102 protein-coding genes, 3 tRNA genes and 1 pseudogene (2 of these 106 only partly in view) are annotated in these 114,521 nt (G+C 64.1%); 45 read left to right on the forward strand and 61 right to left on the reverse strand.

What is annotated here, in order from left to right:
- Both LK12_RS05300 and LK12_RS05305 read right to left on the reverse strand, forming a co-directional pair.
- A protein-coding gene (locus tag LK12_RS05300) for a globin-coupled sensor protein (RefSeq protein ID WP_039280530.1) crosses the window boundary here: on the reverse strand, positions 1-4 show its 5' end (the start). Its footprint begins 1,451 nt before the window's first position; only the first 4 of its 1,455 coding nucleotides appear in the window; the start codon lies at positions 2-4; its stop codon lies off the left edge, out of view.
- A 59-nt stretch (positions 5-63) separates the two neighbouring features.
- Entirely contained in the window at positions 64-2,271 is a 2,208-nt protein-coding gene (locus tag LK12_RS05305) for an EAL domain-containing protein (protein ID WP_052223197.1), read from the reverse strand.
- Positions 2,272-2,532: 261 nt separating this feature from the next.
- Between LK12_RS05305 and LK12_RS05310 the strand changes: the two genes are divergently transcribed.
- Entirely contained in the window at positions 2,533-3,231 is a 699-nt protein-coding gene (locus LK12_RS05310; RefSeq protein WP_039280532.1) for a Crp/Fnr family transcriptional regulator, read from the forward strand.
- 30 nt (positions 3,232-3,261) lie between these two features.
- Here the strand turns inward: LK12_RS05310 and LK12_RS05315 are convergent, their stop codons facing one another.
- Positions 3,262-4,203, reverse strand: a complete 942-nt coding sequence (locus LK12_RS05315) for a zinc-binding dehydrogenase (RefSeq protein WP_039281475.1) — start codon at positions 4,201-4,203, stop codon at positions 3,262-3,264.
- A 260-nt stretch (positions 4,204-4,463) separates the two neighbouring features.
- On the opposite strand from LK12_RS05315, the gene LK12_RS05320 reads away from it, so the two are divergent.
- Both LK12_RS05320 and LK12_RS05325 read left to right on the forward strand, forming a co-directional pair.
- Positions 4,464-5,891, forward strand: a complete 1,428-nt coding sequence (locus LK12_RS05320; protein ID WP_231568254.1) for an aromatic ring-hydroxylating oxygenase subunit alpha — start codon at positions 4,464-4,466, stop codon at positions 5,889-5,891.
- A gap of 113 nt (positions 5,892-6,004) precedes the next feature.
- Complete coding sequence (locus tag LK12_RS05325) at positions 6,005-6,706, forward strand: Crp/Fnr family transcriptional regulator (RefSeq protein WP_039280534.1); 702 nt, start codon at positions 6,005-6,007, stop codon at positions 6,704-6,706.
- A gap of 63 nt (positions 6,707-6,769) precedes the next feature.
- Here the strand turns inward: LK12_RS05325 and LK12_RS05330 are convergent, their stop codons facing one another.
- Complete coding sequence (locus tag LK12_RS05330) at positions 6,770-8,080, reverse strand: sulfotransferase family protein (protein ID WP_197063475.1); 1,311 nt, start codon at positions 8,078-8,080, stop codon at positions 6,770-6,772.
- A gap of 203 nt (positions 8,081-8,283) precedes the next feature.
- On the opposite strand from LK12_RS05330, the gene LK12_RS25110 reads away from it, so the two are divergent.
- A complete protein-coding gene (locus tag LK12_RS25110; RefSeq protein ID WP_052223199.1) occupies positions 8,284-8,673 on the forward strand; it encodes a GtrA family protein in 390 nt (129 codons plus the stop codon).
- Positions 8,674-8,735: 62 nt separating this feature from the next.
- Here the strand turns inward: LK12_RS25110 and LK12_RS05340 are convergent, their stop codons facing one another.
- On the reverse strand, positions 8,736-9,434 hold the full coding sequence (locus tag LK12_RS05340) for an OmpW/AlkL family protein (RefSeq protein WP_039280539.1): 699 nt from the start codon (positions 9,432-9,434) through the stop codon (positions 8,736-8,738).
- 229 nt (positions 9,435-9,663) lie between these two features.
- Here LK12_RS05340 and ccoN point away from each other — a divergent pair, with 229 nt between their 5' ends.
- The 10 genes from ccoN to hemN all read left to right on the forward strand — a co-directional run bounded on the left by ccoN (position 9,664) and on the right by hemN (position 19,088).
- A complete protein-coding gene (ccoN, locus tag LK12_RS05345) occupies positions 9,664-11,313 on the forward strand; it encodes a cytochrome-c oxidase, cbb3-type subunit I (protein ID WP_039280540.1) in 1,650 nt (549 codons plus the stop codon).
- A 23-nt stretch (positions 11,314-11,336) separates the two neighbouring features.
- Positions 11,337-12,086, forward strand: coding sequence for a cytochrome-c oxidase, cbb3-type subunit II (gene ccoO, locus LK12_RS05350; protein ID WP_039280542.1), 750 nt, complete (start codon positions 11,337-11,339; stop codon positions 12,084-12,086).
- The gene (locus LK12_RS05355; RefSeq protein ID WP_039280544.1) at positions 12,083-12,259 is read left to right on the forward strand and encodes a CcoQ/FixQ family Cbb3-type cytochrome c oxidase assembly chaperone; all 177 of its coding nucleotides are present in this window, start codon (positions 12,083-12,085) and stop codon (positions 12,257-12,259) included. Before ccoO ends, LK12_RS05355 begins: the two co-directional genes overlap by 4 nt.
- Positions 12,252-13,190, forward strand: coding sequence for a cytochrome-c oxidase, cbb3-type subunit III (ccoP, locus tag LK12_RS05360; RefSeq protein WP_039280546.1), 939 nt, complete (start codon positions 12,252-12,254; stop codon positions 13,188-13,190). The genes LK12_RS05355 and ccoP overlap by 8 nt, the downstream gene beginning before the upstream one ends.
- Positions 13,191-13,264: 74 nt before the next feature.
- Entirely contained in the window at positions 13,265-14,719 is a 1,455-nt protein-coding gene (gene ccoG, locus LK12_RS05365; protein ID WP_039280547.1) for a cytochrome c oxidase accessory protein CcoG, read from the forward strand.
- 2 nt (positions 14,720-14,721) lie between these two features.
- Positions 14,722-15,219, forward strand: a complete 498-nt coding sequence (locus tag LK12_RS05370; RefSeq protein ID WP_052223200.1) for a FixH family protein — start codon at positions 14,722-14,724, stop codon at positions 15,217-15,219.
- Positions 15,216-17,354 carry a heavy metal translocating P-type ATPase gene (locus LK12_RS05375; protein ID WP_039280548.1) on the forward strand — a complete coding sequence of 713 codons (2,139 nt, stop codon included), beginning with the start codon at positions 15,216-15,218 and terminating at the stop codon, positions 17,352-17,354. Before LK12_RS05370 ends, LK12_RS05375 begins: the two co-directional genes overlap by 4 nt.
- Positions 17,351-17,509, forward strand: a complete 159-nt coding sequence (gene ccoS / locus LK12_RS05380; RefSeq protein ID WP_039280550.1) for a cbb3-type cytochrome oxidase assembly protein CcoS — start codon at positions 17,351-17,353, stop codon at positions 17,507-17,509. The genes LK12_RS05375 and ccoS overlap by 4 nt, the downstream gene beginning before the upstream one ends.
- Positions 17,506-17,730 (forward strand): hypothetical protein, encoded by a 225-nt coding sequence (locus LK12_RS05385; protein ID WP_039280551.1) that lies wholly within the window; start codon positions 17,506-17,508, stop codon positions 17,728-17,730. Before ccoS ends, LK12_RS05385 begins: the two co-directional genes overlap by 4 nt.
- Positions 17,731-17,762: 32 nt before the next feature.
- The gene (gene hemN / locus LK12_RS05390; protein ID WP_039280553.1) at positions 17,763-19,088 is read left to right on the forward strand and encodes an oxygen-independent coproporphyrinogen III oxidase; all 1,326 of its coding nucleotides are present in this window, start codon (positions 17,763-17,765) and stop codon (positions 19,086-19,088) included.
- A gap of 69 nt (positions 19,089-19,157) precedes the next feature.
- Here hemN and LK12_RS05395 read toward each other — a convergent pair whose 3' ends face one another.
- From LK12_RS05395 to LK12_RS05435, 9 genes are all read right to left on the reverse strand, one after another.
- Positions 19,158-19,430: a histidine kinase gene (locus LK12_RS05395; RefSeq protein ID WP_039280554.1), complete on the reverse strand. Its 273-nt coding sequence runs from the start codon at positions 19,428-19,430 to the stop codon at positions 19,158-19,160.
- Positions 19,431-19,597: 167 nt separating this feature from the next.
- On the reverse strand, positions 19,598-21,019 hold the full coding sequence (locus tag LK12_RS05400) for an aromatic ring-hydroxylating oxygenase subunit alpha (RefSeq protein ID WP_039280555.1): 1,422 nt from the start codon (positions 21,017-21,019) through the stop codon (positions 19,598-19,600).
- Between the two features lie 55 nt (positions 21,020-21,074).
- A complete protein-coding gene (locus tag LK12_RS05405; RefSeq protein ID WP_039280556.1) occupies positions 21,075-22,934 on the reverse strand; it encodes a flavin-containing monooxygenase in 1,860 nt (619 codons plus the stop codon).
- A gap of 306 nt (positions 22,935-23,240) precedes the next feature.
- Positions 23,241-23,846 (reverse strand): cation diffusion facilitator family transporter, encoded by a 606-nt coding sequence (locus LK12_RS05410; RefSeq protein WP_039280557.1) that lies wholly within the window; start codon positions 23,844-23,846, stop codon positions 23,241-23,243.
- A gap of 55 nt (positions 23,847-23,901) precedes the next feature.
- The gene (locus LK12_RS05415; protein ID WP_039280558.1) at positions 23,902-24,573 is read right to left on the reverse strand and encodes a spermidine synthase; all 672 of its coding nucleotides are present in this window, start codon (positions 24,571-24,573) and stop codon (positions 23,902-23,904) included.
- On the reverse strand, positions 24,570-26,570 hold the full coding sequence (thrS, locus tag LK12_RS05420; RefSeq protein WP_039280559.1) for a threonine--tRNA ligase: 2,001 nt from the start codon (positions 26,568-26,570) through the stop codon (positions 24,570-24,572). The genes LK12_RS05415 and thrS overlap by 4 nt, the downstream gene beginning before the upstream one ends.
- Positions 26,571-26,670: 100 nt before the next feature.
- Complete coding sequence (locus LK12_RS05425; RefSeq protein ID WP_039280560.1) at positions 26,671-26,910, reverse strand: hypothetical protein; 240 nt, start codon at positions 26,908-26,910, stop codon at positions 26,671-26,673.
- Positions 26,907-27,542 carry a hypothetical protein gene (locus LK12_RS05430; protein WP_039280561.1) on the reverse strand — a complete coding sequence of 212 codons (636 nt, stop codon included), beginning with the start codon at positions 27,540-27,542 and terminating at the stop codon, positions 26,907-26,909. Before LK12_RS05430 ends, LK12_RS05425 begins: the two co-directional genes overlap by 4 nt.
- Before the next feature lie 42 nt (positions 27,543-27,584).
- On the reverse strand, positions 27,585-28,904 hold the full coding sequence (locus LK12_RS05435; protein ID WP_039280563.1) for an ArnT family glycosyltransferase: 1,320 nt from the start codon (positions 28,902-28,904) through the stop codon (positions 27,585-27,587).
- A gap of 114 nt (positions 28,905-29,018) precedes the next feature.
- Here LK12_RS05435 and LK12_RS05440 point away from each other — a divergent pair, with 114 nt between their 5' ends.
- From LK12_RS05440 to LK12_RS05455, 4 genes are all read left to right on the forward strand, one after another.
- The gene (locus LK12_RS05440; RefSeq protein WP_039280565.1) at positions 29,019-29,774 is read left to right on the forward strand and encodes an alpha/beta hydrolase; all 756 of its coding nucleotides are present in this window, start codon (positions 29,019-29,021) and stop codon (positions 29,772-29,774) included.
- A 15-nt stretch (positions 29,775-29,789) separates the two neighbouring features.
- The gene (locus LK12_RS05445) at positions 29,790-30,662 is read left to right on the forward strand and encodes a tetratricopeptide repeat protein (RefSeq protein ID WP_039280566.1); all 873 of its coding nucleotides are present in this window, start codon (positions 29,790-29,792) and stop codon (positions 30,660-30,662) included.
- On the forward strand, positions 30,659-31,639 hold the full coding sequence (locus LK12_RS05450) for an LLM class flavin-dependent oxidoreductase (RefSeq protein ID WP_039280568.1): 981 nt from the start codon (positions 30,659-30,661) through the stop codon (positions 31,637-31,639). The genes LK12_RS05445 and LK12_RS05450 overlap by 4 nt, the downstream gene beginning before the upstream one ends.
- Before the next feature lie 79 nt (positions 31,640-31,718).
- A complete protein-coding gene (locus LK12_RS05455) occupies positions 31,719-32,945 on the forward strand; it encodes an NAD(P)/FAD-dependent oxidoreductase (protein WP_039280570.1) in 1,227 nt (408 codons plus the stop codon).
- On the opposite strand, the gene queG is transcribed toward LK12_RS05455, so the two are convergent.
- Positions 32,929-34,047, reverse strand: coding sequence for a tRNA epoxyqueuosine(34) reductase QueG (gene queG, locus LK12_RS05460; RefSeq protein ID WP_082010382.1), 1,119 nt, complete (start codon positions 34,045-34,047; stop codon positions 32,929-32,931). The two genes, LK12_RS05455 and queG, sit on opposite strands and share 17 nt — an antisense overlap.
- Before the next feature lie 25 nt (positions 34,048-34,072).
- Between queG and LK12_RS05465 the strand changes: the two genes are divergently transcribed.
- The 3 genes and pseudogenes from LK12_RS05465 (at position 34,073) to msrB (ending at position 36,919) form a co-directional block, all read left to right on the forward strand.
- Positions 34,073-35,053, forward strand: a complete 981-nt coding sequence (locus tag LK12_RS05465; RefSeq protein WP_039280572.1) for an ABC transporter ATP-binding protein — start codon at positions 34,073-34,075, stop codon at positions 35,051-35,053.
- A gap of 443 nt (positions 35,054-35,496) precedes the next feature.
- A pseudogene (locus tag LK12_RS25360) lies at positions 35,497-35,994 on the forward strand (ABC transporter permease); the annotation flags it as partial.
- A 433-nt stretch (positions 35,995-36,427) separates the two neighbouring features.
- A complete protein-coding gene (msrB, locus tag LK12_RS05475) occupies positions 36,428-36,919 on the forward strand; it encodes a peptide-methionine (R)-S-oxide reductase MsrB (RefSeq protein WP_039280573.1) in 492 nt (163 codons plus the stop codon).
- 121 nt (positions 36,920-37,040) lie between these two features.
- Here msrB and LK12_RS05480 read toward each other — a convergent pair.
- Positions 37,041-37,125 (reverse strand) — tRNA-Leu (locus LK12_RS05480).
- A gap of 79 nt (positions 37,126-37,204) precedes the next feature.
- Positions 37,205-37,486 (reverse strand): integration host factor subunit beta, encoded by a 282-nt coding sequence (locus LK12_RS05485; protein WP_039280575.1) that lies wholly within the window; start codon positions 37,484-37,486, stop codon positions 37,205-37,207.
- Between the two features lie 262 nt (positions 37,487-37,748).
- On the opposite strand from LK12_RS05485, the gene LK12_RS05490 reads away from it, so the two are divergent.
- Genes LK12_RS05490 through LK12_RS05500 form a run of 3 tightly spaced genes read left to right on the forward strand, consistent with a single transcriptional unit; the run spans position 37,749 to position 42,132 of the window.
- A complete protein-coding gene (locus tag LK12_RS05490) occupies positions 37,749-39,392 on the forward strand; it encodes a peptide MFS transporter (protein ID WP_039280577.1) in 1,644 nt (547 codons plus the stop codon).
- Between the two features lie 59 nt (positions 39,393-39,451).
- Positions 39,452-40,834, forward strand: coding sequence for an amidohydrolase (locus tag LK12_RS05495; protein ID WP_039280579.1), 1,383 nt, complete (start codon positions 39,452-39,454; stop codon positions 40,832-40,834).
- On the forward strand, positions 40,831-42,132 hold the full coding sequence (locus LK12_RS05500) for an amidohydrolase family protein (protein WP_039280581.1): 1,302 nt from the start codon (positions 40,831-40,833) through the stop codon (positions 42,130-42,132). The genes LK12_RS05495 and LK12_RS05500 overlap by 4 nt, the downstream gene beginning before the upstream one ends.
- A gap of 129 nt (positions 42,133-42,261) precedes the next feature.
- Here the strand turns inward: LK12_RS05500 and dxs are convergent, their stop codons facing one another.
- From dxs to rpe, 6 genes are all read right to left on the reverse strand, one after another.
- Positions 42,262-44,184, reverse strand: a complete 1,923-nt coding sequence (gene dxs, locus LK12_RS05505; RefSeq protein WP_039280583.1) for a 1-deoxy-D-xylulose-5-phosphate synthase — start codon at positions 44,182-44,184, stop codon at positions 42,262-42,264.
- Between the two features lie 77 nt (positions 44,185-44,261).
- A complete protein-coding gene (locus LK12_RS05510; protein ID WP_039281489.1) occupies positions 44,262-44,723 on the reverse strand; it encodes a Fur family transcriptional regulator in 462 nt (153 codons plus the stop codon).
- A gap of 35 nt (positions 44,724-44,758) precedes the next feature.
- Positions 44,759-44,908, reverse strand: coding sequence for a hypothetical protein (locus LK12_RS24885; protein WP_197063477.1), 150 nt, complete (start codon positions 44,906-44,908; stop codon positions 44,759-44,761).
- Between the two features lie 150 nt (positions 44,909-45,058).
- Positions 45,059-46,651, reverse strand: coding sequence for a bifunctional phosphoribosylaminoimidazolecarboxamide formyltransferase/IMP cyclohydrolase (purH, locus tag LK12_RS05515; RefSeq protein ID WP_039280586.1), 1,593 nt, complete (start codon positions 46,649-46,651; stop codon positions 45,059-45,061).
- 95 nt (positions 46,652-46,746) lie between these two features.
- Positions 46,747-48,531 (reverse strand): heparinase II/III family protein, encoded by a 1,785-nt coding sequence (locus LK12_RS05520; protein WP_231568278.1) that lies wholly within the window; start codon positions 48,529-48,531, stop codon positions 46,747-46,749.
- A gap of 126 nt (positions 48,532-48,657) precedes the next feature.
- The gene (gene rpe, locus LK12_RS05525) at positions 48,658-49,320 is read right to left on the reverse strand and encodes a ribulose-phosphate 3-epimerase (protein ID WP_039280589.1); all 663 of its coding nucleotides are present in this window, start codon (positions 49,318-49,320) and stop codon (positions 48,658-48,660) included.
- Positions 49,321-49,609: 289 nt separating this feature from the next.
- Here rpe and LK12_RS05530 point away from each other — a divergent pair, with 289 nt between their 5' ends.
- On the forward strand, positions 49,610-50,140 hold the full coding sequence (locus tag LK12_RS05530; RefSeq protein WP_039280591.1) for a DUF2141 domain-containing protein: 531 nt from the start codon (positions 49,610-49,612) through the stop codon (positions 50,138-50,140).
- On the opposite strand, the gene LK12_RS05535 is transcribed toward LK12_RS05530, so the two are convergent.
- The 3 genes from LK12_RS05535 to LK12_RS05545 are packed head-to-tail and all read right to left on the reverse strand — an operon-like array spanning position 50,106 to position 52,928.
- On the reverse strand, positions 50,106-50,909 hold the full coding sequence (locus tag LK12_RS05535) for a nucleotidyltransferase family protein (RefSeq protein WP_052223202.1): 804 nt from the start codon (positions 50,907-50,909) through the stop codon (positions 50,106-50,108). The genes LK12_RS05530 and LK12_RS05535 overlap by 35 nt on opposite strands.
- Positions 50,906-51,826, reverse strand: a complete 921-nt coding sequence (locus LK12_RS05540; RefSeq protein ID WP_039280593.1) for a hypothetical protein — start codon at positions 51,824-51,826, stop codon at positions 50,906-50,908. Before LK12_RS05540 ends, LK12_RS05535 begins: the two co-directional genes overlap by 4 nt.
- Positions 51,827-51,878: 52 nt before the next feature.
- Positions 51,879-52,928 (reverse strand): diacylglycerol kinase family protein, encoded by a 1,050-nt coding sequence (locus LK12_RS05545; RefSeq protein WP_039281495.1) that lies wholly within the window; start codon positions 52,926-52,928, stop codon positions 51,879-51,881.
- 149 nt (positions 52,929-53,077) lie between these two features.
- On the opposite strand from LK12_RS05545, the gene LK12_RS05550 reads away from it, so the two are divergent.
- Together LK12_RS05550 and LK12_RS05555 are read left to right on the forward strand one after the other, a co-directional pair.
- The gene (locus LK12_RS05550) at positions 53,078-54,214 is read left to right on the forward strand and encodes a CDP-alcohol phosphatidyltransferase family protein (protein ID WP_039280595.1); all 1,137 of its coding nucleotides are present in this window, start codon (positions 53,078-53,080) and stop codon (positions 54,212-54,214) included.
- Positions 54,215-54,229: 15 nt separating this feature from the next.
- Positions 54,230-54,658 carry an HIT family protein gene (locus LK12_RS05555; RefSeq protein ID WP_039280597.1) on the forward strand — a complete coding sequence of 143 codons (429 nt, stop codon included), beginning with the start codon at positions 54,230-54,232 and terminating at the stop codon, positions 54,656-54,658.
- Positions 54,659-54,723: 65 nt separating this feature from the next.
- Here the strand turns inward: LK12_RS05555 and LK12_RS05560 are convergent, their stop codons facing one another.
- The 4 genes from LK12_RS05560 to LK12_RS05575 are packed head-to-tail and all read right to left on the reverse strand — an operon-like array spanning position 54,724 to position 58,173.
- Positions 54,724-55,377, reverse strand: a complete 654-nt coding sequence (locus LK12_RS05560) for a DsbA family protein (RefSeq protein WP_039280599.1) — start codon at positions 55,375-55,377, stop codon at positions 54,724-54,726.
- A complete protein-coding gene (locus LK12_RS05565) occupies positions 55,374-56,177 on the reverse strand; it encodes a TlpA disulfide reductase family protein (RefSeq protein WP_052223203.1) in 804 nt (267 codons plus the stop codon). The genes LK12_RS05560 and LK12_RS05565 overlap by 4 nt, the downstream gene beginning before the upstream one ends.
- Positions 56,174-57,397, reverse strand: coding sequence for an MFS transporter (locus tag LK12_RS05570; RefSeq protein ID WP_039280601.1), 1,224 nt, complete (start codon positions 57,395-57,397; stop codon positions 56,174-56,176). The genes LK12_RS05565 and LK12_RS05570 overlap by 4 nt, the downstream gene beginning before the upstream one ends.
- Before the next feature lie 14 nt (positions 57,398-57,411).
- Positions 57,412-58,173: a phosphocholine cytidylyltransferase family protein gene (locus LK12_RS05575; RefSeq protein WP_039280603.1), complete on the reverse strand. Its 762-nt coding sequence runs from the start codon at positions 58,171-58,173 to the stop codon at positions 57,412-57,414.
- Positions 58,174-58,328: 155 nt separating this feature from the next.
- On the opposite strand from LK12_RS05575, the gene LK12_RS05580 reads away from it, so the two are divergent.
- The 5 genes from LK12_RS05580 to LK12_RS05600 all read left to right on the forward strand — a co-directional run bounded on the left by LK12_RS05580 (position 58,329) and on the right by LK12_RS05600 (position 63,114).
- Complete coding sequence (locus tag LK12_RS05580) at positions 58,329-59,690, forward strand: lipopolysaccharide biosynthesis protein (RefSeq protein ID WP_039280604.1); 1,362 nt, start codon at positions 58,329-58,331, stop codon at positions 59,688-59,690.
- Between the two features lie 20 nt (positions 59,691-59,710).
- Complete coding sequence (locus LK12_RS05585) at positions 59,711-60,925, forward strand: M20 metallopeptidase family protein (RefSeq protein WP_039281502.1); 1,215 nt, start codon at positions 59,711-59,713, stop codon at positions 60,923-60,925.
- A 109-nt stretch (positions 60,926-61,034) separates the two neighbouring features.
- On the forward strand, positions 61,035-61,490 hold the full coding sequence (locus LK12_RS05590) for a nuclear transport factor 2 family protein (RefSeq protein ID WP_039280606.1): 456 nt from the start codon (positions 61,035-61,037) through the stop codon (positions 61,488-61,490).
- Positions 61,487-62,431 carry a DUF7065 domain-containing protein gene (locus LK12_RS05595; RefSeq protein WP_039280608.1) on the forward strand — a complete coding sequence of 315 codons (945 nt, stop codon included), beginning with the start codon at positions 61,487-61,489 and terminating at the stop codon, positions 62,429-62,431. The genes LK12_RS05590 and LK12_RS05595 overlap by 4 nt, the downstream gene beginning before the upstream one ends.
- A complete protein-coding gene (locus LK12_RS05600; RefSeq protein ID WP_039280609.1) occupies positions 62,428-63,114 on the forward strand; it encodes a phosphotransferase-like protein in 687 nt (228 codons plus the stop codon). The genes LK12_RS05595 and LK12_RS05600 overlap by 4 nt, the downstream gene beginning before the upstream one ends.
- 73 nt (positions 63,115-63,187) lie before the next feature.
- Here the strand turns inward: LK12_RS05600 and LK12_RS05605 are convergent, their stop codons facing one another.
- On the reverse strand, positions 63,188-65,659 hold the full coding sequence (locus LK12_RS05605; RefSeq protein ID WP_039280611.1) for a TonB-dependent receptor: 2,472 nt from the start codon (positions 65,657-65,659) through the stop codon (positions 63,188-63,190).
- A gap of 244 nt (positions 65,660-65,903) precedes the next feature.
- Here LK12_RS05605 and LK12_RS05610 point away from each other — a divergent pair, with 244 nt between their 5' ends.
- Positions 65,904-69,506, forward strand: a complete 3,603-nt coding sequence (locus tag LK12_RS05610; RefSeq protein WP_082010415.1) for a hydantoinase B/oxoprolinase family protein — start codon at positions 65,904-65,906, stop codon at positions 69,504-69,506.
- 185 nt (positions 69,507-69,691) lie between these two features.
- On the opposite strand, the gene LK12_RS05615 is transcribed toward LK12_RS05610, so the two are convergent.
- The gene (locus LK12_RS05615; RefSeq protein WP_039280613.1) at positions 69,692-69,982 is read right to left on the reverse strand and encodes a GNAT family N-acetyltransferase; all 291 of its coding nucleotides are present in this window, start codon (positions 69,980-69,982) and stop codon (positions 69,692-69,694) included.
- 65 nt (positions 69,983-70,047) lie between these two features.
- Here LK12_RS05615 and LK12_RS05620 point away from each other — a divergent pair, with 65 nt between their 5' ends.
- Positions 70,048-71,043, forward strand: coding sequence for a threonine aldolase family protein (locus tag LK12_RS05620; RefSeq protein WP_039281508.1), 996 nt, complete (start codon positions 70,048-70,050; stop codon positions 71,041-71,043).
- A 10-nt stretch (positions 71,044-71,053) separates the two neighbouring features.
- Complete coding sequence (locus LK12_RS05625; RefSeq protein ID WP_039280615.1) at positions 71,054-71,968, forward strand: DMT family transporter; 915 nt, start codon at positions 71,054-71,056, stop codon at positions 71,966-71,968.
- Here LK12_RS05625 and LK12_RS05630 read toward each other — a convergent pair.
- A complete protein-coding gene (locus tag LK12_RS05630; RefSeq protein WP_039280617.1) occupies positions 71,878-72,723 on the reverse strand; it encodes a Rossmann-fold NAD(P)-binding domain-containing protein in 846 nt (281 codons plus the stop codon). The two genes, LK12_RS05625 and LK12_RS05630, sit on opposite strands and share 91 nt — an antisense overlap.
- 158 nt (positions 72,724-72,881) lie before the next feature.
- Between LK12_RS05630 and pepN the strand changes: the two genes are divergently transcribed.
- From pepN to LK12_RS05660, 6 genes are all read left to right on the forward strand, one after another.
- Positions 72,882-75,536 (forward strand): aminopeptidase N, encoded by a 2,655-nt coding sequence (gene pepN / locus LK12_RS05635; RefSeq protein WP_039280619.1) that lies wholly within the window; start codon positions 72,882-72,884, stop codon positions 75,534-75,536.
- Entirely contained in the window at positions 75,529-76,308 is a 780-nt protein-coding gene (gene pgeF, locus LK12_RS05640; protein ID WP_039280621.1) for a peptidoglycan editing factor PgeF, read from the forward strand. The genes pepN and pgeF overlap by 8 nt, the downstream gene beginning before the upstream one ends.
- A 221-nt stretch (positions 76,309-76,529) precedes the next feature.
- Entirely contained in the window at positions 76,530-77,063 is a 534-nt protein-coding gene (gene petA / locus LK12_RS05645; RefSeq protein ID WP_039280623.1) for a ubiquinol-cytochrome c reductase iron-sulfur subunit, read from the forward strand.
- A gap of 23 nt (positions 77,064-77,086) precedes the next feature.
- A complete protein-coding gene (locus LK12_RS05650) occupies positions 77,087-78,412 on the forward strand; it encodes a cytochrome b (protein WP_039280624.1) in 1,326 nt (441 codons plus the stop codon).
- A 28-nt stretch (positions 78,413-78,440) separates the two neighbouring features.
- Positions 78,441-79,277 (forward strand): cytochrome c1, encoded by an 837-nt coding sequence (locus tag LK12_RS05655; RefSeq protein WP_039280627.1) that lies wholly within the window; start codon positions 78,441-78,443, stop codon positions 79,275-79,277.
- An 84-nt stretch (positions 79,278-79,361) separates the two neighbouring features.
- Positions 79,362-79,898: an adenine phosphoribosyltransferase gene (locus tag LK12_RS05660; RefSeq protein WP_039280629.1), complete on the forward strand. Its 537-nt coding sequence runs from the start codon at positions 79,362-79,364 to the stop codon at positions 79,896-79,898.
- A gap of 32 nt (positions 79,899-79,930) precedes the next feature.
- Here the strand turns inward: LK12_RS05660 and LK12_RS05665 are convergent, their stop codons facing one another.
- Positions 79,931-81,298, reverse strand: coding sequence for a malonyl-CoA decarboxylase (locus LK12_RS05665; RefSeq protein ID WP_039280630.1), 1,368 nt, complete (start codon positions 81,296-81,298; stop codon positions 79,931-79,933).
- Between the two features lie 289 nt (positions 81,299-81,587).
- Between LK12_RS05665 and LK12_RS05670 the strand changes: the two genes are divergently transcribed.
- A tRNA-Gly gene (locus LK12_RS05670) sits at positions 81,588-81,661 on the forward strand.
- Between the two features lie 113 nt (positions 81,662-81,774).
- On the opposite strand, the gene LK12_RS05675 is transcribed toward LK12_RS05670, so the two are convergent.
- The gene (locus tag LK12_RS05675) at positions 81,775-83,844 is read right to left on the reverse strand and encodes a spermine/spermidine synthase domain-containing protein (RefSeq protein ID WP_039280632.1); all 2,070 of its coding nucleotides are present in this window, start codon (positions 83,842-83,844) and stop codon (positions 81,775-81,777) included.
- Between the two features lie 404 nt (positions 83,845-84,248).
- On the opposite strand from LK12_RS05675, the gene LK12_RS05680 reads away from it, so the two are divergent.
- Positions 84,249-85,301 (forward strand): endonuclease/exonuclease/phosphatase family protein, encoded by a 1,053-nt coding sequence (locus tag LK12_RS05680; RefSeq protein WP_039280633.1) that lies wholly within the window; start codon positions 84,249-84,251, stop codon positions 85,299-85,301.
- A 22-nt stretch (positions 85,302-85,323) separates the two neighbouring features.
- Here the strand turns inward: LK12_RS05680 and LK12_RS05685 are convergent, their stop codons facing one another.
- Entirely contained in the window at positions 85,324-86,469 is a 1,146-nt protein-coding gene (locus LK12_RS05685; RefSeq protein WP_039281513.1) for a glycosyltransferase family 4 protein, read from the reverse strand.
- 83 nt (positions 86,470-86,552) lie between these two features.
- Positions 86,553-87,521, reverse strand: coding sequence for an MlaA family lipoprotein (locus tag LK12_RS05690; protein ID WP_197063478.1), 969 nt, complete (start codon positions 87,519-87,521; stop codon positions 86,553-86,555).
- 212 nt (positions 87,522-87,733) lie between these two features.
- On the opposite strand from LK12_RS05690, the gene LK12_RS05695 reads away from it, so the two are divergent.
- Positions 87,734-88,915 (forward strand): glycosyltransferase, encoded by a 1,182-nt coding sequence (locus LK12_RS05695; RefSeq protein ID WP_039280635.1) that lies wholly within the window; start codon positions 87,734-87,736, stop codon positions 88,913-88,915.
- A 19-nt stretch (positions 88,916-88,934) separates the two neighbouring features.
- On the opposite strand, the gene LK12_RS05700 is transcribed toward LK12_RS05695, so the two are convergent.
- The 14 genes from LK12_RS05700 to LK12_RS25325 all read right to left on the reverse strand — a co-directional run bounded on the left by LK12_RS05700 (position 88,935) and on the right by LK12_RS25325 (position 102,973).
- Positions 88,935-90,485: a bifunctional aminoglycoside phosphotransferase/ATP-binding protein gene (locus LK12_RS05700; RefSeq protein ID WP_231568257.1), complete on the reverse strand. Its 1,551-nt coding sequence runs from the start codon at positions 90,483-90,485 to the stop codon at positions 88,935-88,937.
- Between the two features lie 240 nt (positions 90,486-90,725).
- Positions 90,726-91,202, reverse strand: coding sequence for an A24 family peptidase (locus LK12_RS05705; protein ID WP_052223205.1), 477 nt, complete (start codon positions 91,200-91,202; stop codon positions 90,726-90,728).
- 13 nt (positions 91,203-91,215) lie between these two features.
- Positions 91,216-92,511 (reverse strand): tetratricopeptide repeat protein, encoded by a 1,296-nt coding sequence (locus tag LK12_RS05710; RefSeq protein ID WP_039280638.1) that lies wholly within the window; start codon positions 92,509-92,511, stop codon positions 91,216-91,218.
- 4 nt (positions 92,512-92,515) lie between these two features.
- Positions 92,516-93,484 (reverse strand): type II secretion system F family protein, encoded by a 969-nt coding sequence (locus tag LK12_RS05715; protein ID WP_039280639.1) that lies wholly within the window; start codon positions 93,482-93,484, stop codon positions 92,516-92,518.
- Between the two features lies 1 nt (position 93,485).
- A complete protein-coding gene (locus LK12_RS05720; RefSeq protein ID WP_039280640.1) occupies positions 93,486-94,490 on the reverse strand; it encodes a type II secretion system F family protein in 1,005 nt (334 codons plus the stop codon).
- A 4-nt stretch (positions 94,491-94,494) separates the two neighbouring features.
- Positions 94,495-95,889, reverse strand: a complete 1,395-nt coding sequence (locus tag LK12_RS05725) for a CpaF family protein (protein WP_039281524.1) — start codon at positions 95,887-95,889, stop codon at positions 94,495-94,497.
- Positions 95,889-97,100, reverse strand: coding sequence for an AAA family ATPase (locus LK12_RS05730; protein ID WP_052223206.1), 1,212 nt, complete (start codon positions 97,098-97,100; stop codon positions 95,889-95,891). The genes LK12_RS05725 and LK12_RS05730 overlap by 1 nt, the downstream gene beginning before the upstream one ends.
- Positions 97,101-97,102: 2 nt before the next feature.
- Complete coding sequence (locus tag LK12_RS05735) at positions 97,103-97,744, reverse strand: TadE/TadG family type IV pilus assembly protein (RefSeq protein ID WP_039280643.1); 642 nt, start codon at positions 97,742-97,744, stop codon at positions 97,103-97,105.
- A 3-nt stretch (positions 97,745-97,747) separates the two neighbouring features.
- Positions 97,748-98,245: a TadE/TadG family type IV pilus assembly protein gene (locus tag LK12_RS05740; protein WP_197063479.1), complete on the reverse strand. Its 498-nt coding sequence runs from the start codon at positions 98,243-98,245 to the stop codon at positions 97,748-97,750.
- Entirely contained in the window at positions 98,245-99,876 is a 1,632-nt protein-coding gene (locus LK12_RS05745; protein ID WP_039280645.1) for a pilus assembly protein TadG-related protein, read from the reverse strand. The genes LK12_RS05740 and LK12_RS05745 overlap by 1 nt, the downstream gene beginning before the upstream one ends.
- A gap of 21 nt (positions 99,877-99,897) precedes the next feature.
- On the reverse strand, positions 99,898-100,185 hold the full coding sequence (locus tag LK12_RS05750) for a hypothetical protein (protein WP_052223208.1): 288 nt from the start codon (positions 100,183-100,185) through the stop codon (positions 99,898-99,900).
- Entirely contained in the window at positions 100,175-101,590 is a 1,416-nt protein-coding gene (locus LK12_RS05755) for a type II and III secretion system protein family protein (RefSeq protein WP_039280649.1), read from the reverse strand. Before LK12_RS05755 ends, LK12_RS05750 begins: the two co-directional genes overlap by 11 nt.
- Entirely contained in the window at positions 101,577-102,473 is an 897-nt protein-coding gene (gene cpaB / locus LK12_RS05760) for a Flp pilus assembly protein CpaB (RefSeq protein ID WP_052223209.1), read from the reverse strand. Before cpaB ends, LK12_RS05755 begins: the two co-directional genes overlap by 14 nt.
- Before the next feature lie 146 nt (positions 102,474-102,619).
- On the reverse strand, positions 102,620-102,973 hold the full coding sequence (locus tag LK12_RS25325; protein WP_331454126.1) for a Flp family type IVb pilin: 354 nt from the start codon (positions 102,971-102,973) through the stop codon (positions 102,620-102,622).
- A gap of 380 nt (positions 102,974-103,353) precedes the next feature.
- Here LK12_RS25325 and LK12_RS05770 point away from each other — a divergent pair, with 380 nt between their 5' ends.
- The gene (locus tag LK12_RS05770) at positions 103,354-104,055 is read left to right on the forward strand and encodes a hypothetical protein (RefSeq protein ID WP_052223210.1); all 702 of its coding nucleotides are present in this window, start codon (positions 103,354-103,356) and stop codon (positions 104,053-104,055) included.
- Positions 104,056-104,058: 3 nt separating this feature from the next.
- On the opposite strand, the gene LK12_RS05775 is transcribed toward LK12_RS05770, so the two are convergent.
- The 10 genes from LK12_RS05775 to LK12_RS05820 all read right to left on the reverse strand — a co-directional run.
- Positions 104,059-105,906 (reverse strand): hypothetical protein, encoded by a 1,848-nt coding sequence (locus tag LK12_RS05775; protein ID WP_231568259.1) that lies wholly within the window; start codon positions 105,904-105,906, stop codon positions 104,059-104,061.
- On the reverse strand, positions 105,864-106,304 hold the full coding sequence (locus tag LK12_RS05780; RefSeq protein WP_052223211.1) for a GtrA family protein: 441 nt from the start codon (positions 106,302-106,304) through the stop codon (positions 105,864-105,866). Before LK12_RS05780 ends, LK12_RS05775 begins: the two co-directional genes overlap by 43 nt.
- Before the next feature lie 2 nt (positions 106,305-106,306).
- Entirely contained in the window at positions 106,307-107,866 is a 1,560-nt protein-coding gene (locus LK12_RS05785; protein WP_039280654.1) for an NAD(P)/FAD-dependent oxidoreductase, read from the reverse strand.
- A 358-nt stretch (positions 107,867-108,224) separates the two neighbouring features.
- Positions 108,225-108,776, reverse strand: coding sequence for a M23 family metallopeptidase (locus tag LK12_RS05790; RefSeq protein WP_156135414.1), 552 nt, complete (start codon positions 108,774-108,776; stop codon positions 108,225-108,227).
- A 512-nt stretch (positions 108,777-109,288) separates the two neighbouring features.
- Positions 109,289-110,848 (reverse strand): sensor histidine kinase, encoded by a 1,560-nt coding sequence (locus LK12_RS05795; RefSeq protein WP_231568260.1) that lies wholly within the window; start codon positions 110,846-110,848, stop codon positions 109,289-109,291.
- 239 nt (positions 110,849-111,087) lie between these two features.
- On the reverse strand, positions 111,088-111,645 hold the full coding sequence (locus tag LK12_RS05800) for a response regulator transcription factor (RefSeq protein WP_231568280.1): 558 nt from the start codon (positions 111,643-111,645) through the stop codon (positions 111,088-111,090).
- A 444-nt stretch (positions 111,646-112,089) separates the two neighbouring features.
- Positions 112,090-112,163: transfer RNA gene (locus tag LK12_RS05805), tRNA-Gly, on the reverse strand.
- 152 nt (positions 112,164-112,315) lie between these two features.
- Positions 112,316-112,888: a hypothetical protein gene (locus tag LK12_RS05810; RefSeq protein ID WP_039280656.1), complete on the reverse strand. Its 573-nt coding sequence runs from the start codon at positions 112,886-112,888 to the stop codon at positions 112,316-112,318.
- Positions 112,885-114,240 (reverse strand): sensor histidine kinase, encoded by a 1,356-nt coding sequence (locus LK12_RS05815; protein ID WP_039280658.1) that lies wholly within the window; start codon positions 114,238-114,240, stop codon positions 112,885-112,887. Before LK12_RS05815 ends, LK12_RS05810 begins: the two co-directional genes overlap by 4 nt.
- Positions 114,237-114,521, reverse strand: partial view of a response regulator transcription factor gene (locus tag LK12_RS05820; RefSeq protein ID WP_039280660.1) — the final stretch only. 402 nt of this gene lie beyond the right edge of the window; the window shows 285 of its 687 coding nt (coding positions 403-687); its start codon lies off the right edge, out of view; its stop codon occupies positions 114,237-114,239. The genes LK12_RS05815 and LK12_RS05820 overlap by 4 nt, the downstream gene beginning before the upstream one ends.

Genomic DNA, 114,521 nt, shown 5'->3' on the forward strand with positions numbered 1-114,521 from the left:
ACATAGTCGTTCTCCTTTGCCGGATTTCCGGCAGGTGTTCGTTCGAGTTCACATTTCGAGAAATTACAGTCCGGTTTCGTGGCTTCGTCTCATCGTGGGCCAGGTGTGTTCGAGTGCTGCGAGGTAGTTTTCGGCATCCGCTGCCTGCATCGGCTTGGCGAGAAGATAGCCTTGTACGAAATCGCACCCGAAGTTCGACAGCTGACGATATTGCGCCGGCACTTCGACGCCCTCGGCCACCACTTCGCAGCCCAGGCCATGGGCGAGTGAGATGATGGATCTGACGATGATGCCGTCGTCCTTGTCGTCGAGGATGCCCTGGATGAAGGATCGGTCTATCTTCAGGCGGTTGATCGGGAACTGCTTGAGATGCGTCAGCGACGCATAGCCGGTCCCGAAGTCGTCGAGGGCGACCGATACGCCCCTTTCGTGGAGACCGCGCAGGACCCTTGCTATTTCCGCCGCGGATCGATCGAGCATGACATTTTCGGTCACTTCGATTTCGATGTCCTCGCCGCGCAGGCCGTGCGCATGCACGAGATCCATCAGCCGGCTCGAGAAGTCGGGCTGGAGTAGCTGCGCGCTGGAAGCGTTGAAGGCTACGTTGCCCGGGCAAAGGCCCATGCGTTTCATGGCCGCAACGGCTGCGAGGCCCTTCTCGATCACGAGGTAGCCCAGTTCGCAGATGAGGCCCGCTTCCTCGGCAACCGAGATCAATTCCACCGGCGCGATTTCGCGGCGGCCGTGCTGCCAGCGCACGAGAGCCTCGAAGCCGGCATGACTCCCGGTCCGCAGGTCCGTCTGCGGCTGAAGCGCCACGGCCAGGTCCTTCTGGGTGATTGCCGAGCGCAGCCATTCCTCGAGCCGGTCGCGCCGCCGCCGTTCACGGCGCATCGAGCGGCTGTAGATCGAATGCCGGTTCCGACCGCAGAACTTCGACTGGTAGAGGGCCAGATCGGCATTTTTCATCAGCTCCTTGGGGCTCTTGCCGTCCCGCGGGAACATGGCGATGCCGATGCTGGCAGAAGGCTGGATCATGTGCTTGCCCACCGATACGGGCTGGCGCATGGTCTTGAGCAGGCCCTGGGCGATGGTTGCGGCATCGCGCTGACTGTCAACTTCCTGCAGCAGCACGGCAAATTCGTCTCCGCCGAGCCGGGCAGCGGTGTCCCCCTGCCGGAGAGAGGACCGCAGCCGCCGGGCAATCACGCACAGAAGATCGTCGCCGCCGTCGTGACCGTAGCGGTCGTTGATCGCCTTGAAATTGTCGAGGTCGATCAGAAGGAGGGCACATGCGCCGGTGTCGCCGTCGCGCGCACGATTGAGCTGCTTGAGGCGCCGGATCAGGACATTGCGGTTGCACAGCCCCGTCAGAGCGTCCTTTTCCGCCTGGTACTTGATCAGCAGCTCGGCCTGCTTCAGGTCCGAAATATCCGTTTGAACAGAGACGAAGTTGCCCGAGGTCGAGCGGCTGTTGTTGACTTGAACCCACTTGTCGGCGCTCAATTGCGTCACGTAGGGCTTGGCGGGATGAGCGCCGTCGCCACGGCGAGAATTCGGCCACAGGTCGCGCATGGCTGGCAGTAAATCTGCGTCATGGGGCGCCGATGGTTGTGTCCGGCCTGGTCTGGCCCCGTCTCCACGCTGCGCCATATGGCGATAGAGATCGTGGAATGCCCGATTGCCGAACCGGAATTTTCCTTCGGAATCGAATGTCACGATGCCGGACGGTACGGTTTCCATGATATCCCTGAGGAGATCTTCGGCCCCTTGCCTTCGCGCAAGTTCCTCGACCAGGCGAGTCTCGGCTGCCTTGCGGTCAGTTATGTCGAAACGGATCGACACATAGCCCGATGGCCGTTCGCCGGGGCCTTGCAGCGGGGCGATCGTCGTATCCACCCAGTAGGGCTTGCCCGATTTCGCGCGGTTCAGAATGTCACCACGCCAAACATTGCCCGAAGCGATTGTTTTCCATAGGTTCCTGAAGAATGTCCGCTCGTGGTGCCCACTGTTGACGATGTTGTGGGGAGCGCCGACGAGTTCGTCGCGGCTGAATTCGCTTATGGTGCAGAACTGTTCGTTGACCTCGGTAATCCGTCCGCGCAGATCGGTCGTCGCCACGATCGCCGCGCAGTCCAGGGCATCACGGTACGCCTGCAATTCCGTGATCGTGGCGCTCGCAAGCGAATTGGCAGTCGACGCAAAGGCGCCGTCGCTGGACAACGAATATTCGCTTCGGCCAAGAATATCGGATTCGCGCTCCAGCTTCACTGCAATCCCCGCTTCACATTGCAGGAGAAGGAGACGCGCCCGGATGGCACCGCCTCTCACGCAAGCTACCGCCCGCGCGTCGCTTCTCCCTGTTGCCCCACCCGCATTAACTTTTGTGCAAGATAGAAATATTGAACCTTGAACGGGCGATGTCGTGTTTTCTTAAGTACGGTAGCGTATATATGGATACTGAAAATCCGGTTAATCAGACCCTTACCTTGGTTTTATTTACCTAATCTGGGCCAAGGTCGTGGGAATGACATGACTGCCAATACTCCAGAGCGCCTCGATAACGCGGTACTTGCCGCTTTACCCGCCGAAGCACGCGCATTCCTTGCCGCGCGGTTGCTGACCAAGCGGGTGATGTCAGGCGAAGTGCTGCACGAGTCCGGTGCGCCGATCATTCATCTGGTCTTTCCCCACCGCGGGATTGGATCGATTCAGGCCATCATGCAGGATGGCCGCAGCGTCGAAAGCGCTTCGGTCGGACGCGAGGGCGTCGTGGGGATCGAGTATCTGCTGGGCAAGGACGTATCGCCCTATCATGCGACCGTGGCGATCTCGGGCGAGGCATCGTGGGTTACGGTGGCCGACATGGAAGCGGCCATGGCCCAGTTTCCCGCGGTGCGCGAGATCATGCGGCAGTACTGCGTGCGGATGATGCGCGACCTCATGCAGGCTGTAGCCTGTGCCAGCGTGCATTCGGCCAGCCAGCGGGTGGCGACCTGGCTGATGCGAGCCGAAGACCGCACGTGTTCGAGCCAACTCGAGTTGACGCAGCGGACCCTGGCAAACATCTTCGGCTTGCGCCTGGCCACGATCAGCGACGCCTGCGGGCGCCTCAACGTCGGCGGCGCGATCGACCAGGCGCGCGGGACCCTCACGATCGTCAATCGGGAAAGGCTCGCCGACATGTCCTGCGAATGCTACCGAAGATACGCGAGCGCCACCTTGCTCTGAGCCGGTGCGGCGCGCATTGCCGCACCGGAATCAAATTTCCGCGACGATCCGTCCCACGACCCCGCCTTCTGCAAGGCGCTGCAGGCCTTGGGGTATTTCTTCGAAACCGATGCTGCTGGCCGCGATCGAGAGGTCGCCTCGGGCCATGTGTGCAAGCACGGCCGCAGTGTCGGCGGGCGTGCCTCCGCCCGAACCGCGCAAGGTCACGCCCTTGCCGACGAGGTCCATCGTCGGGACCAGGGCCTCGGTCTTGCCAAGCCCTACCTGGACAACCAGACCGCCGGGCCGGACCGCCCGGATCGCGCCGGCGGTAGTCGTGCCGAAGCCCGCGAAGTCGACGATCAGATCGAGCGCCAGCGGGGCAAGGTCGACGACATCGGCGGTCACGCTCGCCACGCCCATCGTGCTGGCGGCATCCCAGGCTTCGCGGCGCGGTTCGGCTGCATGGACTTCGGCGCCTGCAAGGACCGCTATCCTGGCAGCCGTCATTCCCAGTCCCCCGAGGCCGACAATGCCGATTCTCTGGCCCGGCTGCAATTCGCCCGCCCGCATGAGAGCGGCGTGGGACGTCTGCCCTGCATCGGTGGCCGCCGCCCCCTGTACGAAGCTGACGCCGTCGGGAAGCGGCAGCAGGCAACGTTCCGGCAGGAGGCAATGCGTGGCATAGCCGCCGTCGGCATCGCCGCCCGGACAGAAGGCGAGAGTGCCCGAAGCGACCACGCGATCTCCTGGGGCGAAGGCGCGCACGTCCGGCCCGGCACGGAGTACCTCGCCGGCGATCTCGTGGCCCAGGACTATGGGCGGCGGCTTGGGCATGTAGGGCGTCAGCGTGCCGTCCATGCGGCCCACGTCGCTGTGGCACAGGCCCGAGCCGCGCACGGCGACCAGCACGGCGTCGCCTTCGGGGCGCGGTATCTCGCGCTCGATCAGCTCGAGCGGCCGGTTTGCTCCGGTGAAAAGCCAGGCGCGCATCATACGGTCACCATGATCCATCCCTTGCGGCTGGGGCCACATGGCCACGGGCTAAGGGTGTGGCCGGGACAAGCCACTGCCTGCAGCGGCAATACGACGTGACCGGGACGACGAGACGCCCGGCCCGGATACCGCGCCCGCGGTCTTGCGAGGCCTGCGCCAGGGCGCACGGCTGCGATTTGCGTTCGATCAAAGCTTATCTTGCGGAGCATCCGGCACACTCGCGCCAGTTATAAATCAACAGGACAGGATGCCTTCCCATGGCCGATATCAATTCCGCAGGCATGTCGCTGGCCGGCAATCCCTACCCGATCACGCGCCCCGAGCTCATCCCCGCCAAACGCTACTACGACGAGAGCTTCTACAGGGCCGAAGTCGAACACCTCTGGCCGCACGTGTGGCAGATGGCGTGCCGGCTGGAGATGATTCCCGAGGTGGGAGACTGGGTGGAGTACTCCAACGTCGGCAAGTCCGTGCTGGTCGTGCGCACCAGGGACGGGGTCAAGGCTTACCAGAATCACTGCCGTCACCGCGGCGTTCCCATCGCCGGCGGCTCGGGCAACGCCCATGGCAATTGCGCCAAGGCCGGCTTCATATGCCCGTTCCACGGATGGCGCTGGAACATGGATGGCGAAAATACCTTCGTCTACGGCAAGGACCTGTTCTCGGACGACCTGCTCGACCCGTCGGAACTGGCGCTCAAGCCGGTGCGCTGCGAGACATGGGGCGGCTGCGCCTTCATCAACCACGATCCCAACGCCCCCTCGCTCAAGGAAAGCCTCGGGCCGGTGCTCGATCGACTCGACGCTCACGGGATGTCGAACGTGCGCTCCGAATGGTGGTTCGCTACCGAACTGCCCGCGAACTGGAAGATCGCGATGGAGGCCTTCATGGAAGGCTACCACGTGATGATGACGCACCCGCAGCTGCAGCGCTCGGTGCCCGGTCTGTACAATGCCCGTTATGGAGACGACACCGGCGGCATCGGTCTTCCGCTCGATCCCGAGCAGTCGGTGGAAGACAACATCCGTGCGCAGATCGAAAATCTCAAGCTGCTCGGCTCGGGCATGGCGGGCATGGTCCACGCCAAGGAAATCGAGATTGCCGAGGGGCTTGGCCCGGACAACCCGGACGTGAAGCTCCCCTCGACGGTCGCGGAAGCCGTTCCGATGTGGTTCGGACTGGTGCAGGAGGCGATCACCCGCAAGCTGAAGGAACGGGGCGAGAACGTGCCGGACCTCAATGCGGTGAGCGTTTCCGATCCGGTCAATGCGGTCGAATACCTCTTTCCGCACTATTTCCTGCTGCCGTTCTTCACCAGCTACGCGTCCTACCGCATCCGCCCGACGGGCCCCGAAAGCTGCATGTTCGAGATCTGGTCGCTCACGCACTTCCCCGAAGGCCAGGAGCCGGAACCGCCGATGGAGCCCACCGTGCTGCCTTTCGACAGCCAGGATTTCCCGATGATTCCGCGGCAGGACTATTCGAACATCCCGATTCAGCAGAAGGGCCTGCACTCGGAAGGGTTTGAATTCATGCGGCTTTCGAAGAACGTCGAGGGGCTGATCAGCAATTACCAGCGCTTGATCGATGGCTACATTGCCGGCGATTCGTCCACAAAGCTGGCCGAAGCCAACCGGAAGCTGGGAGGCAACTTCGACGGGCCGATCCTGGATCTCGATCTCTGACAATCGATTGTAGATCTGGAATGGACTTTGAAGGGGGTGGCTTTTCACCCCCTTCATTTTGAGCTAACGGAACCCTCTTTAGCCGATAGTGTGGCGTTGGTATCCGATTAGGTATGTCCAGTTGTGACCTTTGTGTCGTTCGTAATCGAGCGATCTGTGCTTCCCTCGATCAGAAAGAGCTGGAAGCTCTCAATTCTATTGGGCGGACTCGCAAGATAACTTCCGGCGAATCGCTGATCTGGGAAGGTGAGGATTCGGTCCTCGTCGCCAACGTGATCGAGGGCGTCCTCAAGCTGTCGACCAACACCGAGGATGGGCGCGAGCAGATCGTCGGCGTGGTCTATCCTTCCGATTTCATCGGCCGCCCCTTCGGCGGCAAGTCCGGCCACGGTGTCACAGCGCTCACCGATGCCAAGGTCTGCGTGTTCTCGCGGCGTGACTTCGACGCATTCGCGCGCGAGCATCCCAAGCTCGAGCACAAGCTGCTCGAACGCACGCTCGGCGAGCTCGACCGCACCCGCCGCTGGATGCTGTTGCTCGGCCGCAAGTCCGCCTCCGAAAAGATGGCGAGCTTCCTGATCGAGATGTCCGAGCGCCTGACCGGTTCGGGCTGCAAGGTCGATTTGGAGAATTCCAACCAGCGCCACCTCGTCCTGCCGTTCTCGCGTCAACAGATCGCCGATGTTCTCGGTCTCACGATCGAGACGGTCAGCCGGCAGTTCACGCGGCTCAAGAACGAAGGCGTGATCGACCTGCCATCGCGCCGCGACGTGACGATTCTCGATTACGAGGCCCTGCTCGCCGAGGCCGGCTGACGCGGCTTTTCGCAGGCGAGGCCGGTTGGCGACGCGCCTTTGCGCGATTCGGGCCGAAACCTCTCAGGCGAGGGCACGGCGCGTACCCTGGAGGACCGGCTTCATGTCCGGCCGCGCCGGCTTCGGCTGCAGGTCGAAGGTATTCGCATAGCGTTCGAAGCGGCCGCGCACCGTCTTGTCGTCGAGGCCGAAGCTGGCGAGATCGTAGCGGTGTCGCTGCCAGCGGTGCTGGCGTGTCGCCTTGTCGACGTACTGGCGCATGCTGGGCAGGGCCGGGGCGATGTCCATGTCGAGAAAGCGGTAGACGCGCCGCATGACGGCCTCCCAGTCGGCATCCATGTCGCGATAGAGCACGTCGATTCGCTGCTGTGGGTGAATCCGGCTCCTCGCGGCCTGCATCCTGTCGATCTGGAGCCCGGTCTTGTCCAGCCAGTGGTCGCCGATCCAGTGGGGATCCGCCTCGTTGGAATGGATCGTCATCTGGTTCCACACCAGCGAACAGCTGCTGCCGACGACCTTGGCCGGATCGCGGTGGATGAAGATCAGCTTCGCTTCGGGGAATACGCTCAGCAGCGCGGGAAGATCGAGCATGTGCTGCGGTGTCTTGAGCACCCAGGGTTTGCGCCGCGCCGTCTCGCCGCGTGCCCAGCGGACAAGCCGCAGCAGCCGGGCAAGGTGGCGGTACGCTGGGGTCGCGTCTTCTTCCTCGGCCCAGCGTCCATAGGTGGGGATGCGCCATTGCGCTTCGTGCTTCATGCCCCAGGCCGATTGTACCAGCAGGCCGAGTTCCTCTTCCGGTTCGAATGGTCCGGTCGGATGGATCACGGCGGTGCGGGGATTGAGGCGGTGCACGGTCGACAGCAGTCGCCCCGCCTGGCGGGGGCGCGGATCGCGCTTGCCCGGGCGGAAGCCGGGCTCGGGCACCGGGCATACCGTCTCGAAGAAGCGCATGTGCTCGAAGCGGTCGTCGGCGGCGAGCAGCCGGTGCAGCCGGGTCGTGCCCGAACGCATGGGACCCACCACGATGACGGGCGGCGCAAGCGGTTCGCCCAGAATTTCCGGGTGCGTATCGAACCAGTGCTGCGTCCACAGCCTTTCGCGCAGGACCTTGAGGAACTGCCCCACCGCGGCGAAGCGACCGATGGCGTTGAGCGAGGCTTCCTCTCGAAGCGCCTCGATCAGAACTTCGAGAGGACGCAGGAACCAGGGATCGCCGAAATCGTCGAGCCCGGTCTCGCGTCGGGCAATGTCGCACAGCGCGTCGAGATCGAGCGGGTGGTCGGGCACGAGCGCCAGCCTGTTGAGGCCGCCTAGGGCGAAATTGGCAACGCCCACGAGACGTGGGCGCGCCGGAAGCGGAAATTCTCCGGTCATGCCGACAATAAGTGCACGGCAGGCAAAAAGGTTCAATGACAATGACGAATGCAATGAACCTTTATGCCCGGCAATGTCTTTGCCCGGAAACAATGACGGGGCCCGGTTGTTGCCATGGCATGCGCCCAGCCGGCAATGTGCCTTTCCGTCGTTTGTCATCGCTCGTGCGGCGGAACCCCGCGAAAACTGTGCGCGAGCGGTTCATGGGGCGGCGTGGATGCAGCCTCTACATTCGCAATGCTTTTGCCTCGACAATTTCCTTTATTCTCGATCTTTTTCTTATCTGGATAATGGTCGAACATTTCGGAATTCAGAGGTACCTCGCCGTCGTTGTCGGCTTCGTGATCGCCAATGCGCTGCATTACGTGCTGGCGAGAATCTGGATATTCCACGGCACCGAACGCGGCGTGGCGAGCGGCTATGCGCTGTTCCTGGGCAATGCCCTGTTCGGTCTGGGTGTCATCCTCGGCGGGTTCGCCCTGCTGACGGAAGTTTTCGGCGTCCCCTACCTCGTGGCGAGGATCATGGCATCGCTGTTCGCCGGTACTCTCGTCTTCGTGCTCAACGCGACTCTCAACTTCCGTCATCTATAGGCGCACACGAAAAAGGGGAGCCTTTCGGCTCCCCTCCGGGCATCCCGCGATCTCTCGCGCGATCAGAAGCGATAGGATACGCCCGCGCTCAGCACCCACGGGTCGAGGTCATGCTTGGTCTCGAGAACCTTGGTGCCGGCCGCATAGAACTTCGCGGTGGGCTTCATGAAGTACTTCTTGGCATCGAGCGAGAGGCCGAAGCCGTTGTCGCCCAGCGCGATATCGACGCCGCCCTGCAGGGCCACGCCCAGCGAGTTCGACATCTTCACCTTGTCCACACCGAGGGCCTTGGCCGTCGAACCGGGCTTTTCGTCGAACACGAGGAACAGGGCCGGACCGGCGCCGACGTAGGGCTTGATCGGGCCGCCGGTGTCGAGGTGGAACTTCGCCGTGAGCGTCGCCGGCAGGATCAGCACGTGATTGACCAGGTTGGTGCCGGTCAGGTCGGCATCGCCGTTGACGTGGTGCTGGGTGAAGCAGCAAATCGTCTCGACCGAGATGCTGTTGCTGAAGAAGTATTCGATCGCCAGCGTCGGGACGACATTGTCGTTGGCCCGCGTGTCGACATCGGTCACGCCCATGTCCGTGAGAGTGCCGGCCAGGCCCGCGTCGATGTACTTGATCTTGTCGATCCCGCCGTCGGGAAGAACCGCGGTGCCGAGCACCTTGACCTGGATTTTGCCTTCAGGGCTGCCGGCAAGAGCCGGCGTGGTGATCGCGGTAGCCGCACCGAGGGCGGCAAGCATCATGATCTTGCGCATAGTCTTTTCATCCATCGCCGCCGGGGCCGCACCGTGCGATCCCCCCTCTTGAGCGGCTGCGCTACTGCCCTTCCTCCAACCGCGCGCAAGTTGATTTGATTCCGCGCAAATTGGCGGAAATTCCCCATTTTTTCCGTTCGCGGACCTTTTTGATCGTTATCAATGCGGGAAACGATGATACTCTCCAAGGCGGCAACAGGTTCAGCAACAATCTCGAAAGAGAAGACATATGGTAACGGTCCTTGCGCGGGCGGGCATTTGGCTTGCCGTGCTTTTCCTTGCCGTCATCGGGGTCGCACTCGCGGCGGATGGGGGTTTCGCGATCCACATGGGCATCGTCGCATTCGCGGCGTTGATCGCGGTGTGGTTTACTGTCAGCGGCGCCGATTATTCGGCCATCGCGCGCGGCATTCTCAGGATGCCGGACGAGAGCCGGTACGATGACGACCCGGTCCGCTGGGGCGTCATTGCCACGGTGTTCTGGGGCATGGCCGGCTTCGCCGCCGGCGTCTTCATCGCCCTGCAGCTCACCTGGCCGGAGCTGAACCTGGAACCGTACCTCAATTTCAGCCGTCTGCGGCCGCTGCACACCTCGGCGGTGATCTTCGCCTTCGGCGGCAATGCCCTGATCGCGACCAGCTTCTACGTGGTGCAGCGCACCTGCCGCGCCCGCCTGGCCTTTCCGGGCATGGCCCGCTTCGTGTTCTGGGGCTACCAGCTGTTCATCGTGCTGGCCGCGACCGGCTACCTGCTGGGCATCACCCAGTCCAAGGAATATGCCGAGCCGGAATGGTACGTCGACTGGTGGCTTACCCTGGTCTGGGTCTGCTACCTGGTGGTGTTCGTGGGCACGATCGTCAAGCGGTCGGAACCCCACATCTACGTCGCCAACTGGTTCTACCTCGCCTTCATCCTCACCATTGCCATGCTGCATGTCGTCAACAACCTCGACGTGCCGGTAAGCTTCGTCGGATCGAAGAGCTATCCGCTGTTTGGCGGCGTCCAGGGCGCCCTGGTGCAGTGGTGGTACGGCCACAACGCCGTGGGCTTCTTCCTTACCGCCGGCTTCCTGGCGATGATGTACTACTTCGTGCCCAAGCAGGCCGAACGCCCGATCTACAGCTACCGCCTGTCGATCATCCACTTCTGGTCGCTGATCTTCCTCTACATCTGGGCGGGTCCGCACCACCTCCACTACACCGCGCTGCCGGACTGGGCACAGACGCTGGGCATGGTCTTCTCGGTCATGCTGTGGATGCCGAGCTGGGGCGGCATGATCAACGGCCTGATGACGCTCAACGGCGCCTGGGACAAGGTCCGCACCGATCCCATCATCCGCATGATGATCATGGCCGTCGCCTTCTACGGCATGAGCACGTTCGAAGGCCCGATGATGTCGATCAAGAGCGTCAACTCGCTCTCGCACTACACCAACTGGACCATCGGCCACGTCCACTCCGGCGCGCTGGGCTGGAACGGCATGATCACCTTCGGCGCGGTCTACTACCTCGTGCCGCGCCTGTGGGGCCGTGAGCGCCTCTATTCCCTGCGCATGGTCAACTGGCACTTCTGGCTCGCGACGATCGGTATCGTCTTCTACGCCGCCAGCATGTGGGTGGCAGGCATCACCCAGGGCCTGATGTGGCGCGAATACGGGCCGGACGGCTATCTGGTGAACACTTTCGCCGACGCCGTCGCCGCGATCCATCCGATGTACATGCTGCGCGCCTTCGGCGGCCTGCTCTACCTCTCGGGTGCCGTGATCATGGTGGTCAACGTCTGGGCGACGATCCTCGGCAAGCTGCGCGAGGAAGCCCCGATGCACGACGCCGCCTACGATCCCGAGGCCGACCGGCCGATCCTGGCTCCTGCCGAATAAGCGCGACGAAAGGGAATAGAGAAATGACTTCCATCGTTGAGCGCCACAAGAAGCTCGAGAAAAACGTCACGCTGCTTGCCGTCGGTGCCTTCATCACGGTCGCCATCGGCGGCATCGTCGAGATCGCGCCGCTGTTCTGGATCGACAACACGATCGAGAAGGTGGACGGAATGCGTCCCTACACGCCGCTCGAACAGGCCGGTCGGGACATCTACGTGCGCGAAGGCTGCTATGTCTGCCACAGCCAGATGATCCGCCCCTTCCGCGACGAGACGGAGCGCTACGGCCACTACAGCCTCGCCGCCGAATCGATGTACGACCACCCGTTCCAGTGGGGCTCCGAACGCACCGGGCCGGACCTCGCCCGCGTGGGCAAGCGCTACTCGGACGAATGGCACGTGCAGCACCTCACCAACCCGCAGTCGGTGGTGCCTGAAAGCGTGATGCCCAAGTATGGCTTCCTGGCCGAGACCGACCTCGCGGTTCACGACCCGGCCGCCAATCTCAGGGCCCTGCGCGACGTCGGCGTGCCCTATACCGACAAGGACATCGAGATGGCCCTGGCCGACCTCAAGGCGCAGGCCGATCCCGATGCGGATGTCGGCGATCTCGAGCAGCGCTACCCCAAGGCGCAGATCCGCGACTTCGACGGCAATCCCTCGCGCCTGACAGAGATGGACGCCCTGGTGGCCTACCTGCAGATGCTCGGCACGCTGGTCGACGTCAACGGCCCCGCTGCACAGGAAGAACTGGCATCGGAGGCGGGGCGATGATGACGATCGAGCATTCCCTATACGACACGCTGCGGCACCTGGCCGACAGCTACGGCCTGCTGGTGATACTGCTGATCTTCGTCGTGCTGGTCGCATGGCCTTTCCGGCCCGGCGCACGCGAGCGGAATTCGGAAGCGGCGAACATGATCTTCAAGGACGAGAACGATGGCTAACAAGCGCGTCGATGAAGCCACCAACACCGAGACCGTCGGCCACGAGTGGGACGGTATCGAGGAACTCAACACACCGCTGCCGCGCTGGTGGCTGTGGACCTTTTACGCGTCGATCGTCTTCTCGATCGGGTACGTGATTGCCTATCCGGCACTTCCCGGCATCCACGGGGCGACGCAGGGCGTACTCGGCTGGTCCAGCCGGGGCCAGCTCGACAAGGACCTCAAGGCCCAGCAGGAAGAGCGCTCGAAGATCGTCGCCGACCTCGCGATCACGCCGATCGAGAAGCTTCCCGGCAAGCCCGCGTTGATGAATGCGGCGAAGGCCGGCGGGGCGGCGGCGTTCAAGGTCAACTGCGTGCAGTGCCACGGTGCCGGCGCGGCCGGCTCGGACGGCTATCCCAACCTCAACGATGACGACTGGCTGTGGGGCGGCGATCTCAAGGCGATTCAGCAGACGCTGATTCACGGCATCCGCCAGCCCGGCGACGATCAGACGCGGATGAGCCAGATGCCGGCCTTCGGCAGGGACGGCCTGCTCACGCCCGCGCAGATCCAGGACGTGACTAGCTATGTGCTGACGCTTTCTGGTAAGGAGCAGAAAAGCGCAGCCTCGCAGCGCGGGGCGGCGATCTTCGAGGCCAACTGTGCCGTTTGCCACGGTCCCGACGGCAAGGGTGACCGCCAGTTCGGCGCTCCCAACCTCGCCGATGCGATCTGGCTCTATGCCGGCAATCGCGAGGCGGTGGCCGCGCAGATCAACAACCCGCGCCACGGCGTCATGCCGGCTTGGGGCAATCGCCTCGATCCGGTGACGATCAAGATGCTGACGGCCTACGTCCACTCGCTGGGCGGCGGCGAGGACTTTGCCGAGCCGGCAGGTGCGGCGCAGACGGAAACACAATCGGAGGCTGAAGCGACCGCGGCCGAATAGGCCGCGGTTAACCCCCCGCGGGTCGCAATATCCCGGGCCGCTCAGCCCCCTGAATACTCGGGCGGACAACGGACATGAACAAGCCTGAACCTATCAAGACGGAAGACCAGCCGCTCTCGCTCTATGCCAAGCGCGAGCCGGTCTTCAACCGGCGCATCGACGGCAAGTTCCGCCGCCTCAAGTGGGGCATCATGGCGATCTGCCTGGCGATCTACTGGATCACGCCGTGGATCCGCTGGGACCGCGGGCCCTATGCACCCAATCAGGCGGTGCTGGTCGACCTCGCCCACCGGCGATTCTACATGTTCAGCATCGAGATCTGGCCCCAGGAGTTCTACTTCGTCGCCGGTCTGCTGATCATGGCCGGCATCGGCCTGTTTCTCGTGACGAGCGCAGTCGGGCGGGCGTGGTGCGGCTATGCCTGCCCCCAGACCGTCTGGACCGACCTGTTCCAGCACGTCGACCGTTTCTTCGACGGTGACCGCAATGCCCGCTTCCGTCTCTACAAGGCGCCGTGGGGGCCGTCGAAGATCGCCCGGCGGCTGGCCAAGTGGACGGTCTACCTGCTGATCAGCTTCGCCACCGGCGGCGCGTGGATCTTCTATTTCGCCGACGCGCCCACGCTGCATCACGCGTTCTGGTCGGGTACGGCGGCACCGGTCGCCTATGCCACGGTCTTCGTGCTGACGATGACGACCTTCGTGCTGGGCGGCTTCATGCGCGAGCAGGTGTGCATCTACATGTGCCCCTGGCCGCGCATCCAGACGGCCATGCTCGATGAAAAGAGCCTGATCGTCACCTACAAGGACTGGCGCGGCGAACCGCGCGGCAGCGTCAAGAAGGCCGAGAAGAACCCCGGCAAGTTCGGCGACTGCATCGACTGCAACCAGTGCGTCGCGGTGTGCCCGACGGGCATCGACATCCGCGAGGGGCCGCAGATCGGCTGCATCACCTGCGCGCTGTGCATCGACGCGTGTGACCGCGTCATGGCCGAAACCGGCCGTCCGCGCGGGCTGATCGACTATGCCACCCTGGAAGATGCCGAGCGCGAGAAAGCCGGGCAGCCGCCGACGCGCCACCTCAAGCTGATCTGGCGTCCGCGTACGATCCTGTACTTCGCCGTGTGGTCCTCCATCGGGCTTGCCATGCTGTTCCTGCTCGGCACCCGCGTCCATACCGACCTGACGGTGGCCAAGGACCGTAATCCGCCCTACATCCTGATGAGCGACGGTTCGATTCGCAATGCCTACACGCTGCGCCTGCGCAACATGGAAGGGCGTCCGCGCCAGATGGACATCGGCATCGAGGGCATCCCCGGCGCGGTCATGTGGTCCGAGGACATGGGCCGCGATCAGGCCAGCCGCAGCCTGACCCGCACAGTGCCCGCCGACGAGACGCAGAGCGTTCGCGTCTATGTCGTCGCACCGGCGGACAATACCGAGCAGGAATTCACCTTCACCCTCCAGGCCGAAGGCGATGCCCGCGAATCCGACGAAGCGGAAGTCCGCTTCGATACCCCGGAAGGTTGATCATGAGCACCAGCAACACCCCCCGCCGCAAGCCCTTCACCGGATGGCACATGACCGCCATTCTCGTGGGAGGCTTCGGGATCGTGTTCGCCGTCAACTTTTTGATGGCCAGCCTGGCCTCGTCGACGTTCGGCGGCGTGGTGGTCGAGAACTCCTACGTCGCCAGCCAGCACTTCAACCGCTGGCTGGACGAGGCGGAGAAGGAAAAGGCGCTCGGTTGGAAGGTCGCGGTCTCGCGCCGGGATGACGGGCACATCGTCGCCAACCTGACCGATGTGCCGGGCTATCCCACGGTGGTCGCCGAAGCGCGCCATCCGCTCGGCCGCAAGCCCGATTCGCTTCTCAAGTTCCAGGAAGACGCGAGCGGCGCCTATGTCAGCGACAAGGCCTTGCCGGAAGGGCGCTGGATCTTGCGCTTCGACATCGAGGCGGCCGGTCACACATGGCGCGGCGAGGATCAGGTCGAAGGTGTCGAGGTGATGGGTCAGCCGGTGCCATGAATGCGCCCACGCCAGATCTGACGACGTCCGATACCTGCATCGACAGCCGCTTCACCGTCCCCGGCATGCGCTGTGCCGGGTGCATCGGCAAGGTCGAGCGCGGCTTATCCGTAGTACCAGGGGTTGCCGCGGCGCGCGTGAATTTCTCGGCCAAACGTGTGGCGGTCAGTCATGCCCCCGAACTGACCGAAGACGCGATCATCGAGGAACTGCGCAAGCTCGGTTTCGAGGCCGAACGCGCCGCCGACAACCCGCTCGGCCGCGACGATGCGGAAACGAAACGGCTGCTGCGCGCTCTTGCCGTTGCCGGCTTCGGCATGATGAACATCATGCTGCTTTCGGTCAGCGTCTGGGCCGGCGCCGATGCCGTCACGCGCGAGATGTTTCACTGGATCAGCGCGCTGATTGCGATCCCCGTGATCGCCTATGCCGGGCGTCCGTTTTTCTCTTCCGCGCTGATGGCGCTGCGCTATCGCCGCACCAACATGGACGTACCGATCTCGATCGGCGTGCTGCTGGCGACCGGCCTCAGCCTCTATGAGACCATTGTCGGCGGCGTGCATGCCTACTTCGACGGCGCCGTCATGCTGCTGTTCTTTCTGCTCGCAGGGCGCGTGCTCGATGCGATGATGCGCAGCCGCGCGCGCTCGGGCATCGCCTCGTTGCTGGGGCGGATGGGGCGTGGCGCCCATGTCGTGCAGCCGGACGGTTCGACGCAGTACATGGAGGCCGAGCGCCTCGCTCCGGGCATGGTCATGCTCGTCGCCGCGGGCGAAGCGCTCGCCGCCGATGGCGAGATCGTGGATGGCCGCACCAACGTCGACTCCTCGATGCTTACCGGCGAAAGCGACCCCCGGCCTGCCGCCGTGGGGGACACCATCCACGCGGGCATGATCAACCTCGGCAACCCGGTGCGGGTCAAGGTCACTGCTGCGGCGCAGGATACTGCGCTGGCCGACATTGCCCGGCTCATGGACGAGGCGGGACAGTCCCGCTCGCGCTACGTGCGCATCGCCGACAAGGCCTCGCGTATCTATGCGCCGGCGGTACACAGCCTCGCGTTCCTGAGCTTCTGCGGCTGGATGCTGGCCGGCGCCGGCGTCTACCATTCGCTGACGATCGCCGTCGCGGTTCTCATCATCACCTGCCCTTGCGCGCTGGGACTTGCGGTGCCGGCTGCGCAGGTCGTGGCCTCGGGCGCGTTGATGAAGCGCGGGCTGCTGATCAAGGACGGCTCTGCCCTCGAACGACTGGCCGAAGTCGACGAGGCGCTGTTCGACAAGACGGGTACGCTGACGCTGGGCGAACCGCGTCCCGTTGATCTCGCCCCGCTCGATCCGCGTGCACGGTCGGTCGCTCTGGCGCTGGCGCAGGGCAGCCGCCACCCCCTGAGCCGGGGCCTGGCCCATGCGCTGCGCGAGGCCGGCACCGAGCCAGCCCCCCTCGACGATCTGGCCGAGACGGCGGGCATGGGCATGACCGCTCGCTACGATGGGCAGGATGTCGCGCTGGTACGGCCCGAGGTCGAGACGGCCGGACTGGCGGTGGACCTGCTGATCGGTGGCGAACGCACCCGCATGGCCTTTGCCGACCCACTGCGTCCCGACGTGCGCGAGACGATCGCCGCGCTCGATGCGCAGGGCGTCCGCAGCGGCATTGCTTCTGGCGACCGCGTGGAAGCGGTCGACGCGGTGGCAGCAACCCTCGGTATCCCCGCGACAGGCGGCATGAAGCCGGCCGACAAGCTCGATATGCTCGGGGCCCGGGTGGAGGAAGGGCACAAGGTGCTGATGGTCGGTGACGGGCTCAACGACGGTCCGGCGCTGGCAGGTGCCCATGTCTCGATTGCGCCCGGCGGAGCCAGCGACGTCAGCCAGCAGGCGGCAGATGCGGTTTTCGTGGGCGAACGCTTCATGCCGGTGGCGCTCGCCATTCGCGTGGCCCGCGCGACGATGGGCATAGTCCGGCAGAACTTCGCCATGGCGGCCGTCTACAACATGTTTGCCGTGCCGCTGGCGATCTTCGGTTTCGTGACCCCGCTCATTGCCGCCGTTGCCATGTCGGCCAGTTCGCTGGTGGTCGTGGGCAATTCGCTGCGGCTGGCGCGCGCTGCGGGCCGTGAGGACGCCGCGTGAGCATTCTGGGCTTCCTGATACCGCTGGCGCTGTTGATGGGTCTGGTGGGGCTCGGAGCCTTCTTCTGGGCTATGAAGAGCGGCCAGTTCGAGGATCTCGACGGCGCGGCCAACCGCATCCTCATCGAGGAAGAGGACGAGGAGGACCAGCGGTGAAGCGGGAACTGGCGCTTCTCGGCACACTCGCCCTGCTGCCGGCGATGATCGGCCCGCTCGAGGCCGAGGCCCGCAGCCTCGTCGCGCCGCTGTGCGGCGGCGCGCTGGTGACCATTCCGGTGGCCCCGACCAATGCCCCTCCTGGACCGGTGCAGGGACCGTGCTGCGCCAAGGGCTGCCACAATACATCATCACGCAAGCGGCTTGATCGATCGCAATGAACTTTCGCATCGCCTAAGCGATCAGGCTCGTCATGTGGACCTACTACCCTGAACTTCTGGCGATTCCCGTGCCCCGCTACACCAGCTTCCCCACCGCGGCGGAGTTTGGCGAAGGCGTCGGCGCCAAGGAACTGGCGACGGCGCTCGAAGGCGAGAACGGCGAGATCTCGCTCTATGTGCACATCCCGTTCTGCGAGAAGATCTGCTGGTACTGCGGCTGCAACACCAGCGCGGCCAACCGGACGGATCGGGTCACCAGCTACCTCGATGCCCTGCACCAGGAAATCGCGCTGGTGGCCGAGCGCTTGCCCAAGGCGGCGAAGGTCACCCGCATCGCCTTCGGCGGCGGCAGCCCCAACGGCATATCGCCGATCGACTTCGTGCGGATCGTCGATGCGCTGACGCTCGAATTCGGCATCCAGTCGGACGGCAAGCGTCCGGTCATCTCGATCGAGCTCGACCCGCGTACGCTCGGGGCTGACTGGGCTGCCGTGATCGGCGCGGTACGGATTTCGCGTGCCAGCCTGGGTGTCCAGACCTTCGATAGCGGGTTGCAGGAGGCCATCGGCCGCATCCAGCCTGCCCACATGATCGAGGAATCGACGGCCATGCTACGCAGCGCCGGCGTGCAGTCGCTGAACTTCGACCTGATGTATGGCCTTCCCGGACAGACAGAAGCGCATTTGCGCGATTCGCTGGACCGGGCCGTGGCGCTGGGGGCCGACCGTATCGCGCTGTTCGGCTATGCCCACGTCCCGCACCTGATTGCGCGGCAGAAGAAGATCGACGGCAGCGCGCTTCCCGACGCCGAGGCCCGCTTCCGCATGGCCGCGCTCGGATACGAATTCCTCGTCGATCAGGGCTATGTTGCGGTGGGCTTCGATCACTTCGCCAAACCCGGCGATGCACTGGCGCAGGCGGTGATGAGCGGGACGCTGCGGCGCAACTTTCAGGGCTTTACGGAAGATCAGGCTCCCGTGCTGATCGGCCTGGGCGCTTCGGCGATCAGCAGCTTTCCGGATCTGCTGGTGCAGAACGAAAAGAACGCCGGTCGCTATCGCATGATGCTGTCCCAACACCGGCTGACGGCGGACCGCGGTATCGTGCGGTCGGCCGAGGATCGTCGGCGCGGAGAGGTGATCGAGGCCCTGCTATGCCGTGGACGGGCCCGGATCGATGCCGATCTGTGGCGCGAAGCCGCTCCCCTGCTGGCGCCCTATCTGCAAGCCGGCCTGTGCGAGGCGGACGACAAGGATCTCGTCATCCAGCCCGGTGGCCTGCCCTATGCGCGCTCGATCGCCGCGCGGTTCGATCCCTATCGCAAGGATTCGCTGCGGCGTTTCAGTTCCGCCGTGTGATAACTGAGCCCGTGCGGCGCTTGAGCGTTTCAGGATGCTGATGCGTCAGCATCACTGCATCCTGCTAATTCAGCCGCGGGTGTCGAATTCGACGCCGAAAAGGTTGCCTTCGGCCCAGCGCACGAGACCCCAGACCTCGCGGCCATCCTCGAGATGGGCGCGCACAACTTCGTTGACGGCAGGGGCCGTGCCGATGGCGGCCGCACTCAGACCTTTGGACGAGATGTCGCGCACGATGACCTCGATGGCCTCTCCGCGAGAATCGGTGAGCGCGAAGCGCGCGCACTTGTTGCGCCGGCGCTCGCGAAGGATCGGGGTCGGTTTGAATTTGCTCTTGTCCATCCGTCCGTAGGACGGTCGCGGGAGGCGGGGTTTAACCTTGTTTCGCGCTTGGGTGCCCACCCTGCTGTGGCTAGGCAGAATTCGCGCTTCGGTGCGGCAATGCGTTGGTACTCCCCTCCCGCAGGCGGGAGGGGGCGGGGGTGGGCTTCCCAGCGCAGCCTGACCGTCTAACGCAACGGCTTCAGGTCGCCCGTGCCCATGTATTTCGCCAGCCCGCGGTGCAGGTTCGTCACCTTGCGCTCCTGCCAGGGGTTGGGAAGGTTGCCGCGGAAGCCGCGCGATTTGTAGCCGCGCTGGACCTCGACCATGTTCGAGATGTCCTGCGCGATGACGTAGGGCCACTTGTCGAGGTCCTGCTCGACGTAGGTCCATTCGGTCTCGGGCTCTTCGCCTTCTGGGAAGCGGTCGAGTGCGACGGCCTCGAAGATGCACTTGTCCGGATCGGTGCCGTAGGGGCGCACGCGGTAGGCGAGCGAGAAGGTCGGGCCCGGAATGAAGTTCATGTTCGGGAAGACCGAGAGCGCCAGGCCCGCCGCGGCCATCTGCTCGTTGCTGATCTCCGGCCAGATCACACCGCGTTCGGCATCGATGCGCTTGGCGGTGTCGAGCCAGTACTTGTGCACTTCGGCGGCAGGAGTGCCTTCGGGCAGTTCCTCGGGCAGGCGCTGCGCGGTCTTCACCAGTGTTTCGCTGGTGCTCGCGCCGATGGTTTCCCAGTATTCGAGCTGCATCTGCGCGATGGTGTCCCGTGGATCGCCATCGCCCGCCGCGCGGTGGACGCTGGTTTCCGCCGTGGTCTGCTCGTCGCGGTGGGCCTTGGAATCGAAGCCGGTCTGGCCGTGGAGGCCGAAGGCCTTGGAGAAGGAGTAGAAGTCCCCGTACTTGATGAGCTGCGGGTGCGTGCCCTGCACATGGTAGGGTTCGAGGAAGGCTTCGAGCGCGACTTTCCAGTTGCAGTCGAAAATGCCCCAGAAGCGGAAGCGGTAGCGCATCTTGTCGAATTCGAACGGGTCGATCAGTGTCGCGATCGGTTCGAGGTATTCGCGCAAGGGGCCCGCGTCCGGGTCCATGTTGATCCAGATCCAGCCGCCCCAGGTATCGACCTGCACGGGCGTCAGGCTGGTGCAGGCCGAAAAGGCACCCGGCGTGCCGAGCGCGCCGTTCCAGTCCTCGCTGTCGGGAATGTAGGCGGCATCGCCGTCCAGTCCGAATGTCCAGGCGTGATAGTTGCAGCCGAACTTGAGCGTGTTGCCTTTCGCGCTGTGCGCGCCGGTATCCTGCGCCACCGTCTTCGGGCCGCCGCCGGTGTTGTTGCCGACGAGCCTGCGGCCGCGGTGCGGGCAGACGTTGTGATAGGCCTTGAGCGTGGTGGGCGTGTCGCGCACGATCAGGATCGAATCGTGGCAGATGTTGTAGGTGATGTAGTCGCCGACGTCCTTCAGCTCCTCCACGCGCCCGGCCTGTTGCCAGACCTTGGACCACAGGCGTTCGGGCTCGGCTTCGGCATATTCGCGGCTGATGAAGGCCTCGACCGGATAGGTGAGGGCTTCGGAAAGGTCTTCGCTGACCAGTGTCTCGGGCTTGTTCATGACATCCTCCAGAAAGAGCAGGGCAGGGCGGTTTTGCCGCTCCTGCCCCGGTCGGTCATTCCGCCGGTTCGAGCGTTTCGGGCTGCGTCAGCACGAGCCCCTCGAGCTTTCCATCGGCGCGCCACCTGGCCAGCATCTCGCAGAACGGGTAGTACCCCTCGCCCCACGGCTCGCCGAAGATGTGGCGCTTCTTGGTGTCGTCGCCCTCGTTGTTGAAATAGGAGGGCGTGCACTCGGTGACGAACTCGGAGTTGTCGACCGCGATCGAACGCAGGTGCGTGATATAGGCGTCCTGCGCTTCCTGGCTCGGCTCGACCCGCACGGCGCCGCGCTTGAGCGCTTCGCTGGCGATGTAGCCGATGTGGAAGCCCTGATCGATGAAGGTCTTCGAGTTGCTGGCGTTGAACGAGGCCTGCGTGAAGCCGGTGAAGAACATGTTCGGGAAGTTGTGCGCCGTCATGCCCTGGAAGGTCTGGAAGCCCTCGCGCCAGTAGTCGTAGATCGACAGGCCGTTTTCGCCTTCGATGGTGTCGATGCCCCAGCGGCGGTCGAGGTCGCTGGTGACTTCATAGCCCGAGGCGAGGATGATGCAGTCGCACTCGTATTCCTTGCCCTTGTACATGAAGCCGTTCTCGGTGAGCTCTTCCAGGCCGCGCGTTTCGGCAACGTCGATCAGGTCGACGTTGTCCTGGTTGAAGCACTGGTAGAACTCGTCGTTCGAAGCCGGGCGCTTGCACTGGTAGCGGTAGTAGGGCTTGAGTGCTTCGGCGGTTTCCGGGTCCTCGACCAGGTCGGCCACGCGGTTGCGCAGGCGTTCCATCACCCGGTAGTCCATCACCTCGCGGCGTGCGGCGAATTCCTCGGGGGTCCATTCCGGCCAGCCTTCGGCTTCGCGCTCGGCGCAGACGTTGCGGGTGACCTCGGTCCAGATGTCCTGGATCATGTCGGGCTCGCCGCGCTCGGGCATGTCGAAGACGAAGCGATGGAAGTTGCGCACGCGCTCTTCCTGCCAGCCCGGCTTCTGGCTCTTGAACCATTCGGGATCGATCGGCTTGTTGTTGCGGGCATCGATCGTCGAGGGGGTGCGCTGCACGACGTAGGTGTGCTTGGCGTGGCGGGCGAGGTGCGGCACGACCTGGATCGCGGTCGCGCCGGTGCCGATGATCGCCACCTTCTTGTCGCCCAGCTTGCCGAGGTTCGTGTCGCGCCAGCCGCCGCCGGTATATTCATAGTCCCAGCGGGCGGTGTGGAAGATCTTGCCCTTGAATTTGTCGATGCCGGGAATGCCGGGAAGCTTGGGCTTGTTGAGCGGACCCATGGCCATGACCACGAAGCGCGCCTTGATGTCGTCGCCGCGGTTGGTGCCGACGTGCCAGCGGTTGATGTCCGGATCCCACTTGAGCGACTGGATCATCGTGTGGAACAGCGCGTTCTCGCGCAGGCCGAAGGCCTCGGCGATCATCTGGCAGTGATCGTGGATCTCGTAGCCTTCGCAGAACTTCTTCGAAGGCATGTAGCCGGTCTCTTCGAGCAGCGGCATGTAGACCAGCGAATCGTTGTCGCACTGCAGGCCGGGGTAGCGGTTCCAGTACCAGGTGCCGCCGAAGCCGCCGCCGTGGTCGACGTTGTAGAAGTTGTCGATGCCCGCCTTCTTCAGCTGGGCCGCGACCATCATGCCGCAATAGCCGGCGCCCAGGATCACGACATCGGTTTCGCCGGTGATCGGATCGCGCGGGGCGACGGGGGTGTAGGGATCGGTCTCGTAAGCGTCCTTCCATCGGCCGCTCGCGGGAATGTACTGTTCGTTGTGGTCCTTCTTGATGCGCCGATCGCGCTCCTGAAGGTACTTTTCGTGCATCGCCGGGATGTCGATCTCGGAGGCCGGGGGGCATTTGGTCGGGTTGTAGATCGTCATTGCAGCCATCCTCAGGTGTTAATCAACAGTGTTGTTGACTTGATACCGAGGCGATGCGGCTGCTAGCTTTGATTTGAATCAAGTTCGTCGGCGTCAAAGAAAATGATCTGAGAAAAATGAACCCGTTTGCATCTATTGACAGCGATCAATGTTGCAGGGGCGCACCTGAGAGAAAAGGCTGCTTGCCGGTCTTGCACCGCTGCCGATGTTTCGGCCTTGGTGTGAACCGCTTCTCCCCACCTTCGGGCGGCCCCGCCTCGTGACGGGCCGCCCCATTTTTTTGCTCTTCAGGTTTTCTGAACGCGTCTAGTCGGCCGCGCGGCTGCTGCGCGCCTCGCGAAGAATCTCAAGCGCTTCCTTCACGACATAGAGCGCGATCCCGCCGCCGACAACGAGGTCGAAATAGCGCAGCTCCGTGAGCAAGACGGCTAGGCCCGCCAGGATCACCGCTGCATTGGCGACCACATCTGCGCGGGTGAAGATCCATGCGGCCTTGAGGTGAACTTCATCGCGCCGCTGCCGGCTGAGCAACCGCAGCACGTAGACGTTCACCGCAAGGGCAATGCCGGCAATGGCGATCATCCAGCCGCCTTCCGGCTCGCCGCCCCACAGCATCCGCCGCACCACATCGACCAGCAGGCCGAGACCGACGAGCAGGAGCAACGTCCCGCTTAGCGTCGCGGCATTGGACTTGAAGTGTCCGCTGCGGCCGATGGCGGCAAGCGCAATGGCATAGGCGGTGGCGTCGGTGAGCATGTCGAGACCGTCCGCGACGAGCCCGGTCGAATGGGCGAAGAGCCCTGCCGTCGTTTCCACGACAAACATCGCGGCATTGAGCCCGAGCGCAATCCAAAGCGTGCGCCGCTGCGCCTCGGTTTCGACCGCTGTTGGTCCGCATCCGCAATCCGACATGCGCGCGTTCTAGGCCATGACCTGGGTCCTGCCAATTGCCGGACGCCGCGTGATGCTACTTCCTGGTGGCGAACCAGATCAGGTGCTTGGGGCCCTTGCCGTTGCTGCGCGAGGCGACCTTCACTTCATCGACATTGAAGTCCGCGCGTTCCAGGCGGCGGGTGAACGCCGGGTCGGGACCCGCCGACCAGATCGCGAGCACACCGTCGGGCGTGAGCGCCCGTTTGGCGGCGCGCAGGCCGGTCTTCGAATAGAGGACGTTGTTGTCCTCGCGCACCAGACCGTCGGGGCCGTTGTCGACATCGAGCAGGATGGCATCGTAGTCGCCTTGCGCGGCTTCGATGAAGGTCGCGACGTCGGCCATCACCAGTTTGACGCGCGGATCGTCGAGGCAGCCCGCGGCCAGCTCCGCCATCGGCCCACGCGCCCATTCGATGATCTCGGGCACGAGTTCGACGACGGTGACTTCGGCATTCTCGGGCAGCATTTTGAGCGCCGCGCGCAAGGTAAAGCCCATGCCGTAGCCGCCGATCAGCATCGTCGGCCGCTTCGGATTGCCGATGCGCTCGAGCGCCATCGTCGCCAGCGCCTCTTCCGAGCCCCACTTGCGCGTCGACATCAGCTCGTTGTGGCCGAGCACGATCATGTAGTCCTGGTCGTGCTTGAACAGCTCGAGCTTCTCGCCGCCGGGGACCCAGGCGGTGTCGATAAGCTCGCGTGTGATCACGACTTCAGGTCCGGTGCCGTCGCTTCGCCCTTCAGCATCGCGATCGCCTCGTCGAGGCTCATCATCTTCTGCTGCTGTTCGCCCAGCGTGCGCACGGCAACCGTGCCCTCCTCGGCCTCGCGCTTGCCGACGACCAGCAGGTGCGGGATCTTCTTCAGCGAGTGTTCGCGCACCTTGTAGTTGATCTTCTCGTTGCGAAGATCGGTCTCGACGCGCACGCCTGCGGCCTTGAGCTTCGCGGTCACGTCCTGCGCATAGGCATCGGCATCGGAGACGATGGTGGCGACCACCGCCTGCACCGGCGCGAGCCAGACCGGCAGCTTACCCGCGAAGTGCTCGATCAGGATGCCGATGAAGCGTTCATAGGAGCCGAAGATCGCACGGTGCAGCATGACCGGGCGGTGCTTTTCGCCATCCTCACCGATGTAGCTGGCATCGAGCCGTTCGGGCAGCATGCGGTCGGACTGGATCGTGCCGACCTGCCAGGTGCGGCCGATCGCATCGGTGAGGTGCCATTCCAGCTTGGGCGCGTAGAACGCACCTTCGCCCGGCAGTTCCTCCCAGCCGTATTCGTCGGAGGCAAGCCCGGCGCGCTCCACGGCATCGCGCAGTTCCTGCTCGGCCTTGTCCCACAGGTCGTCGCTGCCGATGCGGTTGTCCGGGCGCAGCGCCAGCTTGATCGAATAGCTGAAGCCGAAGTCCTGGTAGACGCGGTTCGCCAGTTCGCAGAAGGCCTGCACCTCGTCGACGATCTGGTCCTCGCGGCAGAAGATATGCGCGTCGTCCTGCGTGAACTGGCGCACGCGCATGAGGCCATGCAGCGCGCCGTGTGGCTCGTTGCGGTGGCAGCAGCCGTTCTCGTAGAGGCGCAGCGGCAGTTCGCGGTAGGACTTGATGCCTTGGCGGAAGATCAGCACGTGCGCCGGGCAGTTCATCGGCTTGAGCGCCATCCAGTCGGCGTCGTCCGAGACCAGCGGGCCTTCGTCCTCGGTGTTCGGCACCTCGTCGGGGATGACGAACATGTTCTCGCGGTACTTGCCCCAGTGGCCGGACTGCTCCCACTGGCGCGCGTCCATCACCTGCGGGGTCTTCACCTCGCGGTAGCCGGCACCATCGATGGCGCGGCGCATGTAGGCTTCCAGCTCGCGCCAAATCACATAGCCCTTGGGGTGCCAGAACACCGAACCATGCGCTTCGGGCTGCAGGTGGAACAGGTCCATCTCGCCCGCCAGCTTGCGATGGTCGCGCTTGGCCGCTTCCTCGAGGCGCGTGAGGTGCGCGTTGAGCTGCTTCTTGTTGAGCCAGCCGGTGCCGTAGATGCGCGTGAGCTGCGCGTTCTTCTGGTCGCCGCGCCAGTAGGCACCCGCCACGCGCATCAGCTTGAACGCCTGCGGATCGAGCTTGCCGGTGCTGGGCAGGTGGGGCCCGCGGCACATGTCGAGCCAGTCCTCGCCCGACCAGTAGACCGTCAGGTCCTCGCCTTCGGGCAGTTCGGCAGCCCATTCGGCCTTGAACTGCTCGCCGTCCGCCTTCCACTTGGCGATCAGGTCTTCGCGGGTCCAGACTTCGCGGCGCAGCGGCTTGTCGGCCTTGATGATCTCGCGCATCTTTTCCTCGATGGCGGGAAGATCGTCCATGCCGAAAGGCTCGCGCGAGGCGGGGGCCATGACGTCGTAGTAGAACCCGTCGTCGGTCGCCGGACCGAAGGTGATCTGCGTGCCGGGCCAGAGCGCCTGCACCGCTTCGGCCAGCACGTGGGCAAAGTCGTGGCGGGCGAGTTCGAGCGCCTCTTCCTCGTCGCGGCCGGTGACCAGCGCCAGTTCGGCATCGCCAGTGAACGGCCGGGAGAGGTCGACCATCTCGCCGTCGACTTTCGCGGCAAGCGCGGCCTTGGCAAGGCCGGGGCCGATCGCTGCGGCGACATCCGCCGGGGTCGAGCCTTCGGGCATCTCGCGAACCGAACCGTCGGGCAGGCTGATCTTGAACATCTCGGACATCGAAACTCGTCTTTCCGTTTCTGGCAATCGGGCCGTTTCCAGCCTTATTGGACCTTGAGCGGGCCATGGCACAGGCGCGCGCGCGGGTGAAGCTTCGGCGTCAGCTAATTTTGTCCGTTCGGGAGGTGACGCCAGCCGCCCGAACCCCGGGCGACGGTGGCTGCGCGTTCAGGCCGCGACCAACCGTGCCCGGGCGTGCCGGGTAGTGGTGGTGGTAGTCGTGGTGCGCTGCTGCGTCATGCCGGTCGCTGTAGCGACCGATCGCGGAAATGTCATCCGTCAAGTGCGTCGTGGCGGAATTGCCGGTGACGCCCGGCGCAAGAAGGCTGACGGCCTTCATGCATATTCGTGATCGCACCCGGCCAGATCCGCACGCACGAGCGCGGTGAGCAGCGAGGGAAGCTTGTCCTTTCCGACGAGGTCGGAAAGGCCGGCGGCATCGTCTCCGAGTTCGATCTTGTGCGCCACGTCGAGGGCCTTCCTGTCGGCGAACGGTTGAAGTTCATTCCACACGCCCTGGGCCTCGCGTGCGAAGATTTCGGCGCCGAGCGGGCCGATACCGTTGAATTCCTGCAGCAGTTCGAGGATGCGGGCGCCATCGCCGTCGGCCTTCTCGCGCAGCTTGCGCAAGTCGCCGCCATAGCATTCCTTGAGCAGCGCGCTGGTCTTCGCGAGCTTGGTCGAGGTGCTTTCGTCGAAGCGGGCATAGCCGTGTTCATTGAGCACTTTCACGCGCTCTTTCCAACTCGCGTCGCACATGTGATCGACCGTCGTGAGGCCGGCATCGTTGAGCGCGCGCGCAGCCTCTACTGCCTGGCGCGCCCCGATCCGGGCGCTGAACAGCAGGCAGGCGACCAGCCACTGGAAAAGCGGCATCGGCTCGTTGCGGTCGAGAGCGATGCCGATCTCTTCGGCATAAGTCGTGCCGTGGTCGGCGACCAGACGCCGGGCGCGGTCTTTTTTAGAAGCCATGCAGCGGGAACGTGCAGGCGGCATTCGCGTTCCCGGAGCCGATCAGCCGGCGCGGTCCGCGCGGCGGTTCAGCAGATGGACGATAAGCCACCCGGCCGTGATGCAGACAAAGGGCATGACCGGATAATGGAAACGCGACTGGCCGGAAAAGACCACGCAGATCAGCGTCGGGTAGAGCGCGATGCCATAGGGCAGCAGCCACCAGCCGATCCAGCGCTGCCCGTCGCGATGCCGCTTCACCAGCATGACGAAGAAGGCCAGGGCGAAGGCCAGCATCAGCACGGCGTAATAGGCCTGGTTGGCATAGCGCACGGCCCGGTACACGGCTTCGAAGCGCTCATACCCGGGCGCGCCGCCCTGATAGGCCCATTCGGCCTCGCCATCGGGCAGCCACAGGCGCATCAGCTTTTTCGGGGCCAGCGCGAGGAACTTGTCGGGGTTCTGCTCGATCCATTCAAGGCCGAGCCGCTTGGCTTCGGCATCGCGGCTCACTTCGTCGAGGCCGGGCCGGGCCATCAGCTCCTGCACCACCGGCGCATCGGGGGTGTAGTCGCCTGTCGCGGTGTCGTGGTTGCCGGTCAGCAGCGTGTAGCCGCCGTTGGTCGAGATCATCACCCAGTGATCGAGCTGCGCGTGGTTGCGGATGCTCCACGGCAGCACGGTCAGCATGGCGACGCCCAGCACCAGCAGCCCTTCGCCGAACAGCCGCGGGAAACGCTGCCAGATCTGGCGCTGACGTAGCCATTCGATGGCGAAGAGCAGCGGGATCACCACCACGGTCTGCGCTTTCACCAGCGTGGCGAAGCCGAAGATCAGGCCGGCGCCGACGAGCTGCCAGCGGTTGGTGCGCGTGACGATTGCCCAGCACCCCGCCATCAGCAGCATCGTGTAGAACACTTCGGTCAGCGCCAGCGGCACATAGCCGATGGCGTTGGGATAGACCGCGAGCAGCAGCAGCCCGGCGCGCGCCGCCGCTTCCGATCCGAACAGCCGCCGGCCCAGCGCCAGCGTCAGCAGCCCGATCAGCATCGCGCTCACCAGATTGAACAGGCCGAGCACCACCGTCGAGGCGCCGAACTGGGCAAACACCAGCGAAAGCGCGATCGGCCATCCCGGCGGCCAGAAGGCGGTCGGCTGACTGGCATTGTCGAGATAGCCGTTGCCCGCCGCGAGGCTGACGGCGCGGATGTAATACCATTCCGCATCGGATGTCGGCGCCACGTCGATCATCAGCACCGCGACGCGCAACGCGAAATAGAGAGCCCATATCGCCAGCAGCACCGAGCGTTCCGTCCCGAACCATTCGAGCCGCTGTGCGAGCGGCGAGGGAGGGGAGGGGAAGCGAATGACCTGGGCGCTCATGATGGCGCTTCGTGTAGCGGCGGGTGCTTAAGATCGCATTATCTTTGTTGATCTGCCGCCCACCTTGCGCTTGCCGCCTTGTCCTTGCCGCCTGCGGCCCCCACTATCGCGCGCATGACCCAGACACGCATTCACGCCATGCCCGACGGGCGAGAGATCGCCTACCGCTTCACGCCCGGCCAGGGCCCCGCGCTCGTGTTCCTGCCCGGCTACATGTCCGACATGGCGGGCGGCAAGGCGACCGCGGTGTTCGAGATGGCGCAGGCCACGGGCGTCGCCTGCCTGCTGCTCGACTATTCGGGATGCGGGGAAAGCGGCGGAGATTTCGCCGACGGCTCGCTGACGCGCTGGAAGGAAGAGATCCTCGCCCTGATCGAGGCGCTGAGCATCAAGGGCGCCGTGCTGATCGGCTCGTCGATGGGCGGCTGGCTGATGCTGCTGGCCGGCCTTGCGCTGGGCGACAAACTCAAGGGCCTGATCGGCATCGCCCCTGCACCGGACTTCACCGAATGGGGCATCCCCCAGATGGACAAGGCCCTGCTCGCCGATGGTGAGACGATCTACGAGGACAACCCCTACGGCCCCGAACCGACCCCCACTCACCCCGGCTTCTGGGCGGAAGGGCAGGCGAACCTGCTGCTTGAAGGCGAGATCGCGCTCGATTGCCCGGTGCGGCTGCTGCATGGCCAGCGCGATCCCGACGTGCCGTGGGACATTTCGCTGCAACTGGCCGAAAAGCTCCGTTCAGCCGATGTGCAGGTCACGCTCATCAAGGACGGCGATCACCGCCTTTCGCGCGACTCCGACATAGCGCTGCTGCTGCGAACGGTAGCCGAGATGATCCTGCCTCGCGGAACGGCGGAAGCCTGACCGGAGACCGTTCCCATGCCCCTCACTCTCATGCTTCCCTTGCTGCTGTCCCAGGCTGCGCCTTACGATATCAACAATCCCTATGCCTCGGCCCTGCCGCGCGAGATCGTCGAGAAGAAAGCCGACGAAGACCGCAAGCGGCGCGAAAAGGAGGCAATGGAAGTCGCGCTGCCCTCGTCGCGCCCGTCATCCGGTTGCATGAATTCCGTGGAGTCCGATCCGCAGCGCTCGGCCGAGTTGGCGCGCAAGGCGCTGACCGATGCCATCGGTCGCGAACGCGTACGGGCGGGACTGTGCCTCGGCGTGGCCTTGAGCGACCTCGGGCAGTGGGACGATGCGCGGGAAGCCTTCGTCAATGCGCGCGATGCCGCGGCAGACGACGATCATGCCAGTCGTGCGAGACTCGGTGCGATGGCAGGCAACGCGGCGCTTGCCGGAGGCGCGCCGGGCCAGGCGCTCGGCCTGCTTGCGCCGGCTGCAAGCGAGGCCAATCAGGCCGGCGACACCGCCCTTGCAGCTTCGATCGCGCTGGATCGGGCACGGGCGCTGGTGGCGGTGAACCAGCCCGGCGAGGCCGCGACCGCGCTGGCGCAGGCGCGCGAGGCGGAGCCGGACAATGCGCAGGCCTGGCTGCTTTCCGCCACGCTCTCGCGCCGACAGAACAAGCTGATCGAAGCGCAGGCACAGATCGAGAAAGCCGCCCAGCTTGCCCCGCGCGATCCCGAAATCGGGCTGGAGGCCGGCGTGATCGCCGTGCTTTCGGGCAAGAACGAGGCCGCGCGCCGGAGCTGGAATTCGGTTGTTGATATGGCGCCGGAAAGTGATGCAGCGGCCACGGCGCGCCAGTACATCTCCCAACTCGGACCCGAAAGTACCGCGAAACCATGATTCCTCTCTCGGTCCTCGATCTCGTCTCCGTGCGCGAAGGCGGCTCCGTCGCCGATGCGCTGGCGATCACGACGCAGACCGCGCAAGTCGCCGAACGCGCCGGGTACAAGCGCTACTGGGTGGCCGAACACCATGGCATGGAGGGGATCGCGGGAGGTGCGACCTCGGTCGTGCTGGCCCACCTCGGCAACGCCACCAGCACGATCCGCATCGGCGCCGGCGGCATCATGCTGCCCAACCACAATCCCTACGTGATCGCCGAGCAGTTCGGCACGCTCGCCGCGCTGTTTCCCGGCCGGGTCGATCTCGGGCTGGGCCGGGCCGCCGGCGCGGACGGTCGGCTGGCCAATGCCCTGCGCAAGGACATCGTCGGCGCTGCCGATCATTTCCCGCAGGACGTGGTCGAACTGCAGGCCCGCTTTGCCGGGCAGGCTGTGGGCGGCGTCGCCTCGCCGCAGGCTTCGGGGGCGGACGTCGACATGTGGATCTTGGGATCGAGCCTGTTCGGCGCGCAGCTCGCGGCCATGCTGGGCCTGCCTTACGCCTTCGCCTCGCATTTCGCGCCCGCGCTGCTCGATCAGGCGGCCGCGATGTATCGCGAGAAGTTCAAGCCCTCTCAGGTCCTCGACCGGCCGCACTTTATGGCCGCGATCAACGTGCTCGCCGCCGATACCGACGAAGAGGCGTGGTATCAGGCCTCCTCGACCGACCAGAGCTTCGTCGCCCTGCGCAGCGGCACGCCCGGTAAGCTGAAGCCGCCGGTGCGCGGCTACCGGGAGACGCTGCCGCAGGCCGCGCGCGACATGCTCGGGCAGGTGCGCTCGGTCAGCGCGATCGGCACACCCCAGACGGTGCGCACGGAAATCGAGGCCTTCGTCGAACGCACGCGCGCGGACGAACTCATCGTCGGTGTCGCCACATTTGACCCGGCTGCCCAGCAGCGCTCGCTGGAATTGACCATGGACGCACTGGCCTGACGGATTGATCCTGATCAGGGAAAGACAATTGCGCCGGGGGCATTGACCGAAAGCGAAAATTACTGGATCGGGAGCGGCCATGAGCAAAGCAGACGTCGTAATCGTGGGAGCAGGGCATGGCGGGGCGCAGTGCGCCATCGCGCTTCGCCAGAACGGCTTCGAGGGGACCATCACCGTCATCGGCCGCGAGCCGGAATATCCTTACGAGCGTCCGCCGCTCTCCAAGGAATATTTCGCGCGGGAGAAGACCTTCGACCGGCTGTATATCCGGCCTCCGACGTTCTGGGCGGAAAAGGAAGTCGATTTCAAGCTCGGCACCGAAGTCCTCAAGGTCGATCCCAAGACGCACGAGCTCAAGCTCTCCAATGGCGAGACCTTCGGCTACGGCAAGCTGATCTGGGCCACCGGGGGCGACCCGCGCCGCCTGTCGTGTTCGGGCGCGGAGCTTGCCGGCGTGCATGCCGTGCGCACCCGCGAGGACTGCGACACGCTGATGGCGGAAGTCGACGACGGAACGAAGAACGTCGTCGTGGTCGGCGGCGGCTATATCGGCCTTGAAGCGGCAGCGGTGCTGTCGAAGTTGGGGCTCAACGTCACGCTGCTCGAGGCCCTGCCGCGCGTGCTGGCGCGTGTCGCCGGCGAGGAGCTTTCGGCGTTCTACGAAAAGGAACACCGCGACCACGGCGTTGATCTGCGCACTGAAGTCATGGTCGAATGCCTCGAGGGCGATGGCCACAAGGTCACCGGCGTCAAGCTGGCGGACGGCGAGGTGATCCCGGCCGAGGCGGTGATCGTCGGTATCGGCATCGTGCCCGCCGTCGGCCCGCTGATCGCGGCAGGCGCTGCCGGCGCCAACGGCGTCGATGTGGACGAATACTGCCGCACCTCGCTGCCCGACGTCTACGCCATCGGCGACTGCGCCGCGTTCGCCTGTGAATATGCCGGCGGTAACGTGATGCGCGTCGAATCGGTGCAGAACGCCAACGACATGGCCACGTGCGTCGCCAAGGCGATCTGCGGCGACGAGAAGCCCTACCATGCCTTCCCGTGGTTCTGGTCCAACCAGTACGACCTGCGCCTGCAGACGGCCGGCATCAACGTGGGCTTCGACAAGACTGTGATCCGTGGCAACCCGGATGACCGTGCGTTCTCGGTCGTCTACCTGAAGCAAGGCAAGGTCGTGGCGCTCGACTGCGTCAACATGGTCAAGGACTACGTCCAGGGCCGCAAACTGGTCGAAGCGGGTACGGCGCCCGATCTCGGGAAGCTGGCCGACAAGGACGTGCCGCTCAAGGAACTGCTGTAAGCCGGTCGCGGGCCCAGTGGGCGGCTTCCGCCACCACGGGGTCGGGATCCTCCAGCAAGGGCTCGACCTGCGCCAGCAGGCCGGGCCTTTTGCTGTTCCCCGCCGCGTAGAGGCAATTGCGCACGAAGCGGTTGCGGCCGATCCGCTTGATCGGGCTGCCAGAGAACAGCTTGCGGAACCCGGCATCGTCGAGCGTGAGCAGGTCGGCGAGGTCCGGCGCGGCCAGTTCCGCGCGCGGCAGGAAGGCCTTCATCGTGTGTGCGGTCTCGGCGAACTTGTTCCAGGGACAGACCGCCAGGCAATCGTCGCAGCCGTAGATGCGGTTGCCCAATCCTTCGCGCAGGTCCTCGGGCACCGGGCCCTTGTGCTCGATGGTGAGGTAACTGACGCAGCGCCGGGCATCGAGGCGGTAGGGTGCGGGAAAGGCATCGGTCGGGCAGACGTCCTGGCAGGCCCGGCAAGATCCGCAGCGGTCGCGGCCCATGTTCGACACCGGCAGGTCGAGCGTCGTGTAGATCTCGCCCAGGAACAGCCATGAGCCGTGATCGCGGCTCACCATGTTGGTGTGCTTGCCCTGCCAGCCGAGCCCGGCAGTGGCGGCCAGCGGCTTTTCCATTACCGGCGCGGTATCGGTGAAGACCTTGACGCCGGCCTCGCCTAGCCCGCGCTTCTCCGTCTCGGCGACGATCCAGCGCGCGAGGTGCTTCAGCGCCTTCTTCACCGTGTCGTGATAGTCCGCCCCTTGCGCGTAGATGGAGATCCGGCCGACCTCGGACTTGTCGGCAAGGTGCAGGGGATCGTCGGCGGGCGCGTAGCTCATGCCCAGCGCGATCACGCTTTTCGCCTCCGGCCAGAGGCCTTGCGGCGAACGGCGGTGATGCGCGCGCTCTTCCATCCAGCCCATCGTCCCATGCATCCCCTCCTGCAGCCAGCTATCGAGCCGGGCCGCGCGGTCTGGATCATCGCTCGCGGGCGCTATGCCGAAGGCACAGAAGCCGAGCATTCGCGCTTCGGCCTCGATATCCTGAGCGAAGGCGCTTAGCGTGGTCTTAACCGAACCTGCGCCAGTGCTTGCGCTTGCAGTAGGATTGGGTGGCGTCATGAAGGCTGAACTAGGAGATTGGCCGATGCACGGCAACGTATCAGCCTCTGGACGACCGCTGGCGATCGAGGCACGCGGGCTCATCAAGCGTTTCGACGGCTTCACCGCCGTCGACGGGGTCGACCTGTCGGTCCCCGAAGGCGCCGTCTACGGTATCCTCGGGCCCAACGGCGCAGGCAAGACCACGACGCTGCGCATGCTGCTGGGCATCATCGATCCCGACGAAGGCTATCGTCGGGTACTCGGCGCCGAACGCCCGCACGACGTCGCGCACACCATCGGCTATCTGCCCGAGGAACGCGGTCTCTATCCGGCGATGAAGGCGGTCGATGCGATCGCTTTCGTGGGCGCCTTGCGCGGTCTGCCCCTCAAGGAAGGCCGCCGGCGTGGGCGCGAACTGCTCGAACAGCACGGATTGGGCTATGCCGCGGATCGCCAGATCCGCCAGCTTTCGAAGGGCATGGCGCAGCAGGTGCAGATCCTCGGCACGCTGGTCCACAAACCCCGCCTGGTGGTGTTCGACGAGCCCTTTTCCGGACTCGACGCGATCAACCAGGGCAAGCTGGAACGCATGATGCGCGGGCTCGCCGAAGACGGCACCACGGTGATCTTCTCCACCCACGTCATCTCCCACGCCGAACGCCTGTGCGACGACGTGGCGATCATCGCCGCCGGCAAGGTGCCCTTTGCCGGGCCGGTCGACGTGGCGCGCGACCGCATTCCGGCGCAGGTGCGCCTCGAAACCCGCAGCGGCGACGGCCCCTGGCGCGCGGCCCTGCCGGCCGACCTGCGCCGTGACGGCAAGAGCGACGGGGGTGCCTTCTGGTACTTCCCGCTGCCCGAAACCGGCATCGAGCCGCTCCTGCGCGCGCTGATCGAGGGCGAGGCCGGCATTCTCTCGCTCTCCATCGAACGTGCGGGGCTGCACGATGCCTTCGTCGCCATTGCGGGCGAAGCGGCGGCGCGCGCGCTGGAAGAGGAAACGCCGGAGGCGATCGGCCGATGACCGAGGCCCGCCAGTCCGGCCGCCTGTCCGTTTTCGCTGCAGCCTGGGTCATCGCCCGGCGCGACTTCGTGGCGATCCTGTTCTCGCGCACCTTCTTCTTCTTCCTGCTCGGCCCCCTGTTCCCGGTCATCGTCGTGGGCCTGGCGGGAAGCGTCGGGCAACGCGTGGACCAGACCGCCGCGCAGCCCGAAGTCGGGGTCGTCATGGAAGGCGCCGATGCCGATGCCATGGTGCGGGCCCGAGATGCTCTGGCCGAGAGGCTGGGCAGCGGGCTGCCCGGCTTCCTGGTCGTCAAGCGGCTCGAACCCGGCGAAACCTACGATCCTGCCGATGCCTTTGCCGGGCGCCGGGCGAATATCGCGGCGGTGCTGTCCGGCACGCCCAGTGACCCGGTGCTGACCGGTCCCAGCAATCAGATCCATGCCTGGAGCGGGGCCGTGGCGATGGTTGCGGCGCAGGCTCGGGATGGTGAATTGCAACCGTGGCCGGACGTGACCTTCCAGGCGACGGCGACCAGCAACGCCAGCCAGCGCGCCGGCCGGCTCAAGACCGCACAGGGCGCGCAGATGCTGCTGTTCCTGCTGACGATGATGCTGGCGGGCATGGTCCTTTCCAACCTCGTCGAGGAGAAGGGCAACAAGATCATCGAGGTGCTGGCCGCGGCCGTGCCGATGGAATCGGTGTTCTACGGGAAGCTCTTCGCAATGCTCGCCGTCTCGCTCGTCGGCATCTCCGTGTGGGGCTGCGTGGGCGCCTTGATCTACTTCGGTGCCGGTTCGGCCTTCCCCGATTTCCCGACCCCGGCGGTCGGATGGCCGCTGCTGTTCGGACTGGGCGTGATCTATTTCGCCATGGCCTACCTGCTGCTTGGCGCGGTGTTCCTCTCGATCGGCTCGATGGCGGCGACGGTTCGCGAAGTGCAGACGCTGTCGATGCCGGTAACGATGATGCAATTGATGGTCTTCTTCCTGGCGACTTTCGCGATGACGCAGCCGCACGGTGGAGATCTTCTCGGTCATGTTCCCGTTCAGCTCGCCATTCGCGATGCTGGCGCGCGCGGCCCAGGATCCGGCGCTTTGGCCTCATGCCGTGGCGTTCGCCTGGCAGGTGCTGTGCGTCGGCTTGCTGGTGCGCGCCGGCTCGGCCCTGTTCCGCAAGCGCGTGATGAAATCGGGTCCGGCGCGTACGAAAAGGAAGGGAGGGCGTGGCCGCGGAAAGACCCGTTCCGGCGAAGACACGCAAAAGGTCGCGACGGGCGTGTAACCTTTTGGGTGCCGCTTTCGAATTGCATTGGGAGGGATCGTTCCGAAATAGGGTCTGCCGGGCCGGTCTCCAAACCGGAGGAAGGCCCGATCGAGATGAAGGAGAGCCCTGATGGTCGATACGGCAAGCCGCCGGAAGATCCTCGCCTGGATCGGCGCGGGCGCAGCGCTGCCGGTGCTGTCCGCCTGCGGCAGCGGCGATGCTCAGGCAAAAACCTATCCGGTCCGTTACAGCAAGGCGGAATGGCGACGGCGCCTGACGTCCGAGCAGTTCCGGATCCTGCGCGAAGCCGGCACGGAACGCCCCTATTCCTCGCCTCTCAATGACGAGCACCGTTCCGGCACCTTCGTGTGTGCTGCCGATGGCCATCCGCTCTATTCGTCCAAGACGAAGTACGATTCCGGTACGGGCTGGCCGAGTTTCTGGAAGCCGCTGCCGGGCGCCATCGGTACGTCCACCGACTACAAGCTGGGGTATCCGCGTACCGAAGTGCACTGTGCCCGTTGCGGCGGACACCTGGGGCATGTCTTCGACGACGGACCGCCGCCGACCGGCAAGCGCTATTGCATGAACGGCGCGGCGATGAAGTTCAAACCGGCCTGATCAGCGCCCAGTTTCCAGTCGAGACGCACAGCAACGGCTTCCCTTCAAGGCAAGGCCCGAACCAGCAAGGGTTCGCCAGGCAGACCGGCCGACCTTCCGGCGCTCGGGGGCCAAAAACCACTGGTGCGGGCGGCGGGACTCGAACCCGCACGAGCAAAGCTCAGGGGATTTTAAGTCCCCGGCGTCTACCATTCCGCCACGCCCGCACGGCCAGCGTCGGCGCGGTCTGGCAGATCGCGTGAAGCGCGGCAACCGGATGCGACGCCAAACCTGTAGGAAGTCGCCTCAGTCGGCGTTGAGGCGTGCGCGCATTTCCTTGCCCGGCTTGAAATAGGGCACGCGCTTTTCGGGGACGTCCACCGATTCACCGGTGCGTGGATTGCGGCCTTTGCGGCCTTCGCGATGGCGAGTGGAGAAAGCGCCGAAGCCGCGCAGTTCGACACGGCCTCCGTCGGCAAGGCGCTGTGTGATCTCCTCGAAGAAGGTATCCACCGCACGCTCGACGTCTTCGCCCCGTAATCCGGGATTTTCCTTGGCCAGTGCCTGTAGCAGCTCGGACCTGATCATTTAGCAAACCCCCCCGCGAAAAAATTGGCAAAACCCTCGCGAATCATAAAATTACACAAGGCCGGCCCGTGGATGACAGGGAAAATGCCATTGTGCTCCGCTTCGCGCAATGCCTCGACGGGATATAGTACAAATTGGCCATAACCAGCCTTTGCACCGGGCGGGGCGAACGGCCGCCCCCCATTTACACCCCGGTTTTGGCCGCTAACTTGCCTTCCCTTCAGACGTTCCTCCGGGATCAAAAAGGATAACAAGGCGTCGCATGAAGGACATCGCAAGCTGGACAGAGGGTGACTGGATCGCGGCAATCGCCGCGGTGGCCCTGTTTATCGTACTCGCCATCGGCGGCTTGATCGCCACCCGCAAGAGCGAGGAATTCGTCGGTCACCCGCGGGGACTCTTCGTCCTGTTCTATGCCGAGATGTGGGAGCGTTTCTCCTACTACGGCATGCGGGCGCTGCTGATCCTCTATCTCACGAAGTTCTGGCTGTTCAGCGACAGCGATTCGAGCCTGATCTACGGCGCCTATACCAGTCTGGTGTACATTACCCCGGTGCTGGGCGGCTATCTGGCCGACCGCTGGCTGGGGCAACGCAAGGCGGTGCTGTTCGGCGGTCTCGTTCTCGCGCTCGGCCACCTGTTCATGGCCTACGAAGGCCTGCAGAACGTCACCGATCCCGCCGTCAAACAGGCGGACCCGGCGATCAACGTATTCTGGTTCGCGCTGGCGCTGATCATCGTCGGCTCGGGCTTTCTCAAGGCCAATATCTCGGTGATCGTCGGCCAGCTCTATTCGATGCGCGATAACCGGCGCGACGCAGCCTACACGATCTTCTACATGGGCGTGAACACGGGCGCCGCGCTCGGCACGATCCTCGTCGGTTATCTCGGCGAGACGATCGGCTGGTCCTGGGGCTTCGGCCTTGCCGGCATCGGCATGGTGCTCGGCCTGATCATCTTCGTGGCCGGCAAGCCGGCCCTGCGCGGCAACGGCGAACCGCCCGTCCCGCTTGCGAAGAAGAGCGAAACGCTGCTCTATGCCGTCGGTGCCGGTTCCGTCGCGGTGATCTGGCTGCTCATCCAGTACGTCGACGTGATCCAGACGCTGCTCATCGTCACCGGCTTGGCGATGCTGGCCTACACGCTCTACGAGGCGTTCAAGCTGCCCAAGGAGCCGCGCGAGCGCATCTTCGCGATTCTCTTCCTGATCGCGCTGAACCCGGTGTTCTGGGGCCTGTTCGAACAGGCCGGCGGCTCGCTCAGCCTCTATACCGACAAGTTCGTCGACCGTGGCGGCGTGCCCACCAGCCTGTTCCAGTCGATCAACCCGATCTACATCGTGCTGTTCGGCCCGATCTTCGCAGGCCTGTGGCAATGGCTCGGCAAGCGCGGCTGGGAGCCGTCTGCGCCGGCCAAGTTCGGCTTCGCGCTGGTCCAGGTCGGTCTCGGCTTCCTCGTTTTCGTTTGGGGCGCGGGTACTGGTGATCCGGCGGTGATGACCTCGGTCGTCTTCGTCTTCCTGATCTACCTGCTGCACACCACCGGTGAACTCTGCCTCTCGCCCGTCGGCCTCTCGGCGATGACGCGCCTGGCCCCGCTGCATCTCGGCAGCTTCATCATGGGCGCCTGGTTCTACATGACTGCGGTCGGCAACTTCGTGGCCGGAAAGATCGGTGAAGCGACGGGCGGCGAAGGTGGCGAGATGAGCAAGGAACTGACCCTTCAGATCTACACCAAGATCGGCTGGATCACGATCGGCATCGCTGTCGTCGTCCTTCTGCTTTCTCCCATCGTCAAGCGCTGGATGCACCTCGATACGCTCGAGGATCGCGATCTCGAAGGCCGCGACGAAGTCGGCCTGGAGGCGCAGGAAGCGGGCATGCACCCGACGCTCAAGTCCGACTGACACGCTGGACAGTTGACGAGCCGCCGGCCGTGGGCCGGCGGCCAACAGGGGATTATGTAATGAGGGTACTGCCTTCAATGCGGCGGTGGTCTGCGAGCCTCGTTCTGGGGCTGGTGCTGTCGCTCACGGCGCAAAGCGCGGACGCGAAGAAAAAAGACAAGGATGAGAAGACCGCCGAGCGGCCCTATCCGTCCACCTACAAGCCCTATCCCGGACGGCCCACGGCGCTTGTCGGCGCGACCGTCTATGACGGACGCGGCGGGCGGATCGATGACGGGACGGTGCTGTTTGCCGACGGCAAGCTGGTCGGCATCGGCGGGGCCGACATGGCCGTGCCCGAAGGCTACGACCGGATCGACGCGCGCGGCAAGTTCGTCACCCCCGGCGTGATCGACGCCCACTCGCACCTCGGCGATTATCCCAGCCCGGCAGTCGAGGCGCTTTCGGACGGCAACGAGGCGACGGCTCCGACGACGCCCGATGTCTGGGCCGAACATTCGGTCTGGCCGCAGGATCCCGGCTTCACCCGCGCGCTCGCCAATGGCGGGGTGACCAGCCTGATGATCCTGCCCGGCTCGGCCAATCTCATGGGCGGTCGCTCGGTCACGCTCAAGAACGTGCCCAGCCTGACGGTGCAGGGCATGAAGTTCCCGAACGCGCCCTATTCGCTGAAGATGGCCTGCGGCGAGAATCCCAAGCGCGTCTACGGCAGCAAGGGCCAGAAGCCCTCCACCCGCATGGGCAACTTCGCGGTCAACCGCCAGACCTGGCTCGACGCCAAGGCCTACATGGACGATGCCGATGCGGACCGCGATATCGGCAAGGATACGCTCGCAGGCGTGTTGAAGGGCGACATCCTCGTTCAGAACCACTGCTACCGTGCCGACGAGATGGCGCTGGTGATCGATATGGCCAAGGAAATGGACTACAAGGTCTCCGCCTTTCACCACGCGGTCGAAAGCTACAAGATCGGCGATCTGCTGCGCCGGAACGACATCTGCTCGGCGGTCTGGGCCGACTGGTACGGTTTCAAGATGGAAGCCTACGACGGCATTCCCGAGAACGCCGCGCTGATCGCCAAGGCGGGCGCCTGCGTGATCATCCACTCCGACGATGAAAACGGTATCCAGCGGCTCAACCAGGAAGCGGCCAAGGCGCAGGCCGCCGGCAAGCGGATCGGCATCGACATTCCCGATGCGCAGGTGATCGAGTGGATCACCTACAACCCGGCCAAGGCCATGGGCATCGCCGATGAAACCGGAAGCCTCGAAAAGGGCAAGATGGCGGATGTGGTGCTGTGGAACGGCGATCCGCTCTCGGTCTACACCCGCCCCGAAAAGGTCTGGATCGACGGCGCCATGCTGTTCGATGCCGACAATCCCAAGCTGCGCCCTGTGAGCGACTTCGAGCTTGGCCAGCCCGGCGAAGGAGACGTGAAATGAGCCGTCGCGCCCAATTCGCCGCCGCCCTGGCGGCGCTCGCTCTGCCTTTCGCCGCTCAGGCGCAGGACCTTGCCATCACCAACGCCACTGTCGCGACCGGCGATGGCAGCGCGCCGATCGAACATGCCAATGTGGTCGTGCAAGGCGGCAAGGTTGTCGCAGCGGGTGCGGGTGTACCCGTGCCCGCCGGTATCCCGACTGTCGACGGCACCGGCAAGTGGGTGACGCCGGGGCTTTTCTCGGCAGTCACCGACCTCGGCCTGTGGGACGTGGAAGCGGTATCGGAAAGCAACGACACCGAAGCCGACGGTTCGCCCTTCAATGCGGCGCTGGACGTCACACCGGCGCTCAATCCGGCGAGCCAGCACATCGCCATCAGCCGCGCCGGCGGTGTGACCCGCGCGAGCGTGGCCGCGTTCAACGGCAACTCGATCTTCGCCGGGCAGGGCGCGGTGATCGACCTTGCCGATGATGCGGGGCTGGTGATGAAGCCGCGCGCCTTCCAGTTCGTCGAACTGGGCGAAGCGGGCGCGCGTCTGGCTGGCGGTAGCCGCGTCGCCGCGCATGTCGCGCTGCGCAACGCCCTGCGCGAGGCGAAGGAACTGGCGGCGCTGCCGGCAGGTTCCGCGCGCCAGAGCGATGCCATGCTCACCCGGCCCGACGCCATGGCGCTGGCCAAGGTGCTCGACGGCATCGAGCCGCTCTACGTCGGCGTCGAGCGCGCCTCCGACATCCGCGCGGTGCTTGCGCTCAAGAGCGAGTTTCCGAAGATGAACCTTGTGCTGGTCGGTGCGGCGGAAGGCTGGTTGGTCGCCCCAGAGATCGCTGCGGCCCATGTGCCTGTCATCACCATGCCGCTGCGCGATCTGCCCGCCGAGTTCGAGATGCTGGCCGCCACGCAGTCCAATGTCGGGCGCATGAAGAAGGCGGGCGTCAAGGTCGCCATCGGCATGTTTACCGGCGGCAATCAGCCCCGCTATGCGCCGCAACAGGCGGGCAACCTCGTGGCCCTCACCAAGCTGCCGGGCGCGGCGGGCCTGACTTGGGGCGAGGCCTTCGCCGCGATCAGCTCGATCCCGGCCGAGATCAGCGGCTTTGCCGGCAAGGCCGGCGTGCTGGCGCCGGGCGCCGTGGGCGACGTGGTGCTGTGGGACGGCGATCCGCTCGAACTCTCCTCGGCACCGCAAGAGGTGTGGATCGATGGCGTCAAGCAGCCGCTCGAAAACCACCAGACCCGCCTGCGCGACCGCTACAAGGATCTGGACCGGACCTATCTGCCCAAGGCTTACGATTGGTAGGCAACATCGGCTCGGTGAGCCTGTAACGGACGGCTACAATCCTCTGGCTTCGAGCCAGGCGATTGTGGCCGTTTGTGCAGGGGCCGTGAATGCGGCTGATGCCCTTCTTCGTCAGTGTGCTGACGAAGCTCAGGCCCGCGCTTCTTCCACCCCGGCGCTGTTGTGGCGCAGGGCCTTCAGCACGGTATCGACGATCTGCGGCGCATTGAGGCCGGCTTCGTCGTATTGCGCCTCGGGCTTGTCCTGATCCTGGAACAGGTCCGGCAGGCGCATGGTGCGGATCTTGAGGCCGGCGTCGGTCAGGCCCTCGTCGCTCGCCATGGTGAGGACGTGCGAGCCGAGGCCGCCGATGGAGCCTTCCTCGACCGTCACCACGACGTCGTGGCTGAGCATCAGCTTGCGGATCAGGTCGCTGTCGAGCGGCTTGGCGAAGCGAAGATCGGCCACTGTCGCGGAAAGGCCCTTGGCGTCGAGCGTGTCGGCGGCCTTGAGTGCCTCGCCGAGGCGCGTGCCGAGCGAGAGGATCGCCACCTTGCTGCCTTCGCGCACGATCCGGCCCTTGCCGATCTCGAGCAGTTCGGGGGTTTCGGGCAGGGCGACGCCGGTGCCGTTGCCGCGCGGATAGCGGAAGGCGATGGGCCCCGCGTCGTACTGTGTGGCGGTGTGCGTCATATGCACCAGTTCCGCTTCGTCCGCAGCGGCCATGACCACCATGTTGGGCAGCGTCGCCAGATAGGTGATGTCGAACGAGCCGGCGTGCGTCGCGCCGTCGGCGCCGACCAGTCCGGCGCGGTCGATGGCAAAACGAACCGGCAGGTTCTGGATCGCCACGTCATGGACGACCTGGTCGAAGGCGCGCTGCAGGAAGGTGGAATAGATCGCGCAGAACGGGCGCATGCCCTGCGCGGCAAGGCCGGCAGCGAATGTCACCGCGTGCTGCTCGGCAATGCCGACGTCGAATGAGCGTTCGGGAAAGGCGGCAGCGAACTTGTCGAGGCCGGTGCCGGAGGGCATGGCCGCGGTGATAGCGCAGACGCGGTCGTCCTGTTCGGCTTCGGCAATCAGCGCCTTGGCGAAGACGGACGTGTAGCTGGGCGGGCCGGCCGGGCTCTTCGCCTGTTCGCCGGTCACGACGTTGAACTTCTGTACGCCGTGATACTTGTCCGCCGCGTTTTCCGCGGGTGCGTAGCCTTTGCCCTTCTGCGTGACCACGTGGATCAGGCAGGGCCCTTCGGCCGCGTCGCGCACGTTCTCGAGCACCGGGATCAGCTGGTCGAGATTGTGCCCGTCGACCGGGCCAACATAATAGAAGCCCAGTTCCTCGAACAGGGTGCCGCCCATCGCCATGCCGCGCGCGAACTCGTCGGTCTTCTTGGCGGCGCGGTGCAGGGCATCGGGCAGGCGGCGCGAGATCTTGCGCGCCAGCTGGCGCATGTTGAGGAACGGCTGCGAGGAAACGAGCCGGGCGAGATAGGCCGAAAGGCCGCCCACGGGCGGCGCGATCGACATGTCGTTGTCGTTGAGGATTACCACCAGGCGATTGCCGGCCTCGCGTGCGTTGTTCATCGCCTCGTAGGCCATGCCCGCGCTCATCGCACCATCGCCGATCACGGCAATGCCCCGGCCCGGTTCGCCCTTCAGCTTGTTGGCGACGGCAAAGCCCAGCGCGGCGGAAATCGAGGTGGAACTGTGCGCGGCGCCGAACGGATCGTATTCGCTCTCGCTGCGCTTGGTGAAGCCGGACAGGCCGCCGCCCTGGCGCAGGGTGCGGATGCGATCGCGCCGTCCGGTCAGGATCTTGTGCGGGTAGGCCTGATGGCCAACGTCCCAGACCAGACGGTCGTCGGGTGTGTTGAAGACATAGTGGATCGCCACGGTCAGTTCGACGACGCCAAGCCCCGATCCGAGGTGGCCCCCGGTCTGCCCCACAGCGGAAATCATCTCCTCGCGCAACTCGTCGGCGAGCTGGCGCATCTGGCCGGGCTTTAGTTGGCGGAGATCCTTGGGGGTGGAAACCGTGTCGAGCAGTGGTGTGGCCGGTGTGGCATTCATCTCTTGGGCCTTACACGCTTGTGACAGTCATGTCGATTGACAGCGGATGTCATGACTACGGCGTCTTTGTATCCGCGTCAGTTGCAGTCTGCGCAGGTTCCGCGCAGTTCGACCACGGGGCGCACGTCGGCGAACCCATTCTCGCGCGCGGCGCCGATGAGCGCGCCGGTCAGGCGGTCATCGTCGATGTGCACGGCCTTGCCGCAGCTGTCGCAGATCAGGAAGATGCAATCGTGACGGCAGCCGGGATGGCTGTTGGCGAGATAGGCATTGGCGCTTTCGACGCGGCGCGCCAGGTTGGTCCGCACGAACAGATCGAGAATGCGATAGACGCTGTTAGGTGCGACCCGCTTGCCGCGCAGCGCGGAGACGCTTTCGGCGAGGTCGTAGGCGGAGGCGGGGCACTCACGCTCGGCCAGGGCGGCAAAGACGTCGGCGCGCATGTCGGTCCATTGTTCGCCGGCATCCACGAGGGCCGTGTGGGCAGCCTTAACGAGGCTGTCTCCGCTATGTTCGTGATGGACGTGGTGGCCTGACATGGCCCCCATATGGCGCCTCCAGGCGCGCTGCGCAATCAGTGCGGCGTTTCGGCCTGTGCCGGCGGCACGATGTTGTCGGACAGCGTGCCGCTGCCGCCGAGACCCAGAGTGGCCGCTACCAGCATGGCCCCGCCGGCGAAGCCGAGAGCGAAGAAGCGATAGAAGTCAGCCTTGAAGAGTCCCATTGGTCAGTCCGGAAAATCGCGTTGTTGCTCGATTGCGTGGCCCCACTTTCGCAATATGTCCTTTCGGTCGAGTGAATATGAGGCCGGTTCGCGCCATTGTGCGATGAACGGTTGGCCGAGTGCGACAAGTCGTGGGAACGTCTGGGCGGATCAGTGACGGAAGTGGCGCATGCCCGTGAAGACCATCGCCAGACCGGCTTCGTCGGCGGCAGCGATGACTTCCTCGTCGCGGATCGAACCGCCCGGCTGGATGACGGCGGTCGCACCCGCCTCGGCGGCGGCGAGAAGGCCGTCGGCGAAGGGGAAGAAGGCGTCGGAGGCCACGGCCGAGCCGACCGTGCGCGGCTGGTCCCAGCCGAACTTTTCCGCCGCCTCGGCGGCCTTCATCGCGGCAATGCGCGAGGAATCGCGGCGGTTCATCTGGCCGGCGCCGATGCCCGCAGTGACGCCGTCCTTTGCATAGACGATGGCGTTGGACTTGACGTGGCGGGCAACGGTCCAGGCGAACAGGCAGTCCTGCAGCTCGCGGTCCGTCGGTGCGCGCTTCGTCACGACCTTGAGATCGTCGAAGCTCACGGTGCCGTTATCGCGGCCCTGGACCAGCAGGCCGCCGGTAATCGGCTTGACGGTAAGCCCGGGGCGGCGCGGATCGGGCAGGTCGCCGGTCAGCAGCAGGCGCAGGTTCTTCTTTTTCGCGAAGAATTCGCGCGCGGCTTCGTCGGCGTCGGGGGCGACGACGACTTCGGTGAAGATCTTGCAGATCGCCTCGGCGGTCGGGCCATCGAGTGGCTGGTTGACTGCGACGATGCCGCCGAAGGCGGAAACGTCGTCACAGGCAAGGGCGCCCTGCCAGGCTTCCAGCAGGTTGTCGGCCTGGCCTACGCCGCAGGGGTTGGCGTGCTTGACGATAACCACGGCCGGCTTCTGACCCTTGAATTCGGCAGCGAGCTCGAAAGCGGCGTCGGCATCGTTGTAGTTGTTGTAGGACAGCTCCTTGCCCTGGACCTGCTCGGCCTGCGCAAGTCCCTCGGTGTAGGGCCCGGCGGGCGTATAGAGCGCGGCCTTTTGATGAGGGTTCTCGCCATAGCGCAGTTCATTGGCGATCCGGCCGTTGACGGCCAGCATCTCGGGGAACTGCTGCCCCTGGTCGGCAAAGGCGAACCACTGCGAGATCATCGAATCGTAGGCCGCGGTCTGCGCGAAGGCGCGTGCAGCCATCAGCTTGCGGAAGGGCAGGGTGGTGCAGCCGCCGGTCGCTTCCAGCTCCACCAGAAGACCCTCGTAGTCGCGCGGATCGGTGACGATGGTGACGTAGGCGTGGTTCTTGGCTGCAGAGCGGACCATCGACGGGCCGCCGATGTCGATGTTTTCGATGATCGTCTCGCGGTCCGCGCCTTTCGCCACCGTGGCCTCGAAGGGGTAGAGGTTGACGATGACCAGGTCGATGGCGCCGATCTCGTGATCGGCCATGGCCTTGGCATGTTCGGGGTTGTCGCGCACCGCCAGCAGGCCGCCGTGAACCTTCGGGTGCAGCGTCTTGACGCGCCCGTCCATCATCTCGGGGAATCCGGTGATCTCGGAGATGTCCTTCACATCCAGCCCGGCATCGCGAAGCGCCTTGGCCGTGCCGCCGGTCGAGACCAGTTCCACGCCGCGATCGGCAAGAGCCTTGCCCAGTTCGGGAAGACCGGTCTTGTCGGACACCGAAAGCAGGGCGCGGCGGATCTGGACGGAATCGGTCATGGGGCAGCTTCCTTCGCGAAAGTATCTTTGGCCGCGCCCTTAGGCCCGCCGGCAGGCGGGGGCAAGGGTGCTGGCGGGCGATATCCCGGAAGGTTTCAGCTCATCTTCTTGAGCAGCCAGCCGAAGTTTCCACCCCCGCGCGAGACGAGGCCCTGGATCACCAGCTGTTGCGTCGCCTGAGGGCGGCCCTGGCCGTCCACCCAGAGCGAATCCTCGAGCTCCACCGTGCCGGCGCCGCTACGGAACTGCCAGTACGAGCCGTCGGGCAGGGCGAGCCCCGCCCCCTGGCCGTCGGGCGCCAGCGACACGTCGACATCGGGGCCCAGGTGGAAGCGGATGGCGAAACCCACTTTCCCGCGCTTGCCCTTGCGACCCGAAGGCAGGAGCAGGTCTTCGCCGCGCAGTTCCGTCCCGTCGTCCCGCAGGATCAGAATGCGCTGGTGGGTGAGGCCGTAGCGCCCCGCATAGCCGTTGTGACTCGCTTCCAGACGCGTGGCGGTGGTGCCGTTGTCTTGCGGCAGCGTCTTGCGATCGACATCGACTTCGGTAACGCCGGACCCGATCGCGCCGTTGATGAGTATGGCGGTGGAATTGGCATCGTCGAGCGTCAGCGAAGAGTGCGCCGCCGTGGCGCGCAGGCCCTGTTCCAGCCGCACAGGGACGAGGCCGCCGCCGCTTGCTGCACCGCCGCAATTTACGATCAGCCGCTGGCCGGCATGCGACAATTCGAACGCGAGGGTCGATGCGCAGCCGTAGCGGGCCTGTTGCGGCATCGGTGGCGGCGACGTGTCGAACTGGAGAATCGTCTTGGTAGCGACGACGCGCTGGTAGCCCCATTGCCGCACGTCGCGCAGCGGTCGGGTGCGCACGCCACTGGCCTTGACGAGCGCGCCGACTTCCTCGCCATCGACGGCCCAGGCGCCTTGCCAGGATCCAAGCGATCCATCGCCGTGCGTCAGCGTGAGCAGCGGCGGCACCAGCATCTCCACCACGCGCTCCATGGCTTCGGGAGCATCGCGCCGGGTGGCGTGATAGCAGTTGCGCAGCCGAACGAGCAGCGCGATGGCTTCCATCTGGGCGAGCGGACTGCGCGAAAGTACGCCGCCGTCGTCGCCCATCAGTTCGCCCAGCGCCTTGATCAGGCCGGCCTCGCCGTAGAGCCTGCGCGGACGGCCGTCGGGCAGGAGCAGGCCGGCGGCAACGATCCCGCACCAGCCGGCGACTTCGGCCAACCGGTCATCCGCCCTCGTGACGTGACGGTCTAGCCAGCGTGCGGTTTCGGCGATGTGCATGAGCACCCGCGAGCGGAATGCCTTGTCGCCAGAGAGGATCAGCGGCGCGTGAACCAGCCAGTTCATCAGCCGCATCCCGGTGTTGCCGACGCTCCAGGCGGGGCCCTTTCCGGGCTTGGCCGGTGCATTGGGATTGGCCTGCAGCCAGGAGGAAAGGATGCGTTCGGCCACCGGCGCGCCTTGTTCGCGCGGCCCGCAGGCCTCGAGGTCGGTTAGCCACGAGAAGGAGTGGACGACCTTTTCCAGCGGTGGGGTGACGCGCCCGGCCCCGGCATAGTCGACATGGGCGACCGGGGTCTTGGCGCCGTGGATGAGGAAGTGTCCGGCGCGGATGGCTGTCCCGGCCACGCGATTGCCGGGCACGGTATTGCTGACCGTCGCCAGCAAGCGTGTCCGCGTCTTCTTGCCCATCGGCGAACTCAGCATGGAGCCGGGGATGCCCATGCGGTAGGCCATGCGGATCAGCCGCTCGCCCACGCCGACGGACGGCGGGGAAAAATCGGTTAGCGCGAGTTCGCGGCCGGTTTCGATGTGGTCGGGACGCAAGTCGGCCGGCTCGGCGGCGGCAGCGAGTGTGGCCGATGCCATGTCCGCTTCAGGTTCGCTCGCACTGTCAGTCAACACACCCTCCTCGGCAGCCGTCGACAAGGGAATCGCCCGGGCGTCCTCCGGGTTCCGTGTCTTTGGCCGCTGGCGGGTCTTGACGTTCACAGCTTATCCCAAACCTTTCAGCGTCTTGATGTTTTCCGCGTATTTGCCGGGGCCGCCGCGGAACGTGGCCGATCCGGCGACCAGGACGTCGGCGCCGGCCGACACGCAGAGAGGCGCCGTCTTCGCATCGACGCCGCCATCGACTTCCAGCCGTATGTCGCGACCGGACTTCTCGATCATTTTCCGCACCGCCTCGATCTTGCGCAACTGGCTGGAAATGAAGCTCTGTCCGCCGAAGCCCGGATTGACGCTCATGACCAGGACCAGATCGATTTCGTCGATCAGGTAGTCGAGCATCTTGGCCGGGGTCGCCGGATTGAGGGAGATGCCGGCTTTCTTGCCCAGGTTCTTGATCGTCTGCACCGTGCGGTGGACGTGCGGACCGGCCTCGGGATGGACAGTGATGATGTCCGCGCCGGCCTCGGCAAAGGCTTCGAGATAGATGTCGACCGGCGAGATCATCAGGTGCACGTCGAAAGGCTTTGCCGAATGCGGGCGCAGCGCTTTCACCACGGCCGGGCCGATGGTGATGTTGGGCACGAAGTGGCCGTCCATCACGTCGACATGGATCCAGTCGGCACCGGCCTCGTCGACGGCGCGTACTTCTTCACCGAGACGTGCAAAATCGGCAGACAGGATCGAGGGCGAAATCAGGGGGGCAGTCATGGTTGGAAAACGAAACTCCTTAACGCGAAAGAATAGGGCACGGGCACTTGTGCAGACAAGCGCGAGACGGGCCGTTTTCCACACGCGATATCGTCAGAAAGGCAAGTCGAGGCAGGTAATTCCCGTGTCGGTAGGCGCGGGGCACACCGGCGACTTGGCACGTGCACTCCGGGCAACGGGAAATTCAGTCGCCATTCACGGCAGTTAGGGCATTGCGCTAGGCAAGGAAACGGGCGCAGCATGAGATCATGCCGCCTTCAGGTGAATTCGACGGAACAACGGATAATAGATGACCAGGACCAATTACATTGCCAGGAATTCGGCAGGCACGAAAAAGGCCGTGGTGGCCGTGCTGGCTATCGCCGGCACGATGGGCCTTGCCGTCTCTTCTCCCGCGGTGGCGCAGTACCGCAACGAGATCCACAACGACATGAGCCGATGCACCGCGGGGTCCGGGCCTGCGGTGATGGTGACGGTGGACGGAGTCAAGGCATCGAAGGGCAACCTGCGCATTCAGACCTACCACGCCACGGCCGACGAGTGGCTCAAGAAGGGCAAGTGGCTCTCGCGCATCGAAGTTCCCGCCAAGGCCGGAACGATGACCTTCTGCCTTCCCGTTCCCGCTCCGGGGACTTACGGCGTGGCCGTGCGCCACGATCTCAACGGGAACGGCGATACGGACATCATGTCCGACGGCGGGGCGATGTCGAACAATCCGTCGATCAACATCTTCAACCTCGGCAAGCCCAGCTATTCGAAGGTCGGCGTGCCGGTAGGCAAGAGCGTCAAGTCGATCCGGATCGAGATGAAGTACATGTAGCCGGACCCTTCGCCGAAGTCCGCGCCGCGATGATGGCGCGGGCGTCGGCGAGGTCTTCCGGCTTGTCGACGTCGACGGCCGCGAGGCCGTCGCGCGCGGCGACCAGGCTGGCGTCGATGCCGATCCTGCGGCCAAGCCCGGCAATGGCTTCGGCCAGGGTCAGCCTCCCGAGCGCATAGCTCGCCAGCATTCCGATCCCGAGCCGGGCCGCGATGCGCCAGGGGCGCTTGCGGTCCGCTTCCACCATCTTCCATGTATCGATCGCCTTGCCGGCCGCTTCGCTCGCCAGCAGGAAGAGGTTGCAGCCCGACCACTGGCCATCGGCGAAGCGCAGATAGGTGCGCTTGCTGGCGGGCATCGCGGCCTCGATTGCCTCGCGCCTGGCCAGTAGAATTGCGACGTCCGTGCCCGCCGGCATGTCCTTGACGAAATCGGTTACCCATTCGGGGCGCAGCAGGGCGTGATCGCTGGTCGTGACCAGCAGCGGCGCGCCCAGCTTCTCCAGCCCGATGGCGACGCTGGCGCTGGGGCCGGATGCCGCCAGCAGCACTTCGCAGCCCAGATCCCTGGCGTGGTCCATCACTTGCGGGTCGGAGGCGACGACGGCGATCCGCTCGATTCCGGCCTCGCGCAAGGATGCAACTACCCGGGCCAGCATCGTGCGCCCGTCGATCGAGACCAATGCCTTGTGCCAGACACCTTCGGAGGCAGCGACCGGATCGGGCGGGCCGGGCCGCGATCCTGCAAGGACGAGGGCTGCCGGCTTCACGCCGCACGGCCTCCCTTGCGGCGGCGCCAGACCTGCCAGAGTACGCCCGGCGCGGCGAGGACCGGGTGGCGCTCACGCCAGGGGGTGATCACCACCGGCACGCCGGTGTGGCGCTCGATCTTCCAGGCGGCATAGCGGGCCGCCCCGTCGAACGTCGTGGAGGCCTTGAGCAGGCGCAGGACGTTGTAAGGCTTGCCGAGACGTTGCCGCCGCTTCCACCAGGCCGCCAGGGCGCTCCGTTGCTGCTTTGGCATTTCCGGGCGGATGGTACTTCCTGCCCCGCGCCCGAAGCCGATCCCCTGCGACATCAGGGCAAGCGGCAGGAGGCCGTCGAAATGCTCGCGGTTGGTAGACAGGATCGAATCCTCGCGCCCCGCCTTCTCGACGCGAAATTCGGCCGCGTAGGTGGCACGGAACAAGGCGCGCCAGTAATCTTCCGGGGTTCCCGCGTCGGGGCCGAGCGCCACGGCCAGCCGCGCCGCCGTTTCTGCCGCCCGGGCCACGGCTTCGGCGATGTCCGCGCCGGCCTGGGGATCGCGCTCCCAGGCAAGGGCGCTGGGCTGCACGAAGCGGGCCCAGATGGTCGTGTCGAGCAATTCGCCTGACGCTGCGGCGCGGAAGGTCTCGAGCGACATCGTCGCCACCTTGGCGCGCAGGGTGCTGCCGCTGTGCGGCACTTCGTGATAGCTCACTCGCGGCCAGATCTTCTCTTCCTGATGGCCGCTGGTGAGGACATAGAAATCGAGGACGCCTTCGAGCGATCCGGTGCGCAGGTTCGATCCGTAGAAAAGCACGCCGAGAGCATCGACGGGGGCAAGCATTTCGGCAAGGGCCCGCACCTCGGGCTCGACCGGGCGGTTCAGCGCTGCCGTTACCCGCGTCTCGAGCGTTTCGGTAACGTCGAGGTCTTCGCTCATGCCGCAATGCTCCCGCAGGGGCGCCCGGAAATCAAGCGGTGCCGGTGAAAACTCAGGGGACGACGAAAGTCAGTTGCGGGCCTTCGTCGAGCACGTAGCGGCCAGCCGGAAAGGCTTCCCCGTCGAGAATGAACGGGCCGCCAAGATCGAGTTCGAGTTCGTTGGCGTGGAAGCGCTGGGCCCCCTTGCGGGTCAGGAATCGGCCATAGAGACCGAACAGAACTGCGGGCAGCAGCGCCATGACCCAGCGTACCGGCCAGTCGATCACCGCCAGCTTCAGGCCCGGTGCCGGATTGCGGCCGAAGGGGCGTGCGCCGAGCGGAAACTTCTCGAAGGTCGTGGCCACGGTCATGTAGCGTTCGTCGGCACGGCCGGGGCCCGGGTGCGGCAAGTCGCGGCCGGTGTGCCGGTCGACGATGCGCGTGCGCGTGCACTTGCGCCAGGGATTGTTCGCGCGCCCGAACAGGGCCTGCACGATGCTCCACAGGATGGTCAGGCCCACGGCAAAGCTGTTGAAGGCCCCCCGGCGGTGGGCTTCCTGACCGGCTTCGGTGGCCATCGAAAACACCCCGGTGCCGAGAATGAATCCCTGCACGCAGCGTCCTTCGCCGCGTTCCTGCATCGAGGTAATGCGCAGCGGGCGGCGCGTCACGGTATAGCCTTCGTGCGCGGCCGCGAGCGCTTCGGCCAGTGACCAGTGATTGGGCAGGCCCAGGTCAACCGTCAGGGCATTGGTCTTGCCCTTCGGCAGCACGATCAGGGTGGGCCACTCGTCGCCGAAGATTTCCGCGCCGCATGAAAGCACGTCGCGAACGGTGCCGTCGCCGCCATCGACCACCAGATAGTCGATCCCGCGGCGGGCGAAGCCGGCCAGCGTGTGGAACAGGTCCTCGCGCGTGCGCGGCGTTTCGGTGAGGATGTTGGAGCAATCCTCCATTTCCGCAGCTACGCCCTTGTTGCGGTGGCTGCGGGGATTGCGCACAATGCCGACGAGCGGAACGGAGCGTCCGCGATGGGCACGACGCATCGGACCCGTGTAGTCGGGCCGCGTACTCTTGCCGAACAGCGGCAGGGTTTCAAATTCGTAAATGGATCCGTGCACGGGCGCTATGTAGGGGCACCCGATCGCAAAATCACCAAGAAACATCATGTGACACATGAAAGTTACAGTTCTGTGGCGCTTGTTGCATGGCTGCCACGCGCGGCGGGTTGAGATTGCCAGTCCGAGCGGGCTCGACTACGGGGCCGCGCATGAACAGCACTCCCTCCGCCCTGGCCGTCGTCACGATCGGCTCCAATTCGGTAAAGCTCTGGGGCCTCACCATGGGCGAAAGGGTGAGCCGCGTTGCGCGCGCAGCGAAGCTGACCCCGGCGGATACCGTGCCGGCTGCTCCCGCAATCCTCTCCAATGCCGACCACGCCTGGGATCCGGCATGGTTTCGCCACATCGTCACCCAGCCGGGCATGGTGCTGACACTGGGCGGCGTTCCGGCGCTCGCCCATGCCGCCGATGCCGGACAGACCGCGCGAATCGCCGAGGCCATGGCCGCCGGCACTCCGCTGTCCGATGAGGCCGGGCTGACGGTCGTCGCCTACGAGGGCGGACCGACCATCGAGAACAAGCAGCTCCGGAAACGCGAGACGCCGTTCCTGATGACGCTGACGCCGGCATCGGTGCGCGCGATCGAGCGGGCCAGCTATTTCGGCGCCTACAAGGGCGTGACCGACCTGCTCACCAAGTACCTGTGGCCCGAATGGGCGCTGGTGCTGACGCGGATCTGCGCGAAGTGGCACATCACGCCCAACATGGTGACCGCCGTCGGCGCAGTGTTCTGCGTGATTGCCACGGTCCTCTTCGCCTATGGCCACTACTGGGCGGGCATGGCGTCCGGGCTGGTGTTCATGGTGCTCGATACCGTGGACGGCAAGCTCGCGCGCTGCACGATCACCTCGTCCTACTGGGGCAACATCTTCGACCACGGCATGGATCTGGTCCATCCGCCGTTCTGGTGGTGGTTCTGGGCGACCGGCCTCGCCTATTGGGGGCTAGGCTACGACAGCGAGACCTTCTGGCTGGTGCAGGCCGCGATCCAGGGCGGCTATGTTGTCCAGCGCGTGATCGAAGGCGTGTTCATGCGCCAGAACGGGATGATGCACATCCACGTGTGGCGCAAGTTCGACAGCAATTTCCGCCTGATCACCGCGCGGCGCAATCCGAACATGGTGATCCTGTTCGTCTCGATGCTCTTCGCGCGGCCCGATCTGGGGCTGATCGCGGTTGCCTGGTGGACGGTCGTGTCGTGCCTCGTCCACGCCGTGCGGCTGGTGCAGGCATGGATCGTGCGCGCTCGCGGCGGTACGATCACCTCATGGCTGTCCGAGGCCTGAGCAAAGGAGACGCCGATGAACGTGACCATGGAGAAATTCGGATACCCGGCAACGCTGGTGGCCGAGTTCGAACACTGGGTCGTCCTCGCCCGCCCTGCTCAGCCGACGCTGGGATCGCTGGTGCTGGCGGCGAAGTCCGACGTCACGGCCTTCGGCGATCTACCGCAGGAAGCCCATACCGAACTCAAGCAGGTGACCACCGCGATCGAGGCGGCGCTGGGCAAGGCGGTGTCCTACGCCAAGCTCAACTACCTGATGCTGATGATGGTGGACCCCAACGTCCATTTCCATGTGATCCCGCGCTACGAGGGCGCGCGCGAGTGGCAGGGCCGCGAATTCGTGGACGTGGGCTGGCCCAAGGTGCCCGACCTCGGCCATGCCGTCGCGCTGGAGGGCGAGGACCTTGCCGCGCTCGTCGCATGGCTGAAGGGCCACTTCGCCTAGCCAGCGGGTGTATCGCGCTTAGTCCGGAAGGCTAAGGACGAGCGGTTCTCCATTCAGATTTCGCTCTAGCCCTCGTTGGCCTTGCGGGCCCGCGCCACGGCCTGCTGCATGGTCTTGAGGTCGGCGGCGCCGGGAACGACATAGGTGCCGACCAGCATGCCGGGCGTTCCTTCCAGCCCCATGATCTTGGCAAAGCGGTAGTTGCGCACGAGCAGGGCATCGATCTCGGCCTTGTGCGTCTTCATGTCCGCCTGCAGCCGGTTCCAGTCGACCTTCGCGTTGCGCGCGGCCAGCTTCACCGAAGCCGCATCCAGCCGCACCGGGCCGCTCATCAGCGCGACATGCATGGCGCCATGCCGGTTCTGGTACTGCGCGGCGATGGCGGCCCGCGCGGCGAGCACCGAGGCCTGCCCCTGGATCGGCCAGTCGCGATAGACCACGCGCACTTTCGGATCGGCCGCGATCAGCGCGTCGAGCGTGCTGTTGAAGCGGCGGCAGTAGGGGCACTGGTAGTCCGAGAACAGCACCACCGTGACATCGCCGTTGCGCGCGCCCGCGACCGGCGCAAGCGCATCCGTGCGGATCTGCTCGCGCAATTGTCGGGCTTCGGCAGAATCGGCCGCGTTGCCTTTCTCTTGTGCGGAAGCGGCAACCGGGGGCAGGCCGGCGAGAGCGATCAGGGCCGCGCCTGTGAGCGTGCGCAGCAGAGGGCGGATCATTGCAGGGTCCTTTCCAGAGCCTTGATCTGCGCAGCCAGCTCTGCGCGCGAAATCTCTCCGACGTGGGTGGACACGATCATGCCCGAACCGTCGATGAACAGCGTGGTGGGCAAGGCTCTCGTATCCAGCGCCGGGATCGCCTGCCCTTGCGGATCGACGAGTACCCGCTTGCCGGAAAGCCCTTCGTTTTCGAGGTATTCGCGGATGCGCGGCAGGTCTTCCCCCGCATTGGCGAGATAGACCGGGATCGTCGCGTCGCGGGCGACATCCACCACCATCGGCATTTCGCGGCGGCAGGGGCCGCACCAGGTCGCCCAGATATTCAGCACGAAGGGGCGGCCACGCAGGTCGTCCAGCGCCACGGTGTCGCCGTCCAGCGTGGAAAGCACGAGGTCCGGCGGCAGGGGATGCGGGGCCGGGCGCGTCATCGGGGTGAGAAAGCTCGCTGCCAGCGCCAGTCCCAGCGCCGCCCCGCCAAGCAAGAATGCCGAGCGTCTCCGGCGCAACATCACGAAAATCGTCACGAGCGCGGCCAGCACGCCGGGCCAGAGGGCAAAGCCGCCCTGCCACACGGCCATCGCCGACAGGGGCTCGGTGCGATAGGCGTCAAGATTGGCGAGAACGAAACCCACCCGCGCCGTCACCAGTCCGATCAGGACAGCGCGCCATGCGACCGTGTCTGCACGGGTCGACGTGCGCTGCGCAATCCGGCCCCCAAGGAACAGGAACGCGCCGATCAGCACGAGCGCGATGAGTCGCTCGGTTACAAGCATCAGCGGGCCGAGGGGAATGGAGCTCACGACGCGGGGGCCTCGCTACCGTCCGAGACATGGTCCGGATGGCGGTACTCCGGCACGAAAAGCACGATCAGGGCGGCAAGTCCGGTGCAGGCGGGCACCGTCGCCAGCGCCAGCGCGAAGTTGCCGCCCGCGGCATCGGCCAGATAGCCGACCAGCGGCTGGAAGATGAGAGCGCCGGCAATGCCGATCATGTTCACGAAGGCCACCGCAGTACCGACCACATCGTTGGCCAGGCCTTCCTTGGCCATGGCGAACGTCAGCATCTGGAAGCCGCCGAAGAAGCCTGCCGCGAGCAGCAGCGCGCCCTCGGTGAAGGCCGATACCTGCACGTAGAGCACTGCGAGATAGGCGAGACCCGTCAGCACGGCGCCGCCTAGCACGAGGTACTTGCGGTGGCCGAGCAGGTCGGAAATCCAGCCGCCGGCAATCGAGCCCAGCGCCATTCCCCAGAACACCATCGAAACGATCGTCTCCGCTGCGATCTGCGAGCGGTGGTGGTCGTGTACGAGTTCGGTGGTGCCCCATAGCCCGGCATAGACGTTGACCGGCATGTAGAAGAGCATGCCGACGACCGAAAGCGCCCAGATCCGGCCATCGCCGAGTACCGTGGCGAGGCTCTGCCGCACGTGTTCGACCGCTCCGGTCTCGGCATCGCTTGCCGGCGATGTCGGTTCGCGCAGGAACAGCAGGGCGGCGGCGAAGATGCCCAGCCCGAGCAGGCCCGTCGCCGCGAAAACGAGGCGCCAGCCTGCGGTCTCGATGAAGTCGGAAAGCAGCACGGCGCCGATTGCCGCGCCGACCATGCCCATCGCGTTGACCGCGCCGGACAGCAGCGCGAAGCGTTCGGGCGCGAACCAGTGGTTCACCAGCCACAGTGCGGAGACGAAGGCGAAGGAGGCGCCGAAGCCGGTCAGCAGTCGTCCGGCGGCGGCGATGCCGACCACGTTGGTCGCTGCGAACAGCAGCACTCCGGCCGCGCAGCACAGGCTGCCGCCGATCACGAACGTGCGCGCGCCCAGCCGGTCCAGCACCAGCCCGACGACGATCTGCATCGGCGCGTAGATCCAGAAGAACAGGCTGGAAAGCGTGCCGAAGCCGGAATCGGTCAGCCCGAAGAAGTGGGCGATCGTCGCCGTGTCCAGGCTCGGTTCGATACGTGCGACGAACTCGAACAGGAAAAAGCTCGAGCCGATGACGAAGGCGATCCAGGCGGCACGCATGATGGAGGCGGGTGTCAGGCGGCCCAGGTGTCGGTGAGCTGCGTCGCGATCTCGATGTCGTTGAGGAAGTCGACTTCGGCCCAGTCCATGCCTTCGATCGAGACCGTACCGACCTTGCCGGTGGGCGCGATCGAATCGATGACCTTGAGGTACCAGTGCTGCACGCCCTCGGGGGTGCGCATCGCCTGGCGCACGGTCTCGCGGAACAGGTCCGCGCCTTCGCCGCGGAAGGCGAGGAAGCCGATCGATTCGGAATTGGACTGCTCGGCGGTGAGCGTCTTGCCGATATGGACGAGGCGGCCGTCCGCCTCGCGTTCCACTTTCATGTCGTCGCTGTCGTAGCCTTCGGCCTTCACGTCGACGGTGACGGTGATAGGCCAGGGATTGCCATCCTTGTCCTGCCCGCCTTGCTGCACCTTGCGCACGATCTCCTCGGAGATCAGCGTGTCGCCGTTGAGGATCAGGAAGTCGCCGCGCATCGCCTCGCGGGCGATCCAGCACGAGCCGAGATTGTCGGCCACCTTGTAGAACGGATTGAAGCGCACGGTGATCTCGACGCGCGGATCGGAAATCGCGTTGAGGTGATCCTCGAGCATGTCGGTCATGAAGCCGGTCACGACGTCGATCCGCTTCACGCCGCCGCGCGCCAGCATCTCGACCTGCCATTCGATCAGCGACTTGCCGGAGAAGTCGATGAGGCACTTGGGCCGTTCGGCGGTCAGCGGAAGCAGGCGCGAGCCCTGGCCGGCGCTGAGAAGGATGGCATGTTCGATCATGGGTTTCGGACGCAATATGGTTGGGGGGAAGCCGCGGCCTCTAGCGGTTGCCGCGCGAAAGGGAAAGCCCAAGTCGGGCAACCTGCACCGCGGCCGGGCGCAAGAGCGCGCGTGAAACCTTGCAAGTGAAAGCCCCCTCGTCCAAATGCACCGCAATGTCCGCCAAACGTGACCGCCAAGAGAATGTTTCTCCCCTTGGGCGGATACTGCAAAACACTGCCTGGCTGCTCGGCGGCAAGGGATTCGGGGCCATCTGCGGCCTTGCTTACCTTGCCATCCTCACGCGTACCCTGGGCCTGAAGGACTTCGGCCACTTCTCGCTCATTTTCGGAACGGCGCAGGCGCTGATCGCGCTGGCCGGCTTCCAGACCTGGCGTGTCGTCGTGCGCTACGGCAGCGAGCACGTCCATGCCGAGGAGTGGGACAAGTTCGGCCGGCTCGGCATGCTGTGCGGCATGCTCGATGCTGCAGGCGCCGTGCTCGGCTGCGCACTCGCCGGGGTGGTGATCTACGGCTTTGCCCATATCCTCGATCTCAACCCCAACTACATCGATCTGGCCTTCTGGTTCTGCTGCGCGTCGCTGTGGGCGCTGGTTTCGGCGCCGACGGGGATCGTGCGCGCGCTGCACCGCTTCGACATGGCGGTCTATGTCGAGGCCGTGGTGCCGACCGGGCGGCTGCTTGCGGCGCTGACGATCTGGATGACCGGGCCGAGCGTCGGGCGTTTCCTCTTCGCCTGGGCCGCCATCGATATTCTCGAGGCCATTCTCTACTGGGCCATGGCGCGGCGGCTCTGTCCGCAGGCGGTGCGCCTAGCCAACCTCGGCAAGTGGCGCCTCGCGTTGAAGGAAAACCCGGGCGTCACGCACTTCTTCCTGGTTACCTATGCCGGGGCGACGATCGACGCGACGATGAAGAACGGGCCGCTGCTGGTCGTCGGTGGCTGGGTCGGCACGCGTGCCGCCGGTCTCTACCGGCTCGCTTCGCAGATCTCGCAGTCGCTGAGCAAGCTTTCGACGCTGCTGACGCGTTCGGTCTATGCCGAAGTGGCGCGCGTGCGGGTCACGTCCGAGCTGGCCGAGTTCCGCAAGCTCGCGCTGCAGACGAGCATGATCGCCGGGCTTGCCGGCCTCGTCGTGGTGGGCATTGCGCTGGTGGCCGGCAAGCAGCTTCTCGGCCTGATCGGCGGCGATGCCTTCGAAGGCGGCGCGGCCATCCTCGTGCCGCTCGCCATTGCCGCCAGCTTCGATCTTGCCAGTGTCGCGTTCGAGCCGGTGCTGCACTCGACCGGCCGGGCGCGGCTGTCGCTGACGGCAAGGCTGATCGCGGTTGCCGCGCTTGGTATCGGGCTGGTGCTGTTCATTCCCATCGGCCCGAGCGGCGCGGCCTGGGCGGTCGCGATGGCCGGCTTCGTCTCCTACCTGGCGATGGGCGTGATGGCCTGGCGCACGCTGCAGAAGATCAAGCGCGAGGAAATCGTTCCGGTACAGGAGGAAGGCGGCTCGACAGAGGCTTGAGGGCGTCTATCATGCTGGCCATGTCCCAGCCCCTCATTGCCGAAGCCGCCGCCATTTCGGATCGCATCGTGGCGCTCCGCCGCGCGATCCATGCCGAACCCGAACTCGGCCTGCACACCCCCAAGACGCGCGACAAGGTCCGCGAAGCCTTGGCGCACCTGCCGCTCGAATGGCGCGAAGGGCCTTCCACCACGGGGCTCGTCGCCACGCTGAAGGGCGGTGCCGGTGACGGCCCCTGCGTGCTGCTGCGCGGCGACATGGATGCGCTGCCGATGCCCGAGGAAACTGGGCTCGACTTCGCCTCGAAGGTCCCCGGCACCATGCATGCCTGCGGTCACGATGCGCATACCGCGATGCTGGCGGGCGCCGCCGAGATCCTTGCGCGGCAGGCCGACACCCTGAAGGGTGAAGTGCGCTTCATGTTCCAGCCGGGCGAAGAGGGCTACCATGGCGCGCGCTTCATGTTGGAAGACGGGGTGCTGGGCGGCGAAGGCTTCGACCGGCCGCTGCCCGATGCGGCCTTTGCGCTCCACGTCATGCCCAACGCCCCGCACGGCCTTGTCGGCGGGCGCACCGGCGCGCTGCTGGCGGCAGCCGACCAGTTGCACATCACCGTGACCGGCCGCGGCGGCCATGCCTCGATGCCGCACGACACGCTCGATCCGGTGCCGGTCGCCTGCGAGATGGTAAGCGCTATCCAGACCATAGTCGCCCGCCGCTTCAGCGTGTTCGATCCGGTGGTGGTGACGATCTCGAAGATCGAGGCGGGTACGGCGCACAACGTCATCCCCGATACCGCGAACATGCTCGGCACCATGCGCACGCTGTCGCCCGCGAACCGGGCTCGGCTGCGCGAGGAACTGCCGCTGCTCGTGGCCGGGATCGCCGGTGCGCATGGCCTGACCGCCGAAGTGAACATCATCGAGGGCTTCCCGGTCACGCTCTGCGATGCCGGGGCGGTCGATTTCGGCGAAAAGGTGGCGCGCGACATGTTCGGCGAAGAGGCATTCCTTCGCCTTGCCGATCCGATCATGGGGGCGGAGGATTTCGCCTATGTCCTCGAAAAGGTGCCGGGCGCGATGTTCTTCCTTGGGGTCAGCCACGAAGGCGACGACTGGGCCCATTGCTGCGGCATTCACTCGACCAGGATGATGGTCGATGAAAGCGTGATGCCGCAGGGCGCGGCCTATCTCGCAGGGCTTGCGGCCGCGTTTCTCGAGCGCGGCTGGGGCTGATCCTCCGCCCGGAAGGCCGGGCCTATTGTCGAAACTGCTGCACCTGTTGTGCTTGCAAACGCCCGGTCGCTCTGCTCCCCTTTCGGGCAAAGAGGATCCGGGAGAGGGCATGGACAGGCTGGAACGCCTCGAAGCGATCGAGGAGATTCGCAATCTCAAGGCGCGCTATTTCCGTCTCATGGACACCAAGCGGTGGGCCGAACTGGAAGGCGTGTTCACCACCGACATGAAAGTTGTCACGCCGGACGGGCGCGTCTGGCTCGAAGGCGGTGCGGCTTATGCGCAGAGTCTCAGGTCTTCGCTGGAAAAGGCCGTTTCCTGTCATCAAGGGCTGACCGGCGAGATCGAGGTTCACGACGAGCACAATGCCTCGGCCATCTGGGCGATGCAGGATGTGATCGTCTGGGACACGGCCCACCCGCGCGAGGGCTGGAAGTCCATTCTCGGCCGCGGCCACTACCATGAAACCTACCGCTTGGAGGATGGCGCCTGGCGCATTGCCACGCTGACGCTCACCCGGCTCAGCCTCGACATCGAATGGCCCGAAGGAAAGACCCTGCAATGACCGACCTGAGCTTCGCCGACCACTTCGGGGCGGGACGCGACGACAATCCCTACTGGAACGAGAGCGTATGGTTCTCGCTCTCGATTCCCGAACGGCACATCCACGGGATGATCCAGTACTACTTCCGCCCAAACATGGGCATGCTCAATGGCGGACCGGTGCTGTGGGATCCCTCGGGCACGTACCAGTGGAACTGCCTCCACTATCAGTGGAGCCACCTGCAGGCGATGCCCGCGGACGTGCGCGGCAAGTTCGACATGCAGGCGCGCAATTCGCTGTCGTGCCGGATGATCGAGCCGCTGGCGAAGTACAAGATCGACTATGACAAGGACGGCCTGACGCTGGACCTGACGTGGACCGCGATCGGTCCGCTGCATGAGTTGAAGACCGGCAACGCCGGGCAGGCCGCGACGGCTAAATTCCACATCGAGCAGCCGGGCCGCATGAAAGGCACCATGGTGCGCCATGGCGAGACGTTCGCGATCGACTGCTTCTCGATGCGCGATACCTCCTATGGCGCGCGCGAATACGAATCGCTGGCGTGCGGCGGGTACTTCTGGGGCATTGCGCAGGACAGCGCCTTCCACGCCATAGCCATGGGCGAGGGACGCGAGGCGCGCTCGATCGGCGGCTTCATCTGGAAGGACGGCGAGATGGCCAGCCTGATCTCGGGCCGCCGCGAAGTGCTGGAATGGGGCGAGTTCGGCCCTGCCAGGGTGCTCTGGGAAGCGAAGGATCAGCTCGGGCGCAGCATGGAGGCGACCGGGTGGATCGATCCGGGCCTCGTCTTCACCGGCTATACCGACCATACCGTGGTCTGGTCGCTCGTCCGCTGGGATTGGGACGGCGTCGAGCACTGGGGCGACAACCAGGAATTCTCGCCCGCCGAACGCTTCCGCCGCATCGCGCGCGGCGAGATTGCACTGGGGAGCGAGGCATGAGCCGGTTGGGCCAGATCGTCGTCGTCAACGGCACCTCCGGCTCGGGCAAGTCGACGACCTGCGAGCTGTTCCAGAAACGGCAGGACGACTACTGGCTGCTCTACGGGATCGACCATTTCACCGCGAACACGCTGCCGGCGAAGTTCGGCCATCATGGTCCGCGCGCGAGCGAGGGGATCGAGGCAGTGCCGGTCGATCCTGCCGATCCCGACGGACCGCTTCGCTGGCGTTTCGGCCCCAAGGGCACGGCGGCCTTCGCGGCCATGCACGAATGGATGGCGGCCAGTGCGCGGCAGGGTCTCAACGTGGTGTTCGATCACCTGCTGATGAGCGACCCGCCGGTCCTGCAGGACCTCGTGCGCCGCACCGAGGGGCTGCCGGTGCTGCTCGTCACGCTCAAACCGCCCTTCGACGTGCTCGAACGTCGCGTGGCCGAGCGGCGCATGGACAAGAAGATCCCCGTCGATCTGCTCGGCGAGGATGCCGTGAAGAAGATTATCGACCGCCTCACGCGCTTGCGGCCCTGGTTCTACGAGGAAGTGTACCGCAACGAGCTGGCCGACCTGACCATCGACACTTCGGTCCATGACCCGGAAGAAGTCTGTGCGATGATCGAGGAGCGGCTGGCCAAGGGGCCCGGCACGGCGTTCGACGAGTTGCGCCGCCTCCACGCCGCCGCCTGAGCCGGGCGGACACAAAGAAGGGGCGGGACATCGCTGTGACGGCCCGCCCCTGTCTTTTGCGTTCGAAGAAAGCTTACCAGGCCGTCGGCTTGAGCGTCAGGCGCAGGAACACTTCGCGGCCCCGATCCGGGATACAGGCCAGCTCGTCGACACCGGCGGCGTTGCGCTTGTCCAGACCGGTCAGCGGCGAGAGGAAGATCTGCCCTGTCGCACCCGAGAAGTTGGTGCAGTTGCCGGCGGTGTACTTGTTGAAGATGTTGTTGCCGATCAGCGCGATGCTCCAGGCTTCGTTCTGTGCGCCGAAGTTGAGGTGCGCGTTGAACTTGGCGAAGCCCTCCTGGTAGAAATCGGGGCGGTTCTTGCCGAGGTCGGTGAGGAACTTCGACGAGTACTGCACGTTGCCACCGATCCCCAGCCGGAAGTCGCGTCCCACGTCTGTGCTGTAATCGAGCCCGGCATTGATCGACCAGTTCGGCGCCTTGGGGAGCGGCAATCCGGCAAGGTTCTGCGAGGAATAGCGGATGAAATCGCCCGTGCTTTGATCGACCACGTAATTGCCCGCGGCGATCTCGCCGGGATCGGTGACGACGTACGGCAACTGGTCGCAGCCATCCTGGATCCGCTGTCCGCCCCAGCAGGGCGCATTGGGGAAGTCGGTGAAGCGGGCGTGGTTCCAGTTGACGCTGAGGGTGGCGGTCAGTCCGTCCAGCGACGGCGGACGATAGGTCAGGTCGAAATCGACGCCATAAACCTTGGACTTGCCGGCATTGATCGTGTGGATTTGCGGAATGCCGCCGGCGGCCACTTCGTTGGCGCCGACCTGCAGATCGCTGTATTTGTAGTAGTAGAACGCGGTGTTCACCAGCAGTGACCGGTCGGCAAGGCGCGCCTTTACACCCACTTCGCCGCCGCGGACGCGTTCGTCACCGAAAGAGTTGTCCTGCCCCGGATAGGGCGGTGCGGTCATGATGAAAGAGCCCGACTTGTAGCCCTGCTTGAGCGCGCCGAAGATCGTGAGATCGTCGGTAGGCGTGTAGGTGATCGTGAGTTCGGGCGACCAGTTCTTCGACCGCAGCGTCGGGTTGGCCAGCGAGATCGGCGTTGGCGTTGCGTAGAGTCCGCTCAGCGAAGAGGCATCGTCATGCCGCTTTTCGTCGGTGTAGCGCACACCTGCGGCGATCTCGAGTGTTTCGACCGGCTTGTAGCGCAGCTGTCCGAATACCGATTTCGCCTTGATGCTGACGTCGTTGATGCCCGCTGCCAGCGTTGTGTAGGCAGGGTTGATGAAATAGGCGAGGTTGCCGCCGACGTAGACGCGGTTGCTGACGTTCGCGTCCTGGTAGAACCCGCCGAGCAGGAAGTTCAACGGCGTGTTGAAATCCGACTGGATGCGGATTTCCTGGGTGAAATCGCGGCGCTTGAAGTGGTTGTCGGCGATCAGCGAGGGACCGGCATAACCGGAATTGACGCCGTTGAGCAGGCCATCGACCACGGTATGATAATACCCGGTGGTAGAATCGATGCTGATCCCCGAATCGAAATTGTACTGCAGTTCGAGCGTTCCGAAGTTGGTCTTGTACTTCATGAACGGCACGCCGTTGTTGCGTACCCCCGGAAACGCTGCGGGATCGAGATTGACCACGTAAAGGGTGCGGTCCACCTTGCAGTCGTCGGCCGGGTTGATGAAGGGAATGCCCGCGGGCGCGCCGTTGCCGTCGGGGCAACTGCCGATCGGCGCGCTGCCGCCGGTGATGTCCTTCTGCGTCGTGTTCATCTTCAGGCGCGCGCTGAAGTTGTAGATCGGCTTCCACACCACTGTGCCGCGCACGATGTATTCCTCGCCGCCGTTGTAGCGCGTGCTCGAGGGCGTGACGGCACCGGTTCCGGGCAGCGCCGTGGCCTTGTTGATGAAGTAGCCGTCTTCCTTCTGGTACATGCTGGCCACGCGAATGCCGAGCGTATCGCCCAGGGGCGCCGACATGATCAATTCGCCGCGTTTCTGACGGGCCTCGAACCCGTAGCTGGCGCGCGCGATGAGCTCGACCTCGTCGCCCGGATCGGCCGTATGCACCGCGATGACCCCGCCGGGGCTGTTCTTGCCGTAGAACAGCGCCTGGGGGCCCTTGAGCACCTCGACCTGAGCCATGTCGAAGAAACCGACAGAGTAGCTGGCGCCTTGCGTGAGCTGGAGGCCGTCGATGTTGAGCGAAACCGACTGGTCTACGCCGGCATCGAGCGAACTGGTGCCCACGCCGCGCAGGGAAATTTGTGCCCCGACGGTGAGCACGTTGTTGCCGATCTGCAGGCCCGTCACCTGCTGGGTGATGTTGTCGATACTGGTGACCTGCCGGTTCTCCAGAATTTCCGGTGTGATCACGGTTTCGACGACAGGCACTTTCAACACCGATTCCTGCCGCTTGCGGGCCGTAACGATGATATCGCCGTTCTCGATCCGGGGGCTGTCGTTCGACGCCTGGGCATGGACCGGGTTTGCGCTGATGATTGCGCCGACGGATGCGGCGGCCAGCAGAACGCACTTGTGCATGTATTTCTCTCCCCTCCACTGTATATCTTTCACGCCGTCCACGAAGGGAACGGAATGAAGTCAAAGGCTTGGATCTTTCGGCCAGCTCTATGACGAGGCATCTGTCTAGCGCATCTTTCGCTCGGTCGATTTTCCGTGCGGGCAACACGCGTTGACTTGCGGTGCGCAGATGGCGCCTATTGCGTGCAGGATCACGTCGGGGATCAGGCCGGGATAGGGCCTTGGAATGCAGGAAATTCCGGCCATGATCGGATGCATGGATTACTGGCAATTCTGGGTCGATCGCGGCGGCACGTTCACAGATGTCGTGGCGCGCGCGCCTGACGGGCACTTCGAACGGTTGAAGCTGCTGAGCGAGGATCCCGGCCGCTACGACGATGCCGCAGTGGAAGCGATGCGGCGCCTGACCGGTGTACGCGATGGCGACCTGCCGGCGGGCGAGTTGCGTCTGGGAACGACGGTTGCCACCAATGCCCTGCTTGAAGGCAAGGGCGAGCCTGTGCTGCTGGCGGTCACGCGCGGGTTCGGCGATGCCCTGCGCATCGGCACCCAGGAGCGGCCCGATATCTTTGCGCGCCATATCGTCCTGCCCGATCCCGTTTACGCCGGGGTTCTGGAGATAGACGAGCGCCTCGGAGCTGACGGAACCATCCATCAGCCCCTTGACGAAGCATCCGCGCGCGCAGGTTTGCAGAGCGCGTTCGACAGAGGGCTGCGAGCCGTCGCGGTGGTGCTGATGCACGGCTATCGCCATGCCGCGCATGAGGAGCGGCTGGCGCGGATCGCGCGCGAGATCGGGTTCACGCAGGTCTCGGTCAGCCACGAAGTGGCGCCGCTGATCAAGCTGATCGCGCGCGGTGACACGACGGTGGTGGATGCCAATCTCTCGCCCGTGCTGGGCCGCTATGTCGCTGGGTTGGAAGCGGGGCTGGGGCCGCGCGTCGATGCGCTCTACATGCAGTCGAGCGGGGGGCTGGCGACGGGCGAAGCCTTTCGCGGGAAGGATGCGATCCTCTCGGGTCCGGCCGGCGGTATCGTCGGCATGGCGGCGGTGGCGAAGGAAGCCGGCTTCGATCATGTGATCGGCTTCGACATGGGCGGCACCTCCACCGACGTTTCGCACTATGCCGGGCAGTACGAGCGCGACAGCGAAACCCGCGTGGCCGGTGCCCGCGTGCGCACCCCGATGATGCGGATCGAGACGGTGGCGGCGGGCGGCGGTTCGATCTGCCATTTCGACGGCGCGCGCTTCCTCGTCGGGCCCGAAAGTGCGGGCGCGGTGCCGGGGCCGGCCTGCTACCGGCGCGGCGGGCCGCTGGCGGTGACCGACTGCAATCTGCTGCTCGGCAAGCTGCGCCCCGCGCACTTCCCGCATGTCTTCGGTCCTCAGGGTGACGAGCCGCTTTCGCTGGAAGCTGCGCGCGAGCGGATGGATGCCGTCTTGGCCGATGTCCACGAAGCGACCGGCCGTGAGATGACGCGCGAGGAAGCGGCGGAAGGCTTCCTCGAAATCGCCGTCGCCAACATGGCCAATGCGATCAAGACCGTCTCGCTGCGGCGCGGCCATGACGTTACCCGCGCCGCACTGGTGACTTTCGGTGGCGCGGGCGGACAGCACGCATGCAAGGTGGCTGATGCCCTCGGGGTGACGACTGTGCTGTGCCATCCGCTGGCCTCGGTGCTCTCGGCCTACGGCATGGGACTGGCGGACCGGCGCCTGCTCCGGCAGCAGACCCTTGCAGTGCCGCTCGATGCGCAGGGAATGGCGCCCATCGAGGCGGCCGTTGCCGATCTCGGCGCCACTGCGCGTGAAGGACTGGAAGCGCAGGGCCTCGCTCCGGATGCCATCCGCACCGAAGCCACGCTCGCCATTCGCCCCAAGGGCAGCGACAATGCCGTCGATGTACCGGTGGGCACGCTGGAAGACATGCGGGCAGGCTTTCGCGACGGCTGGCAGCACCGCTTCGGGTTCGGCGCTGGCGACGACCTGATTGCCGAAACCCTGCGGGTCGAAGCCATTGCCGGCGGGCACGCAGGCGGCGGTGCTACACTGGCGCTGCCGCAGGATTCCGCGCCGCCTGCGGAAACCGCGACGATCTGGACTGACGGCGCGGCGCACGATGTCCCGCTCTATTTGCGCGAAGGGCTGGCCGAGGGCTTCACGGCGCCGGGCCCCCTGCTGGTGGTCGATGACGTTTCGACCACGGTCGTCGAACCCGGCTGGTCGGTACGCGTCGATGCCATCGGCAATCTCGTGCTCACGCGCGAGGCGCAGCAGGCGCTAGCCGTTGATACCAGCACGGAATGCGACCCGGTGCGGCTGGAGATCATGAGCGCGCTGTTCATGGCGATTGCCGAGGAAATGGGCGCGGCGCTGCAGTTCAGCGCCAGCTCGGTAAACATCCGCGAGCGCCTCGACTTTTCCTGCGCCGTGTTCGACCGCGACGGCCATCTCGTCGCCAATGCGCCGCACATGCCGGTGCACCTCGGTTCGATGGGTGAGAGCGTGCGCACCGTGCTGGAGCGGCGCAGTGACGACGGGCGCGGCATGCTGCCCGGCGATGCCTATGTGCTCAATGCGCCCTACGACGGCGGCACGCACCTGCCCGACATAACCGTGGTCATGCCCGTCTTTGCGGAGGGCGACGAGACGGCCCCGGCGTGGTTCGTCGCCGCACGCGGGCATCATGCCGATGTCGGTGGGATCAGTCCCGGCTCGATGCCGCCCGACAGCCGCACACTGGATGAGGAAGGCGTGCTGCTCGACAATGTGCTGTTGGTGGATCGGGGTACGTTGCAGGAGGACGCGATCCGCGACCTGCTGGCTTCCGGCCCTTATCCCTCGCGCAATGCCGAGCAGAATCTTGCCGATCTGCGCGCCCAGATCGCATCCTGCGCGCGCGGCGCTTCCGAACTGCGCCGGATCGCCGGGGAGCAGGGCAGGGCGGTGGTCGATGCCTATATGGCGCATGCACAGGTCAACGCGGAGAACGCGGTGCGCGCGCTGATCGACCGGCTGTCGGAAGGCCGGTTCACCGTGCCGATGGACAACGGCGCAGAAATCCACGTTGCCGTGACCATCGACCGAGAGGCGCGCGGGGCGACCATCGACTTCACCGGCACCAGCGCGCAGCTTCCCGACAACTTCAATGCGCCGCTGCCGGTGGTGCGGGCGGCGGTGCTCTATGTCGTGCGCAGCCTGCTCGACGATGCCGTGCCGATGAACGAGGGCTGCCTGCGGCCGATCACGCTGGTGGTCCCCGAAGGCTCCATGCTGCACCCTAGGGCACCGGCAGCCGTGGTCGCCGGCAATGTCGAGACCAGCCAGGCGATCACCGATGCGCTGTTTGCCGCCTTCGGGGCCATGGCCGCCTCGCAGGGGACGATGAACAATTTCACCTTCGGCGATGCCACGCGCCAGTACTACGAGACGATCGCGGGCGGCTCGGGCGCGGGGCCGGATTTCGACGGCACCAGCGTGGTCCAGACGCACATGACCAACAGCCGTCTGACCGATCCCGAAGTGCTGGAGACCAATTTTCCGGTGCTGCTGGAAGAATTTGCGATCCGGCGCGGGTCGGGTGGTGCGGGTGCGCATCATGGGGGGGACGGGGCGGTGCGCCGGGTTCGGTTCCTCGAGCCGATGCGGGCCGGCATCCTTGCCAACCGCCGCAGATTCGCGCCGTTCGGGCTGGCCGGCGGCGCGGATGGCGCGCCGGGGCGCAACCGGATCGAGCGGGCAGGCGGATCGGTCGATGAGTTGGGCGCGACGGCGTCGTTTAGCCTCTCGGCGGGCGATGTCGTCGTGATCGAGACGCCGGGGGGCGGGGGATATGGGGCGGCCTGAGCCACATCCGTTCATGTCGAGCGAAGTCGAGACACGCTAACCCAGCGCTGACGTGTCTCGACTTCGCTCGACATGAACGGTGCCTATGCACGTTCCGTCATCCCAGCGCAGGCTGGGATCGCTGGCAGCGTGGCGCGAGGTCGATAGCGGTCCCAGCCTGCGCTGGGATGACGAGCGAGCGAGGCTTACGCCTTTACGTCCGCCCATTCCGGATGCTTCTTGAACGCGGCGACGACGTAGCTGCACACCGGGCCGATCTTGAAGTCGTTCTCGCGCGCATCGGCAACCATCGCTTCCACCAGCCTTGCGGCAACGCCGCGACCGCCGATGACGGGCGGCACCAGCGTGTGCTCGGCATAGTGAACCCCGCCGCGGTCGGCCCAGGTCAGACGGCCGATCGCGTCGCTGTCCGCCACGTGGGCATGGTATTCGCCGGAGGGTCCGTTTTCGTGCTTGGTGATTGTCACGCCGACCATGGGCTTCTCCTCGATACGTTCCAATGCTTGACGACGGGCGCGCCGCCTCGCAGGGGCATATGGTCATGCAATTCCTCTCCGACAACGCCGCCGCCGTTCATCCCGCCGTCTGGAAGGCGATGATGGCCGCCGACGCCGCCGATGCGCCCTATGACAACGACGCGCTGAGCCGCGAGCTCGACTCGGCGTTCTCGGCGCTGCTCGGCCGCGAGTGCGCTGCGCTGTGGGTGGCGACGGGCACAGCGGCGAACTGCCTGGCGCTCGCCTCGATGGCACAGCCGCACGGCGGCGTGGTCTGCCACCGCGAGGCGCATATCGAGATGGACGAGGCCGGCGCCCCCGGCTTCTATCTTCACGGGGCCAAGCTGCTGCTGGCCGATGGAGCAAGCGCAAAGGTCACGCCCGAATCCGTGGCCGCGGTGATCGATCCCATTCGCGACGACGTGCATCAGGTCCAGCCCCATGCCCTGTCGATCACGCAGGCCAGCGAATACGGCTGCGTCTACCGGCCGCGCGAAGTGGCCGAGCTGGCAACTCTGGCGAGAGAGCGCGGCCTCGGCTTCCACATGGACGGCGCGCGTTTCGCCAATGCTGTGGCTTTCCTCGACTGCGCGCCGGGCGAGGCCTGCGCCGGCGTCGATGCGCTCAGCTTCGGGTTCGTGAAAAACGGCGGGCTGGGGGCCGAGGCGATCGTGTTCTTCGATCCCGAGGCTGCGCGGATGATCCGCTATCGCCGCAAGCGGGCCGGGCACCTCCAGTCGAAGGGCCGTTTCCTCGCCGCGCAGATCCTCGCCATGCTCGAGAACGACGTGTGGCTGAGCAACGCCCGCGCCGCCAATGCCGCGGCGACCGAGATTGCACGCGCCGCCGGAGACCGCCTGCTGCATCCGGTCGAGGCGAACGAAGTGTTCCTGTCGTGCACCATTGCCGAGCGCGAGGCGCTGCGCACGCAGGGCTTCGGCTTCTACGACTGGGGCACGGACGCGGCGCGGCTAGTGACGGCCTGGAATGCGCAGGACGAGCATGTTTCGGCGCTGGCGCAGGCCATCGCAGGCTTGTGAGCCGGGTACGATGAGCGGGGTTGCCGCGCCTTCCATGCTGCGACCGGCGGTGGCGCTGCCGTTTCTGCTGGTCTGCCTGATCTGGGGCTCGACCTGGTGGGTGATCACCGGGCAGATCGGCGACGTGCCGGCAAGCTGGTCGGTCGCCTGGCGCTTTGTCCTGGCGACGCCGGCGATGTTCGCGGTGGCGCTGGCGATGGGCAGGAGTCTGAATCTGGGGGCGGCGGGGCAGAAGCTCGCCTTCTTCGTCGGCGTGACCCAGTTCTGCGGCAACTACAACTTCGTCTACCGGGCGGAACTGCACCTGACCTCGGGTATCGTCGCGGTCATGATCGGGCTGATGCTCGTGCCCAATACCATTCTCGGGCGCTTTCTGCTCAATCAGGTCATCACCCGGCGCTTTGCCTTCGGCAGCGTCATCGCGATTGCCGGGATCGCCTTGCTCCTGCTGCACGAGGCGCGCGAGGCGCCGGTGCAGGGCAAGGTTTTCCTCGGCGTCGGGTTTGCACTGATCGCGATGCTCTGCGCCTCGGTATCCAACGTGATGCAGGCGAACGAGGTCGGGCAGCGGCTGCCGATGGTGAGCCTGCTGGCCTGGGCGATGCTCTACGGCACGATCTGCAATGTCATGATCGCCTGGTTTACAGCGGGGCCGCCGGTCGTGCCTGCGAGCCTCGACTACTGGCTCGGCACCGGATACCTCGCGCTGTTCGGCTCGGTAGTGACGTTCCCGCTCTATTACACGCTGATTCGCCAGCTCGGCGCTGGCAAGGCAGCGTACAACGGCGTGGCCGTGGTCGTGATCGCGATGCTGTTTTCGACCGTGCTCGAAGGCTACCGCTGGACGCCGGTTGCGGTGTCGGGGGCGCTGCTTTCCATGGTCGGGCTCATCGTCGCCCTCAGCGCGCGCAGGCCTGCCGCGTAGTCGGGATAGCGTGGCTGCCATTGCAGCACGCGCCTGGCCTTGCCGTTGGCGACGCGGCGGTTCTCGGCATAGAAGCCACGCGCCATCGGCGAGAGCCCGGCTTCGTCGAGCGTCTGCAGCGGCGGCGGGGTCACGCCGAGCAGGCGACAGGCTTCCTCCACGACATGGTTCTGCGGGCAGGGCAGATTGTCCGCGAGGTTGTAGGCGCCCGCCGGCGCCTGAAGCCCCGCGATCACCCCGGCGGCAATGTCCTCCACATGCACGCGACTGAATACCTGACCGGGCAGGTCTATCCGGTGGGCCTTGCCCGCCTGCACGCGCTCCAGCATCGAGCGGCCGGGGCCGTAGATGCCGGGAAGGCGATAAACGCGCGCGCCGAGCGCCAGCCATGCCGCGTCGGCCTCGCTGCGCGCCGTGCGGCGGCCGGTGCCGGTGGGCGAACTTTCATCGACCCAGGCGCCGCCGGCATCGCCATAGACCCCGGTCGAGGAGAGATAGGACAGCGCCTTGCCTTTCAGCGCCTCGCCGTAGCGGTCGAGCACCGGATCGAGCGGTTCGCCGCGCGATTCCTTTCCCGGCGGCACCGAAGACAGCACATGGTCGGCATCCGCCAATGCGAGGCGCACTGACCCTTCGTCATCGAACGAGAGCGTGCCGTCGCTGCCGGTCGAGACGACTTCCCAGCCGAGCGATTCGAGATGCGATGCGATGACCTTGGCGGTGTAGCCGAGGCCGAAGATGAATAGGCGGGACATGGGGAAGGGTGATAGCGATCCCCGCCCGTTCGTGTCGAGCGCAGTCGAGACACGCCGGCGCTACCGTGACTACGCACGACACGAACGGAGGGCGCCGCGCGAACGAAATTTCACACCCATCCGCTGGCAATCGCTTCGCGAGGTTCTAAGTAGGCAAAATGGACATTGCCAGCAGACCCGCCGATTCCGACGAGAACACCCAGATCGCCGATGCGGCCCCGCCGCCGCAGGCTCCTCCGGTCATCCGCCGCGAGGATTATCTGCCCCCGGCATGGCTGGTGCCCGAGATCGCGCTCGACTTCACGCTGGGCCTCACCGCGACACGTGTGGTTTCCAAGCTCCACGTGGCGCGCAATCCGGATGGCAACGGCGCTTCGACTCTGCGACTCAATGGCGATCAGATCACGCCGCTGGCCGTGCGGGTGGATGGCGCCGCGGTGAGCGACTGGCGTTTGGACGGCGCCGACCTGCTGATCGAGCTTTCGGGCGATGCGCATATCGTCGAGGTGGAAACGCAGGTGAACCCCGCGGCGAACAGCCAGCTCATGGGCCTCTATGCCTCGAACGGCATGCTGTGCACTCAGTGCGAGGCGGAAGGCTTCCGCCGTATCACCTTTTTCCCCGACCGTCCCGACGTGCTCTCGACCTATTCGGTGCGGATGACCGGCGATAAGACGACGTTCCCGATCCTGCTCGCCAACGGCAACTGCACCGCGCAGGGCGAGAATGCCGACGGGTCGCACTGGGCCGAGTGGCACGATCCCTGGCCGAAGCCGAGCTACCTCTTCGCGCTGGTGGCCGGTGAGCTGGTGTCCAACCATTCGACCTTCACCACGATGTCGGGCCGCAAGGTCGATCTCAACATCTGGGTCCGCCCCGGCGACGAGGACCGCACCCAGCACGCGATGGATTCGCTCATCGCCTCGATGAAGTGGGACGAGGAGACTTTCGGGCGCGAGTACGACCTCGACCTGTTCAACGTTGTTGCCGTGTCGGACTTCAACATGGGCGCGATGGAGAACAAGGGCCTCAACGTCTTCAACACCCGTTACGTGCTGGCGGACCCCGAAACCGCGACTGACGGCGATTTCGACGCCGTCGAAGGCGTGATCGGCCACGAATACTTCCACAACTGGTCGGGCAACCGCATCACCTGCCGCGACTGGTTCCAGCTCAGCCTGAAGGAAGGCTTCACGGTTCTGCGCGACCAGCTCTTCAGCGCCGACATGGGCAGCGAGGCGGTCAAGCGGATCGAGGATGTCCGCATCCTGCGCGCGGCGCAGTTCCCCGAGGACTCGGGGCCGCTCGCGCACCCTATCCGCCCGGATTCCTATCAGGAAATCAACAACTTCTATACGGCGACTGTCTACAACAAGGGCGCCGAGGTAATCCGCATGATGCGGACCATGGCGGGGCCTGAGCAATTCCGGAAGGGCACCGACCTCTATTTCGACCGCCACGACGGCGAAGCGGCGACCTGCGAGGATTTCGTCAAGGCCATCGAGGATGGCGCCGGGCTCGACCTCAAGCAGTTCCGCCTGTGGTATTCGCAGGCGGGCACGCCGCAGGTCTCGGTTAGCCTCAGCCACGAAGGCTCCACCGCAACGCTCAAGCTGACGCAGAAGGTGCCCGCGACGCCGGGTCAGCCAGACAAGCAGCCGATGCCGATCCCGCTGCGCGTCGCCCTGTTCGACCGCGACACCGGCGCACATGCCGGCGAGAAGCTGGTCGTGCTCGACAAGCCGAGCGACACCTTCACTTTCGATGGATTCGCCAAGCCGCCGGTGCTTTCGATCAATCGCGGTTTTTCCGCGCCTGTTTCGATCGACTTCGACCGCGAAGCCGAAGACCTCGTCTTCCTTGCGGCCAACGACGACGATCCCTTCGCCCGCTACGAGGCGATGCAGAACCTCGTCGTCCAACATCTCGTCACGGCAGTCAGCGGCGGCTTGAGCGACGAGACGCGCGCCGCCGGGCGCGCGGCCATCGGCAAGGCCTTTACGGCTATTCTGACCGACCCGGCTCTCGACGACCTGATGCGCGGCGAGCTGATGATCCTGCCGGCCGAAGGCTATCTCGCCGAGCAGATGCTGATTGCCGATCCCGGTGCGATCCACACCGAGCGCGAGGCGCTCAAGGCCTGGCTGGGCCGCGAATGTGCCGACGATCTCACTGCGCTCCATGACCGCGCCGTGGCGGTGCCCTACAGCCGCGATGCGGCAGCACGCGGGGCGCGCAAGATCAAGAACCAGGCGCTTGTCTATATTGCTGCCGGCAATGCCCAAGAAGGTGCGCGCCGGGCGCTCGATCAGTATCGCGCGGCGGACAACATGACCGACCGTCAGGGCGCGGTGCTGGTGCTTGCCAGCCTCGACGTACCGGAGCGGGAGGAGGCCCTGGCCGACTTCCGCAGCCGCTACGAAGGCAATGCACTGGTCATCGACAAGTGGTTCTCGCTGCAGGCGGGCTCGTTCCATCCCGAAGTGCTCGCCAACATCCGCAAGCTGGCCGAACATCCCGATTTCACGATGACCAACCCGAACCGGGTCCGCGCGCTCTACATGGCGGCGGCGGTCAATCCCAAGGCGTTCCACGACGCCAGCGGCGATGGCTATCGTCTGATCGGCGATCTCATCCGCCGGCTCGATCCGATCAACCCGCAGACGGCGGCCCGCTTCGTGCCCTCGCTCGGGCGCTGGCGCCGCATCGAACCCGTCCGCGCCGCGATGATGCGCGAAGAGCTTGAACGCATCGCAGCCGAGCCGTCGCTGTCGCGCGACGTGCGCGAGCAGGTTTCCAAGAGCCTTGGCTGAGACCGGCGAGCCGGTCGAGGTCAACCTTGCGGCTTGCCTCGAGGGCGTTTCGCACGGCTTCCTCGGTCGTCGTGGCGGCGTCAGTCGCGGCGATGTGGCGGGGCTCAACGTCGGCCTCGGGTCGGGCGACGATCCGGAACTGATCGCGGAGAATCGTGCCAGGGCTGCCGAGGCCGTCCTGCCCGGTGCGCGGCTCGTCACCGTCTATCAGGTGCATTCGCCCGATTGCATAGAGGTTGCGGCGAATCCGTGGGCCGACACCGACCGGCCGCAGGCCGACGCGCTGGTAACGGATCGCCCGGGTTTGCTGCTGGGCATCCTGACGGCCGATTGCGCGCCGGTCCTGCTCGCCGATCGCGAAGCCGGAGTCGTCGGTGCCGCCCATGCCGGCTGGAAGGGCGCCATCGGCGGCGTGACCGACAGCACCGTGGCCGCGATGGAGAAGCTCGGAGCCCGGCCATCCCGGATCGTCGCTGCCATCGGGCCGTGCATCGCCCAGTCCTCCTACGAAGTGGATGAGGCTTTTCGCGACCGGTTCTGCGCGAGGCTTGAGAAGAATGCGCAGTTTTTCGTACCCGGGCAGCCAGGGCACTACCAGTTCGACCTCGAAGGCTATGTGGCCTCGCGAATTGCGGCTTCGGGAGTCGCATCCGTGGAGCGTCTGGGCCTCGATACATATGCGCAACCCGACCGGTTCTTCTCCTTTCGCCGGGCCACGCATCGCGGTGAACCGGCCTATGGACGACAGATTTCGCTGATCGGACTGTCCTGACCCACTGAATCCGCGGCCTTTCCCACTCGCCTGAAGATAGACCAAAAAGGCGGTTGGCATGGCCGATTTTCGCGTATATCAGGCCCGCCAAGTCGGTATCGGCCCGGGGCGCGCCCGGTCTGAGCACCGTATCGGGGGATACCAGACTTAAGTTTGGGTCAGTTTCTTGGCCTGCTGGCGGATTTCCGGCAGTGGGTTGTCGAAAGCAAGGCAAGGGCAAAATGGCAGAAGAAGATGGCGTGCGGCGGCGCGATTTCATCAATATCGCCGCAGTTAGCGCGGCGGGCGTCGCTGGCGTTGGGGTTGTCGTCCCACTGGTGAGCCAGATGTCGGCATCGGCCGACGTTCTTGCGGCTTCTTCGACCGAGGTCGATATTTCCGCGATCGAGCCGGGTCAGGCAATCAAGGCGGTGTTCCGCAAGCAGCCGGTCTTCGTGCGCAATCTGACGCCCACCGAGATCAAGGAAGCCAACGCGGTCGATATTTCTTCGCTACGCGATCCGCAGACGCTCGCCGAACGCACCAAGGAGGGCAAGGAAAACTGGCTCATCACCATGGGTGTCTGTACCCACCTCGGTTGTGTGCCGCTCGGCGCCGGCGAGGGTGAGAATCGCGGTGAATTCGGCGGCTATTTCTGCCCCTGCCACGGTTCTTCCTACGACACTGCCGCCCGTATCCGTAAGGGCCCCGCGCCCAAGAACCTCGAGGTTCCGGAGTACGAATTCACTTCCGATACCGTCGTCAAGATCGGTTAAGGGCAAGCGAGAGGACAACGATCATGAGCTTTCCCTGGGCCAACGAGTACAAGCCTTCGCATCCCTTCATGAAGTGGATGGACGAAAAGCTTCCTCTTCCCCGCCTCGTCTACAACTCGGTCGGCGGCGGTTATCCGGTTCCGCGTAACCTCAACTATTTCTGGAACTTCGGGTTCCTGGCGTTGATCTGCCTGACGATCCAGATCGTCACCGGCATCGTCATGGCCATGCACTATGCGGCCAACACCGCAGTCGCTTTCGAAACGATCGAGCACACCGTGCGCGACGTGAACTGGGGCTGGCTGTTCCGCTATGCGCACGCCAACGGCGCATCGGCGTTCTTCGTCGTCATCTACATCCACATCTTCCGCGGCTTCTACTACGGCTCGTACAAGGCGCCGCGCGAAATGGTGTGGCTGCTGGGCGTCGTGATCTTCCTGCTCATGATGGCCACCGCCTTCATGGGCTACGTGCTTCCCTGGGGCCAGATGAGCTTCTGGGGCGCCAAGGTCATCACCGGCCTGTTCGGCGCCATCCCGCTGGTGGGCGAGCCCCTGCAGCAGTGGCTGCTTGGCGGCTTCGCGCCGGACAACGCAGCGCTCAACCGCTTCTTCTCGCTGCACTACCTGCTGCCGTTCGTGATCGTCGGCGTGGTCGTGCTGCACATCTGGGCGCTGCACATCCCGGGCTCGTCGAACCCGACCGGCGTGGAAGTGAAGACCGAGAGCGACACCGTCCCGTTCTACCCGTATTACATAGCCAAGGACGGCTGGGCCGTAGGCGCCTTCGCAATCCTTTTCGCGGCTGCGGTATTCTTCTTCCCGAACTCGCTGGGCCATCCGGATAACTACATTCCGGCAAACCCGATGAGCACGCCGGCGCACATCGTTCCCGAATGGTACTTCTGGCCGTTCTACGCGATCCTGCGCGCCTTCACCCAGAACTTCTTCTTCATTCCGGCCAAGCTCATGGGCGTGCTGGCGATGTTCGGCGCGATCCTGGTATGGTTCTTCCTGCCCTGGCTCGACAAGTCGCCGGTTCGTTCGGGCTCCTATCGCCCGACCTACAAGAAGTTCTTCTGGTTCGGCCTGATCCCGGCGATGGCGGTGCTGTTTTACTGCGGCGGCGCTCCGGCTGAGGAGCCCTTCGTGATGTTGAGCCAGATTGCAGCGCTTTACTACTTTGCGCACTTCCTGATCATCCTGCCGATCGTCTCGGCCATCGAGAAGCCGCTCCCGCTGCCTTATTCCATTACCGAATCGGTACTGGGACACGACGAGGGCGCACAGCTTCGTGCAGCGCACGGTGCGACCGAGGCGGTCCACAGCGACGCCACCCCGGCCACCTGATCAACAGCTAGAACGAAAGACGAAAGACATGGCACGCATTCTCTCGATCCTCGTCGGGCTGTTCTTCACGGTGGCCCTGGCGTGGGCCTTCGTTAACGGGGCCTACATCCAGATCACTGAGCCCACGGGCCCGACTGCCGAGCACGAGTTCCATCTGCATCCTAAGGACGTCCACTTTGCCAGCGACGGTCCGTTCGGCAAGTTCGACAACCAGCAGCTGCAGCGCGGCTTCCAGGTCTACAAGGAAGTTTGCGCGGCCTGCCATTCGCTTGAATACGTCGCTTTCCGCGACCTTGCACAGCTGGGCTACACCGATGCCGAAGTGAAGGCGATCGCCGCCGGCTTCTCGGTGCCGGGTGTCGATCCCAACACCGGCGAATCGACCATGGTTCCGGGTACGCCGACGGATTACTTTCCCAAGCCCTTCGCGAACGACGTCGCCGCACGCGCCGCCAACAACAACGCGGTGCCGCCCGACCTTTCGCTCATCGCCAAGGCGCGTCACAATGGCCCGGCCTACGTCTATTCGCTGCTGACCGGCTACCGCGATCAGCCTGCCGAGCTGGTGAAGGAATTCCCGGGTTCCAAGACCCCTCCGGGCCTGCACTACAACCCGTACTTCGCCAACCTCAACCTGGCGATGCCGCCGCCACTGACCACCGATGGTCAGGTCGAGTACAGCGACGGCACCAAGGCCACCGTCGACCAGATGGCCAAGGACGTTTCCGCCTTTCTCGTGTGGACGGCAGAACCCAAGCTGGAAAAGCGCAAGCAAACCGGTTGGGCGGTACTGGGCTTCCTGCTCTTCGCCACGATCCTGGGCTACATGTCGTACCGCAGCATCTGGGCCGACAAGAAGCATTGAGATCGGGTCCTGTGACCTGAAAGCGGTGCCCCTGCCATCTGCGGATGGCGGGGGCACTTCTCGTTTGCGCAGCAGGAGAGGAACGTGACGCCCGAAGACCTCAAGTCGTTGATTCGCACGATTCCGGATTTTCCCAAGCCGGGTATCCTGTTTCGCGACGTGACTACGCTGATAGGCCACGGTACCGGGTTCGCCAGTGCCACGGCGATGCTCGCCGATCACGCGCGCAAAGCGGGCGCGCAGGCGATCGCGGGTATCGAGGCGCGCGGCTTCATCTTTGGAGCCGCCGTGGCAGCCAGACTGGGTCTTCCCTTCGTTCCCGTACGCAAGCCCGGCAAGTTGCCCGTGCCGGTGCTGGCAATGGATTACGCCTTGGAATACGGCACCGACACCCTCGAGGTCGATCCCGAAGCAGTGGTAGAAGGCCACATCGTCGTACTGATCGACGACCTCATCGCGACGGGGGGGACCGCCCATGCGGCGGTGAAACTGCTGCGACGCGCCGGCGGGGTCGTCAACAAGGGTCTTTTCGTCATCGATCTACCCGATCTCGGCGGCGCAGACCGGCTTCGCGGCGAAGACCTGTCGGTCGAGGCCCTGATGGAATTCGAGGGCGACTGACACCCCGATCGCGCGGTTTGCGCTAGCAGGTGTCAGGCCGGCACCGCGTCCTTGGCCTTGCCTGGCTTCTTTCCGTTGCCCTTCTTGTTTTTGTTGCCGTCGCTCTCATCGACCAGGGCCTGCACCGTCTTGGACGTGGCGACCGTACCCAGTTCGGTAAGCGCAAAGAGGTTCGCCTCGATGTCGGCCAGATCGTAGAGATAGTTCACCATCACTCCGTGCGACTGCTTCTGCCCGTTGGGCGAGAGGTCGGCATTGGCATGGACGGCTTCGAGCCGGGCTCCGTTGCCCAGGTGGAAGCGGGCGACCGGATCTGCGGGCTGGTTGCCGCGGCCCTTGGCGGTGACCAGATAGCGCGCCGCGAGTTCACGCAGGTCCTTGGCGCCGGGCACCTTGGCATCGGCGCCGCGCTCCTTGTTCAGCCACTTGGCGAAACCCGGAACCGGCGAAAGCGTGGCGAAGGTATCGAGGTGCGGCAGCTCTTCCTTGAGCAGTCCGACCACGCGCTTGATCAGGTGGTTGCCGAAGGGGATGCCCTTAAGGCCCTTCTGGCAATTGCTGATCGAATAGAATATTGCGCAATTCGCTTCGCGTGGATCGATCGTCTCGCGCTCCTCGGCGATGATCTTGTGAATCGCGCCGGGCAACTGTTCGGTCAGCGCCACTTCAACGAAGATCAGCGGATCGTCGCGCATCTGCGGATGAAAGAACCCATAGCACCGCCGATCCGTCGGCTCCACGCGCCGCCGCAGGTCGTCCCAGCCGTGGATTTCGTGCACCGCCTCGTACCGGATGATCCTTTCCAGCAGCGAGGCCGGCGAATCCCAGCCGATGCGTCGCAGTTCGAGAAAGCCGGCGTTGAACCACGCCGTGAATGCGTTCTCCAGTTCACGGTCCAATGCGGACAGGCCCGGCGTGGCGGCGCTTCTGGGGACCGCCAGCAGGTCTTCGCGCATGCCGATCAGTCTCTGCGTCCCCTGGGGGGCCAGATTGAGCTGGTTGATGAGACGTGCGCTCGGTGATTCGGTGGCGGCATTGAGCGCGAGGGCGGACGCTTCATCGCGCTTGTCGTTCCATCTGGCGATTGCCTTGTCGATCGCCTTGGCGTCGGCCGGGTGCAGGTCGTGGACCTTGCCGAGAAAATCCTGACGCGCATCGAGGTCGGAAGCCTCGTAGAGATCGAAGAATGCCGAGGCCAGCGCCGGCCCCGAAGCGCGGCCGCGCAACGAAAGCAAGGCATCCGCGAGATCGAGCAGGCTTTCGCCGCTTTCGCGACGCGGCGCGACTCCGACCCCGCGCAAGAGTTTGCCCAAGCCGGAATTCATCAGCAGGTCCAGCGGGTTGCGTCGCCTCGTGGGCGTCGAGGGCTCCGCCGGGGTACGAGACCGTGATGTGTTCATGAGATGGGAATCCTCGTCTGCTGCCGGGCGATGCTAACATTGCTGCATCTGCGAGAGAATACGGTTGTCTCCTTCAAATGGGCCCCGAATGGCGCTTGCGAACCCCTCGCAGCGCAAAATCGTGTCTGGAGCAGCAATATCCCGCCCCGGCGATCCGGATCGGGCGATCCAAGTCGTCTGCGGGCACCGGATGAGAATTGAAAGAGAGTCGTTGACGAACCTGCCGCCTTCGTGGCAATCGGCGCTCCTCGACGCGGCTTCGCCGGTCACGGTCCATGGGCCTGAGCGAGCGGGTATAGCTTAGTGGTAAAGCCCCAGCCTTCCAAGCTGGTTATGCGGGTTCGATTCCCGCTACCCGCTCCAGCCGCCCTCCAGCTGCTCATGACGAGTTGCCCGGCCAGGCAGGGAGGAGCAGCGATTCCCCTATTCGATCGTCGGGCAATCGTCCGCACCTCCACGTCCTTGCCGGCCGCGCGTCAGGCGGATTGAGATCCGCGGTGGGGGATCAACAGGAATGCGATCAAATAAAGCAAGCCGGTGACCACGAGCAGGTTATTGTACCCGAGCGCCAACGCGGAATATTCCAGGCAGCCACCGACTATCGAGCCCAAAAGGTTGATCGCAAAGGCGGATTGCGAATCCGAGGAGCTCTGGAAACGCTTTGCGAAGGCGACATTGGCGAGATAGATCGGAAGGAACGCCAGGATGGTAGCGGCCAGCAGGCGCGGCACGAATGGAAGGGGCAGCAACCAGTCCGGACGGATTGCCCATGCCAATGCCAGCGACCCCGCGATACCGGCGTAAATTATCGGCAAGGGTGGCGTACGGAACTTGCGGGTTGTTTCGACTGCCAGGAGCACGATGACCAAGACGCCCGCAAATACGAGAGCATTGACGAACCAGGTTGTCCCGAAGAGCAGGGCGAAAGTTGCCACATTCTTCGTTTCCAGCAGCAGAAAGGCCGCGCCCATGAAGAACAGATCGGCATAGGGGCGCATTGCCAGAAGCGGTCCTCCCAGCGTGCGCACGGTGACGAGCGATACCAGCAAGATGCAAACCAGTGTCACCGTATAGAGCTGGGGAAAGGCATTGCCTTTGAAATACGGGAACGGCGCATCGTCAGTCGCGGGCTTGATGAGCTGTTCGGGAGTGGAGCGCTGCCAGACACCCGCGCAGTTCTGATCGGCTTTCTTGACGCCGACCGAGATAACGGCTTGCGCATCCGCGAAGGTGTCGACGCATGGCGTGTGGCCGAATGCCTTGGCAACGGTACCAGCCAGCCTGTCGATCAACCAAGGCTCTCGATAGTAGTTGTACATGGCAAAACTGCCGTTCGGCTTCAGATGTCGCCGCACCGAAGCCATCGCTTCCTCGGTGAACAGGAAAGACTCGAGCCGTATCTGGGATGCACCGCTCACCAACGTCAGCGAATCCGGCAGGGCGAAGAGAATGAGATCGTACTTGCGGTCCGTGCTCTCGAGAAATGCGCGACCGTCATTGACATGCCGCGTCACGCGCGCGTCGGCATAGGGATGGTCCGGATTACGTTCCGCGCCAATTTGCATGATGCGAGGATCGATATCGACGGCATCGACATGCTCCGCCCCTTCGGACAAGGCGATGGCCACGTCTGACCCCGAGCCAGCACCCACGATGAGGACATCCTTCAAGGGGTTGGCTGGAAAGCGCAGGTAAGGGGTTTCATAAATCCTCTCGCCCTGCTCGAGCTTCCACTTTGCGGGTGCCATGAGCTGGTGCGGCACGCCATTTACCGAGATGAGCAACGCCCCCCTGTCGGCTGGACCGATCGGTTCGGTCGTTATCTTGTAGTACGGTGACCAGCTCACAATCGGATTCATCGTCTCGATCAGCAACATACCGACCAACAACGACGCCCATGCAAACGTGACGAAACGGCGAGCACGGTCGGCGAGGACAAGATACATACCGAAGGCGATCGCGCCCCATGCGACGGACGGCGCGTGCAGGAAGCTCAGCGCGGTAAATGCCGAGATCCCGAGAAGCGAACCCATCAGGTCGTAGCGATATGCAGTCAACGGCGGAAGCTTGCCGAAGCATCGTCCGACCACTTCGGCCGGCCCTGCCAGAATGGCGGCAACCAGGATGAAGATTACCGGAAGTGCCAGCCAGACCGGCGGCCCACTCACTTCCAGCGACGTAAAGTAGATTATTTCCGAGCCGCTTCGCTCAATCGTGACGGGAAACAGCAGTACGCCCAGCACGAGAATACTTAGAAGCGGCATCGATGCGGGCCAAATCGACCACGTCTTCCTGCTAATGAGAAAACCCGCTCCGATGCCGAGGAACGATCCCAGCAGGATGAAGTTCGAAAAATAGGACAAATGGACGACGTTTGCCCCGAGCCAGCGTATTAGCGCCAACTCCAGAAAGAGCATTAAGGCGCTGGCCAGCAGCAAGCGGACCAATATGCCTTTCCCCCCGCTCTCCACTGCCGGAGAGGTTTCGGTATGCGAGGAAACATCGTGTGCCGCAGGATCGTTCGGCTCGGCTTCGACTCTGAGCAATTTCGGTCCCTTCAATCCCCGCGCCGCCGTCGACGGCCGCCCCCAAAAATAGATACGGAGTACTGTCGAATTTGTGCTTGGTGACGCCTGGGAGCACCTTGCATCAAAAATATTCTCATTATTGTTATCCGGGCAGGCGCGAATATTTGGTTAATTTTTTGCATTGCCGTCCCAGGAGGCGACGAAGCAGGCCGATACAGGGCTGGACTTGGGGTTGCTCGCCATCGCTGACTGAGACGAGAGTCTGATCCTGCGACATTCAAGTATCGGTTAATAAAGCATCGCCCGGGTACGACGTAGGCAGACGGGGCGTATCGCGTCATGCGGGCCAGCGCACGAGGGCGACTGTGGAATACGCCGGGCGGTGTCGTCGGTAGGGCAGAACAAGACGGAAATGCCCCCCGATGAAGTTGCTTCGACCGGTCGCCGCGGCCGCGGCCATTTTGACCCTGATCGCCTACGTGCCGAGAGGCGCGCCCGCTGCGGTGGTTTCGCACGTCGCCGCCGATGTCCGCGCCGATGCCGGCAAGGCTCGACCGGCGCTTTCGGTGATGACCTGGAACGTCAAGGGCCTGCCCATGCCCGCAGCCTTCGGCCGGTCCACGGCCCTGACCGAAATCGGCCATCGCCTGCGCGCCCTGCGCCGTAGTGGTCATCAGCCGCATATCGTCCTGCTGCAGGAAGCCTTCGTTGCCGAAGCCAAGGCTATCGGCGCACGGGCCGGTTATCCCTACGTTGCCGTGGGGCCGCGTCCGGAAGACGCCTCCCCGATGCCGACCGCCACGCTGGATCGGCAATTTCGCCGGAACGCGCGCTGGTCGAGGGGTGAGGGCGAAGGCAAGTGGGTGGGTAGCGGCCTCGTGATCCTGTCCGACTACCCGATCGTCGACACGAGGCGCGCGGCGTTCCCCCAGGACGCCTGCGCGGGGTTCGACTGCCTTGCCGCGAAGGGCGTTCTACTGGCGAGGGTCGCCGTACCCGGCGCGGCAAAGCCCGTCGTCGTGATCGACACGCACCTCAATTCGCGCCATGCCTCAGGGGTCTCGGTCGGGCGTGCCAACGCCGCCTACGCCTGGCAGGCCGATGCCGTCCGGCGCTTCGTCGCACAACAGGTCGGACCGGACGATATCGCCATTTTCGGCGGGGATTTCAACATCGGGCATGACCCCGTCCGCCGCGCCGATGCTATTCGCAATGGAGGCTTTCTGCCCGGCGGACAGGAAGCGATTGCAGTGCAGTCCAAGGTTGATCCAGCCGGGGCCGCACGCGATGCGGACTTCGTTGCCGTGGCCGACCGGGCCAAGGACAAGGAGTATTTCCGTGCCGGCAAGGCATCGCAGCTTGAATTGCGCGATGTCGAAGTTCCCTTCGGCATCGCCGAGGGCGGCTTCGATCTTTCCGACCACCTGGGCTTCGTCGCGACCTACCGGATATCGGACTCCGCCCGAGCGAATTGAAACAGAAGCGCGGCCGGATGTCCTAGCGCCGCGCGCTGCCCAGGGCTTCCAGGTAGACACGGGCGATCCCCGCACTTGCCCGCTCCCATGAAAAGACCTTGCTGCGCGCATGCGCGTTGAAGGCATGGGCCTTGCGCAGGGAGGGCTGTGCCAGATAGCGCCGCAGTGCGTCGACGTAGCCCTCCACGTCGCCGGGGGACACCAGCGCACCGGTCAGGCCGTCGATGACGAGGTTGCTGTTTCCCGTCGCATCGGCGGCCACCACCGGGAGACCGCAAGCCATCGCTTCGAGCGAGACATTGCCGAAGGCTTCCGTCGAGGATGGATTGAGAAGGATGTCGGCGCCCGCGATCGCTCGCGCGAGGTCTGCGCCATGCTGGAAGCCGACGAACACGGCATCGCGCAGGTCCCGTTCGAAATCCGCCCTCGCCGGGCCGTCGCCGATGACCAGCACGCGAAAGTCCGCTCCCTCGGCGCGCAACCGGGCGATGGCGGCGGAGAAATCCGCAAGGCCCTTTTCCAGAACGAGCCTGCCCAGGAAGGCGATCACCGGTGTCCCGTTCCGGAATCCCTGAGCGTGACGCCAGACCTCGTCACGGCGCGTCGGGGCGAACAGCTCGGTGTCGACGCCTCTCGTCCAGATGCCGACATCCGTCCCCATGCCCTGCTGCTCCATGGTGCGCGCTGCCGATTCGCACGGCGCCACGACATGGTCGCAGCCCCGGTAGAAGCGGCGCAGTATGGCCAGCAGCGGTCGTTCGAACAGGCCCAGCCCGTAGTAGCGCGGATAGGTCTCGAAACGCGTATGCATGGCGCCGATGGCAGGCACCCCCATGCGTCGCGCCAGCTTCAGGGCGCTGCGGCCATGAAGAAGCGGCAGTGAAATGTGGAACAGATTGGGGGAGAAGGCAGCAATGTCCTGTCGAACCGTCCGCGGCAGACGCCACGCCAGGCGGTACTCCTTGCGCCCGAACGGCAGCGGCCGGGACGGAATGCTGACCAGGTCGCCGACAGGCGTGAAAGCGGGGTTTTGGGAGGTCGGCGAATAGACGCGAACGGCCGCGCCATGATCGAGGAGGAAGCGCACCAGCATGTTCTGGGCGCGATTGGCGCCGTCCCGCAGGCAATTGTAGTTGCCGCTGACAAAGGCAATGCGCAGGGCCGACAGGTCGGGATTGGCCGAAGGCCCGTCGAAACCGGGATCGCCTTCGGGCGAAACGGCCGCTGCCGCATCGGGCGTCACAGCCGGGATCACGGCTGTTCGGTGCCGGCGGTGTCCGGCGTCCTTGCACTGTCGCCGGGCTTTCCGGGCAGCACGTAATAGGGCGGATCGTAGATGCTTCTGCGCTTGCCCTTGAGCACGTCGATCTCGGCACGCCGCCGGGCGAGGTACTCCTCGCGCTGAACGACGTAGGGATCTTCGGCCGAGTGGATGCGGTCCAGCTTGTCGTCGTTGTGCTCGCGTTCGTCGAGGGCGCTGAGCACGCCCTTGGCAAGCGCTACCTTGGGATCGGCGAAAGGCCTGGGGGCGAGGGTGGGCAGGATCAGAAGGTCGAACGGGCGTGCGAGCAGGTCGCGAACCGTGGTAGAGCCGATTACCGGCAGGAACAGATAGGGGCCGGGCCCGACCCCGTAAAAGCCCAGGGTGTCGGCGAGGCCGTTGGAACGCCGCGGCAGATTGAAGGGCTTTTTCTTGGCAACGTCGAACAGCCCTCCTACGCCGAGTGTCGAATTGATCGCGAAGCGCCCGAGCGTCTCGATCGCCTTGCCCGGCTTCAATTGCAGCAGGAAGTTGATGAAGACGATCGGCTCGTCGAGATTGTCGAGGACGTTGTGCAGGCCATCGCGCACCGGTTCGGGCACGGTGAGCGTATAGGCTTTCGTGACCGGTTCGATCAGGGCCGTATCGACGGCCTGGACCGCCTCGTAGGAGGTGACATTGAATTGCTCCACCGGATCGTCCGGAGACGGCAGGCGACCGGTCACGACGATTTCCTGCTCACGATCGGCCGGACCGGCAGATGTGGCTTTCTGCTGGCCGCCGTCGGACGGTGCCGCGGGAACGCGGCCGTCGGGCGCTGCGGCATCCGCCGACGCCGCGTCCGCTGTATTGGTTTCCGGGGCGATGAGAGCTTGAGAGGCAGCAGCCGTGGACGGCACGGCCAGGACCGAAGGCGCAGCCGCCACCAGCATTGGCGCGACGAGGACGGATAACGACAAAGAATACTCCCCTGGTGGCCGATCTACCGGGCAGGGATCACCGCGCTGTTTTTGTCCCTGCCCCGTCACGACGCCGCCGGTGGAATACTTCCGCAGCATGCGCCCGAATATTCTCCGCCTTCGGACCGTGGCTGGGGTGGCCGTGCAAGAAATCATTGAAAAGATTGCCGCGGTCAGGTGCGGACACCCGCTCGCGGGGGCGTCTAGCCGGCATGCCCGAACCCTTGCGCATCGCAATCCCCATCCACAGTTTCGAACCCGGCGGCGTAGAGAGAGTGGCTCTCAATCTCGCCCGAAGCTGGCACGCGGCCGGGCATCACGTGCGTGTCGTGCTCGGCAGGGACCAAGGCGCGGACCGTTCCCGCGCCCCGGCAGACCTCGACTACCGGAGCGTGCCGACCCGGTTCTCCACTGCACCTTTCGAGACCCTGTGGATGATGTGGTGCCTCCTGCGTCACCTCCTGTGCGAAGAGACGGACGTCATATTCTGCGCGGGAAACACATATGCCGTGGTCTGCGTGACGATGCGCCTGCTGCTGCGCAGGCGCTGCCCGCCGGTCGTGGTCAAGATCAGCAACGACTTGCTTCGGCGAGACCTTCCGCCTGGGTATCGCCATCTCTACTATCTCTGGCTCAGGGTCCAGGGATTGCTGCTCGATCACTTCGTTGCCCTTGCCGAACCGATGCGTGCCGAGATTGTGGATACGCTGGGCGTCGCCGCAAACCGGGTGACGACCATTCACGATCCGGCACTGACCGCGACGCGCTATGCCGCGCTGCTGTCGATTCCCCGTACCGGGCCCGACCGCTCGGAGCGCGGGCTGCGGTTTCTCGCCGTGGGCCGTCTCGCCCGCCAGAAGAACCTTCCTCTGCTGGTCACCGCCTTTGCCCGTGGATCAAATCGCCAAGATACCCTCACGATAGTCGGCGAGGGCCCGGAACGCGGGAAGCTGGAAGCTCTGGTCGGGTCGCTGTCGCTGCACGGCCGGGTCTTCCTGACCGGCCATGCCGTCGATCCCGATCCCTATTTCCGGGAAGCGGACGTGTTCGTCCTCTCCTCGGACTACGAGGGTGTGCCGGCCGTCGTGATCGAGGCGATCGCAGCCGGGTTGCCGGTGCTTGCCACCGATTGCGCGGCCAGCATGCAGGCGCTTCTCGGCGGCGGTATACGCGGGCAGCTCGTCCCGGTCGGAGATGATACGGCGCTGGCGGCGGCGATGAACGGTGCGGATCTGCTCCGGTTTCCCGATCAGAGCGCGCGGGTCTTTGCCGAAAGGTTCACTGTCGAAATCGCGGCCCGCGCCTATGTTGCCGCGATGCGGGCGCTGCAGGCAGAGGCCAGGGCCGAGGATGCCGGGTCGCTGATCCCGGCAGTGCGTGGCAGCGATTGCTGAGCTGGGTCAGGCGGGTCCGTCACGCGCTTCGTCCAGGGCTGTCGATCAGTCCGCGACCGGCTGCGAAGGTTTCCTGCGGCGTTCCGTTGGCGTCGAGACGAAGCCATTGGCCCAGGTCTCCGAGCGCATAGCCAAGCTGACGATCGACCACGGCCGCGTCCGCATCCGAGGCGTCTCCGCTGCGCGTCCCGACCCGCGAGCGCATGGTTGCCGGCGCAGCTTCAAGCCACAGCCCGGTGAAGGCCACGCCGCAATCTGCCGCGACATCGGCAATCGCCGCCCGCTCTGCAGGATCGGCGAAAACGGCATCGACGATCACGTCGATACCGGCTTCCAGGGCGATACGCGCCTCGTCGCACAGCTTGCGGTAGACCGCGTCGCTCTGGTCCCGCGTGTAGGCGCCGGGGGGGAGTTGTTCCTCCGGCATGACCCCGGCGAGCCGCTTGCGCAGGACGTCGCTGCGCAGCCAGCGGGCGCCCGGCGCAGCGCCTGCGTACGGCGCCAGTCGCCCAGCCAGCGTCGACTTGCCGGTTCCGCTCAGACCGCCGACGGCGATCAGCCGCGGTGTCGATCGTTCCAGAAACGACAGTGCTGATCCGAGATAGGCCTGTGCATCCCGGATCTTCGCTTCGGATTCCTCTACCCTTTCCTGCCGCTGCGCCGCGCTGGCATTCACGTGTGCCCGCACCGCCGCGCGCATGGAGAGGAACAGGGGCAGGCTCGCGAGGCCGTCGCTCTCTCCGCGCATGTCGCAATAGCGGTTGAAGGCCAGCGACGCTTCGCGGTGCAGGCCGCGCTGCCAGAGATCCATGAGCAGGAATGCGAGATCGTAGAGCACGTCCGTGATGGCGAGTTCGGGATCGAACTCCAGGCAGTCGAACAAGGTCGGCCGCCCCCGCCACAGGCAGATATTGGCGAGATGGAGATCGCCGTGGCAGCGTCTTACATGGCCGGCTTGCCCGCGCCGGTCGAGCAAGGGCGACAAGGCTTCGAGCTGGTCCATGCTCGTCGCGTAGAGCCGATCACAGTCCGCGGCTGGCAACTGGCCCTTTTCCAGAGCCTCCATGCTGGCCCGATTGCCCTCGATCACCGCGCGCGCCCGGTCGCCTCCCGAACAGCGCACGATCTCTGCCTCCGCGTGGAACTGCGCTATCTCGTCGGCGAGATCGCGGAGCAGGCGGGGTTCGAGCGGGGCCTTTCGCGCCATGGTGTCGAGCAGACATTCCGGCGCAAAGCGGCGCATGACCACCACCCAATCGAGCGGCTCACCCGCATCCAGGGCCAGGCTGCCGTCCGGCATCCGGCCCACCGGTTGCACGGCAAGATACAGGTCCGGCGCCGTCCTGCGATTGAGCGCCAGTTCCGCCTCGCAGACCGCCTTGCGTTTCGCTGCCGTCGAGAAGTCGAGATAGGGATACCGCACCGCGCGCTTGAGCTTGAAGGCATGGTCGCCGGCCAGGAACACGATGGCGGCATGGGTATCGATTCGCTCTATGGGGCCCGGAACGCCGTAGGTTTCCGCCCTGCACAGGAAAGCGATCGTCTCCTCCTGATCGTCGCAGTCGGCCACGTAGTCGATTCTCCTTCTTGCCCCCGGATAGCGGCGCGGCCAGCAAGCGGCGAGACGTCTTCGCGTGTTTGTACCTTATTTGCCGCCAGACACGGGCATGCGGGCCAGCCCTCCATTGGCGAACAAGCGTGGATGCAGTCCAGCCTGCGCGGGCTGGCTGTGCCGTTGGCGGGTCGCAATTCGAAAGCTTGTCGATCGAAAGTACGCCAGACTAGCCAGCGCGAATATCAGGGGCCTTCGTCACAATCCGACATCCACCGACGAGAAGATGGTGATGACGAAACCGCCGGCGATGGCCACGCCATAGGGCACGGAAAACGCGCTCTTGCCCTCCTTGCGAACGGCGACGCTGCGTCGTAGCGCCATCATGACCAGAAGCAGGACAAGACCCACGAGAGAAGTCCAGCCGAGAAGAACGTACCACTCGGACAAGGGTATCGCGAGAGCGGCGGCGCTATAAAGCTTGGCATCTCCGCCTCCGATCACGCCGAGGGCGAACAGCCCCATGCCGGCGATCAGGGCCAGGATCCCGTGCAGGACGTTGCCGAAACCCCCGGACAGGTCGTTCGCCGTGAATGCGACACCCAAAGCGAAAGCGGCAAGGATCAGACACAAGGCGTTGGGAATGCGCCGGGAGCGCGCATCGCTAATTGCAGCGACGACCACGACCGTCGCGCACGCCAGCGCAAGGGCGGCCGATATCACCGAAGAGGACATCAAGTGCTATCCTTCAGGCCTTGCCGTTGTACTGGACGACCGGAAGCGGCTTCCCTTCGCCGTGAGGGGCAGGTTCCGCACTCACCCGGATCACTTCCATGGTCGGGGCCGGTGCCGGCGCAGAAACGACGTTGAGGCAACTCACGCTATCGGAAATGCGATGAACGCCGCCGTCAGCACATGTTGCCCCCGCGCTGGTGCCGGACGTGCGTATGTTCACCGAAGCTGAGTCGGGAGCTCTCAGAACATTGTCGGTGTCGGCGGCGACTACCTTGGCCGGCGCCAAACCGAACGCGGGCTTCGGTAAGTCGATCCGTCCGCCACCGCCGGTTACCGCAGCCGTGCCGGCCGCGTCGCGCGAGGCGAGCATGGACCCTTCGTTCTTTGCGAGCATCGCTTCCGCATTGAGCCGCTGCAAATTGGCCGCGAAGCGTGGATTGGCAGGCTCGAGGGCAGCGGCCATGCGCATGTATCGGTCGGCAAGATCGTGGCGTCCAAGCCGGGCGTAAACGATACCGAGCCCATTGCTGGCATCTGCCAACGTCTCCGCATCGCGCTGCGCAAGCCGGAACAGGCGGGCGGCAGCTGCCAGATTACCGGCGGTCAATTCCTTGCGTGCACGATCGAGCGAACGCGCGGCGGCCGAATCCGGGTTGGCGTCAACGGGTTCGGTGACCTTGACCTCAGGTGCTGCCGGAACGGATGGTGCCGCGGCAACCGTGGGCCGATTGCTCGGCGCCTGCTGAAGGGCGATTTCAGGTACATGCGTAACCACCGCCTTCTCGTTTATTCTCTGAACAGCGACCTTCTCGCTCATCTGCTGAACGGCGTACTCGGCCGCGACCTCCGCAACCTTGGTCGCGGTTTGCGCCCTTCGATCCGGTAGCCTCGGCGTCGGCGTCGGCTGCGAACGCGATTGCGCAGCCATCCGGACGTCGCCCTGGAGATGCGCGAGGTTGGCAGCGTACTTCGGATTTCTCGGCTCCAGCACGGCCGCCTGCCGGAAGTATCTGTCGGCAAGATCGTATCGCTTCATTCGGGCATAAACCACGCCCAGCCCGTTGCTCGCTTCTGCCTGGGTTTTCGGAAAGCGCTGTGCCGTGCGCAGGATCTGCGCAGCCGCGGCGAGGTTACCTTGCCCAATCAGGATACGCGCCTGGTAGAGGGCGGCGAGGGCGTAGACTTCTTCCCGCTCCTGGGGAGAAGCGGCTTCCGTTCGCGTGAATTCGGAATGGCCGGCCATTGACTGGCAGCCGCCCAGCGCCAGCAGGCTCACGGCAATACACGATGTATTCAGGCGCTTGCTCATAACGTCATCCCCCATTCAATGCCGGCAACAATTGACGTATCGCGTTGATGATTCCGGGCAGCATCAGGACCCCGACGACGGTCGGCAACATGCAGACCACGAGCGGTATCGAAATCAGCACCGGCAGGCGGTGTGCCTTTTCCTCGGCACGCATCCTGCGCTTTTCGCGCATCTCGGCAGCGTAGACCCGCAGAGTGGCTGAAACGCTGGTTCCCAGCTTGTCGGACTGGATCAAGAGCGTCGCGAAGCTGCGGATTTCTTCCACGCCGCTTTGTTCGCCCATCTGCCTCAGTGCGGATTCTCGCTCGGCGCCTGCGCGCATCAGCAGCGTGGCGTTGGAGAGAACCGACGAGACCAACGGATGCGAGAGCACCATTTCGCGCGCCACCCGATCGAGAGCCGCCTCCAGCCCCAGTCCTGCCTCGACGCAAACCAGCAGAAGATCCAGTGCATCCGGGAAACCATTGACGATCTCCTCGCGCCGGCGATCGGCCTTGGCCGTGACGTAGAGATTCGGGAAATAGAGGCCGACGAGCGCAAGGATCCCGATATACGCGTAGAGCTTGAGATCGCTCATCGGTTTGCCCGGGATGTAGACCAGCAGGATATAGCCAAGCGGCAAGGCAAATATCATGGCCAAGCGCGCCAGCGTGAATATCCGCGGCGCAGAGGGGGCATCGTAGCCTGCGGCCCTAAGCTTCATGCGAAGCTTGTCGCCCTGACTGTCCTCGAGGCTGAGACCTGCCTTCTCGATTGTATCGGCAAGTTTGGCCCAGGCGGTGTCCTTGCGGGCGATGAGATGTTGGCGCACGCCGGTTTGTCCGTCGCCCGACAGCCGGTCCAGTTCGGTCCGGATTTCCGCCCGCCGGTTGGCGAAGTTCGCCACCTGGAGCCCGACGAACATCACCGCGACGAAGATTGCTGCCAGAAGCAGGATGCGGATCGTGTCGTTCGTTGCAACGAGTTCGAGCATATCAGACTTTCAGGTCCACGAGCTTGCGGATCCATATCACCCCGACAAGGAACAAGCCGATGAGGACGGGGAAACCGATGTAGAAGATTGGATCCAGCGCCACGTCGAAGTACCATTTCGGATTTGTCACGAAGAGGATGACGAAGGTCAGAATCGGCAGCGCCGTCAGCATCCAGCCGGTCATGCGGCCTTCCGAACTCAAGGCACGGACCTTCAGAAACAGACTGGCACGTTCGCGGATGACATCGGCCAGGTTCTCTAGGATTTCGGCGAGATTGCCGCCGGTTTCATTCTGGACCGAAAGCGACACAACGAACATGCGAATGTCATCGAGATCCCAGCGTTCGGCCATCGCATCAAGCGCTTCGGTGAGATCCGCGCCATAGGACACCTCGTCGCTGATCAGGCCGAATTCGCTGCCGATCGGATCTTCCATTTCGCGGGTCAGGAGTTCGATCGCGGAGGCGACCGGATGCCCGGCCTTGAGAGCGCGAACGAAGATGTCCAGGGACACGGGAAACTGCGCCTGCATCTTCTTGCGTCGACGTTGCGCGATATAGCTGACGACCATCAGCGGAATGCCGACAGCAGCCGCAGCCGCAACCGCAACAATGAGTTGTACCACCCCGAAGGTCAGCGGAATGGCATAGCTGATAGCCAGAAGCGAAGCGCCCAGGCCGAACAGCGCGAAAAGCCCGGCCATACCCAGCAGCATCTCGTTCGGCCCGAACGGAACGGCGGCCATCAGAAGCCTTCTGCGCAGATGACGGAGAGCCTTGGCAACAGGACCGGCACCTCCGGCAGCGAAAGTCGGATCGTTTTTCAGCAGTCTCGCGACCACATCTTCACGCTCGGCGCCGCTCGCAATCATGCGCAGGCGCTTGTTGACCGCCTGGGTATGCTGGCGCCTGTCCATGATCGTCCGCAGAACGATTTGCACGAACAGGAACACCGATCCGAATATCGCGAGAAGTATGAGGACGCGTATGAGTTGGGCTTCGGCCATGGCGCTATGACAACTTCACGCTGGGCCGGAACAGTTCGGCGCGCAGGTCGATACCGGCTTCGTGGGCTTGCAGAAGGAACTTCGGCCGGATGCCGGTGGCTTCGAAGTGCCCCAGCACATCGCCGCTTTCCGCCCGGCCCTCGCGCTTGAAGCGGAAGATTTCCTGCATGGTGATGGTCTCCCCTTCCATGCCGGTAATTTCCGAGAGGCTGAGGAGCTTTCTGCGGCCGTCGGCCATGCGTCCGATCTGGATCACGATCTGGATGGCCGAGGCGATCTGCGCCTTGGCCGACTTGGCCGGAATGTCGATGCCGCTCATGCCGATCATCTGCTCGATGCGGGACAGCGCGTCACGCGGTGTATTGGCGTGAACCGTGGTCATGGACCCGTCATGACCGGTGTTCATCGCCTGCAGCATGTCGAAAGCTTCGCCGGCCCGGACCTCGCCGACGATGATGCGATCGGGGCGCATGCGCAGCGCGTTCTTGACGAGATCGCGCTGGCTCACCTCGCCTTTGCCCTCGATATTGGGCGGGCGGGTCTCCAGGCGGGCCACATGCTCCTGCTGCAGCCGCAATTCGGCCGAGTCCTCGATCGTCACGATGCGCTCACGCCCGTCGATGAATGAAGACAGCGCGTTCAGCAGCGTCGTCTTGCCCGAGCCCGTACCGCCTGAAATAAGGACGTTGCGACGGCTCTTCACCACGGCCGAGAGAACTTCGGCGGCTTCGGCCGGCATGCTGCCCAGCTCGATCAGACGCTCCATGCTGATCGGTGATTTCGAGAACTTGCGGATGGAAAGGAGCGAACCGTCGATCGCCAGCGGTGCGACGATCGCGTTGACGCGCGAGCCATCGGCTAGACGCGCGTCGACAAAGGGGGAGGATTCGTCGACCCGCCTGCCGACGGCGCTGACGATCTTCTGTATGATCCTCAGCAGGTGACGCTCGTCCTGAAACCTGGTCGGCACTTTCTCAAGCAGGCCATACCGTTCGACAAAGACGGTCTCGTATCCGTTGACCAGGATATCGGTGATGGTTTCATCGGCAAGCAGGGGCTCGAGCGGACCAAGCCCCAGCAATTCGTTGAGAACTTCGGTGACCAGCCGGGTGCGTTCCTTGGCATTGAGAGCCGCGTCTTCTTCCGCGAGAAGCGCAAGCACGACGTCTCCGGCTTCCTCTTCGATCTGTGCCCGGGACATCTTCTCGAGCATCGTCAGGTTGATGCGATCGAGCAGCTTGCGGTGTATCGCCATCTTGAGGCGCAGGAACTTGTCGACCTGCGAATTTGCCGCCTTCTGTTGGGCGTCCGGCGCTGGCGCGGCTGCCGGCGGCGTCACTTCCCCTTGCTGCGGCGGGGGCGGTTCGACGATCTCCTCGCGCCGGCGTACATTCCAGATCATTGGGCTTTCTCCGCCTCCAGCAGTTCGGCAAGTTCTTGCGCCACTGCGGTCACGTCTCTTGCGAAGACGCTTTTCCTGTGCACTTCATCCGCAAACTTGCCCTGGTCCTGGGCCAGCGGCAGGACATCCTTGTCCATGTGGATCCCACCCAGGACCCGTCTGCGCAGCGTGCGGTCGACGTCATCGAGATCGATCGTCTTGAACAGACGCTTCTCGAGCCGGTTGACCACGATCGAGATGTGTTCGTTTTTCACGCCGGCCGAAGAAAACAGCTCGAGGCGCCGCTTGGCCTGACGCAGGCTGGCGACGGACAGCTCGACGACCATGATCACATGATCGGCCGAAACGACGGTCGAAAGGTTCCAGCTCGTCCAGTTGGAGGGCAGATCCAGAACGACGCACGAATATTCCCGCCGGGCATACTCGATCGCCTTGAGCAGGTCGTCGGCATCGATTTGCTCGAACGGCAAGATGTCCTTCGGCGCAGCGATGACGCTGAGGGCATTGGAATGACGCACTGCGACCGACCGGACAAGGTCCCCGTCGAGGCGATCGGGATCGGCCAGAAGGTCCCCCAGATCCTGCCGTGGCGAAAGTCCCAACACGTCACCGACAGCCCCGTACTGGATGTCCAGATCGAAAAGACAGGCCGGCTTCCCTTCCCGGGAGTGGCGTCCGAATTCGCGGGCGAGATGGGTGGCGACGCTTGTCGCCCCATTGCCGGCAACAGCCCTTACGACCGCTATTACCGGTGCCTTCGTAGCCCTGCGATCGCCCGACCGGCGCTGCGGCGAACCGGATCCAAGCGCAGCCTGAAGCACTTCTTCGGGATCGAACGGCAAGGATACGACGTCGCTGATGCCCTGCTTGAGCAGAGTCTTGATCACGGCAAGATTGGCATCGGCGAGAGCAAGGACCTGCGGAAGTTCCGGCCGCCTCGTCCGCACCGCAAGGGCCCGGTCCATGGACGCCTGGGATGCAAAATCCGTTTCGATGACCATTACGCCGGCTTCCGACACGATGTCGTCCGGCACTGGGGCATCGGCCGCCAATTCAATCAGTCGCGCATCATCCACCAGGCCGAAAAGAGCATTCTGCTTCAGTTCCTCGAGCCGTAATTTCGAACCAACGATGGTCAAACCTGCGGGGATCCGCAAATCGATGTCCTTTCCGAAGGTCGAGAAATTGTCTTCCTTGCCCATATTCATACCTAGTTCGACGCCGCCCCCTGGCCGTCTTCCATCGTCAGCGTATAGCTGGCGGAAGGAACCGGGATGGGCTGCTGGAAGATGTAGAGAGTCATTGGTTGAAAGGTCACGTTGCGCAGGCTCACTGTGACAAGGGGCGCCACGTCCGCTCCATGGGGATCGCCGGCAAAGCCGAGGCCAGACCAGTCATAATCAATACTGATGTTTGCCCCGGTAATATCCGGATAGATATCCTGCATCCGCGCAACGAGATTGTTCCAGGCGGTCTGGGCGTCCGCGTCGATCTGATAGGTGAAACCGCAGGTGCCTTTGCAGGTACACGCGACGGTAGTCAGATCTGTGCCGCTCTGCTGGCAGGAAACGCCCGGAAACTTGGTCTGGTCGACCACCGTTCCCTGCGGCACGCCGCCGCTCACCGCGAAACTGTAATTGAGCAGGCCGGTCGACGAGGTCCCCCCGGGGATGATCTGCGTGGCAACGGCCCAGCGCGCGCCGATCTGGGTGGCTTTCTCCGCCCGGTTGAAGGCCCAGGCGTAGCGCCCGGCATCCATGATCCCGAGCAGGAACAGCAGGAAGATGGGCAGGATCAGCGCAAACTCTGCCGCAGTGGAACCCTGGGTTTCATGGCGGAGTCGACGCAGCATCGCTCAGATCCCCATCACGGCGGCGTGCGCGCTGGCGTTGAGATGCAAGTTAGCGGAATGCCCCCCGAGCACGCCGAACAGCGGCTTGTATTTAACGCTTGCCGAAACCGTCACGGTCGGTGCGCCGGACGTTTCCAGTTTGTAGATACCGTCCTTGAAAGAGGCATTATACGCACAGGTGACGGTTACATCGGAATTGACCCATCCGGGCAGGCGAGCGGTACCTCCCGACAATGTGCCGGTTCTGGTCAGTTCCTGGACGTGGCTCACGACCGTGGCGCTTACGGTTCCCGCACCGCAATTGGTATAATTGGAAAAGTTGGCACGCGCCGCGAAACGCGCTCCGTCACGCACGGCCTTCGTCACGATGTGCTGGCAATACAGGAAATACCCGCCCTCGAACATGGCGAACAACATCACCACGAGCAAAGGCAGCATCAGCACGAATTCGGCGGAAGCCGTGCCCTGCCGATCGGCATGAAAGGCGGGAATCCGGCGCATCATTTGATCAGGTACGGCACGTCACGCCGCACATTCTGGCTACCGTAAGCACCGTTGCCCGCAATCTGCGAGGGGCCGATAACCTCGAAGTAGATGGCATTCGAATAGGCATTATGGCGCTCGGCTGAATCGACGGAAGGCTCGACCAGGAAAACGTCGACCCATTCGTCGATCGTGACGGGTTGCGAAGAGCCCGTGAGCGACGAGCAATTGCTGACGACGGCGATCGTCAGAACCCTGCGGCTCACGTCCGGTACACTGGCGGAACCGCCCCAGCACACGGGCGAACCGTTCTGGTTGGTGGGAGTGGGAATTGAACCAGTGCCGCCACCACCGTCCGTGAGCTTTCCCAATTCCCACAGATACGTCTGATAGCGCGTGGATATCCCTGCAGGAGGAGAGGTTAGGCCATGATTTTTCAAGAAATAATCTTTCTTGGCCCATGCGCCGTCGCCAATTCTTCCCTCACTGCATGAACCGGTGCCATTGAATGACGTATAATGGCAAAGGTCCCTTGGCAGCCCCATGGCATCTATTACGCCATTGTCATCGTAATAGCCGTTCACCCCGTCAGCGGCAGACGCCAGAGGAACCGGTTTGAATTCACGGCCTGCGGCGGGCAACTTCCAGCCATTGGGTCCACCATTTGCAAGCTTGCAAATGTTGGCACCACTGCCGCTACGAATGACATCTTTCACGACGTTGCTCGAAGGAGGGCAGTTCGAGTTCCGACAGCTTGACAAGACATTGCCGCCGCCACTGTTCGACGGAAAATCATAAATGTCGAACCGCGTGTTTATCGCAGCATAAAGTCCCTGGGGATTTCCTGTGCTGACCTTGTTGTTTCCAACCGGAGTACAATCGATCGGCGGGTTCGAATACGCGAGCGACTGCAGCAGCGCTGCATTGCGATTTGTCGTATCTGCCGATTCACTGACTTGGAGAAAGCCAAAGTCGCCCGGCGCCCACGTGGTATTCGAACCACTTCCGGGCTGGCCGGTATTATTGCCCGTGCTGTGCCCCGTCGCGATGATCCCTTCGCCAACGCGGCTGGCGGCGTTGAACGGCGTGGTGGGATCGGGACTGCAGATCATGATGGGCGGCACCTTGCAGACCGAAGACCCGATGCCCGCCAAAGCACGGGCGCCAATGTCGCCGTAGAGCAGCCCGGTTACCGGCGTGAAGGCATAGTTCGCCGTGCGGCCATTGGCGTTCTCGTCCGTATCGAAGACGATCTCGACGTAGTTTGCGTTGGCATCGCTCGTCGCTGCAGTGGTTCCGTCCCGATTCTGCCAGAAACGCACCGCGCCCGTTGCATCGCAGGCCGACTCGTTTGCTACCGAGATAGTCAGCCCCAGGCCATCATTCGCCATGATCGCCTGATTGGTAACCAGGGCATTTGCCGCCGAGGCCGCTCTGGAGCAGGCCCCCGATTTGCCGTCAAGCTGCGTAACCGCGGCCAGGGCGGCCTGATCCGCGGCGTTCTGCATTTCGCTGTCGAGGCCGGCAAGGCGGGAGTAGTCGTATGCGACCCCGGCAACCGCGACCAGAGCGGGAAGCGCCAGCGCATAGAGCGCTGCCGTCGCGCCGGTCTGGTTATGCCAGAATCCGTTCAGACCGCTCCTAGCCATGACTCCTCGCAGCCATCTCCATCAGTTGGATCCACTTCCCGACGTGGAACTCTGAGTACTAACGCGCTCCGGCTTTTCGACCGAGCCGGACGTGTACTTTTCCAGTGCCCTTTGCGCCTGGACGCCGCTGCTCTCGGCGGGGCCGTCGAACTGGGGATCGGGATCGATGATCTGTGCCATCATCGTCTGGCGGTTGGCTTCTCCGAAGGCGGCATCGCCGGGTTCTTCCATGATGGAATGTTCGCAGCCGGAAAGGCCGACAATGGCGACCGCACCGATCACCATTTTGCCGATACGTTCAGTATTCATAGCCGTCCCCCGTGCTCTGTGCCGGCTGCGTTGCCGGTGCCATCGGCTTCGGATCGTAGGATTCGCCGAGCAGAACCGTTCCCGCAGCTGTCGGGTCTTCGACGCGGTCCGTTGGCAGCTTCACCTGTTCCGGCTTGATCGGCGCAACCAGATGCGGCGTGACGACGATAAGCAGTTCCGTCTCGCCCTTCTGGAACTCGGTCGACCGGAACAGTGCGCCCAGGATCGGAAGATTGCCGAGCAGCGGCAGCTGGCTGACGTTGGTCTTGAAGTCCTGCTGCAAAAGGCCGGCGATCGCGAAGCTTTCACCGTCGCGCAGTTCCAGAACCGTGCTGGCGCGCCGGGTCTGGACCCCCGGAATGGTAATCCCGTTGAGCGTGACGGAGGCCGCGGGATCGATCGAACTGACCTCAGGCTCTACCCGCAGGTTGATCGTCCGATCGGCCAGGACGGTCGGCGTGAAGCCCAGGCTGACGCCGAAGGGCTTGAACTCGACGGTCAATGCCTGGGCCCCGTTGCCGCTTCCCGCATTGCCGCTCTGCGCTACCGGGACAGGAAACTCGCCGCCTGCCAGGAAGGACGCCTTTTCGCCGGAAAGCGCCACGAGGGTCGGTTCGGCCAGTGTTTTTGCAAACCCCTTGGTTTCCATGGCATCGAGCACGGCGTCGATGTTGAGGTCGCCAATGCTGAAGCTCTTGCGAAACACGCCAAAGGAATTGGTGATTGCGGTGAGCCCCAGAATGCCTTCGCCCGTATCCGCATCAGGCGTCAGCTGCGCCCCTCTCCCGATGGCAGAGCCGAACGTACCGCCATTGCTGGCGGAAAAGCTGCTGACGCCGATATCCTCGCCCACCGAGCGTTTCACTTCGGCAAACCGGACTTCCAGCATGACCTGCTGACTACTGCCCACACTGAGCATATTGACGACCTTCTCGCCGGCATAGGTCTTCGCCAGGCGCATCGCCTTGTCGACCGCACCGGGATCGGTCACGAGCCCGGTGAGGACCATGGAATCGCCGGAAATCGTTGCATCGATGCTCTGTCCCGGAATGAGCCGGGATACCTGCGCTTCGAACGACCGCACATCGGGACCGATCGCGACATCCATGACGCTCAGGACGCGGCCACCGGAATCGTATAGGGTGAGGCTGGTCGTGCCCATGGACTTGCCGAGCACGTAAATCGATCGGTCGGTAAGCGGCATGACATCGGCGATCTCGGCGTTGCCGACCATCGCGCGGGCAATGGGTCGGTCTGCCGTGACCACCTGGCTCTTGTTGAGCGGGACATCGAGAATGCCGGCATGGATCGAATCCATCTGCGCGGACGCGGGCGCGGCGCTTAGCGAAACACTCAGCAGGGCTGCGGCGATCATCGCCGAGCGCGTGGGTTTACCAACCGGCATAGTGCTTCACCTCGTATTCGGCGGGGTTCGTTCCGCGCACCACGGTCATGGTCGGCGCCGACGGCGTTGACCGGGTTTTCGAAGCGACAATCCGCGGCCGTGTCCGCACTCGTGCCGTTGCGCGCCGTGGCGACCTCGCGACGAAGCGCGGAGCTGATCCACCAAGGTCCCGCACGGTTACCGCACGGGTCGCGCCGACGACCTGATCCTCGACGTTGCGCAACGCGAGACTTAGCGTGCCGGTCTGCTGGGCCAGGACAAGGCGCTGTGCGCCATACTGGTCGACAAGCACCGTCGCCGTATCGCCTACTAGCGGTTCGGTAGCGTTTTCGTTTGCCCGCTGGTTGATGCCGATGACCCGGACGTTCTCCAGCAGAACGCTCGTCACCTTGCCCTGTTGGCCGTTGTCCTGGCCGGGCATCTGGCGAGTCAGCATGATGTCGACGACGTCGCCCGATGTCACGAAGCCGCTGACACCCGTCACGGCTGTAATCGGGATGGAGACGGCGCGCAGTTCCTTGGGAATGTTGGCCGAAATCGTGGCGCGGCCATTGACGCCGGAGACGCGGTCGGAAAGGACAGGCTCGCCGACGGCGATACTGCGCAGGGCGACGTGGTTGCCGGCCGCGAGTTTGTCGACGTTGTCGAAGGCGCCGTTGGGAACGGAATCGCGCGGCCAGTTCACAAGCCTCAGGCTTTCGGCGGTAACCTTGCTGCCGAACTGCAGCGGCTGACGCGCTACCACGACCTTAGTGAGGCCATGAACTTCAGCGACTTTTTCCTGCTGTTTTTCGACGCCTGAGAACCAGGAATTCACCAAGAAGATAGCGATTAATCCCAAGAGCGCCGCTACGCCCAGAATGATCAGGTTTCTGCCTGGCATACCGCCCCCATTTTTATAAATGCCCCCAACGCACGCCTAATAAACCCTCACCACCATCTACAAATACTTAACGCAAGCAGCTAATTTAATCAGAAATAGAGGCCCCGCCGGTACATTGCTGTACAAGCGGGGCCGAGAATGTATTGTCAGCAGGTTGAGTTGCTGGGGTTGTCGATGCACCCTGCAGTGTTGGTCATCGCGCCGGAAATCGAGTCGGACAGAGTCTGAGCGCCCACAACAATGGCAAGGCCGACGACGACGAGAATGATGGCATATTCGGCCGCCGAGGCGCCCGACTCGTCCTGAGCGAACTTCTTGAAAAACTTGGTCATGTTGAAATTCCCCGTTTGATCGCGCCCGGCGATACGCTTGCCGGGCATGAACTTATCCAAGGTTCCGGCCTCTATTTCCGGCTCACCTTCGCCCCCCTGACCGCGGCTTGGAATCGGGTCGAAACATCGACGAAACCCGACTTCCGGTACTCCTGACAAAGTCGCCATCAAAGAGAACGCTGCAATATTGCGTTAGCTAACTCTCAGCGTCAACGCGGAATTTTAAGCGTATCTTTACCGTTCCAGTCTAGGACGTTCTTTGCCCCACTAGCTAATAAACACATAGTTTTCTTGCTCAGGGGCAGGGGATAACTTTAGTTATACTGCTCAAATTAACATATTGAAATCTCGCAGTTATCGCGGGGAACCTGCCAGGCGAACATGCGTTTCCATATGTTAAGTTGCTGTTGGAAATGAGTGAAAGTGCACACATGACAAGGGCTGCTAGGACTTCCGGTCTGTTCTCGACCGCCCAATCTCGATTGGCGGACTACTTGCGAGGATTTGAGATAAAGACGCGAGTCGTCGTTCGGTTTTTCCTGAGTCGCATGGAAGGTGTGATCCTCGGTTGGATCGCTCTGATCGCGCTTGCATCGCTTCCTAGGATGCTTTTCCCGATCACTCCGGTCCGCGATCTTGGCGATCTGGCCGAAATCGTTCTGCCCTACGCCTGTATCGCGATCGCACCGATCATGGGATACCGCTTTGCAATGCACAGGTTTGGTCGCGACCTGCAATGCAAGGACGGCACAGCCGCCGCTCCGATCACGTCATCGGAGCGTTATTCCGGAAAATCGGGGGCAAATTACGGCCCTTATGGGTTCATGGCCTCCCTGCTCGTCGGAATTCTGCTGAACGTCCCGTTTCGGGCGTTTGAATTCCTGCTCTCGGTTCCAGCGATGAACAGCAACGCCCCAGCCTGGGGAACGACACTTTTTCATGTCATGGCTTTCGACGTATGCCTGATGAGCTTCCTGTATACGGTGTGCTTTGTGTTGGCCTTGCGCACCATTCCGCTCTTCCCCGGCATGCTTGCAGTTGTCTGGGGAATCGACATCACCATGCAGTTCGTCATTGCCAATGCCGTTTCCGCCAGTCCTCATCTGCCGGCTGACGTTGCGGCAGCAGTCAGCGACATCCTGCAGGGCAATATCAAGAAAGTACTGATCAGCGTCGCGGTGTGGCTGCCCTATCTCCTGCTATCGCGGAGAGTGCAAGTTACCTATCGTCGGCGCTCGGCCCTCGCCTAAGTTTCAACGCACCTTGTAGACACGCAGATGGGAATCCCAGATCGCGGTCACGGGCTCTAGCCAGTTCGGAACTCGCCCCGTCTGCAATTGCGCAATCAGACTATCGGGCCAATGCGACAGGGGCGTCCTCGCGCCGCGGTAATCATCACAAAAGACCAGATAGTCCGCATGATTGGCTATCACCAGCCTTCGAGCATACCCAGGGTCTCCGCCGAACACGTCCAATACATCGCGTATCTTGTTCCCATTACGATGATAGTTCGAAGCCACGACGGTGTGACGAGTCATGCCCAGAATTGGCGGCCCGATATTCAATGACGCAAAAAGGTGGCCGGGTTCCAACCGATTGAGTTTCCGCAAATCGCATTCTTGGTCTCCGGCAAAATCGGAGTTCACGTCTGCAGAGTCACGATCGTCGCCAGTCACGTTTGCCCAAACGTCTCCTGCCAGTGGAGGCGTTAGTGGCAAGACAATCAACACTCCGATGATTGTTAACAAGATGCGCTTAATGGGATTTGTTATGGCGCGAGCGCGAGGCAATAAGACAGCTGCGAGCAACGCAAGAAAAGGGACCATCAAGATTTGCACGAATATGCCGGATCGCATGACATTCAACGAAAGGACCCAGCAAGCCAGGCCGACAGCAAAAAGCAATATCCAGCTTTTGCGGAGATTTTCGTTTTCGATCGGGCGTACACCGAACCAAGCGCCCGCAATCATCAAAAGTCCATTCCCAACTAGAACGATCTGCTCGGGAACGGGCTGCATGTAAATCGGCAAACCCTCCCTCACGCGAAGGTACCAGAATTTCCATACAACCGGATCGAGCTGTGCGAACGGGTCGACCGCGCAGGCACCAAGGCCGCCCAGAACGAGCGGAACGGCGAACAGAGGCAAGGCGGACAGACAGGCAAGGCGCGAGACCGGCCTGAACTTCGCTGCAAATCCCTGCACTGCCCAGGCAATGGCGGCCGAACCTGCGAAGGCGGCAATATGCGGCCATGAAACGGCATCGCAGTATACTTCGAGATAATTCCCCGGGGCCCTTGCCGTCAGAAACAACAAAGCGACCGAACCGGCCAAGCCTGTCAGAAATGGAGCAAGGCCGCCCACGCCCCAGAACGCGAAAGCCAGACCCAACGTTGCCGCCATGGCAGCAACGATGGGCAAGCCTTCCAGCGAAATGGTGAGCGATAACGCTGCTATGGCGCCTGCGATGAAAGCGGCGCGTCGCGATTGAAATTGCACTAGGAAATACGTTGCGCTGAGAATGCAGACAGCCTGCCAGCCATGATGGTCAATGCGGCCGGGAAACAAGTTGAAAGCCAGCATGTGATATAGGGGAAGCAACGCAACGCTGGCCGTACGGAGCACTGGGACAACCCCCAACCTTTTCAGCAAGCGCTCCATGATGAACATCGCGATCGCAAGTTCGAGTAAGGGCACCCCGAAAACAGCGATACGTTCGGCAACGCCGCGACCGAAAAGCGGCTCGAAAGCCACGATGAAGAAGGCGACCGGCAGGTCCACCAATCGGGACCACTGCAGATCGGCCCCAACCGGCGGATTCATCCGGTATTGACGAACATCGAACCAGTTCTGACCTGCCAGGAAATCGCGCACTTCCAGGAAGCGCATCCAGTCATCCGGTCCTGACAGTTCGAGCCCCCAAAGGCCCTTGTAGTGATAGGCGACGGCCAGCGCCGCCCAGCCTAGCCATACGTGCCATAACCTGATCCGACCCAACCAGGGCCACGCGATCTCTTGAAACCGGGCACCAACGACAGGTGCGTCGCCATCGGCCTGCATCAGTTTCCGCTTCGAAACACGATCCGGCTGCGCAGACCCCATGTCAGCATGAAACTGGCGACGATGGCCAGGAGCTTGGCAATGCGGGGATCAAAGCCCGTATACGCGCCTGCGCCCACGACGAAAGTCGTCAGAGTCAATCCGGCCACGGCGGAAAGGACGAACAGTACCTGCTGCCGCAGCCTTGCGGAGCCGCCACTCGCCACGGTATCCTGAAAGACAGCCCGGCTTGAGATCAGCCAATGGACGAATATGCCGAAAGCGTAACTCAGCGCCGATGCGGGGGCAGCGAATATCCCTGCTGCGAGAAGAAGCAGGAATGAGCCCAAATCGGCACCCAGCGCAAGGACGCTTGCGCCTAAATACCGCATGAGCCGGGACCGCTGGCCACGCAGGGCAAGATCGTCAAACGCGGCTCTGCGGACCTGCTCCAGTGCCATGATCAGGCTGCCTCGTTGATCTCGTATTGCCGCAAGCGTTCGGGAACGCCGCGCACCGAAGTGAGTGCTGCGGCCTGGTCCGAGCTGACGTTGCGGGCTGTCAGGTCGGCGTCGGCCCCTTCGTCGCCCGCCTCATGATACTCGGCGTCCTCATTTACACACCAGGTATCATAGACCCGCTTGCCGGCGAGAATGTTCTCGACTGTCAGCATGGCCGTCATCATCGCGTGATCCTGGTTGTTGTAGCGGTGCATGCCATTGCGCCCGACCAGATGCAGCGTGGGGAAGCGCGTTTCCAGCTCGTCACGAACAGTTGCGACATTCTGTGCGTAAGCTTCGTCGTAGACCGGATAGGCTTTTTCCTGCCTCACGACAACGCCGCCCTCTACCTGCGCGGGATTGCACAACCCCAGGATCTGCATTTCCCGCTTTGCCAGTTCCACCAGATCCTCGTCGTTCGACGACCACAGACCGTCGCCTTCGAAGCAGAAGTATTCAAGCCCTACGCAGGCGACATCGCCATCCGGCACCATCTCGGGAGACCACGACCGAAAATTCTGGATTCGTCCGACCTGTACCTTGCTGTCATGGATGTAGATCCAGTTGTCTGGAAAAAGGTCCTTCGAACGAATCTTGAGGGCCACGGTAAGGAAGTCGCGATACTTCAACTGGGTGGCGGCAAGGTTGGTTGCGGGCCTCGGCTCGATGCGCTCGACAAGTTCGCGCATCGGCGCCGAACTGATGACGTTGCCTGCAGTGATCTTCAACGGCCCATGCTTGCCATCGGCAATCACATGCCAGCCGCCGCGGCGATACGACACCAGTTTTTCGAGGGAATACCCCATCAATACGCGGGAGCCGGCGGCCTCGATCTTGTCGCGAGCCGCTTCCCACATCATGCCCGGACCAAGCCGCGGATAGCGGAATGTCTCGAGCAAGGTCTTTACGGCCTGTCCATCGTTCGGCTTCCGGTTCAGGCCAAGGCTACGCTTGATCCCGTCCATCACCGCTCCCCACAATGACAGTCCCTTGATGCGTTGGGCCGCCCAATCCGCGCTCATCTCGTCGCAGGGCATTCCCCAGACCTTCTCGGTGTAGGTCTTGAAAAAGATCGAATACAACTTCCAGCCAAACTGGTTGGTCGTCCAGTCTTCGAAGCTTTTCACACTCTTGCGCCGAAATGCCTTGGCCTTGGCAAAGCTGGCCATGCACATGGCCGATCGCCACAGGCCGAGGTTCCAAAGCGCCTCGAATGCGCGCAATGGGTACGAATAGAACTTGCCCTCGTAATAGATGCGGCTCATCCGCGGGCGCTGGATGAAATCGTCGGGAAGTATCTCGTTCCACAAGTCCACGACTTGCTGGCTTTTGGAGAAGAAGCGGTGGCCGCCGATGTCGAAGCGATAGCCGTCGTGCTCGACGGTGCGGCTGATGCCGCCGACGTAGGTCTCATCCTTTTCAATGATCGCGACACGCTTACCTTGCTTCGAAAGCAAGTACCCTGCCGTAAGACCAGCAGGACCGGCGCCGATGATCGCGACATCAACATCCAATTCTTGCATTCCGGACGGCCTCCCGTTGGTTGCCCGGAATGATTGTTACATAATAAACTATCGAAACAAACGACTGTTTGGCTGTGACCTAAAATGGTTCAGCCTTCCGTGACTTTGATAATATCTGCCAATTGGGCTGAAATGACGGGTTCAGCCTTCCCGGAAAAGACCAAGCCGATGTCCGTCACGGACTTCTCGCGATCCGAGGGATAGCCCGACTCATGGGATGCGAGAGCGAGCGAAGCAACGACGATCGATCCGTCAGGCACCTGTCAAAATTCAAATTTCAACAGGACTGACATGACCGCTGGCAATGCCGACCGGATTGATATGGGCGCCACTACACCTTCAGGGCAAATACGCGAGGCTAGCGCGCGAGAGGATTTAGCGGGCGGCCGTTGAGCCGAACCTCGTAGTGCACGTGCGGTCCTGTGGAGCGACCGGTCGAGCCGGCAAAACCGATAATTTCTCCGCGCTTGACCTGCTGGCCGACGGTGACGGCCGTCCGGGACAGATGGGCAAAGCGCGTTTCCAGGCCCTTCGGCTGCTTCACCTTCACCAGCAGGCCGTACCCGCCCGACCATCCCGCAAAGGTGACCGTTCCTTCGCTCGTCGCCGCAACAGGCGTGCCCGTGGGCACAGCCAGATCGACACCTGCATGCTGTCTCACCCCACCAAGAATCGGATGTTCACGCTTGCCGAAGGCACTGGATATGCGGGCGGAAGACACGGGCATTCCCTGAGGAAGCACCGCATTCCCGCTGCCGTGATAAACGGGCACCGCAGAAAATCTGACTTCGACGAAGGTCCCCTGGTCGTTCGTCCTGTCCGGGTAACGCCAGGCACCGCCCAGGACCCCGGACGGCCCCACAGTTACCGATCCTGTCGGCTTTTCGATGAACACATGCGCGGGGGCCATGCTGCCGCCGTCAACCTGCCCGTCCAACGGCAGGGCCGGGGTCGGCGTCTCGCCGCCATGCGCTTGAACGGACGCATCAATTCCGCTTGCGGATGCGGCGCCTGCTTCTGCGCTCCATGCGGGCGCAACTGCACAGCCAAGCTCTACGATCAAGCATAGAGCGCCAGACGTGAGTAACCTTGAGACCTTTCGCACAGCCAATACCCCAACCACTCAATAACGTCATAGAGATAAATTGGCTGAGATTGTAGCGATAAACAGTATCAGATTGGCTTATTCGGTCGTACCACGGAAGAAGAAAGAGTTGGCCGCGGCCGGCCATACCGCCCGCCTTCCGGCATTCGCGCGTGTGATTTCGCTGATGCCGACCTGCTTGTTTCCGGCTGCATTCGCACCCGAAACTCATCCTTCGAAGCCAATCTGCAGCCGTCCGTGACGTAGAAGTAGGACCTTTGCAGCTTGAAAGATCTCGCAGGAATTGTCGGTGGACGTGATGGTTTGATCAGGAGCATTCAATTGGGATTGACCGGAACACTCATCTGAAGCGCGGTGCAGCCCGGTTTCGAATGGATTTCCAGCGATCCGCCCAGCTCGCCCAGCCTTTCGCTGATCGATCGGGGCAGCGTCGGCGCTTCGGGCTTGGTGAATCCGCTGCCGTTGTCGGTCACGTCGATCTCGATCACGTCCGACCGTCGCACGCACCTGACGGTGACTTGCGAGGCGTTGCCGTGGCGCACGGCGTTGGAAATGGCCTCGCGAACGACTTGCTGCAGTTCCATCGACAGCCACACCTCGACTTCGATACGAAAATCGCATTCGCGCAATTCGACCTCAATCTGCCAGCGCAAGGCAAGGGCATCTCCCACCGAGGCGATATCCTCGATCAGGTTGCGAACGCGCGGGTCCGATTCTGTTTCCCGCAATTGCGCTATGAGGCCGCGAACGTGTCGGTGTTCCGCGCCCAGCGCACTCTTGATGGTGTCAATCTCGTCCGCAAGCTCTGCGTTTTCGCCAACTTTGGCTTGCAGCGCTACCAACAGGAAGCGGGCACCGGCGAGCGAATGCGCCACGCTGTCGTGCAAGTCGCATGCTACTGTCCGACGCAGGCGCAGGAGCGCTGAATTGAGAGCGTCTATCGACGCCATTTGCGATTCCAGGCCTTGCGCGATTTCTGCACGAATTGCAGCGGCGAGATGGAGATGGCCCCAGCCAGGCGCGCGAATGCCGGTTAGAATCAGCCAGGTTCGCCCGTCTTCGCCATCCACCGGGATGCTGATTCCAGTCTTCACTTTCAGTTCCGCCAGCAGTGCCCGTCCCGAAACGGTGGATGCGGTGCGCAAAGCCAGCTCGTTGCCAGTCGAGATGATGGCGCGGTTGCGTGAAACATCGAAAAGCGCGGGGGAGAGGTCCCTGAAGCCTTCTGCTGCCGCAAAGCTTAGTTTTGCCGGAGCGAGTTTCTCGTCCAGTTCCCGCAGCCCGGCGCAATAGCAACCGCGATTGTCAGGGTCGATCCAGCACAGGACGGCATCCTGGGCTCGTACGAGGTTGGCCGCGTAACCCAATGCGGATGCTGCCGGCGGCAGGCCCGGATCCGGTATCTCCCCGTAAAAGCGTGGCAGCGCTATTCCAAGCCTATGTACACTCACCTCGACTACGACCACCGTCTCGAGTACGGCAAAAAGGGCCCAGCTCAGGGCCTCTGCGATGTTTGCGCCGCTTCCAGGCATTTCGAACAGGAAGATGTCGGCTAACCAGAGCGTGTCGAGGGCAAGGGCCATGTACAGCACCATCCCGGACTGCCACCGCAGCGTGCTGGCGAAAATCACGTGAGCCAGCAGCCACAGAGCGGCAACCACCATAGCTGCGTCGCCATGCGTATGCATGAATGTGAGGACGATGAATGCCATCACATCCACGGCAATGAAGATCTTCGAAAGGACGAAGTCCAGATACCAGCTCCGTATGGCGATGACGAAAGCCACCGCAGCAACGGCGCCAAATGTAAGAGCCAACACGGTATCCAGGCGCGCGGCAAAGGAAGGGGCGGTCGATTCCGCCAAGCCGAACAGCATGAGCACGACGGCGGCAAGGACGCGACTGGCTGCAATTGCGCGGCCATAGTGCGTCGCATAGGCTTGCCGGGAAAACTTGCTGATGCGTCGAAGTAACCGGTTGGAGGGTGGGGCTGCTGCAGTGATCACAATCTTCCGCACGGGTAGCGGGGCGTCGGCCGGGCAGGAACCGTGCCTATCAGGCATCGGGACATTGCGTTCTCCTGCCAGGTCGTCAAACGGAACAGGTTTGCGTCAATCTATCGTGCGGTCTCATTGGTTCTTGCCATCATGGCGAGTTCAGTACGATTGGAAATTCCGAGCTTGGTGTAAACCCTGTGAAGGTGGACCTTTATGGTTCCTTCCGTGGTCTCCAGGAGGGCGGCGATGTCCTTGTTGCGTAGCCCACGCGCCACATGATCCGCTACTTCCTGTTCCTTGGGCGTAAGTATGGCGAGGCAAGCTGGAGATGCCGGCGGGGTGCTCAAGGCATGTTCGATGAGCTTGCCATCCAGATATGGAAGACCGTTGGTAACGGCATCTATCGCGTCAAGAAGTCTGTTCTCACTGTCATGCTTGAAGACGATGCCATTTACGCCTGCCCGAACTGCATCCGCCACTTGCCCGTTCGTCATTTCGACCGTCAGGATTATCACGGGGCGTTCGTCATGGCGTTCGCGCAGCGCCTTGAGGGTGGAAATTCCATCGCCACCGGGCATGCGCACGTCCAGGAGTACGACTTCGGGGTCTTCCCGTCTGATTGCATCCAACGTGGCGTGGCCGTCGCCGGTCATGGCGATTACCTGATGCCCGCCCATTTGCAGCACGGCGTTGACGCCGAGCCGGAAAAAGGGGTGATCATCGGCAATCAGAACTCGCGACACGTTCAGTATTTCCTACCCGAAATCGCTCCGCCTACGATGATGTGACGAATGTCGTTGGCTAATAGTACGCAATAATCGGCGTTTCTTGCAAGACATTACGCTCTTGGTCAAATCACCCATGTTAGCTACCTTAGGATACGGCTTTCGCCTACTTTGCAGTGAGAACGCCCAAGGCGCCAGGTGCCTCCCCGACTAAGATATCCGTGCACTACGCCGCGTGGAAGTTGGGATGTCTGAATACGAGCAATCGCCGCCCTAGGGCGCGCCAGATGATTTTCGCTCGAAGGAGCGTCGCAATCGAAGCGAAGGCCCGCTTTCCAGCCATCATCGTAATTGCCTTCACGGAAAAGGCCGCGCCGAAGTCACCTTCTTGATAGCTGGAGCGGGTGAAGGGAATCGAACCCTCGTCGTAAGCTTGGGAAGCTTCTGCTCTACCATTGAGCTACACCCGCAAACCCGCAGGAAACCGGGGTTTCGTGCCATGGTCAAGCTAGCGGTTCACAGGATGGTCCCGCAAGCGGAGGGCAATTGCCACATTCCCTGCCCCACGGTCAATAACGTTCATCGTCCCGGAATGGCATAGCTGCCGCCGGAGGTCGCCGGGTCATTCGACCACGAGGAAATATTCGGCTTCGCGATCGCCTGGATTGCGCACTTCGATGGTGTAGCGCTGGGTGAACATTGGGACCCAGTGGCACGTTCGGTTCCTGTTGCTCATGATGCACACGGGGCGGTGATCGGAATCCAGGACGCGCAGAGAAATCGGCGCATTGCCGGGCGTCGACAGGGCGATGCTGGCTTTCTGACCGGACAGGAAGACCTGTTCGAATGCCTCGCTGTGACCGGCCAGAATCTGTCCGCTCCTGTAGCCGGGCCCGAGCGGGCTGCCGCGCATGGGCGGCGCGGTAGCGGCAAGCAGGGTACGCCATCGGGGCACAGGGTCGGCCCCATCCCAATCGACCAAGGGGTGTGCGCCGCTGCGATCGATCACAGCCAGCGCCGAGGCGAGCGCTTTGTGGTTTCGATTGGCCTGTGCCGCTTGCGCGCTCGACAAGGCAAGCGCGACCTTTTCGCCGATGCCGTGTGTCGCGTCCTGGGCCCCGACGGCAGGGCCGGATACGACCGCCAGCACTGTCAGCCCGGCGCGCAGAAAGCATGTGATGCCGATGCGGTTCATCTTTTCGTCTCCGGCGTGACGGTGAAGCAGGCTCCCTTGTCCGTCTCCACCAGGTTTATCTCCAGATGGTGGCGCTCCGCAATGGCGCGGCAGAGCGCGAGGCCCAGGCCTGCACCTTCGGTAGAGGAGGACCGCACGCCACGACTGAACTTCTCGAAGATTCCCTCGCGCAGGTCATCCGGCACGCCCGGACCGTCGTCGCTGACGATCAGGCGTGGTCCCTTGCGCAGCGCCAGCCAGACGGTGCCGCCTTCCGGCACGAACTTGAATGCGTTGTCGAGCAGGTTGGTGATCAGGCGGGTGAGGGCCATTTCCTCGCCTTCGATGGTGACGCCCGGCTCTATATCTACCTTGAAATGGTGCCCGGACTCTTCCGCACTGTCGGCATAGAGTTCACCCAGTCGCGAGACCAGGGCGCTGAGATCGACAGGGGCAAGGCCATGCCTGTCGCCGCGCCGGGCCTCGCTCGCGGCGATATCGAGCAGCGATTCGAGCATGCGGATGATGCCGCGGATTTCGGTGCGGGCGTCGGCGATGCGCGCGGCCGTTTCCGCGTCGGGCGTGGCGGCGAGCGCTTTTACGAGGCGATTGTCGAGATGCATCAGCGGCGTGCGCATTTCGTGCGCCACATGGTCGGTAGTCTCGCGATGGGCCGCGGCAAGCTGCCGCAGCCGGGCGAGGGCATTGCCCGAGTGGGCCGTCAGTTCGTCGATTTCGTCGCGGCCGCCGGAGCCTCTGGCGAGCTGCTCCAGGGCGGCATCGTCGGGTTGGCGGAATGCCGCGTTGATCCTCTCGAGGCGGCCCGCGAGCCGGTGCGCCGCCATCCAGCCGCCCAAGGCTACTGCCAGCACGGCGAGAATGCCGCCGGTCAGAAAGGCCAGTCCGACCTGGCGCAGCAGCACGTCGAGATCGTGGTGTTCGTGGGCGACCAGCAGGCGAAGCTCGGGGCCGAGTTGGGTAGCCCGGGCAAAGGCCTCTATATCGCCGTCCAGATGAACTTCGGCGGCTTCGGAAACGTTGGCGTCGAGTTTGGGCCAGCGTTTTATGTCGCCGGCTATGGGAACGCCTGCAGAATTGGCAAGCAGATAGTGCGCCGCGTTGCCGTTGCGCGGTTGCAGGGCAAGCCGGTCTTCGATGCGCTTGGAAAGTTCTTCCGCGCCGCCACTGGCGAATATGTCCACCATGCCGGCCAGATCGAGGTCGACCGTTCGCTGCATGGCAAGATGGTTGGTTCGCTGGATCGTCGTATCCGTCAGCAGCCACAGCCCGAACGTGATCTCCGCGGCGGTGAAGATGGCCCAAAGGACAATCTGAGCGAAGATCGAATGGCGGATAGCAACGAGGTGCGTCACCGCCCGTCCAGAAGCCGATAGCCCGAACCCCAGATGGTCTCGAGGGCGGGGGAGGCGAAGCCGTCCTCGAGCTTGCGCCGCAGACGACCGATATTGACGTCGACGACGTTGGTCTGCGGATCGAAATTCATCTTCCAAACGTCGCGCAGCAGCATTTCGCGGGTCAGCACGTCCCCGGCATTCTGCATGAAGTAGTGGAACAGTTCGAATTCCTTGGGGCTGAGCGACAGGTGCCGGTTCTCGCGGAACGCCGTACGGGCCTTCACATGGCATTCGAAGGC

Origin of the sequence: Novosphingobium malaysiense, assembly GCF_000802225.1 — a bacterium.
GTDB lineage: Bacteria > Pseudomonadota > Alphaproteobacteria > Sphingomonadales > Sphingomonadaceae > Novosphingobium > Novosphingobium malaysiense.

Coding starts and splice junctions, on each gene's coding strand:
- LK12_RS05590 (WP_039280606.1), top strand. CDS start 61,035: ATGGACAGGCTGGAACGCCTCGAAGCGATCGAGGAGATTCGCAATCTC.
- LK12_RS05490 (WP_039280577.1), top strand. CDS start 37,749: ATGAAGGACATCGCAAGCTGGACAGAGGGTGACTGGATCGCGGCAATC.
- LK12_RS05630 (WP_039280617.1), bottom strand. CDS start 72,723: ATGTCCCGCCTATTCATCTTCGGCCTCGGCTACACCGCCAAGGTCATC.
- LK12_RS05320 (WP_231568254.1), top strand. CDS start 4,464: ATGGCCGATATCAATTCCGCAGGCATGTCGCTGGCCGGCAATCCCTAC.
- LK12_RS05780 (WP_052223211.1), bottom strand. CDS start 106,304: ATGGCACTGGAGCAGGTCCGCAGAGCCGCGTTTGACGATCTTGCCCTG.
- LK12_RS05430 (WP_039280561.1), bottom strand. CDS start 27,542: ATGGCTTCTAAAAAAGACCGCGCCCGGCGTCTGGTCGCCGACCACGGC.
- LK12_RS05695 (WP_039280635.1), top strand. CDS start 87,734: ATGCCCGAACCCTTGCGCATCGCAATCCCCATCCACAGTTTCGAACCC.
- LK12_RS05650 (WP_039280624.1), top strand. CDS start 77,087: ATGAGCTTTCCCTGGGCCAACGAGTACAAGCCTTCGCATCCCTTCATG.
- LK12_RS05540 (WP_039280593.1), bottom strand. CDS start 51,826: ATGAGCGAAGACCTCGACGTTACCGAAACGCTCGAGACGCGGGTAACG.
- LK12_RS05355 (WP_039280544.1), top strand. CDS start 12,083: ATGATGACGATCGAGCATTCCCTATACGACACGCTGCGGCACCTGGCC.
- LK12_RS05790 (WP_156135414.1), bottom strand. CDS start 108,776: ATGGCCCCCGCGCATGTGTTCATCGAAAAGCCGACAGGATCGGTAACT.
- LK12_RS05605 (WP_039280611.1), bottom strand. CDS start 65,659: ATGCACAAGTGCGTTCTGCTGGCCGCCGCATCCGTCGGCGCAATCATC.
- msrB (WP_039280573.1), top strand. CDS start 36,428: ATGGTCGATACGGCAAGCCGCCGGAAGATCCTCGCCTGGATCGGCGCG.
- LK12_RS25110 (WP_052223199.1), top strand. CDS start 8,284: ATGGGGCGGCGTGGATGCAGCCTCTACATTCGCAATGCTTTTGCCTCG.
- LK12_RS05715 (WP_039280639.1), bottom strand. CDS start 93,484: ATGCTCGAACTCGTTGCAACGAACGACACGATCCGCATCCTGCTTCTG.
- LK12_RS05770 (WP_052223210.1), top strand. CDS start 103,354: ATGGAAGGTGTGATCCTCGGTTGGATCGCTCTGATCGCGCTTGCATCG.
- LK12_RS05570 (WP_039280601.1), bottom strand. CDS start 57,397: ATGCGTGCCGCCTGGATCGCCTTCGTCATCGGCTCGAGCTTTTTCCTG.
- LK12_RS05755 (WP_039280649.1), bottom strand. CDS start 101,590: ATGCCGGTTGGTAAACCCACGCGCTCGGCGATGATCGCCGCAGCCCTG.
- LK12_RS05530 (WP_039280591.1), top strand. CDS start 49,610: ATGACCAGGACCAATTACATTGCCAGGAATTCGGCAGGCACGAAAAAG.
- LK12_RS05575 (WP_039280603.1), bottom strand. CDS start 58,173: ATGATCGAACATGCCATCCTTCTCAGCGCCGGCCAGGGCTCGCGCCTG.
- LK12_RS05705 (WP_052223205.1), bottom strand. CDS start 91,202: ATGTCCTCTTCGGTGATATCGGCCGCCCTTGCGCTGGCGTGCGCGACG.
- LK12_RS05370 (WP_052223200.1), top strand. CDS start 14,722: ATGAGCACCAGCAACACCCCCCGCCGCAAGCCCTTCACCGGATGGCAC.
- LK12_RS05405 (WP_039280556.1), bottom strand. CDS start 22,934: ATGACGATCTACAACCCGACCAAATGCCCCCCGGCCTCCGAGATCGAC.
- LK12_RS05740 (WP_197063479.1), bottom strand. CDS start 98,245: ATGCGCCGGATTCCCGCCTTTCATGCCGATCGGCAGGGCACGGCTTCC.
- petA (WP_039280623.1), top strand. CDS start 76,530: ATGGCAGAAGAAGATGGCGTGCGGCGGCGCGATTTCATCAATATCGCC.
- LK12_RS05465 (WP_039280572.1), top strand. CDS start 34,073: ATGCACGGCAACGTATCAGCCTCTGGACGACCGCTGGCGATCGAGGCA.
- ccoN (WP_039280540.1), top strand. CDS start 9,664: ATGGTAACGGTCCTTGCGCGGGCGGGCATTTGGCTTGCCGTGCTTTTC.
- LK12_RS05585 (WP_039281502.1), top strand. CDS start 59,711: ATGTCCCAGCCCCTCATTGCCGAAGCCGCCGCCATTTCGGATCGCATC.
- LK12_RS05745 (WP_039280645.1), bottom strand. CDS start 99,876: ATGGCTAGGAGCGGTCTGAACGGATTCTGGCATAACCAGACCGGCGCG.
- LK12_RS05410 (WP_039280557.1), bottom strand. CDS start 23,846: ATGTCGGATTGCGGATGCGGACCAACAGCGGTCGAAACCGAGGCGCAG.
- LK12_RS05655 (WP_039280627.1), top strand. CDS start 78,441: ATGGCACGCATTCTCTCGATCCTCGTCGGGCTGTTCTTCACGGTGGCC.
- LK12_RS05810 (WP_039280656.1), bottom strand. CDS start 112,888: ATGAACCGCATCGGCATCACATGCTTTCTGCGCGCCGGGCTGACAGTG.
- dxs (WP_039280583.1), bottom strand. CDS start 44,184: ATGAATGCCACACCGGCCACACCACTGCTCGACACGGTTTCCACCCCC.
- LK12_RS05600 (WP_039280609.1), top strand. CDS start 62,428: ATGAGCCGGTTGGGCCAGATCGTCGTCGTCAACGGCACCTCCGGCTCG.
- LK12_RS05330 (WP_197063475.1), bottom strand. CDS start 8,080: ATGACCGGAGAATTTCCGCTTCCGGCGCGCCCACGTCTCGTGGGCGTT.
- LK12_RS05735 (WP_039280643.1), bottom strand. CDS start 97,744: ATGCTGCGTCGACTCCGCCATGAAACCCAGGGTTCCACTGCGGCAGAG.
- LK12_RS05555 (WP_039280597.1), top strand. CDS start 54,230: ATGAACGTGACCATGGAGAAATTCGGATACCCGGCAACGCTGGTGGCC.
- LK12_RS05730 (WP_052223206.1), bottom strand. CDS start 97,100: ATGAATATGGGCAAGGAAGACAATTTCTCGACCTTCGGAAAGGACATC.
- LK12_RS05595 (WP_039280608.1), top strand. CDS start 61,487: ATGACCGACCTGAGCTTCGCCGACCACTTCGGGGCGGGACGCGACGAC.
- LK12_RS05510 (WP_039281489.1), bottom strand. CDS start 44,723: ATGTCAGGCCACCACGTCCATCACGAACATAGCGGAGACAGCCTCGTT.
- LK12_RS05485 (WP_039280575.1), bottom strand. CDS start 37,486: ATGATCAGGTCCGAGCTGCTACAGGCACTGGCCAAGGAAAATCCCGGA.
- LK12_RS05520 (WP_231568278.1), bottom strand. CDS start 48,531: ATGGCATCGGCCACACTCGCTGCCGCCGCCGAGCCGGCCGACTTGCGT.
- cpaB (WP_052223209.1), bottom strand. CDS start 102,473: ATGCCAGGCAGAAACCTGATCATTCTGGGCGTAGCGGCGCTCTTGGGA.
- LK12_RS24885 (WP_197063477.1), bottom strand. CDS start 44,908: ATGGGACTCTTCAAGGCTGACTTCTATCGCTTCTTCGCTCTCGGCTTC.
- LK12_RS05560 (WP_039280599.1), bottom strand. CDS start 55,377: ATGATCCGCCCTCTGCTGCGCACGCTCACAGGCGCGGCCCTGATCGCT.
- LK12_RS05445 (WP_039280566.1), top strand. CDS start 29,790: ATGCCCCTCACTCTCATGCTTCCCTTGCTGCTGTCCCAGGCTGCGCCT.
- LK12_RS05680 (WP_039280633.1), top strand. CDS start 84,249: ATGAAGTTGCTTCGACCGGTCGCCGCGGCCGCGGCCATTTTGACCCTG.
- thrS (WP_039280559.1), bottom strand. CDS start 26,570: ATGTCCGAGATGTTCAAGATCAGCCTGCCCGACGGTTCGGTTCGCGAG.
- LK12_RS05425 (WP_039280560.1), bottom strand. CDS start 26,910: ATGAAGGCCGTCAGCCTTCTTGCGCCGGGCGTCACCGGCAATTCCGCC.
- LK12_RS05440 (WP_039280565.1), top strand. CDS start 29,019: ATGACCCAGACACGCATTCACGCCATGCCCGACGGGCGAGAGATCGCC.
- LK12_RS05455 (WP_039280570.1), top strand. CDS start 31,719: ATGAGCAAAGCAGACGTCGTAATCGTGGGAGCAGGGCATGGCGGGGCG.
- LK12_RS05775 (WP_231568259.1), bottom strand. CDS start 105,906: ATGGGGTCTGCGCAGCCGGATCGTGTTTCGAAGCGGAAACTGATGCAG.
- purH (WP_039280586.1), bottom strand. CDS start 46,651: ATGACCGATTCCGTCCAGATCCGCCGCGCCCTGCTTTCGGTGTCCGAC.
- LK12_RS05795 (WP_231568260.1), bottom strand. CDS start 110,848: ATGCTGTTCGGCTTGGCGGAATCGACCGCCCCTTCCTTTGCCGCGCGC.
- LK12_RS05785 (WP_039280654.1), bottom strand. CDS start 107,866: ATGCAAGAATTGGATGTTGATGTCGCGATCATCGGCGCCGGTCCTGCT.
- LK12_RS05625 (WP_039280615.1), top strand. CDS start 71,054: ATGAGCGGGGTTGCCGCGCCTTCCATGCTGCGACCGGCGGTGGCGCTG.
- LK12_RS05395 (WP_039280554.1), bottom strand. CDS start 19,430: ATGGACAAGAGCAAATTCAAACCGACCCCGATCCTTCGCGAGCGCCGG.
- queG (WP_082010382.1), bottom strand. CDS start 34,047: ATGACGCCACCCAATCCTACTGCAAGCGCAAGCACTGGCGCAGGTTCG.
- LK12_RS05750 (WP_052223208.1), bottom strand. CDS start 100,185: ATGAATACTGAACGTATCGGCAAAATGGTGATCGGTGCGGTCGCCATT.
- LK12_RS05620 (WP_039281508.1), top strand. CDS start 70,048: ATGCAATTCCTCTCCGACAACGCCGCCGCCGTTCATCCCGCCGTCTGG.
- LK12_RS05310 (WP_039280532.1), top strand. CDS start 2,533: ATGACTGCCAATACTCCAGAGCGCCTCGATAACGCGGTACTTGCCGCT.
- LK12_RS05400 (WP_039280555.1), bottom strand. CDS start 21,019: ATGAACAAGCCCGAGACACTGGTCAGCGAAGACCTTTCCGAAGCCCTC.
- LK12_RS05610 (WP_082010415.1), top strand. CDS start 65,904: ATGATCGGATGCATGGATTACTGGCAATTCTGGGTCGATCGCGGCGGC.
- ccoO (WP_039280542.1), top strand. CDS start 11,337: ATGACTTCCATCGTTGAGCGCCACAAGAAGCTCGAGAAAAACGTCACG.
- LK12_RS05340 (WP_039280539.1), bottom strand. CDS start 9,434: ATGCGCAAGATCATGATGCTTGCCGCCCTCGGTGCGGCTACCGCGATC.
- LK12_RS05500 (WP_039280581.1), top strand. CDS start 40,831: ATGAGCCGTCGCGCCCAATTCGCCGCCGCCCTGGCGGCGCTCGCTCTG.
- LK12_RS05665 (WP_039280630.1), bottom strand. CDS start 81,298: ATGAACACATCACGGTCTCGTACCCCGGCGGAGCCCTCGACGCCCACG.
- LK12_RS05615 (WP_039280613.1), bottom strand. CDS start 69,982: ATGGTCGGCGTGACAATCACCAAGCACGAAAACGGACCCTCCGGCGAA.
- LK12_RS05710 (WP_039280638.1), bottom strand. CDS start 92,511: ATGAGCAAGCGCCTGAATACATCGTGTATTGCCGTGAGCCTGCTGGCG.
- LK12_RS05800 (WP_231568280.1), bottom strand. CDS start 111,645: ATGGGCGGGCATCAGGTAATCGCCATGACCGGCGACGGCCACGCCACG.
- ccoP (WP_039280546.1), top strand. CDS start 12,252: ATGGCTAACAAGCGCGTCGATGAAGCCACCAACACCGAGACCGTCGGC.
- LK12_RS25325 (WP_331454126.1), bottom strand. CDS start 102,973: ATGGCGACTTTGTCAGGAGTACCGGAAGTCGGGTTTCGTCGATGTTTC.
- LK12_RS05550 (WP_039280595.1), top strand. CDS start 53,078: ATGAACAGCACTCCCTCCGCCCTGGCCGTCGTCACGATCGGCTCCAAT.
- LK12_RS05325 (WP_039280534.1), top strand. CDS start 6,005: ATGTCCAGTTGTGACCTTTGTGTCGTTCGTAATCGAGCGATCTGTGCT.
- ccoG (WP_039280547.1), top strand. CDS start 13,265: ATGAACAAGCCTGAACCTATCAAGACGGAAGACCAGCCGCTCTCGCTC.
- LK12_RS05435 (WP_039280563.1), bottom strand. CDS start 28,904: ATGAGCGCCCAGGTCATTCGCTTCCCCTCCCCTCCCTCGCCGCTCGCA.
- LK12_RS05315 (WP_039281475.1), bottom strand. CDS start 4,203: ATGCGCGCCTGGCTTTTCACCGGAGCAAACCGGCCGCTCGAGCTGATC.
- hemN (WP_039280553.1), top strand. CDS start 17,763: ATGTGGACCTACTACCCTGAACTTCTGGCGATTCCCGTGCCCCGCTAC.
- LK12_RS05580 (WP_039280604.1), top strand. CDS start 58,329: ATGTCCGCCAAACGTGACCGCCAAGAGAATGTTTCTCCCCTTGGGCGG.
- pepN (WP_039280619.1), top strand. CDS start 72,882: ATGGACATTGCCAGCAGACCCGCCGATTCCGACGAGAACACCCAGATC.
- LK12_RS05375 (WP_039280548.1), top strand. CDS start 15,216: ATGAATGCGCCCACGCCAGATCTGACGACGTCCGATACCTGCATCGAC.
- LK12_RS05450 (WP_039280568.1), top strand. CDS start 30,659: ATGATTCCTCTCTCGGTCCTCGATCTCGTCTCCGTGCGCGAAGGCGGC.
- rpe (WP_039280589.1), bottom strand. CDS start 49,320: ATGACTGCCCCCCTGATTTCGCCCTCGATCCTGTCTGCCGATTTTGCA.
- LK12_RS05720 (WP_039280640.1), bottom strand. CDS start 94,490: ATGGCCGAAGCCCAACTCATACGCGTCCTCATACTTCTCGCGATATTC.
- LK12_RS05495 (WP_039280579.1), top strand. CDS start 39,452: ATGAGGGTACTGCCTTCAATGCGGCGGTGGTCTGCGAGCCTCGTTCTG.